Raw genomic sequence first — 112321 nt, forward strand, 5'->3', positions numbered from 1 at the left:
CGGGTACGCGGTCGATGACGTCCATGACGAGGCGGTAGCGGTCGAGGTCGTTGCGCACGACCATGTCGAACGGCGTGGTCGTGGTGCCGAACTCCTTGTAGCCGCGCACGTGCAGGTTCTTGTGGCCGGTGCGGCGGTAGGCGAGCCGGTGGATCAGCCACGGATAGCCGTGGTAGGCGAAGACGACCGGCTTGTCCGTGGTGAACAGGCCGTCGTACTCGAAGTCGCTCATCCCGTGCGGGTGTTCCTCACCCGGCAGCAGCCGGGCGATGTCCACGACGTTGACGACCCGGACGGCGAGGTCCGGCAGCTCGCGGCGCAGCAGTTGCGCGGCGGCCAGCACCTCCTGGGTGGGGACGTCGCCCGCGCAGGCGAGCACCACGTCGGGCTCGCCGGTGCCGTTCTCGGTGCCGGCCCACTCCCAGACGCCCGCACCGCGCGCGCAGTGGACGCGGGCCTCGTCCATGCTCAGCCAGTCGAAACAGGGCTGTTTCCCGGCCACGATCACGTTGACGTAGTCGCGGCTGCGCAGCACGTGGTCCGCCACCGAGAGCAGGGTGTTGGCGTCCGGCGGCAGATAGACCCGCACGACCTCGGGGCTCTTGTTGAGGACGTGGTCGACGAAGCCGGGGTCCTGGTGGGAGAAGCCGTTGTGGTCCTGGCGCCAGACGTGCGAGGTGAGCAGGTAGTTGAGGGAGGCGACGGGTGCGCGCCAGGGCAGCTTGCGGGTGACGCGCAGCCACTTGATGTGCTGGTTGACCATCGAGTCGACGATGTGCGCGAACGCCTCGTAGCAGGAGAACAGACCGTGCCGTCCGGTCAGCAGATAGCCCTCCAGCCAGCCCTGGCAGGTGTGTTCGGAGAGGATCTCCATCACCCGGCCGTGCCGGTCGAGGTTCTCGTCGACCTGGAGGGTCTGCGCCTGCCAGGCCTTGCCGCTGGCGGCGTAGACGGCCTGGAGCCGGTTGGAGGCGGTCTCGTCGGGGCCGACGAGGCGGAAGTCGCGCCGGCCGGCGGTGGCGCGCATGACGTCCTCGAGCAACGCGCCCAGCACCGCGGTCGGTTCGTGCCGGGTGCCGCCCGGCCGGTCGACCGGTACGGCGTGCGACTCCAGTGCGGGCAGGGGGAGTTCACGCAGCAGCAGCCCGCCGTTGGCGTGCGGGGTGGCGCCGAGCCGGCGGGTGCCGTCGGGGATCGGGGCGAGGACGTCCAGGCGGGGGCCGCCGTCGGCGTCGAAGAGTTCCTCGGGCCGGTAGGACCGCAGCCAGGCCTCCAGTTGGCGCAGGTGTTCGGGGTTGTCGCGGACGGCGGACAGCGGCACCTGGTGGGCGCGCCAGGTGCCCTCGACGGGCAGCCGGTCGACGTGCGCGGGTCCGGTCCAGCCCTTCGGGGTGCGCAGCACGATCACCGGCCAGCGGGGACGCTCGCCGGAGCCGTCCTCGCGGGCGGCGCGCTGGAGGGACACGATCCGGTCCAGGGCGGTGTCCATGGCCTGCGCCATCGCCCGGTGGACGGCGTTCGGCTCGTCGCCGGTGACATGGATCGGATCGTGGCCGTAGCCGCGCAGCAGCTCGTCCAGCTCGGGTTCGGGGATCCGGGCCGGCACCGTGGGGTTGGCGATCTTGTAGCCGTTGAGGTGCAGGATCGGCAGGACCGCGCCGTCGTGCACCGGGTCGAGGAACTTGTTGGAGTGCCAGGAGGCGGCCAGTGGCCCGGTCTCCGACTCGCCGTCGCCGATCACACAGGCGACGAGGAGGTCCGGGTTGTCGAAGGCGGCGCCGTAGGCGTGCGAGAGCGAATAGCCGAGTTCACCGCCCTCGTGGATCGAGCCGGGCGTCTCCGGGGCGACGTGGCTGGGGATGCCACCGGGGAACGAGAACTGCCGGAACAGCCGGGCCATGCCGGCCGCGTCGCGGGTGACGTCCGGGTACGTCTCGGTGTAGGTGCCCTCGAGCCAGGAGTTGGCGACGACCGCGGGACCGCCGTGGCCGGGGCCCCACACGCACAGGGCGCGCAGGTCACGCGCGCGGATGACGCGGTTGAGGTGCGTGTACACGAGGTTGAGCCCCGGTGAGGTCCCCCAGTGGCCCAGCAGCCTCGGCTTCACGTGCTCCGGCCGCAGCGGCTCGGTGAGCAGGGGGTTGGCCATCAGGTAGATCTGTCCGACGGAGAGGTAGTTCGCGGCGCGCCAGTGGGCGTGCAGCGTCCTGAGCTCGTCGTCGGTGAGCCGTGCGGACGTCGCTTGCGGTTCGACGGACATCTCGGGTTCCCTTCCGGTCCGGAGCGGGTCGCGCGGAGGTACGTGCCGGTCCGTACCTCCCCACCCTCTCCGGCTTCCGGGTACCCGGCCGCGCCGAGCGACCCGTACGGAGGAGCGAAGCCGTCCGTACGAGGGGGGCGCCCGCCCCTGCCGCGACGGGCACCCCCGTCCGACCGCGAGCCGCGCCGACCCGGGCGGCGGTCCGGTCACTCGGGCAGGTCGTGGTCGCTGAGCGGGTGCCGGCAGCTGCCCCTCTTGCACTTGTGGAGGGCACCGCCGGGCTGGAAGTCGGGGCACGGGCAGGACAGACAGGGGATCGTCTCCTCGGAGTCGGATCCCCAGCCGTGGGCGATCAGTCGCGCCCGCGCCGTTTCCTGGGTTCCGCGTACCTGGGCGTCGAGTCTGCGGAAGTCGGCCTCGTTGTCCGCGAAGGCCTTCTTCTGGGCGTCTGTCAGGTCGTACTCCTGCATGGTGCCTCCCACGGCGGAGATGGCGGCGAGGGGCGCTTCCCCTAGGCCCACGATGGCCCGGCGGGCGCCTGCTCGCACGTCGGCCCCGAGAGGGGCGGGCGGTCGGACCTCGGAGCGCGGGAGGGGAGGCAGCGGGCTGCGGGCTGCGGGCTGCGGGCTGCGGGCTGCGGGCTGCGGGCTGCGGGCTGCGGGCTGCGGGCTGCGGGCTGCGGGCTGGAAACGGTTCGGCCGGGAACGACGTTCCCGTGCTAGGCCGGGCGCGTGCGGACTGCGTCGAGGCCGTCGACGTGCGCCACGTTCCGCCGGTCCTCGGCGTCGCCTCCGGCCTCCGCGGCGAACCAGGCGTCCAGGATCTCCTTGAGCAGCGGACCGGAGGTCAGACGGAGGCTGAGGGCGAGGACGTTGGCGTCGTTCCAGCGGCGGGCGCCGTCGGCGGTGTAGGCGTCGGCGCACAGCGCGGCCCGGACGCCGGGCACCTTGTTCGCGGCGATGGACGCGCCGGTGCCGGTCCAGCAGCAAACCACCGCCTGCTCCGAGGTCCCGTCGGCCACGTCCCGGGCCGCCGCCGCCGAGCACACCGCCCACTGCGGGTCGTCGCCGGGCCGCAGCGCACCGTGCGGCACCACGTCGTGCCCACGGCCGCGCAGCTCCGCGACCAGGGCGCGGGCCACTGGTTCGTCCATGTCCGAGGAGACGGAGATCCGCATACCGGAGAGCCTACTGAGGAAAGGGCGCGGGAGCACAGCCCGCTCCGCCCGTCACGGCGGGCGCCGTCCGGCGGTCGCGGGGCCCGTCGGTGGTGGCGGTCAGGTCCCGTCGCGCGGGACGCGGGACGGTCCGGGCGCCGCCGTGCGCACCGCGGGGGCCAGTGGGGCCGGGCTGGTCCGCGGCCCCTGGACACGTCCGGACGAGGCACCCGACCTCGTGTCGGTGACCGCCCGGCTGCTGCTCGACGGCCGCGTCGGCGCGGTCGGCACGGGCAAGGAGGTGCGGGGGCACCCGGCCGCTGCCGGTCGCCCGGCCGGGCGACACGCTCTCCGCCTTCGGCACCCCGCTGAAGCCGGGCGGGCCGGTCCTGCCCGGCACGATGACCGGGGCGCCCCTCGTCGGGGTCGGCCGACGGGCCGGGGCGCGCTGCGGCGGACTCGGCGCGGTGTCGGTGACGTTCGTCCGATCCGCGGAGGACGGTCCGCTGCGGCGGACCGACGCGGGCCGATGTGGACCGACGCCGCCTACGCGGGCCCCGGCGATGCGACGGTTCCGCCGAGCTCCGACGGGTCCGTCCCGCTCCGAAGGGTCCGTCCGGGCTCCGCCGCGGTCCGACGAGGTCCGTCACGTCACGGGGTCGGTCCGACGAGGTCCGTCACGTCATGGGGTCGGGATGCCGGCCGGGCGGTGCGGAGGGCGGGCCGGGCGGTCGAAGCGGGCCGGGACGCCCGGCGAGTACAGGACGCTCACCGGCTTCCCCGTCGGCGCCGGCAGACCCGCCGCCGTCACCAGGTCCTCCTCGCACTCCACGAGCTCGGCCCGGTGCAGCGGCCAGCGGGGGTGGGCGTTGGGCAGGTACATCGACCGGCCGAAGAAGGCGCTGTGCATGCCCCAGCGCGCGGTCAGGAAGTGCTCCGCCGCGGTGGGCTCCCCGATCCGTTCCCCCACCCGCACGGTGAGCCGGCTGCGGGCCCCGCGCGGACCGGGCCACCGGCGGCGGCTGGTGTACGTCACGGTCCCGGCGTCGGCGTCGGTGTCGATCGCCATCCGGGACCAGACGTACGGCATCCGGAAGCCGATCCGGGCCACGGCCACCGGCAGCAGCCGGGAGGCGTCGAGCGACCGGAAGACGACACCCCGCCGGCCGTGCGCGTCGACCGAGTAGAGACGCACGTTCGTCTCGGGGAACGATCCCAGATAGGGCACGCCCGGCAGCCGGAACCAGCCGACGCGATGCATCCGGAACGCGACCAGACCGACGTAGGTCACCCCGTCCAGGGTGTCCGGGACGGTCCCCGGCGGCAGCAGCCCGGCCACGTCGGCCGGGTCCGCGGCCCAGTGCAGGAAGGTGAGGTCGAGCCAGGACTGGGTCAGGAAGGGCCGCGCTATCGCGTCCGGCGCGTCGGGCGTGATGGGGTGCGGGGGCACCAGGGCCCGCGGCTGCGGAGTCGACGACGGCACGGCGTCAGTATCACAGAGCACCCTTCCGGGCCTTCACGGGCATGCCCTCCCAGGGGGGCCGCCGCCGGAACTGTGGTCGAGGCCACGGTCGGGGTGGGGGCCGAGGCATGTCGTCCGGCGGGGGTCGCGGGCTACGGTGTGCGGAACCCCGCTCCCTCCCCTCCCGCCCGCTGCCTCATCTCCTCGCCGCAGACCTCGGACGGCTCCGTGCTCGCAGATCTCTCCCCCGTCATCGCCGCCACCACCGAATGGCTGACCCGCGCCTACCCGGCGAGCGGCGGCGCGCTCGCCTCCGCGCTGTGCGAGGCACAGGCCCGGCAGGCGGTGACCGTCGCGGCCTGGCTGCGCTACCCGACCGTCACGGACGCCGCGCTGCTCGGCATCGCGGGCCCGGGCGGCTCGGCCCGCCTGGACCGGATCAGCGGCGCGGACCCGGACGGCGACCGGGGCGCCGACGACGCCGCGTGGCGGAGCTGGGTCGACGAGGTCGTGGCGAGCTGGGCGGCCTGTCTGCTCACCGATCCGGAACTGGCCGCGGACGCCGTCGCCGGGCTCGCCGGAGGCGACCACACCGGCGGGGCGGCACCGGACTTCCGGCGTCTGGTCGCACCCGACGACCGTGACCGCCGGGCGGCGGCGCTGCTGCGCCACCCCGACCTCGTCGCCTCCGTGGCCGCACTGCACCACCCACAGCTGCTCGGCCGCCTCGGCCGGGCGCTCATCGCCTGACGGCCGACCGGCCCCGGCTCAGTCCGCCTTGCCGCGGCCGGTCAGCGCGTCCCGCATCCGGTCGATCATCCCGACGCCCGGGGCCAGCATCTTGTTGGCCGGGGGCTTGTCCGGGGCGGCCGGGTGCGGCCGGGTCGGGGCCGTCTTCTTCGCCCTGCGGACCTTGTCGCCCAGTTCGTCGAGGGTCTCCGCCGGACACGCCGCGCGCAGCCTCGGGAACAGGTTCTGCTCCTCGTCCGCCACGTGTGCGCGGATCTCGCGCATCAGCATGCCGATGAGCCGGTCGAACTCGGGATCGTCCGCCTGACAGCCCTCCAGATCCTTCATCATCTGTTCGGCCCGCGCGTGGTCCTCGAGTTCCTTGTCGGCCAGGGCCTCGCCACCGGGTACGTGCTCACGCACCGCCGGGTAGAGGTACGCCTCCTCGGCCACCGAATGCCGGACCAGCTCCATCGTGGCCCGGTCCGCGTACAGCTTGCGGTCCTTGGCACCGGACGGCAGTGCCTCGATCCGGCCGAAGAACTCCTCGACCTCGTGGTGATCGGTCACCAGCTCGTCGATCACGTTGCCACCATGACCCATGTCCCACACCTCCTGACGGGGCACGACGGCTCCGGACCGGAGCCGTCCCAGCCCGAGTGCCCGCCGCCCTCGGATCGACACGATCCGCAGGCGGTCAGCGGGCGCGGCGGGCGTTGAGCCGGGCGGCCTGCCGGGTCAGGTGGTCGCGCTCGGCGAGGTCGGACGCCCTCAGGGCGGCCTCGGCGTACAGCCGTGCCGCCGTCGTCAGGTCGCCGTCGCGTTCGTGGAGGTAGGCCGCCACCGCGGTGTGCCGGGGCACCTTTTCGTCGACCGCCGCGAGGGCCGCCAGACCGGCGCGCGGTCCGTCGGCCTCGCCGACGGCCACCGCGCGGTTGAGCCGGACGACCGGGCTGTCGGTCAGCCGCGCCAGCTCGTCGTACCACTCGACGATCTGCACCCAGTCGGTCTCCCCGGCGGTCGGCGCGTCGGCGTGCAGCGCCGCGACGGCGGCCTGGGCCTGGAACTCGCCCAGCCGGTCGCGGGCGAGGGCCGCCTGGAGGATCTCGACCCCCTCGGCGATCGCCCGGGTGTCCCAGCGGCCGCGGTCCTGCTCGGCGAGCGGCACCAGGCTGCCGTCGGGCGCGGTCCGGGCGGCGCGCCGGGCGTGGTGGAGCAGCATGAGCGCGAGCAGTCCCGCCACCTCGGGGTGGTCGATCGCCGCCGCGAGCTGCCGGGTGAGCCGGATGGCCTCGGCGGCGAGGTCGACGTCGCCGGAGTAGCCCTCGTTGAAGACCAGGTAGAGGACGCGCAGCACGGTGGCGACATCTCCGGGCCGGTCGAACCGCACGCCGGAGACGGTGCGCTTGGCCCGGCTGATGCGCTGGGCCATGGTCGCCTCGGGCACCAGATAGGCCTGGGCGATCTGGCGCGTGGTCAGCCCGCCCACGGCGCGCAGGGTGAGCGCGACCGCGGACGACGGCGTCAGCGACGGGTGGGCGCACAGGAAGTAGAGCCGGAGCGTGTCGTCCGCAGCCGGCGCGGGCCCGGGCGCCGGTTCCTCCTCCACGCGGTCCTCCCGCCGGCGCCGGGCGGTGTCCGCCCGGGTGGCGTCGAGGAAGCGGCGCCACGCCACGGTGATCAGCCAGCCCTTGGGGTCGCGCGGCGGGTCGTCCGGCCAGACGCGGACCGCCTCGACCAGCGCGTCCTGCACGGCGTCCTCGGCCGCCGCGAAGTCGGCTCCGCGGCGGACGAGGATCCCGAGCACGTGGGGCGTGAGGCTGCGGAGCAGGGCCTCGTCCATCGCGGGCTTCACTCCGTGATCGTGTGCCGCTCGCCCAGGAACGGACGCAGTTCGAGCCACTCGTGGATCGGCTCCCCGCCCTTGCCGGGAGCGGCCGACAGCTCTCCGGCCAGCTCGACGGCACGCTCGTGGCTGTCGACGTCGATCACCATCCAGCCGGCGATGAGGTCCTTGGTCTCGGCGAACGGTCCGTCGGTGACCGGCGGACGCCCCTCGCCGTCGTAGCGGACGAACGCCCCCTCGGGGGCGAGCGCCTGGCTGTCGACGAACTCGCCGGTCTGCTCCAGCCGGGCGGCGAAGTCCCTCATGTACTGCACATGGGCCGAGATCTCCTCCGGCGTCCACTGGTCCATCGGCACGTCGTTCACGGCTGCCGGGGCGCCTCGGTAGTGCTTGAGCAGCAGGTACTTGGCCATCGCGGTTCTCCTCGGTACTGGTGCGGCCCCATTCTGGCCGCGTTCACCACGGGGACGCAGCCGGGTACGGGTTCTCGACATCCGCGTCAGAAGTTCCGTCGACCAGTTTTTCGCGCGTGAGGGGCGGGGATCGGCTCCTCTCACGTGACCTTCACGACCGCAAGGTCGATACTGGCGGGAGACGCCGAGAACCGCCACGACCGAGCATTCGTCCTCCCGGCTCTCACCTGGGAAGGCGCAGGCCACGGGACCGTCCGTCCCCTTCCTGGAGGTACCCATGAAGATGCTGATCAACGTTGCGGAGACCGTGGTCGCGGACGCGCTGCGCGGTATGGCGGCCGCCCATCCCGAGCTGACCGTCGACGTCGAGAACCGGGTGGTCGTACGGCGGGACGCGCCGGTGGCGGGCAGGGTCGGGCTGGTGTCCGGCGGCGGCTCGGGGCACGAGCCGCTGCACGGCGGGTTCGTCGGCCCCGGAATGCTTTCGGCGGCCTGCCCGGGTGAGGTGTTCACCTCGCCGGTGCCGGATCAGATGCTGCGTGCCGCGGCGGCCGTGAACAGCGGGGCGGGCGTGCTGTTCATCGTCAAGAACTACACGGGCGACGTCCTCAACTTCGACATGGCGGCCGAGCTGGCCGAGGACGAGGGCATCCAGATAGCGAAGGTGCTGGTCGACGACGATGTCGCCGTCACCGACAGTCTCTACACCGCCGGGCGGCGCGGCACCGGCGCGACCCTGTTCGTGGAGAAGATCGCGGGGGCTGCGGCCGAGGAGGGACAGCCCCTGGAGCGGGTCGAGGCGCTCGCCCGGCAGGTGAACGAGAACTCCCGCAGCTTCGGCGTGGCGCTCAGCGCGTGCACCACACCGGCCAAGGGCAGTCCCACCTTCGATCTGCCGGCCGGTGAGCTGGAGCTGGGCGTCGGCATCCACGGGGAGCCCGGGCGGGAGCGGCGGGCGATGATGACCTCCGGCGAGATCGCCGATTTCGCGATCCACGCGATCCTCGACGACATGACGCCCCGCAATCCCGTGCTCCTCCTGGTCAACGGCATGGGCGCGACCCCCCTGCTGGAGCTGTACGGCTTCAACGCCGAGGTGCACCGGCTGCTGGCCCAGCGCGGGGTGCCGGTCGCCCGTACGCTCGTGGGCAACTACGTGACGTCCCTCGACATGGCCGGCGCCTCGGTGACGCTGTGCCAGGTGGACGAGGAACTGCTGCGGCTGTGGGACGCGCCGGTGCGGACTCCCGGGCTGCGCTGGGGTGTCTGAGGCAGGGGGGAAAGGCGCTCGGGGAAAGGCCTTCGGACCGTACCGACCACGCAAGGAGATCCCGTGCTCGACGCCGATTTCTTCCGCCGTTGGATGACCGCGACCGCCGCGTCCGTCGACCGCGAGGCGGACCGGCTCACGGCCCTCGACTCACCCATCGGGGACGCGGACCACGGCAGCAACCTCCGGCGTGGCTTCACCGCGGTGAGCGCGGCGCTGGAGAAGGAGGCACCCGAGACCCCGGGCGCCGTCCTGGTGCTCGCGGGACGCCAGCTGATCTCGACGGTCGGCGGCGCCTCGGGACCCCTGTACGGGACACTGCTGCGCCGGACCGGGAAGGCTCTCGGGGACGCGGCCGAGGTGGACGAGGAGGGGTTCGCCGGGGCGCTGCGCGCCGGGGTGGACGCGGTGATGCAGCTCGGCGGTGCCGCCCCGGGCGACAAGACCATGATCGACGCGCTGGTGCCGGCCGTGGACGCGCTCCCCGGCGGTTTCGGCGCCGCCCGGGCCGCCGCGGAGCAGGGCGCCGAGGCGACGACCCCGCTCCTGGCCCGCAAGGGCCGGGCCAGCTATCTCGGCGAACGCAGCATCGGGCATCAGGATCCGGGCGCCACCTCGGCGGCGCTGCTCATCGCCGCCCTCGCCGACACCGGCGCCGAAACCGACACCGGCGCCGACACGGGCGGGGAGTGAGGCGTCGATGAGCGACGAGAAACTGGTGGGCATCGTCCTGGTGTCGCACAGCGCGCAGGTCGCGTCATCGGTGGCCGAGCTGGCGCTTGGCCTGGTGGGCGGCGGTCTGCCCGTACCGGTCGCCGCGGCGGGCGGCACGGAGGGCGGCGGACTGGGCACGAGCGCCGAGCTGGTCGCCGCCGCTGCCGCCTCGGTGGACCGCGGGGCCGGCGTCGCGGTCCTCGCCGATCTGGGCAGCGCCGTCCTCACGGTGAAGGCTCTGCTCGCGGAGGGCGACGAACTGCCCGACTCCGCGAAGCTGGTGGACGCCCCGTTCGTCGAGGGCGCGGTGGCCGCGGTGGTGACGGCGGCCACCGGTGCCGACCTGGACGCCGTGGTGGCGGCGGCCACGGAGGCGTACGGCTACCGGAAGGTCTGACACGGCTCGGCCCTCGGGTGGGGCGGGGCCGCCGTCGACCGTAGGGCGGTACGAAGGGGCGGCACAGCGGGACCGCCCCTCCCCTGCTCGCCTACTCGCTCCCGCCGTCCCCTTCGTCCCCGTCGGCCGCCTCGGCTCCGGAGTCGCCCGCCTCGTCCGACGACGCCTCCTGAGTTCCGCCGTCGCCCGACGACGCCGGGGTTCCGTGCCCCTGGTCATCGCGGTCGTCCCGGTCCGCCGGACTTTCGGCGTCGGCCGAGGCCGGCTCGTCGAGGCCGCCCGGCGCCCATTCGTCCACCGGCTCCTCCGAGGCCGTCGGCGCCGTCGGAGCCTGCGGCTTCTGCGGTTCCCGGGGCTTCTGCGGTTCCTGCGGCTTCTCCGACGGGCCGGGCTGTTCCTTCGTGCCGCGCACGAAGAGGCGCGCCAGCCGCTCGCCCACCTCCACCGCCGAGGCGTGGCTCTCGATGGGCGTGGCCCGGGAGTTCTTGAAGACGATGTACGTGACGCCGGAGGGCGTGCCGCCGCCCCGAGGGTCGGGGCGGATGCCGAGCGCCTTGGCGGTGGCGTACGACGCCTCCCCGATGATCCCGCTCGGCCCCGTGTCACCGACCACCGCGTACTGCACCCGGTCCCGGTAGACGACGGCCGCGACCGAACCGCCGCGCACCCCGTGGTCACGGTGGTCCCAGATGCCGCTGACCCCCGGCACCACGATGTAGGGCAGGGTCTCGGCGCTCAGATAGCGGCCGTCGGACTGCTGGTAGGCCGTCATGCCGGAGAACAGCGGGTCGGTGCGGCTGTTGCACTCCGGGCCCGGACGGCCGTCGCAGTCGATGTCCATGTCGGCCGTCCAGAACACCGCCTCGTCGGTGCCGCAGACCGGGATCGTGGCCGGCGCACCTTCGTCGGCGCGGTAGCGGCCGCGCGAGACGGGGGTGCAGTCACGGACCCGGGACAGCAGGTCGGCGGCGCCGACCGAGCCTTCTTGCCGGGGTGCCGACACCCCGAGGGCGCCCGCGGACGGGAGCGGGGCGGCGGGTGAGGTGGTCGGGGCCAGCAGGGCAAGGCCGGCCGCGGCCAGCGTCAGCGACTGGACGCGCACGATACGGAGCCTCTCGTGGGGGCGTTGACGGACACCCGGAACAATCTGGTGTCGATCACGCCCCGGGGCCAGCCCGAGGGGGCCGTACGGAGCACCAGGAACATCCTCCGGGAGCCCCGCCGTGCGACAGAGGGCCGGGGCCCGGACGCCGTGTCGGCTCCGGACCCCGGGCCACTTTGCCGGCGCGGGATCAGCGACGACAGCGGTCCGCGCCACCGGCCTGAACTCTCGAGTGCTCAGGGTGAGTTCAGGCGTGAGGACCTTCAGCATACGTAACGTCCGGAAGCGGTCGACGCCGGCGGCCCCGTCCGCCCTCTTGATGTGTGCGCATCACCACGTCATATTGGTCCGGACCATTGCCGCCGTGCCGGGCCGGGAGGCGACGCCGTGCGACGTGTTGTGCTGTGGGTGGTGCGCTGCGGCCTGGTGGCGGCCCTGTGCTGCGGGTGCGCGGGCGGGGACCGGGACGACGGGCGGGCGCCGGGCGCCCCGACCGGGGTCACCGCGCAGGCCGGGAGCGCGACGAGCGTGCACGTCATGTGGAACGCGGTCGCCGCCGACCCCGCGGTCAGCGCGTACGAGGTGTACCGCGGTTCCGAGAAGGTCCGGGAGGTGCCCGGCTCCGCGCACATGCTGGACGTCGTCCGTCTCTCGCCGTCGACCACGTACGTCTTCACGGTGCGGGCCCGCGACGGCGACGGGCGGCTCGGTCCGCACAGCCGGGAGGTGCGGGCCACGACACCGGCGGCCGCGTCGGCGGACCGCTCACCCCCGACCGCGCCGGGCGCGGTGACCGGCCGGACGGCCGGGAGCCGGGCCGTGCAGCTGTCCTGGACGGCCTCCACGGACGACCGCGAGGTGGTGTCCTACGACGTCTACCAGGGCGGCGTGCGGATCCACAGCGTGGGCGGGGGCCAGACGGCGACGGTCGTGACGGGGCTGCGTCCCGGGGCGAGCTACGCGTTCACCGTCCGGGCCCGGGACGCGGCCGACAACGTCTCGCCCGCCGGGGCGGCGGTGCGCCTGAGCACCGCGCCGGGTGACGACCGGGGGCCGGGCACCGCGCCGGTCGACTTCCGGGCGAGCGCCCACCTCGACGACGGGTCGTACTACCTCGACCTGTCGTGGGTGCCGCCCCGGGTGGACGGCGTGGTCACGGAGTACCAGATCCAGCTCGACGGACGGCCGGCCACCTCCCTGGTGTGGGGCGGGACCCCGCCCCTGGGGAGGGCGACGTACAGCTTCTACGTGGGGCGGGAGGAAGGTGTCGCGCACCGGGTGCGGCTGCGGGCCCGGCTCCCGGACGGCACGTGGGGCGCGTTCTCGGCCGAGCGGACCGTGACGACGGCCGCACCTCGCTGAGCGACCGCCCGGCGGCCGGACCACCGGCCGGACCGCCGCTTCCCGGCCACCGGTCGGTACGCGGCTCCGCCTGGGCCGTCCGGAGGAATTCGTCACCTGGCCGGTGGCCGTCCGCATGCGGGGCGAGGCCGGGGGGCGTTGGCTGCGCCTGAGGCAGCACGGGCGTACCCGACCTTCGGCGGCGCAAGGGATGTACCGCCAACCGTGCCGCCGCCGGAGGACATCCGATGCGCACTTCCCGTCTCCTCGTCCGCTCAGGGCTGACCGTGGCAGCCGCCGCCGCGCTGCCGCTCTCCCTCACCGCCCAGCCTGCCGCGGCCCGGGCCACCGGCATCTCCGTGAGCACGACCGGCTCCACGGTGTCGGTCGTGACCAGCGCCTGCACCCAGATCAACGGCAGCTGGGGCACGGCGGCGCTGCTCGGCAGCGCCCAGGCGAGCTTCGCCCAGGGGCGCCAGGTCGCGCTGTCCGGGACGGCGGCCGGCCAGTCCGCCGCCTGGTCCGGGGTGTCGCCGGGCACGTACACCGTGGTGGTCATGTGCTCCAACGGCAGCACGGCGGGCACCCAGTCGGTGATCGTGTCGGCCCCGGCCACCCCGAGGGTCACGCCGACCCCCACCGCCTCGCCGTCACGGGGCGTCATGGGCGGCTTCGGCGGCGCGGCCCGTGACTTCGGCCCGGTCGCCATGGGGGTGGGCGGGGCACTGGTGGGGACGGGCGTGATCGCGGCGGCCTGGTTCCTGCGCCGCCGCTCGAAGCCGTACCGGCTCTAGTACGCACCGGCCGCGGTCCCCGGCGACTGCGGCCCTCGCCGGTCCCGGCCCGCACCGGCTCCGGTCCGTGCCGGTGCCAGGCCGTGCCCGTGCCAGGCCGTGCCGGTGCTAGGCCGTGCCGTCCTCCACGACGGGGAGTTCCTCGACGGCCTGGGTGAGCCACTGGGTCCAGAAGGTCTCCAGCTCGATGCCCGCCCGCAGGACCAGGTGCTGGAGCCTGGCCTGCGCGCTGTCGTCGCCGGGCGGGAAGTCGCGCTTCTCGATCTCCTCGTACTCGGCCAACTGCCGCCGGTGCAGGTCGAGATGGCGGCGCAGGTCGGCCTCGAGACCCGCGGTGCCGACGACGGCCGCGGCGCGCAGCCGCAGCAGCATGGCGTCGCGGTGCGGCTTCGGGTCCTGGGCGGCCGCCGTCCACCGGGCGAGTTCGGCGCGTCCCGCGGGCAGCACCTCGTAGGCCTTCTTCTGCCCGCGGGCCGGCGCCTGCGCCGGCAGGGCCCGGATGTGGCCCGCGGACTCCAGCTTCCCCAGCTCGCGATAGATCTGCTGGTGCGTGGCCGACCAGAAGTAGCCGATCGACCGGTCGAACCGGCGGGTCAGATCCAGCCCCGACGAGGGCCTCTCGAGCAGGGCGGTGAGGATCGCGTGCGGGAGTGACATGCGGTCATCCTAGGGAGGCGCCGGCCGGGTCCTACAGGGCCGCCGCCAGTTCCGTGCCCTGCTGGATCGCGCGCTTGGCGTCCAGTTCGGCGGCGACGTCGGCACCGCCGATGAGGTGCGCCTCGACACCGGCGGCGACCAGCGCCTCGTACAGGTCCCGCCGGGGGTCCTGGCCCGTGCACAGCACGATGGTGTCGACCTCGAGCAGCGTGCTGCGCTCGTCGACGGTGAGGTGCAGTCCGGCGTCGTCGATCCGGTCGTAACGCACCCCGGGGACCATCGTGACGCCCCGGTGCTTCAGCTCGGTGCGGTGGATCCAGCCGGTGGTCTTGCCGAGGCCGGCGCCGACCTTGCCGGTCTTGCGCTGGAGGAGGTGGACCGTGCGCGGCGGGGCGGGGCGCTCGGGGGCCGCGAGACCGCCGGGGCCCTGGTAGTCCATGTCCACGCCCCACTGCCGGAAGTAGGCGGCCGGGTCCTCGCTCGCCTTGTCGCCGCCGTCGGTGAGGAACTCGGCGACGTCGAAGCCGATGCCGCCCGCGCCGAGGATCGCGACGCGGTCGCCGACGGGCGCGCCGTCGCGCAGCACGTCGAGATAGCCGACGACGCTCGGGTGGTCGACGCCGGGGATGTCGGGCGTGCGGGGGCTGACGCCGGTGGCGACGACGACCTCGTCGTAGTCGGCCAGGTCGCCCGCGTCGACACGGGTGTCGAGCCGTACGTCCACGCCGTGCGCGTCGAGCTGGTGGCGGAAGTAGCGCAGCGTCTCGTCGAACTCCTGCTTGCCGGGGACCTTGCGGGCCACGTTGAGCTGGCCGCCGATCTCGCTCGCGGCGTCGAAGAGGGTGACCTCGTGGCCGCGTTCGGCGGCGCTCACCGCGCAGGCCAGGCCGGCCGGTCCGGCGCCCACCACCGCGACCCGCTTGCGCAGCCGGGTCGGGGCGAGGACCAGCTCGGTCTCGTGACAGGCGCGCGGGTTGACAAGGCAGGAGGTGATCTTCCCGCTGAAGGTGTGGTCGAGGCAGGCCTGGTTGCAGCCGATGCAGGTGTTGATGGCCTCGGGCGTGCCGGCCGCGGCCTTGGCCACGAAGTCGGGGTCGGCGAGCATCGGACGGGCCATCGACACCATGTCCGCGCAGCCGTCGGCGAGCAACTGCTCGGCGACCTCGGGGGTGTTGATGCGGTTGGTGGTGACGAGCGGCACGGAGACCGCGCCCATGAGCTTCTTCGTCACCCAGGTGTAGGCGCCGCGCGGCACGGAGGTGGCGATGGTGGGGATGCGCGCCTCGTGCCAGCCGATGCCGGTGTTGATGAGGGTGGCGCCGGCCGCCTCGACGGCCTTCGCGAGGGTGACGACCTCGTCGAGGGTCGAGCCGCCGGGCACGAGGTCCAGCATGGACAGCCGGTAGATGACGATGAAGTCCTCGCCGACCGCCTCGCGCACCCGGCGCACGATCTCGAGGGGGAAGCGGGTGCGGTTCTCGTACGAGCCGCCCCACCGGTCCGTGCGCCGGTTGGTCGGGGCGGCGATGAACTCGTTGATGAGGTAGCCCTCGGAGCCCATGATCTCGACGCCGTCGTACCCGGCCTGCCGGGCGAGGCGGGCGGCGCGGACGTAGTCGTCGATCGTGCGCTCGACGTCGGCGTCGGTCAGCTCGCGGGGCGGGAAGGGGCTGATGGGCGCCTGGATCGGGCTGGGGGCGACCAGGTCCCGGTGGTAGGCGTACCGGCCGAAGTGCAGGATCTGCATCGCGATGCGGCCGCCCTCGCGGTGCACGGCGTCGGTGATCGCCCGGTGCTGCTCGGCCTCCGCCTCCGTGGTGAGCTTGGCGCCGCCCTCGTAGGGGCGGCCCTCGTCGTTGGGGGCGATGCCGCCGGTGACGATGAGGCCCACTCCCCCGCGCGCCCGGGCGGCGTAGAACGCGGCCATGCGCTCGAAGCCGCGCTCGGCCTCCTCCAGGCCGACGTGCATCGAGCCCATCAGGACGCGGTTGGGCAGCGTGGTGAAGCCCAGGTCGAGCGGGCTCAGCAGGTGCGGGTAACGGCTCATGACAGCCTTCCGTGCGCGGTGTCTTCCCTCCAGTTCTAGAGGACCGCGCACGGGTTGTGCAACTAGTTGCACAACAGCATCGGCATCATGTGCCGCAGGTCACCGCGACGTCGCCGTACCGGACCTCACCGGCTCTCCAGCAGGACGTGCAGCTCCCGCTCCTGGTCCCCGGAGGCCGAGGAGAGGTCGCGCACGGCGAAGACCGAGTCCAGCGTCGTACGGAGCCGCTCGATCGCCCAGTAGCTGCCCTGCGCGTCGGCCTCCACGGAGGACGACAGCCGGGCCGGCCGGGCACAGTCGTGCGCCTCGGTCACCTCGAAGGTGCCGAGCCACACCATGGGACGGGTCTCGTGCAGTTGCTGCGGTGCCTCGCCGCTGCCGCGGTCCGACACGAAGCACTCGCCCAGCGCGTCGAAGACGATGCGGGCGTCCTCCTTGCTGCATCCGCTGATCTCGACGGAGACGGACTCCTCGTGCGGTCGTTCGCGATCCATCGTGATCGCTCCTCTCGTGGGATGTGGCGCGGAAGTGCGGGTTCCCCGCGAACCTCGTCACATCCCCAGAAAAGCACCACTTCTCGAGTGGGACCAGCGACGGGAGGTGCGCCGGAGGCCGCACCGAGGCCCCTACCGGCCCGGGTCGGCCCCCGTCGGCCCGGGTGGTTCCGGTCAGCCCCGGGGCGGCTCCGGTGGTTCCGGTCAGCTCCGGGCGGCTCCGGTGGTTCCGGTCAGCCCCGGGGCGGCTCCGGTGGTTCCGGTCAGCTCCGGGCGGCTCCGGTGGTTCCGGTCAGCCCCGGGTGAACTTGTAGGTCTTGCTGTCGGTCAGCACGCAGAACCCGGGCGAGACGACGATCACCCGCAGGGTGCCGGAACGGCGGTCGTAGTCGATGCCCTCGGCCTCGAACGTGCCCGAGCAGGAGCTGCGCAGCGGCAGCTGGCGCAGCGCGGTGACATGGCCGGTGACGTCGGAGGTGCCGTCGGGCTCGGCGGACAGGTCGATCTGGAGCAGGGGCTTGGTGATGCCGAAGAGGGTGCCCGCCGGGTCGTCCGAGGCGCACAGCAGGGTGGTCGGGCCGGTGAAGTCGCAGCCCTGGACGTCGCGCACCGCGTGGTCGAGCCGGACGGTCGACACCTGCGGCAGGTTCGCCGAGGGCGAGGTGGAGGAGTTCGCGCCGGGTGTCGGGAAGACCAGGAACCGGGTCATGGTGCCCCACTCGCCGGACAGCATCCACTGGCTGTTCGGGGTGATCGCGGCCCACGAGTTGTTCAGCGCCTCACCGGAGCCGAGCGCGTGGACGTACTCCGACCACGCGCCGCCGGGAGCCTGCACGCGGTACATCTTCGCGTTGTTCGAGTCGCTCTGGTACGGCTCGACGTAATAGCCGCTGTAGGAGGCGTCGGGGTCGCCGACGTGGTTCCAGCCCCGGGTGGAGACGGAGAACGGGATGGTGCCGATGCCGGTGTACCGGTTGGCGCTGCCCGCCGGGACCTCGACCGAGGTCAGGCCCTGGCTCTCGGTCAGCGGATCGGCGCGGTCGGAGCCGACCTCGGTCCAGGTGTCGGCGGCCGCGGCGGGCGGGGCCGCGGAGAGGACGGTGACCGTCGCCACGGCCAGCGCCAGGAAGGCGGCACGGGCGGTACCGGCGGTGCCGGCGGCGCCGGCCGTGGTGTGACGACGGCGGGCAGGACGCAGGGGCATGGGACTCCTCGTCGATGGGGGGTGGGGCGCGCTCGGCGGACAGTCTGGCCCGGCGTCATGGTCATGTACAGACCAATTCCATGGACAGGTGCGGACCTTGAGGAGAACGGCGCGCGACGCCGTACTGGAGGAGCATGAAGAAGGGCGCCCCAGGCGTGGGAGAAAAGGGTTGAGCACGGTAGAACAGGGGAGTCGGCACGGGGGACGGCGTGCCGCGTCGACAGGCGGAGGCGGTGCGTGGCATGAGCGGAGCCGGATCGTCCGCGGCTGAGGGCGGCGGCCCGACCGGGCCGAGCGGCCTGCTGGACGTGCTCAACGTGGCCTCTGTGGTGCTCGACACCCAGGGGCGCATCGCCCTGTGGAGCCCCCAGGCCGAGGAACTGTTCGGGTACTCGGCCCACGAGGCGCTGGGGCGGTTCGCGGCCCATGTGATGGTCCACGAGCGGCACGTCGACCTGGTCGTGCAGCTCTTCGCCGACGTCATGGCCACCGGCGAGAGCTGGGCGGGGGCGTTCCCGATCCTGCGCAAGGACGGCACCACCCGGTTGGTGGAGTTCCGCAACATGCGCCTCATGGACGACCGGGGCGACGTCTACGCCCTGGGGCTCGCCACCGACCGGTCCACGGTGCGCCGTCTCGAACGGGACCTGGCGCTGTCGACGCGGATGGTCGCGCAGTCCCCCAACGGCCTGGCCGTCCTGGACGTCGACCTGCGGTACGTCTCCGTCAATCCGGCTCTGGAGCGGATGAACGGCGTTCCGGCCGCCGATCATCTCGGCCGGACGATCTACGAGGTGCTGCCGCTGCTGGACGCGGAGGCCCTGGAGGCGGCGATGCGCCAGGTGCTGCGCACCGGCGAGCCGCTCCTGGACCGGTCCACGGTGGGCCGTACCCCCGCCGACCCGGACGAGGACCACGTCTGGTCCCTCTCGCTGTACCGCCTGGAGGACGCCCGCGGCACGGTGCTGGGCGTGGCCGTGTCGGTCGTCGACGTCACCGACCGGCACCGGGCGGCCGTCGAGGCCGAGGCGGCCCGCCGCCGGCTGGCGGTGATCGCGGACGCCTCCACCCGGATCGGCACCACCCTCGACCTGGAGCGCACCGCCTTCGAACTGGCCGACGTGGCCGTGCCGGAGCTGGCGGACGTGGCCGCGGTGGATCTGCTCGACGCGGTGATGGCGGGTCGCCGCACCAGCCTCGGCCCCGCCGAATCGGCCGTGATACGCGCCCTCGCGGTGCGCGCCACCGACGAGCCCGAGGCCCTGCGGGCGGCCGACCAGCCCGGCCAGGTGGCCCGCTACGCGCCCGACCGGCTCGTCACCGAGTGCGTCCGCTCGGGCCGGCCCGTCATGGTGGCCCAGGTCAAGGACGAGGACCTCGGCCGCATCGCCCACTCCCCCGAAGCCGCCGACCTGCTGGCACGGGCCGGGGTGCACTCCTATCTGGCCGTGCCGCTCATCGCGCGGGGCGAGGTGCTCGGCGCCCTCGACCTCAAACGGACCCGCAATCCACTGCCCTTCGGCCGCGACGACCTGCTGCTCGCGCGTGAGCTGGCGGCCCGGGCGGCCGTCCAGATCGACAACGCCCGCTGGTACCAGAGCGCCCGCACCACGGCGCTCACCCTCCAGCGCAGCCTGCTGCCGAGTCATCCGCCGGTCATCGGCGGCCTCGAGGTCGCCTCCCGCTACCAGCCCGCGGGCGCCACCACCGAGGTCGGCGGCGACTGGTTCGACGTCATCGCGCTGCCCGACGGCAAGACGGCGCTCGTCGTCGGTGACGTGATGGGCAGCGGGATCGACGCCGCCGCGACGATGGGCCGGCTGCGCACCGCGACGACCACGCTGGCCTCCCTCGACCTGGACCCGGCGGTCCTCCTGGAGCACCTGGACCGGATCACCCAGGGCCTGGACCACTCCATCGCCACCTGCGTGTACGCCGTCCACGACCCCCGGCTGGGGAGATGCCGCATCGCCAACGCCGGCCATCTGCCCCCGGTGCACCTGCGCGCGGGCCGCCCGCCGGAACTGCTCGACCTGCCCACCGGCGCGCCGCTGGGCGTGGGCGGGGTGCCGTTCTCCACGACCGACGTCGACTTCGCCCCCGGCGACCAGCTCGTGCTGTACACGGACGGCCTGGTGGAGACCCGCACCCATTCCCTCGACGAACGGCTGGACGCGCTGCTCGCGCTGCTCGACGACCCCACGCGGCCGCTGGAGGAGGTGTGCGACCTGCTGCTGAGCGCGCTGCACCACCCCGACAACCACGACGACGTGGCTCTGCTGCTGGCGCGTGCGCGGGCCGCGGAGTAAGCGTCGGCGGCGCCCGATTCACAGGCTTTTGTTACCGCTTCCTTACCGCTCTCCTCGGACAATCACAGTGAGGCGTGGCAGTCGTGCCGCCGTCGTGGCCGAGGAGAGTGAGCCGTGATGCAGCAGCCGGACAGGCCCGAGGGGCCGGAACAGGTCGACCTGCTCTCGGGACCGGTCGACGGGGAACGGGGCCGCGCCGGCCTGCGCACGCCGTGGCGACGCCGGTCGGCCCGGGGGCGGGCGGTCATCGCGGCCACCACGGTCGCCGTCCTGGCGCTCGGCGGCACCGTCGCGTACGCGGCGACCTCGGGGGACGGTGGCGGTCGGCCGTCGGCGGCGCCGTCCGCGTCCTCGTCCGAGGGGCCCGGCGGGCGGCACACCCACGGTGGCATGGGGTTCCGGCCCGGCGAGGACGCGGCGCACGGCGAGGCGACCGTCAAGGACCCCGACACCGGCGACTGGGTCGTCCGCGTCTGGCAGCGCGGCACCGTGGCGAAGGTGGCCGACGACCAGGTCACGGTCAGGAGCGAGGACGGCGTCTGGTGGACGTGGACGGTGGGCTCCGGCACGACGGTGTCCGCCGACGGCTCCTCCGGTTCGGGGGCCGACGCGCTGAAGAAGGGCGACACCGTCCTCGTGGTCGGCTCCCGCTCGGGTGACACCACCACGGCCGACCGCGTCCTGTCGGGCACGTTCGAGCGCCGTGACAGCGGCGACCGGCACGGGGACGGCCCGGGAAACGGTCCGGGACACGGCCCGTGGAACCGGGGGGACGACCGGCGCTCCCCCGGCCCCACGCGCAGCGGAGCCGCTACCTGACCCTGGTGCCGAGCACCACGTGGGCGTACCGCTCCTCGTCCTCCGCCAGTCGCACCGTCAGACCGCCGCGGGTGAACGCCTCGACGGCGGCCGGGGCCTGACGCTCGCTGGTCTCGACGAGGAGACAGCCCCCGGGCGCCAGCCAGGACGGCGCCTGCGCGACCACCCGGCGCAGCACGTCCAATCCGTCGCCGCCGCCGTCGAGCGCGGTGAGCGGCTCGTGGTCCCGGGCCTCCGCCGGCAGCAGGGGGACCTCACCGCTGGGGACGTAGGGCACGTTGGCCGCCAGGATGTCCGTCCGGCCCCGCAGATGTCCGGGGAGCGCCGCGAACAGGTCGCCGGCATGGGCGTGCCCGCCGTACGCGGCGATGTTCCGGCGGGCGCAGGACACCGCCGCCGCGTCGATGTCCGCGGCATGCAGCTCGACCGGTCCGAGGCGGGCGGCGAGGGCCGCGCCGACCGCGCCGGAGCCGCAGCACAGGTCGACGACGACCCGCGCGTGCGGCACCGCGGCGAGGGCCTGGTCGACGAGGAACTCGGTGCGGCGGCGGGGCACGAAGACGCCCGGCCCGACGGTGATGCGCAGACCGTGGAACTCGGCCCAGCCGACGACGTGTTCGAGGGGCAGGCCCGCCGCGCGGCGGGCCGCCATGGCCTCGGCCTCGTCCGGCGTGCGGGCCGCGGTGAGGATCAGCTCCGCCTCGTCCTCGGCGAACACGCACCCGGCAGCACGCAGAACGGCGACCAACGCGTCACGGGACGAGGGCGGCGCCGAAGTCGGCTCGGGCACGAGCGCGGAAGCAGGCGCGGGACTCGGCGCGGAAGGGAGGTCCGGCGAGGAGGGCGAGGGTGACCGCGAGGGGGTGGCGGGCGAGGGCGAAGGGGCGGGAGATCGAGGGGGCATGAAGCCGAGGAGCCTTTCGGAAGCCGAAGGGCGCTCTCACGGTCGCCTACCGGCGGCGATCCACGCTGTCAGAGGAGAGCACCCGACCTGACACTGCGGTAATGGGTCTCACCTCCTCGGTCTCGCGCGACTGGGATCCTCCGCAGCCGGACGGCCACCCTACCCCAAGGACCGGTTGCCGCTCCGGTCGGACGCCGCTGCCCGGCCGGGCCCCCGATGTCCGAGTTGTACTCTGCAACCGGACGGTGAGACGTGGTGAGGCGTGAGGGAGGACCGGTGGAAGCAACCGAGGCCGTGGAGACGATCCAGCGGGAGATGACGAGCTTCGCCCGGAGGGCCCGCGCCTCGGCGGGGCGGCTGCACCCCGAGCTGTCACTGGTGTCCTACACGCTCCTCGGCCACCTGGAGGAGAGCGGCGGGTGCCGGGCCACCGACCTCGCCGCGCACTACGCCCTGGACAAGTCCACGGTCAGCCGCCAGGTCGGCGCCCTGGAGCGCGCCGCCCTGATCGAGCGGCGCCAGGACTCCGAGGACCACCGCGTCCAGGTCCTGCACCTCACCGACGCGGGCCGCCGCATCCTGGCCCAGGTCACCGAGAGCCGCCGCACGGCCTTCCGGGAACGGCTGGCGCGGTGGCCCGCGGCGGACCTGGAGCGCTTCGCGGAGTACCTGGTGCGCTACAACGCGTGGCCCGGGCCCGCCGCCGGGAGCGAACCGGGGCCCCCGGCGGCCCCCTGACCCCGGCCCGGCCTGGGCCGCTCCGCTACGCGACCGGGACCGGCGCCCGTCCCTCACCCAGCCGGTCCGGCACCCGGGCCGCCAGGAACGCCGTCCGGCGGCGCAGCCGGAAGCCCAGCGACTCGTAGAGACGGATGGCGTCGGTATTGCCCGCGCTCGTGTGCAGGAAGGGCGTCTCCCCGCGTTCGCGGATGCCGTGGGCGACGGCCAGGATCAGCCGGGTCGCCAGGCCCTCGCCCCGGAACGCGGGATCGGTGCAGACCGCGCTGATCTCGGTCCAGCCCGGCGGATGCAGACGCTCACCGGCCATGGCGATCAGCGCGCCGTCCCGTCGGATGCCCAGATAGGTGCCGAGTTCGATGGTCCGGGCCTCGAACGGCCCCGGCTGGGTGCGGGCGATCAGGTCGAGGATCTCGGGCACGTCGGCGGCACCGAGCCGGACCGCCTCGGGCTCGGGTGCGGCGGCCAGTCCGTCGTCGACGAACTGCACGCCCTCGACCTGGAGGGTGAGTTCCCACCCGGCCGGGAGTTCCCCGCGGAAGCCGGGCAGCGGGACCTCCGCGCCGGGGCCGGCGAGGGCCGCGAGATCCGCCCAGTCGTCGGCGTCCGGCTCGTCCGGGAGTGCCAGCCAGGGCGACACGTCGACGGGGTAGCGCAGGACCCGCCCCCGGCGCTCGGCGAAGTGCGCGTGCGGGCCGGTGAGGGAGGCGAGCGCGGGGTTGTCGAGGACGTGCCGGGGCTCGGCGCCGCGCGGCTCGGGGAGGCCGCGGTCCCCCGGTGCGCCGGCCGGACGACCGGCCGTCGCCGCCGTGGCACCCGGGACCCGGGAGGGCTCGGTGGTGGTCATGCGCGCGCTCCGATCTCCAGGACGACCTTGCCGCGGGCGTGGCCGCTCTCGACCTCGCGCAGTGCCTCGCCCGCCCGCTCCAGCGGGAACGTGAGGGTGACGTGCGGGTCCAGGTCGCCGCCGACGACCAGGTCGGCCACCGCCCGCAGCACGGCCGCGTCGCGGGCGCGGGCCACCCGGGCGCCGCCGAGCCGCTCGACCTCCTCGGCCGGGGCGCCGGCGGTGATCAGCCGGGAGCGGTCCCGCACCAGGCCGGCCGCTTCGTGCAGCACCTCTCCGCCGACGAGGTCGTAGACGCCGTCGACACCCTTCGGGGCGGCCAGGCGCACCCCTTCGACCCAGTCCGGGCCGGACGGCACGTGCACGGCGCCCAGTGACTCGAGGAAGTCCTTCTTGCCCTCGCTCGCGACGCCCACGACCCGCACCCCGCCCGCCCGGGCGATCTGTACGACGGCGACGCCGACTCCGCCGCCCGCGCCGGTGACCAGCAGCGTCGCCCCGGCCGGCAGGGCCAGCTGCCGCACTCCGTCGTAGGCGGTCGCCGCGGCCACGGGGAGGGTCGCGGCGTCGGCGAAGGACAGTGGGGCGGGCTTGTGCGCGGTGATGCCGGCCGCGAGGAGGGCGTACTCGGCGTAGCCGCCCGCGACCGCGGTGCCGAACACCTCGTCGCCGGGCGCGAACCCGGTGACCGCCTCGCCGGTCTCCTCGACGACGCCCGCCACCTCGTTGCCCAGGACGGCGGGGAAGGCGCGCTCGCCGCTCTCGCCGGGGCGCCGGTAGCCCGTGCGCTGCTTCCAGTCGACGGGGTTCACACCCGCCGCCCGCACCGCGACCAGCACCTCGCCGGGCCCGGGTCGGGGGCGGTCCAGGTCGACGAGGGCCTCGGTCTCCGGGCCTCCGTACCGGGTGAAGACGTACGCCTTCGGCATTGCTCCCACTCTCCTTCGCTGGCACCGGACCGCTGGAGCGCTGGGTCCGGAACGACACGTGCAAGGGCCGGGGCCGGGCGGCTATTCCCCGTTCACGGGACTGTTCATACGGGCTTAATGATCGAGGGGCGGACGGGGTGCGGAGCACGGCTGACATGCACGTACGGTTGAATGCGTAAGCAACCGCCGCCCTCACGCTGGAACCGCATGAATGTCACCCGAGGCTTCACCGGCCGCCCCCGCGCCCACCGTCCGGGCCTGCCCCCCGGCCAGTACGACGCCGGGGACGACTGGCCCGTGCTGTCCGCCGAGGTCACCCCGGACCTCGCGCCCGCGGACTGGACCTTCCGCGTCGACGGGCTGGTCGCCGCGCCCCGCACCTGGGACTGGGACGAGGCGCACGCGCTGCCGGAGTCCGCGTACGAGGGCGACATCCACTGTGTGACCAGCTGGTCCAAGTTCGGGGTGCGGTTCGCGGGCGTGTCCCTGGACGCGTTCCTCGCGGCCGTCCGGCCGGACGCGGCCGCGACCCACGCCGTCGCGTACGCCCACACCGGCTACACCACCAACCTGCCCCTGGCCGACCTGACCGGCGGCCGGGCGTGGATCGTCTGGGAGTACGACGACAAGCCCCTGGCGGCCGAGCACGGCGGCCCGGCGCGGCTGCTGGTGCCGCACCTGTACTTCTGGAAGAGCGCCAAGTGGATCGCGGGCCTGCGGCTCCTCGACCACGACGAGCCGGGCTTCTGGGAGCAGAACGGCTATCACGGCCGGGGCAACCCGTGGGAGGAGCAGAGGTACGCCGGTGACTGAGACCTTCACTCCCCCGACCCGGTTCGCGGTCCCCGGCCGGATCGCCGTGAGCAACCGGGCCGCCGCCCTGTGGCAGACCGCGACACTCACCGAGATCCGCCGCGAGACCCCGCGCGCGTCCACCTTCCGGTTCGCGGTGCCGGCCTGGGCGGGACATCTGCCCGGCCAGCACCTGATGCTGCGGCTGACCGCCGACGACGGCTACACCGCGCAACGGCACTACTCGATCGCCTCCGCGCCGGACGACGACGGTCATGTCGAGCTGACCCTGGACCACGTGGACGGCGGTGAGGTCTCGGGGTGGTTCCACACCCGGGCCGAGCCCGGTGACGAGGTCCAGGTGCGGGGTCCGCTCAGCGGCTTCTTCGCCTGGCCCGGCGACCGGCCCGCGCTGCTGATCGGCGCGGGCTCCGGGGTCGTCCCGCTGATGTCGATGGTCCGCCACCACCGGGCCCGCGGCCTCGACGTGCCGCTGCGGCTGCTGGTGTCCGCGCGCGGCCCCGAGGAGCTGATCTACGCGCGGGAGTACGGCGCCGAGACGCTGCCCGTGTACACGCGGAGCGCGCCGGAGGGCGTGCCCGTGGGGCGGCTCGCGGCCCATCACCTCGCGTCGCTGCTCGCCGAGGAGCCGGAGGGTGGCTGGGAGGCGTACGTGTGCGGCTCGAACGCCTTCGCCGAGCACGCCTCGCGGCTGCTGGTCCGGGCGGGACAGCCGGTCGACCGCATCAGGATCGAGCGCTTCGGCTGACCCGGTCCGGCCCCCTCACCGGAGCACCTCTCCCCCACCCGTCCCCGCGGCCACGGGCTGCCGAGGGGCCGAGGTGAACGATGCGTGAAACGATGTACTCCGAACGGGGCATGACGCTCATGTGGGCACTCGTACGCGTGACGGCGAGGAGGTCGACATGCGAGACCGGGTGCGTGGTCGGCGCGGGCGGGACAACCCGCTGCGGCGCCGGTCCGACGTGGTGGAGGCGTGGACGGCGCTGGCCGTGGCCGTGCTGCTGCTGGTCGCCGTACCGCTGGTCGGCATCCTCGCCGGCCGGTGGGCGCATGCCGACGCCCAGGCGGTCGCGGACCGCCAGCAGGCCGAGCGCCATCGCGTGCGGGTCGAGGTCGTCGGCCACATCCCCGAGACCATGCCCTCGGTCGAGGGCGTCCGGCAGCAGACCTTCCCGGTGACCGTGAAGTGGACCCCGCCGGGCGAACCCGCGCGGACGACCACCGCCCGGGTCCCGGCGGGCACGCGCGCGGGCGACCGGGTGAACGTGTGGTTCGACGCGCGGGGCCGCAACGTCGCGCCCCCGCCGAACGACACCCTCGTGTGGCAGCACGCCCTCACCATGGGCGCGTGCGCGGCGGGCGGCACCGCCGTGGTGGTGCTGCTCGGACACGCCGTGGTCCGCCGGGTCGCGATGCGCCACCGGCTGGGCGAATGGGAGCGGGAGTGGGCCCGCACGGAACCCGAGTGGACCCGCCGCAGGTCCGCCTGAAGGTCCGCTCACGTCCGTCTGAAGGTCCCGCCTCACGTCTGCCCGCAGGCCCGCCGGAAGCTCCTGACCAGGGTCTGGCGAGGCCTCCCGGTGCCCACGTACGGTGTGATCATTCGTATGGGCACTTAACAAAAGGCGGTCCTTCATGCCCCTGTTCGACCTGGCCGACGACGAGCTCCGTACCTACCGCAGCGCGTCCACCGAGCCCGAGGACTTCGACGCGTTCTGGTCGAAGACCCTCCAGGAAGCCCGCGAGCACGACCTGGACGCGCGGTTCGAGCCGGTCGACACGGGCCTGACCACGGTCCAGGTGTACGACGTGACGTTCGCCGGGTTCGGCGGGCACCCCGTCAAGGGCTGGCTGACACTGCCCGCCGGGGCCGGGGAACCGCTGCCCCTCGTGGTGGAGTTCGTCGGCTACGGCGGTGGACGCGGGCTGCCGCACGAGCACCTGCTGTGGGCGTCGACTGGCCGCGCGCACTTCATCATGGACACCCGCGGCCAGGGCAGCGCCTGGGGCGGTGGAGGCGGCACGGCCGACCCGGTGGGCGGCGCGCCCTCCTACCCCGGCTTCATGACACGGGGCATCGACGCCCCGGAGAACTACTACTACCGGCGTGTGTTCACGGACGCGGTGCGCGCGGTCGAGGCGGCCCGCTCGCACCCGCTGACGGACGCGGCCCGGACCGTGGCGGTCGGCGCGAGCCAGGGCGGCGGCATCACGATCGCCGTCGGCGGCCTGGTCCCGGATCTCGCGGGCATCGCCCCGGACGTGCCGTTCCTGTGCGACTTCCCGCGCGCCGCCGTTCTGACGGACCGTCACCCGTACCGCGAGATCGGCCTGTTCCTCAAGACGCACCGCGGCCGCTCCCAGGGCGCGCTGAGCACCCTGGCGTACTTCGACGGTGTGCACTTCGCGTCCCGGGGTTCGGCCCCCGCTCTGTTCTCGGCGGCCCTGGAGGACCAGACCTGCCCGCCGTCGACCGTGTTCGCCGCCTTCAACGCGTGGGCGCACGAGGACAAGGAGATCGAGGTGTACGACTTCAACGACCACGAGGGCGGCGGCCCCTACCAGGAGGCCGCCAAGCTGCGCTGGCTGCGGTCGTACGTCTGAGGGCGGGCGGATGGACACGCGTGCCGCCGCCGAGCGGTTCGTCGGGGTGTGGGAGCGGGCCTGGGCCTCGCACGACGTGCCCGCGCTGCTGGAGCTGTACGCCGAGGGCTGCGTCCACCGGTCGATGCCGTTCCGCGCGCCGCACCGGGGGCGGGCCGAGCTGGAGGCCTATCTGCGCTGGTCGTTCGCGGCGGAGCGGGTGACCGACGTGCGGTTCTCACCCCCGGTGGTGGGCGCGGACCGGGTCGCGGTGGCCGAGTTCCGGGTGCTGGCGCGGGAGGAAGGGGCGGCCGGCACGCTGGCGGGCTGTGTGCTCGTCCGCTTCGACGAGGCCGGGCTGGTGGTCGAGTCGCGGGACTACTGGCACACGGCCGAGGGACACCAGGAGCCGACGGGGCGGACGTTCCTCCTGTGACCTGCGGCCCGTCCGGCGCACTTCCCTCCAGTCCGACCAGTCGGTACGTTCACGGTGCCCGGGCCGCACCGCAGCGGTCCGGGGTTCCGGCGGACCACGGAGGCCCCATGTCCGAGCACGTGCCAGAGATCCACGGCCACTGCGACCCGCGGTTCGCGGCGGTGCGCGCGGCCTTCGAGGAGAACTTCCGCGACCGGGACGAGCTGGGCGCCGCGGTGAGCGTCACGGTCGACGGGGTCACGGTGGCGGATCTGTGGGGCGGCTGGGCCGACGCGGCACGCACCCGCGCCTGGGAGCGGGACACCCTGGTCAACGTGTGGTCCACGTCGAAGGGCCCGACGGCGCTGTGCGCGCACCTCCTCGCCGACCGGGGGCTGCTGGACCTCGACGCCCCGGTGGCCGCGTACTGGCCGGAGTTCGGCGCGGCGGGCAAGGAGCGGATACCGGTCCGGCATCTGCTGTCGCACCGCGCGGGCCTGGCCGGGCTGCGCGAGCCGCACTCGCTCGGGCAGCTCTACGACTGGGAGTTCACCACCGCGCGCCTCGCGGCCACGGAGCCCTGGTGGGAGCCGGGTACCCGGTCCGGCTATCACGCGTTCACCTACGGCTTCCTGGTCGGAGAGGTGGTGCGGCGGGTGTCGGGGCTGTTGCCGGGGGCCTTCCTGGAGCGGGAGGTGACCGGTCCGCTCGGCGTCGACTTCACGATCGGGCTGCCGGAGAAGGAGGCCGGGCGGGCGGCCGTGCTGGTGCGTCCGCCGGTCGCCCCGGCCGATGAACAGGCGGCGGTCTTCCGCCGGTCGGCACCCGCGGCCGTCGCCGCCCTGACCAACCCGGTGGTGGGCGCGGGCGAGGCGAACTCGGCCCCGTGGCGGGCCGCCGAGATCCCGGCGGCGAACGGCCACGGCACCGCGCGGGCGGTGGCCGCGCTCTACGGGATCCTCGCGGGCCGGGGCGTGTACGGCGGGCGCCGGTTCCTCTCCGCCGAGGCGGCCGAGCGGGTGCGCGAGGGACAGGGGGCCTGCCGGGACCTGGTGCTGGGGGCGGGTCTCGGACACGACACGGAACTCGGGCTCGGACTGTGGCTCAGCGGCCCGCACGGATCGTACGGACCGAACCCGCGCGCTTTCGGACATGACGGCTTCGGCGGCTCCTGCGGGCTCGCCGACCCGGAGGCGGGAGTGTCGCTGGGATACGTGATGAACCGCATGGGGCCGCGCATCGCCGACGACCCCCGGAAGACGGCGTTGGTGGACGCCCTGTACAGCGCGCTCTGAACCCGGGCGCGGCACGGACGCGGGGACGGCCGAGGAGGGTCGGGGAGGGCCGGGGGGGCGGGTCGGTTTCGGCCGATCGGGCGGTCCGCCCTTCCCAGCTGGTTTAGACCAATGCTAGATCTGGTGGCGCACCGAGTCCGCACGACCACGGCACGTCACCCACAGGAGGCGCGCGGCATGGCCCGCAGCACCACCCCCATCACCCCTCACGTCCACCCGTCCGACGAGGACCCGCCGCTGTACCGGCGGATCGCCACGCGGCTGCTCGCCGAGCTGCGCGACGGCACCATCGCCCCCGGCGAACGGCTGCCGGCCGAGCGGCGGCTGGCCGGACACTTCGGCGTCAGCAGGCAGACCGTACGGCAGGCCTTGGAGGTCCTGCGCGGCGAGGGGCTGGTCGAGACCGACCGCCGGGGCAGCCACGCCGCCCTGCCCGCCGAGCCGCTCGGCAGCCCGTCGTTCCTCGCCTTCCCCGTGGGCGCACGGCCCGCGGACGATCCGTCGGCGGTGGCCCGCGCCGCCGTCAGCTGGGAGGCACCCCCGCCCGGGCACGCCGAGGCGCTCGGGCTCGCCCCGCACCGGCCGACGCTGGTGCACCGCTACGAGTCGGCCCGCGCCGACGGACGCGGTCTGCGTACGGCCGTCACCTCCTTCTCCGCGGTGGCCCTGGCCGAGGTGGAGGAACTGGGCCGCTACCGCGACCGGGCGGGCTCCGACGCCTCCGCGGAGCTGCGGCGGGCCTACGACTGGATGCGACGGGCGGGCCTGACCCTGCACCACCGGGACTGCATCACGCGTCTCGACGACGACCCGTCGATGCGGGTCACCCGGCAGGTGCACGACCAGTACGCGCGCCCGCTGGAGATCACCGACCTGGTGGTGGACACCGGGCGGGAGGCTCTGGTCTACGCGTTCACCCTCCCCGCGGCCGGGTGATCCGGTCCGTGCCGGCCCGGCCCCCGGGTCAGCGGTCCGTCCGGCGCGCCTCGACCAGGCGCACCCGTGGGCTTCCGTCGCTCCTCGTCCCGAACTCGGGCAGGGCGCGGAGGTCCACGCGGAACCCGGCACGCTCCAGTTCGCGCCGCACCTCACCGAGCCGGAAGGCGCGGTAGTACATCACGAACGGCGGCCGCCACAGGGCATTGCGCACCCGCATCACGGCGTCGAAGCCGAGCAGCATCCAGAACGCCGGTGACGACGGCCGCGGCGGGGCCAGGACGGGGAACGCGAAGCATCCGCCCGGCCGCAGCGCGGTCCGCACCCGGGCGAACAGCCCCGGCAGCTCGCGGGGCAGGAAGTGCCCGAACGCCCCGAAGCTGACGACGAGGTCGAAGGCGGCGGCGAAGGGCAGGGCGCGGGCGTCCGCGCGCACCCAGGACACCGGGGGGCCGGCCGGGCGGGGCCGCCGGGCCGCCTCGGCCAGCATGCCGGCGCTGAAGTCGACGCCCGTCACGCTCCCCCGGCACACCGTGGCCAGGACCTCGACCCCGGCGCCCGTGCCACAGCACAGGTCGAGTCCGTCCTCGTACGGGCCGGACTCCTTCAGCGCCGAGGCGACCGCGTCCAGGACGGAGTCCGGAGTGCGGAAGGGCGTGTGGTCGAACTTCGGCGCCAGGAGGTCGTAGCCGCGCTCGACGGACGACAGGGCCTGGACGGCGAGTTCGCGCAGGGTGGGGCCTTCGGGACTGAACATCCGCGTCAGCCTACGGCCGTCCGCCGCTTCAGGAGCAGCAGGGCCCGTTCGCACCATGCCTGGTTCGTCTCCTCGAAGGCGATCCCGGCCATCAGCGTCAGATACGGGCCGATCCGGTCGGCCTCGGCCAGGTACACGTCCTCGGTGCGCCCGTCGAGGAGGCGGTCGCGCACCCGCAGGTAGCGGTCGAGCTTGGCACGGGACCAGGTCATGCGCTCCTCGACCAGCGCCCGGGTCACCTCGGGGTCCACGCCGTCCATCGCCTGGATCCTGATGAGGAGTTCGTCGCGGATGGCGGTGGGCCGCCGGGGCGGGGTGGCCGCGAAGGTGTCCAGGTCCGCGCGACCGGCCTCGGTGAGGGTGAACATCCGCTTGTTCGGCCGGCGCTCCTGCGTCACCACCCGCGCCTCGATCAGGCCGTCCTGCGCGAGGCGCTCGAGTTCGCGGTAGAGCTGTTGCGGGGTCGCGGGCCAGAAGTTGGCGAGGGAGACGTCGAAGACCTTCGACAGTTCGTAGCCCGAGGCCTCGCCTTCCAGGAGGGCGGCGAGGACGGCGTACTTGAGCGACATATGGACACGGTAGCAGGGAGTGATTATTGTCATCCGCACCTAGTCAACAAATTTACTATAGATACGGTGGGGTGATCCGATGCGCGCGTTCCGTGAGGCGGTCGAGGCCGGCGATCTCGAGGCCGTCGAGGCGCTGCTGGCCGAGGACGTGGTGTTCAGCAGTCCGGCCGTGTTCAAGCCGTATCAGGGCAAGGCGATCACCGCCGCGATCCTGCGGGGGGTGACCCGGGTCTTCGAGGACTTCCGCTACGAGCGGGAGCTCGACGGGAGCGACGGGCGTGACCACGCGCTGGTGTTCCGGGCCCGGGTGGGCGAGCGGGAGCTGACCGGCTGCGACTTCATCCATCTCGACGACGACGGGCTCATCGACGAACTCATGGTCATGGTCCGCCCGTTGTCGGGTGCCCAGGCCCTCGCGGCGGCGATGGGGGCGCAGTTCGACCAGATCCTGAGGGAGGCGGAGGCCAAGGAGACGGAGGCCCGGTCGGCCTCCGCCTCCTGACGTCGGGCCACGGTGGGGGTGGCCGCGCGGTCGCGGTCGCCGAGGCGCCCGTCCGCGGGCCGGCCGCCGTACCCGGCCGTACCGGGCCTCAGTCCCTGAGGTCCTCCAGGGTCGTCCTGGTGTCCGTCTTCAGATAGCCCGTGACCTCCTCGAGCGACGGCGGATCCGTGTCGTCGTCGTACGAGGAGTAGTAGGCGCTGTAACTCATCGTGTACGTCACCCAGCCGTCGCGCACGGCGAGCGTGGCGTACAACGAGCCGCTCGACGAGCCGGACGTGGTGTCGCTGCTGACGAGATAGGCCTCGTCGCCGATGTCGGAGACGGTGTCCACGTCGTAACCCGTGTGGCTGTCGCCGTAGTTCTTCCAGGCCGCGGTGAACTCCGGTCCCGGGTCGGTCTTCTTGTGCACGTCCAGTTGCGAGTACAGGTAGGCGTCCGTGTAGGTGGACGTGGTCTTCTTGAGGCTGATGCTGCACAGGCCCTCGTCGAGGGCCTCGTCCTTGAGGCTGTTGTGCGTCGGGGAGCTGTCGTCGTCCGGGTACTCCTCCTTGAAGGACGAGTAGTCCGTGGAGTTGCACAGGTTCGACGGCGCCGTGTAGCCGCGCAGGTCGGGCTCGTCCTCGGCACCGACCAGGAAGACACCGGCCGCCCAGGCGGCGGATGCCAGCACCGCGCCGACGGCGGCCCACAGGACGGCTTTCCCCGCGCCACCGCCACCGCTGCCCGGCGGCGGGCCGACCACGGGGTACGGGCCCTGTTGGAGGTAGGGGTTGACCGGCTGCTGGGGCGGGACGGGCTGCCCGACCAGGGTCGGCTGGGCGTGGACGCCCGGCTGGCCGGCCTGGGTCGCGGGCGCCGCCGGCGGGAACCCCAACGGTCCGCCGGGGGCCGGCGACTGCGGATGCGGATAGGGGTACGCGCTCGGCTGGGCCGGCGCGTCGGACGGCTGCTCCGGCTGCTGCGGGGGCTGAGGCGGCGTGGACATGACGTGAAGATAATGCAGAAATAGCGGTCAAGTCCCCTGCCGTCACGGATCGTTACCCCCTGGGGACATCCGTGAAGGAACCCGGAAGACTCCGGGTCCGTCGTCCGTCCTCTCCCGTGTGCGCCGCACCGCACGGCACCCCACCGCGCCCCGGGGAACAACCGCCGCCTCGGTTGCGTTGACGCCAACGGAACCGACCGGTGTGCTAATCTGCCGATGGCACTTGCGTACGCCCCCTTCCGTGGGCGCCGGTGCCGGTTTCCTACAGTTCGCCGTGTCACCCGCCGATCCCGGCCGGTGCAGCGGCTTCCCCGCACCACCTCACCAGCGGTTCTCCGTCGTGGCCGAGGTGCTGTTCCCGCCGCCCGAGGCGCGCCGTGCGCCCTCCCTTCGCGGCTGCTCCCCCCATCTCCGCATGTCCCATGCCCTGTGTCCGTGAAAGGACCGACCACCATGACCACCACACTCGAACACCCCCCTGTACGGCAGCAGCCTCCGGCCCGGGTCGCCGCCGGTGTCCTCGACATCGACGCGAGCGGGAAGGGGCAGTTGCGCCCCGCGGACTGCCTGTCCACACCCGCCGACCTCCAGGTCCCGGCCGCGCTGATCCGTCGTCACGGGCTGCGCAGGGGTGATCTCGTCGAAGGGGTGCGCGGTACCCAGCGCGCCCTCACCGAGGTCGCCCGCGTCAACGGCCGGCCGCCCGAGGAGCTGCGCTCCCGCCGGCACTTCCGCGATCTCACGCCCGTCCACCCGCACGAGCGGCTCCGCCTGGAGCACCCGGCGGCCGGCCTCGCCGGACGGGTCACGGATCTCGTCGCGCCGATCGGCAAGGGCCAGCGCGGCCTGATCATCGCCCCGCCGAAGACGGGCAAGACCGTGCTGCTCCAGCAGATCGCCGCCGCCGTCGCCGGCAACCATCCCGGGGCGCGGCTGATGGTCGTCCTGCTGGACGAGCGCCCCGAGGAGGTCACCGACATGCGGCGCTCCGTGCGCGGCGAGGTGTACGCCTCGACGTTCGACCGGGCACCCAAGCAGCACATCGCGCTGGCCGAGCTCGTCATCGAGCGGGCCAAGCGGCTCGTCGAGGCAGGTGAGGACGTCGTGATCCTCCTCGACTCGCTGACCCGGCTGTGCCGGGCCCACAACAACGCGGCCGCCGCCGGTGGCCGCACGCTCAGCGGCGGTGTCGACGCGACCGCGCTGATCGGCCCCAAGCGGTTCTTCGGCGCCGCGCGGGCGGCCGAGGAGGGCGGCTCGCTCACCGTCCTCGCCACGGCCCTGGTCGAAACGGGCTCCCGCGCCGACGACTTCTACTTCGAGGAGCTGAAGGGCACCGGCAACATGGAGCTCCGCCTGGACCGCGAGCCGGCCTCCCGCCGGGTCTTCCCGGCCGTCGACATCAACGGCTCCGGCACCCGCCGCGAGGAACTCCTCTACTCCCCGGGCGAGTTGACCGCCGTACGCGGCCTGCGCCGGGCCCTCGGGACCCGGGACGGCCAGGCGAACCTGGAGACGCTCCTGGAACGGATGCGCGAGACCCCGGACAACGCGGTCTTTCTGCGGCGCATCCAGCCGACCCTGCCCGCCGCGTAGGGCGGAACGTGCGGCATCCGGGTGCACGCACCCCCGTGTCCGGCACGGGCAGCGCGGGGAACGCCCGGTTCGTTCCTACGTTGACCATATGACGATCGGATTCTCTTCCCGGGCCGCTGCGACGGCCTGCGCGTTCTGTGTGGCGGGCGTCCTCGCCCTCGGCCCCGCCGCGGCCGCCGGCGCGGCCGGCGCGGACCCCGGAACGCCCGGGGGACCCGGCGGACCGGGCGGCCCCGGTGGCCCGCGGGTGACGGCGCCGCTGCCGTCCGTGCTCTACCGCTCCGGGACGCAGGTCAGACCCCACCGCGGCGCCCCCGAGGTCCCCGACGTCTCGGCGCTGTCCTGGCTGGTCGCCGACGCGCACACGGGAGAGGTGCTCGGCGCGGCGAACGCGCACCGCAGACTGCCCCCGGCCAGCACCCTCAAGACCCTGTTCGCCCTCACGGTGCTGCCGGTCCTGCCCGCCGGCATCCGCCACCGGGTGAGCGAGGAGGAGCTGATGGGCATCGGGCCCGGCAGCAGCCTCGTCGGGGTGGCCGAGGGACACACCTACCAGGTCGCCGACCTGTGGCGCGGCGTGTTCCTCAACTCCGGCAACGACGCCGTGCACGTGCTGGCGAGCCTGAACGGCGGCTGGCACGCCACGGCCACCCAGATGCAGGCCAAGGCGCGCGCCCTGGGCGCCCTGGACACCCAGGTGCGGTCCCCCGACGGATACGACACCCCGGGCCAGGTGTCCTCGGCCTACGACCTGGCGGTGTTCGGGCGCGCGGGGCTGCGCAACCCGGACTTCGCGCGGTACTGCGGCACCGCTGAGGCGACCTTCCCCGGCGACGGGGACTGGTCGTACGGGATCGCCAACACCAACCGGCTGCTCACCGGGGCGGACGGTGTGGAGCCGTACCCGGGGCTGATCGGCATCAAGAACGGCTACACCAGCAACGCCGGCAACACCCTGGTCGCCGCCGCCCGTCAGGGCGGGCGCACCCTCGTCGTGACGGTGATGAACCCTCAGGCGGGCGGCGGGTTCGAGGTCTACGAGGAGGCGCGCTCGCTGCTGGACTGGGGGTTCGCGGCCGCCGGGCGGGTCGATCCGGTGGGCTCGCTGGACGCGCTGCGGGCCCGCCCCCGCCCGCGGCCCGTTCCCGGGGCGGGCCCGGAGCCGGCGCCGGTCTCCACCGCGGCCTCGGCCTCTGCCACTTCCTCCTTCCCTTCCTCCTTCCCTTCCTCCGGCCCGGCCTCGACCGCTGCCCCGACCGGAACCACGGTCCCCGTCACGGTCGCCGTCGCCGACCCTCCCGGCTGGCCCGAGGCGGCATTCATCGCGGGCGCCGCCGTGCTGGGCGGGGCGGCCGTGGCGTTCGTCCTGGGGTTCGTCGGCCGCCGCTCCGCGGGGGAATAGCCGACGGGAAGCGAGACCAGCAGGCCGAGCGTGATCCAGGTGTAGGTGTTGCCGCCGAGGAAGCCGCCGACACCGGACGCGTCGTCGAACCACAGCCACACCACGCTGGTGCACAGCACCGCGTACAGGGCTCCCGCGACCCGTGGACGCCCCGCGTGGATCAGCACCGCGAAGGACGGCAGCAGCCACACCAGGTGGTGCACCCAGGTCACCGGACTCACCAGGCAGGAGGTGAGGCCGGTCAGGGCGAACGCCGCCCGCCAGTCCCCCGCGGCGACCGCCCGCCGGGCCCGCCACGCCCACCAGCCCAGCACCGCCAGGACGAGCACCGCCCAGACCGCCCGGGTCTCGACTCCCAGGCGCGCCAGCACACCCTGGAGCGACTGGTTGGAGACGTAGTCCAGCCGGCCCACCCGGCTCGTGTCCCACAGGGCCCGCGTCCAGTAGAAGCGCGAGGCGTCCGGGGCGACCAGGGCCGCGAGCCCGGTGGCGGCCGCCGCCACGGCCGTGGCCAGCGCGGCCGCCCGCCATCTGCGGGCGACCAGCAGCAGGCCGATGAACAGCGCGGGCGTGAGCTTGACGGCCGCCGCCAGCCCGATGCCCACCCCGGCCCAGCGGTTCCGTCCGGAGGCGAGCAGCCCCGCGTCGGCGAGCACCAGGGCCAGCAGCAGCAGGTTGACCTGGCCGAAGCTGAAGGTGTCGCGCAGCGGTTCGAACACCGCGAGCGCACAGGCGGCGAGGCCGGCCCCGTACCAGCCGTACCGCCGCCACCGGGGCCCGACGCACACCCGCACCACGAACGCCAGCGCCGCCAGGTCGAGCAGCAGCGCGGTCACGATCGCCGTACGGAGCCCGACCAGCGCCATCGGCAGCATGACGACGGCCGCGAACGGCGGATAGGTGAAGCCGTACGGCGTGCCCGGCACCCGGTAGTCGTAGATCCGGCCGCCGTCGTGGATCCAGCTGTCGACGGTGCCGTGGTAGACGCGCAGGTCGAACCAGTCGCGCAGCAGCGGCACCGTCGCGGTGAAGACGGTGACGACGGCGGCGAGCGTGAGGAGCAGCAGCAGACGGCCGCGGTCGGTGCGGGGCGGATGCAGGCCCCGGAGCCCACCCGGTCTCACGCCGTACGTCCCGGGGCGGCCGTCGGCGCCTGTGCAGCGAGGTGCGCCTGCCACAGGACGACCACCGCGAGCGCGCCGCCGGAGACGGCCAGGACCAGGCGGCCCGTGTCGGCGGGGCCCCCGTCGGGCAGCACGGCGAGGGCGAGGACGCCCGCCACGACCGCCGTCCGATGGCGTATCAGGGTGTCCGGCGCGGCCGCGGCGATGAGGAACAGGCCCCACAGCGCGTACCAGGGGCGGATCGCCGGGCCGAAGGCGGCCACCGTGGCGAGACCCAGGCCGAGCGCGTACACCGGGCGCCGGCGCAGCCGCCAGCCCGTGACGACGAGGGCGACGGCGGTGACCGCGAGCCCCAGGGCGTGCCAGACGGGCACCGCCAAGGGCGCCAGATCGCTGCCCAGTCCCTCCAGGAGGGCGCGGGTGGCGCGCCCCAGCAGACTGGTCAGCGCCCAGTTGTGCGCGGAGACGGGCGTGTCCAGGGCGGATATCCAGCCGTAGCCGGTGCCCGCGACGGCGGTCGCCGCGACCGTGGTGACGGCCGTCGCGGCCCCCGTGCTCAGCAGGGTCCGGACCGCCGGCCGGCCCGCGCGCAGGCACAGGACCACGACCGCGACGAGGCCCAGCGCGGCCGGCGCCTTGACCAGGGCGGCCAGGGTGACCAGGACGGCGCCGAGCACCGGGCGCCCCCCGAACGCGGCCACCAGCCCGACCCCGAGCAGCCCCAGCATGATCGCGTCGTTGTGGGCGCCGGCCACCAGATGCAGCAGCACCAGCGGGTTCAGCACGCCGAGCCAGAGCGCGGCGGCCGGGTCGGCCCCGCTGTGCCGGGCGAGTCGGGGCAGGGCGGCGGTCATCAGCGCCACCCCCGCCAGCGCGACGCACCGCATACCGAGGAGCCCCGCGGACAGGGCGCCCCGGGTCAGTCCGGACAGGGCGGCGGCGAGGGCCAGGAAGACCGGGCCGTACGGGGCTCCGGTGTTGCGCCACGGCGGGGCCACCTCGTCGGCGAGCGGACCGCCGAGCCGGGCCGGCCCGTGCGCGTAGACGTCGAGGTGCGCGTCCACCATGGCGCCCTGCGCCAGATAGCTGTACACGTCCCGGCTGAACAGCGGCGGCGCGATCAGCAGCGGCGCCGCCCAGACGGCGAGGACCAGCACCAGGGCGCGGGGGGACGGCGGCTGCGCGCCGCGCACCAGGGTGCCGAGCAGCATCCAGGCCGCGGTCAGCAGGACCAGCCCGAAGTAGACGCCGACCAGACCGAGTACGGCGTGCACCGAGGACGGGGCCAGGAGCTCCCGGGCGGGCAGGGCGCCGGCGGTCTCGCCGCCGAGCGCGAGACATGCCGTTCCGGCCAGGCCCAGCACCTGGCAGCGACGGAGATCGATGGAGAAAGCCTTGGCCGGCACGCTGTCATCGTGTCCGGCCCGGGTGACCGCAGGGCGACATCGCGCCTTCCCGGCGGCGACCCGTGGGTGACCGGCCCGTGCGTGGCCGGCCCGTGTGTGACCGGCCCGTGTATGACCGGCCCGTGTATGACCGGCCCGTGTATGACCGGCCCGTGTATGACCGGCCCGTGCGGCAGCCCGTGCGCTCGCGGGACCGGCGGCTCAGAACACCGACAGGCCGGTCAGCGTGGTGAACCGGTCCAGGGCCGCCACTCCCGCCACCGAGTTGCCCCGCTCGTCCAGGCCGGGGCTCCACACGCACAGGGTGCAGCGGCCCGGTACGACGGCCATGATGCCGCCGCCCACACCGCTCTTGCCCGGCAGGCCGACCCGGTAGGCGAAGTCACCGGCCGCGTCGTAGGTGCCGCAGGTCAGCATCACCGCGTTGACCTGCTTGGCCTGGCTGCGGGTGAGCAGCCGGGAGCCGTCGGCGCGCAGGCCGTGCCGGGCGAGGAAGCCGGTGGCCAGGGCGAGGTCCGCGCAGGAGGCGGTGAGGGAACACTGCCGGAAGTACTGGTCGAGGAGGACCGGTACCGCGTTGTCGATGTTTCCGTAGGACGCCATGAAATGGGCGAGGGCGGCGTTGCGGTCGCCGTGCGCGGCCTCGGAGGCGGCGACCTCCTCGTCGAAGCCGAGCGTGGGGTTGCCGCTCTCCGCGCGCAGGAAGCCGAGGAGTTCGCCCGCCGCGTCCCCCGTACGGGTCTGGAGCCGGTCGGTGACGACCAGCGCGCCCGCGTTGATGAAGGGATTGCGCGGGATGCCGTTCTCGTACTCCAGCTGGACCAGGGAGTTGAAGGGGTTGCCCGAGGGCTCGCGGCCGACGTGCTCCCAGAGTTCGTCGCCCTCGCGGGCCAGGTCGAGGGCGAGGGTGAAGACCTTGGTGAGGGACTGCGTGGAGAACGGCTCCCGCCAGTCCCCCACGCCGTACACCGTGCCGTCCGGCTCCGCGACGGCCATGCCGAAGCGGCGCGGGTCGCAGGCCGCGAGCGCCGGGATGTAGTCGGCGGGGCGGCCCCGGCCGGGGGTGCGTGCCATCTCCTCGGCGATGCGGTCCAGGACCGGCTGGAAGGCACGGGACGGCGTCGATGTCATGATCACTATTGTGCCTCCGCCCAGGTCTCGGCGCGTCGCCGCAGGTGGGACGGCGGGGCGGGACGCGATGCGGAGCGCGGCGGGCCGGCTCCCGGCTCCCGGCTCCCGGCTCCCGGCTCCCGGCTCCCGGCTCCCGGCTCCCGGCTCCCGGCTCCCGGCTCCCGGCTCCCGGCTCCCGGCTCCCGGCTCCCCAACGAGTGAGCGTGCCGGGAGGGCGCGCCCGCCGGAGGATCTCGGACGAGACGTGTCAGGCCAAGGGTGTTCCCCTGCCCGCCAACACCTCGGGGCGCAGCAGGGCGGCGAGCCGATCGGCGGGCAACAGGCCCTTCTCCAGAACCAGTTCGGCGACGCCTCGGCCGGTGACGAGGGCCTCCTTGGCGATGTCGGTGGCCGCCGTGTACCCGATGTGCGGGTTGAGGGCGGTGACCAGGCCGATGGAGTTCTCGACGCTCGCGCGCAGCGACTCGATGTTGGCCGTGATGCCGTCCACACAGCGCTCGGCGAGGGTGAGGCAGGCGGCGCGCAGGTGAGTGATGGACTCCGAGAGGGAGTGCAGGATGATCGGCTCGAAGGCGTTGAGCTGGAGCTGTCCGGCCTCGGCGGCCATGGTGATGGTGACGTCGTTGCCGATCACCTCGAAGGCGACCTGGTTGACGACCTCGGGGATCACCGGGTTGACCTTGCCGGGCATGATGGACGAACCGGCCTGCACGGGCGGCAGGTTGATCTCGCCGAGACCGGCGCGCGGCCCGGAGGACAGCAGCCGCAGGTCGTTGCAGCTCTTGGAGAGCTTGACGGCGACCCGCTTGAGCACGCCGGACATCTGGACGAACGCGCCGCAGTCCTGGGTGGCCTCGACCAGGTCGGCCGCGGTGACCAGCGGCAGGCCGGTGATCTCGGCGAGGTGGCGGCGGGCGGCCTCGGCGTATCCGGCGGGGGCGTTGAGGCCGGTCCCGATGGCCGTTGCCCCCAGGTTGATCTCATGGATCAACTGGACGGCCTCGTCAAGACGGTTGCGGTCCTCGTCGATCATGACGGCATAGGCCGAGAACTCTTGACCGAGCGTCATCGGCACGGCGTCCTGCAACTGTGTACGGCCCATCTTGAGCACGTCACGGAACTCGACGGCCTTGCGGGCGAAGGCGTCCTGGAGTACCGACATCGCCTCGAGCAGTCCACGTACCGCGAAGACCGTCGCTGTCTTGACGGCCGTCGGGTAGACGTCGTTGGTGGACTGGCCGAGGTTGACGTCCTCGGTGGGGTGCAGGTACCGGTACTCGCCCTTCGCGTGCCCGAGCAGCTCCAGCGCACGGTTGGCGACGACCTCGTTGGCGTTCATGTTGGTCGAGGTGCCCGCCCCGCCCTGGATGACGTCGACGACGAACTGCTCGTGCAGCTTCCCCGTGCGGATCTCACGGCAGGCGGCGACGATGGCGGCCGCCTTGTCCGGTGCGAGCAGGCCGAGTTCCTCGTTGGCGAGGGCGGCGGCCTCCTTGACGGCGGCGAGGGCGTCGATGAGATGCGGGTAGGCGGAGATCGGCGTCCCGGTGATGGGGAAGTTCTCGGTGGCGCGCAGGGTGTGGACGCCCCAGTAGGCGTCGGCCGGGACGTCCCGGTCTCCGAGCAGGTCGCGTTCGCTGCGGGTGACGGCGGCGGTCATGCGGGTGCGGCCTCTTTCCGAGGAGGGGTGCGGGGAGGGTGAGGCGGAGCGGGCGGGTGGCGTCCGATGGCGGGCGGGCGGCACGGGCGGTACGGGATGACGTCCGCCCGAGCCGGTCGGTCCGACGGACCGGCGGTCACCGGACCGGCCCGGCGGTCCGGGGCCGCGCGCGAGGTTCTGGTCGCGGTGCGGGAGCCGCGCGCGGGATCCGGCGGTGTGCCGTACGCCGGTGACCACCGCGCACACCCGGTGGCCACCGGAGACCGTCAGGCGCAGGCGCGCACGGTGACCGGGTCCAGTGCGCGGACCGGGCGGACACAGCCGACCGGGGCGCCGCCGCCGAGGAGGGGTTCGCCCGCGAACCCGGTGAGGAGGTCGGGGTCCACACCGGCGCGGACGAGGGCGGCCGCGGTGACCGGGACGCGGGCGCGATCGGCTCCGTCCGAGATCTTGACGGCGACGGCCCGGCCGTCCGGGAGTGCGGCGACCTCGACGCCTTCGAAGCCGTCCTTCGCGAGCAGGCCGGGCACGGCCCGCATCAGGGCGGCCACGTCCCGGCCGGAGCCGGAGGCCATCTCGGCGTGCCCGCGCATCGCGTCGGCCACCCGTGCTTCCGGAGTGCCGGGTGCGGCGGTGGTGACGCGGGCCGCCGCCCGGGCGAGGCCGTGCAGGGAGACCGCGAACAGGGGCGCGCCGCAGCCGTCGACGGTGACCCGCGCGATCCGCTGTCCGGTGAGGTCCTCGACGATCTCCGCGATCGCCTGCTGGAGCGGGTGCCCCGGGTCGAGGTAGTCGTCCAGGGACCAGCCGTTGAGCCGGCAGGTGTACAGCATGGCCGCGTGCTTGCCGGAGCAGTTCTGGGCCAGTCGGTCGGGCGCTCGGCCCTCCCGTATCCACGTGTCGCGGACCACCGGGGCGTACGGCAGGTCCGTGACGTTGCGCAGGGCGTCCTGCGGGACGCCCGCGAGTTCGAGGATCCGCCGGGTCCCGGCGAGGTGGCGTTCCTCGCCGGAGTGGCTGGCGGCGGCGAGCGAGAGCAGCGCGCCGTCGAGCGGCAACCCCGCCCGGACCATGGCGACGGCCTGGACGGGCTTGAGCGCCGAGCGCGGGTAGAAGGCGGCCTCGACGTCACCGAGCTGGAGTTCGATCTCGCCGCCCGCGCCGAGGACGACGACGGAGCCGTAGTGGATGCCCTCGGTCACCCCGCCGCGGACGAGGTGGGCGACGGGGGTGTGGAGGGGTTCGCGGATCGCGGGGGCGTCGGCGAGGGAACTGCTGTACATCACTGCCTGCGTCACTGGTGGGTGGTCGGCGGCCGGCGCCGGGGTCACGCGGTGGACGTGAGAGTCCGAGGGGCGCGTCTCGTCCTCGAGGTGCTGGTCGCTCACGCCGCGGGTCCGCCTTCCAGGGGGGTGTCCGTGCGCGGGGCGCGCACGATGTCGGTGAGGGTCGTCTCGACGCGGTCGAGGTGGTGGCTCATGGCCTCCACCGCGTCGGGTTCGGAACCGTCGATCAGCGCCTCGACGATCGCCCGGTGCTCGCGGTTGGACTGCTCGCGCCGTCCGCCCAGCTCGTTGAGGAAGGCCGACTGGCGCGCCAGGGCGTCCCGGATCTCCTCGATGACCCGGCGGAACACGGGGTTCTGGGCGGCCTCGGCGACGGCCAGGTGGAAGAGGGTGTCCATCGCGACCCACGCGGTGGTGTCCGTCTCCCGCTCCATGCGGTCGAGCAGATGCGCCAGGTGGTCGAGGTTCTCCGGGGTGCGGCGCAGCGCCGCGTACCCGGCGACGGGGACCTCGACGTGCCGGCGCACCTCGAGCAGGTCGCTGGCCGCGTAGTCGCCGAAGGTGGGGTCCTCCACGGTGTTCGCGATCACAAAGGTGCCTTTGCCCGTCTTGGCGACGGTCAGGCCCATGGTCTGGAGCGCGCGCAGGGCCTCCCGCAGGACGGGGCGGGACACCTCGAGGGTGCGGCAGAGCTCCGCCTCGGAAGGGAGCTTGTCACCGATGGCGTAGCGGCCGCGCTCGATGGCGCCGCGCAGGTGGGTGAGTACCGCTTCCATCGCACTGACACGACGCGGCCCCGCACCACCTGTCTGGCTGTCTGACAGGTTCACGGAAGTGATGATCCGGGTGACCCGCCGTCGCTGTCAAGGCGCGGCCTGAAACAGAAGATTCAGGGGCGGGAAGACTGAAAGGCGTCTTCCCGCCCCTGAGGGGACGGCGAGGGCATTTCCCCGACCCGCGGCCGGCCGGCCGCCGAGCGGCCGCCACCGGCTTCCGGGCCCCGGTTCAGCTGTCGAGGACCCCGGCGGCCAGCAGGCCGAACAGCGCCACACCGACGACGAGGCGGTAGATGACGAACGCGTTGAAGGAGTGCTTGGCGACGAACTTCAGCAGCCAGGCGATGGAGGCGTAGGCGACCACGAACGACACCAGCGTGCCGACGGCCAGGGGCGCCGCGCCGGCGCCGGTGCCCAGGGCGTCCTTCAGCTCGTAGAGGCCGGCGCCGGTCAGGGCGGGGATGCCGAGGAAGAACGACAGCCGGGTGGCGGCCACCCGGTCCAGGTCGAGCATCAGCGCGGTGGACATGGTGGCGCCGGAGCGGGAGAAGCCGGGGAAGAGCAGCGCGAGGATCTGCGAACTGCCCACCAGCATCGCGTCCTTGAACGAGGTGTCGTCCTCGCCGCGCTTGTGGCGGCCCATCTGGTCGGCCGCCCACATCACACCGCTGCCGACGATCAGCGAGCCGGCGACCACCCACAGCGAGGCCAGCGGCCCCTCGATGAGCGGCTTGGCGGCGAGCCCCACGACGACGATCGGGATCGTCGCGTAGATCACCCACCAGGCGAACTTGTAGTCGTGGTGGTGACGCTCGTCGCGGCTGCGCAGACCCCGGAACCAGGCCGAGACGATCCGCACGATGTCCTTGCGGAAGTACACGAGCACCGCGGCGATCGCCCCGACCTGGATGACGGCCGAGAAGCCGACGACGGCGTCGTCGTCCACCGGGATGCCCATCAGGCCCTCGGTGATCTTCAGGTGGCCGGTGGAGGAGACGGGGAGGAACTCGGTCACTCCCTCGACGGCTCCGAGGACGACGGCTTGGCCGACGGAGATGGCGCTCATGGAATCCAGTTCTGAGGAGACGAATCGGTCGACAGCGTTGTAGACGCTCCGGTGTCGTGCACAGTCCTACCAGGCGCGGTGCCGGCCGGACCGCCTACGACCACGCCCACTGCCCCACGGCGACCCCGGCGGACGCGGCCCCCAGACCCACCACCACGCTCGCGACGGCGTTGGCGGCGGCGAAGAGGCCCGCGCCGGACTCGGCCAGCCGCAGGGTCTCGTACGAGAACGTCGAGTATGTCGTCAGCGCCCCGCAGAAGCCGGTCCCCAGGAACAATCGCAGGTCGGGGCCGACGGCTGCGGCGCCGGTCAGGGCACCGAGGACGAGACAGCCGCTGATGTTGACGACGAACGTCCCCCAGGGGAAGAGCGAGTCGCGCCGGGCCTGCACCGCACGGTCGGTCAGATAGCGCAGCGGGGCGCCGATCATGCCGCCGATGACGACCACCAGCCAGTTCACAACGACTTCTTACCCTTCATGTCCGGATCGCCCTGGTTCCCGTCACGGCTCGCGCCGCGATCTCCGGCCCGGTCCCCGGCCGGGTCTGCGCCCCTGCCGACGTACCGGACGACCTCGCAGGGATCGAGGGTCACCAGGCCTTCCGTCACCAGTTCGTCGAGCTCGGGCAGGAAGGCCCGCACCCGCTCCTCGGTGTCCACGACGACGATCGCGACCGGCAGGTCCTCGCTGAGCGAGAGCAGCCGGGAGGTGTGGATCAGCGAGGAGGCGCCGAAGCCCTCGATACCGCGGAAGACGCTGGCGCCCGCGAGACCGGCCGCGCGGGCGCGGTGCACGATCTCGGTGTAGAGGGGCTTGCGGTGCCAGGTGTCGTTCTCGCCGACGAGGACGGTCAGCCGCAGGGCACTGCCGGTCGGTCTCGTCATCACTGCCTCCGCAGGAGAACGCGCCGGGTCGCGGTCGCCGCGGCCCAGACGGCGAGGAGCGCCGCGGACAGGGTCGCGGCGAGGTAGGCCAGGGCCGTGCCGGGACGGCCCTCGCCGAGCAGGTTCCGGATGTCGACGGCGTACGTCGAGAAGGTGGTGAAGCCGCCGAGCACACCGGTGCCGAAGAACGGCCGCACCAGGCGGTGGGCGGTCACCGCCTCGGTGATCACCACCAGGAAGACTCCGATCACGGCGCAACCGACGACGTTCACCCAGAAGGTCGTCCAGGGGAAGCCGCCGGTCTGGGTGGGCCACCGGAGGGAGGCCGCGTAGCGGGCGGCGGCGCCGATCCCGCCGCCGACGGCCACGACGGTGACCACCGGGAGCTGACCGGCTCCGGTGGGCCGCCGTGCCGTGCCGGTGCGGAGGTTCTCGGCCTCCGGAGCTGTCATGCCGTGTGTCTCCCGCCCGGTCCGGGACCGTCCCGCCTCATCGGACCGATCATGACCGGGCACCAGCGTAACGCCGTCCCTCACTTGGTCACGGGCGCCTCGCAGACCGCGATGCCGCGCTCCCGGAGGCTGCCCAGTACCAGCCGGCCTCCGGTCTCGCAGACGCTGGTGACCATGCGGAACCCGGAGCGGCGGCGGGTGAGGTGGTGGACGGTCCGGCCGTCGTCGTCCACCGCCAGCACCCCCACCGTGCCCGAGGGACGGTACGGCGCTTTCAGGGCGAGGCGGGCGGCGCGACGGCGTGCGGCGGGGCCGGCGCGGTGCAGGAGGTCGAGCGGGGGGACGCGCGGACCGGCCAGCGCCACCCAGACCGGGCCGTCGGGCGCGCCGCGCCACAGGTTGTCCGGGAACCCCGGCAGGTGCTCGACGAGGGGCTCGGCCCGGCCCGCCCGGGGACCGGTGAGGTGGAAGCGGGTGAGGCGGCGGGCGCCGGTCTCGGCCACGATCAGGAAGGAGTCGTCGCCGGAGCGCGCGAGGCCGTTGGCGAACTGGAGCCCCTCCAGGACGACTTCGGCGTCCCGGGCGCCTGGTTCGAGGCGCAGCAGGCGCCCGGTGCCGGTGTGTTCGACGAGGTCGCCCATCCAGTCCCGCAGGGGGTGCACCCGGCTGGACACGGTGAAGTAGACGGTGCCGTCGGGCAGCGCGACGACGTTGCTGCAGAAGCGCAGCCGCTCCCCCGCCGCCGTCTCGGTCAGGACCCGGACGTCGCCGGTGCCTCCCTCGAGGTCGACGCGCAGCAGCGCGCCGTCGGCGCAGCACACCAACAGGTCGCCCTCCGGTAGGAGTTCGAGACCGAGCGGCCGGCCGCCGATCTCGGCGATGTGCTCGATCCGAGCGGCGGGCGGGTCGTCCGGGCCGTCGACACGCAGGATCCGCCCGTCCGCCACCCCGGTGAGCACCCGCCCTCTGGAGTCGGCGACGACGTCTTCGGGGCCCTGCCCGGGGAGGGTGATGTACCTGAGGGGGACGAGAGGTGTCCGACGGTCCATCGGGGCCGCCCTTCCTTGGGGAGGCGGCCATCCTCCCAGCCGGGCACGGTGTCGGCGGGCCGTGGCCGGGGTCCTTTGCCGGGCCTTTCCGGAGGGTGGACCCTCCGTCCTCTGCCGCCCCTTCCCGACGTCCCTCACCACCCCTTCTCGAACATGCGCGCCACTGCGGCGATGCGCATCTCGTCGCGCCGGTAGTAGGTGCGCCGGCCGATCCGCTTGGCGCGCAGCAGGCCGATGCCGGCGAGCAGACCGAGGTGGGTGCCGGCCACCTGGCGGCGCACGCCCAGCTTCGCCGCGACGAGGTCCGCCGTGACGCCGTCCTCGACGAGGTCGCCGTGCCGCTGCGGCGGGAAGTGCCGGGCAGGCTCCTTCAGCCACTCCAGTATGTCCAGTCGCCTCTCGCTCACGGGAGTCCTCAGCATCGTCGTCCCCTCCGTCCCGGCGGTCGGGGCTCCCCCGGCACCGCGTCGTCCCACTGTTCCGCAGCCGGGGCCGCCGTGTCCCGCACTCCGCGAGCCTTGGCCGGGATCGAACACCCTTGCTCCACAAGGGTGTTCGGATGAACGTCCGGAAGACGGTCGGGGGTCCGGCCGCACGGTGCGGCCGGACCCCCGCTCCGGGTGAGGAGGGCGGATCAGCGGTGGCTGAACCACGACATGGAGGACAGGGCCTTGTCGTCGTAGCCGAACAGGGCCTGGTTCTCCCAGCCGTTGCCGGAGGCGGCGTCGGTCGGGTCCCAGCCGTTGCCGGTGACGGCGGTCCAGGTGGACTCCCAGTAGAAGAGGCCCAGGCCGCGGCCGTTGGGGACGGCCTCCACGATGCTCGCCACGTCGTTCATCCACCGGGTCTGGCCGGCGACGGTCGCCGGGTAGCCCGGGACCAGCTCGCTCGACAGGTCGATGATGTTCTCGGTCGAGTCCTCGCTGTCCAGCCGGAAGGGGTAGGCCGTCTCGGCGACGTAGACCGGCCGGGCGTAGCGGGAGGCGGCGTCGTCGAGGGTGGTCTGGAAGTCGGCGAGCGTGCCGTGCCAGTACCCGTAGTACGACAGGCCGATGACGTCGAACTTCACGCCGTTGGAGACGGCGTTGTCGAACCACCAGCGGGTGCCTGCCAGGTCACCGCCCTTGGCCAGGTGCAGCGCCACGCTCGTACCGGAGTTGACGGCCTTGACCGCGTCGTAGCCGGAGTTGAGCAGTCCGGCGAGCTGCGACCAGTTGTCGGTGGAGCCCGTGGACCACAGCATGCCGCCGTTGATCTCGTTGCCGACCTGCACCATGTCGGCGGTGGTGCCCTGTGCCTTGAGGGCGTTGAGGACGTCGTAGGTGTGGTTGTAGACGTCCGTCTTCAGCTGGCTGTAGGAGTGTCCCGCCCACGCGGCGGGCACGGTCTGCGCCCCGGGGTCGGCCCAGGTGTCCGAGTAGTGGAAGTCCACCAGGAGCTTCGTGCCCTGCGCCTTGATGCGCTTGGCCGCCGCCAGGACCCGCGCCTTGTTGTTGTAGCCGTCGGCGGGGTTCACCCAGACCTTCACGCGCGCGTAGTTCTGCCCGGCGTTCTTCAGGACGGCGAGCGCGTCCTGGGTGGTGCCGGAGCTGTTCTTGTAGACGCCGCCGAGGGCCTCGCTCTTGATGAGCGACGACACGTCCGAGCCCTTGACGGTCAGGCCGGTGGAGCCCGACGCGAAGGTCAGGTCGTCGACGTTGATCCAGTTCCCGGCGTTGGCGTCGGAGTCGACGCTGATGGTGCACTGGTTGTTCGTCACCGCGACGGAGGTGACGACGCGGATCCAGCCGCTCGCCGAGACAGGCAGGGCGGTCCGCTGCTCGGCGCCGCCGCAGTTCTTCAGCGCCAGGTACGCGGAGTTCTGGCCGCCGCCGGAGCGCACCCAGGCGGTGAGCTTGTAGGTCCCGTTGGTGAGTCCGGACAGGTACTGGTACGTCTCGACCTTGTAGGCGGAGGCCGAGTAGTGCGAGAGGCGGTACCCGCCCGAGTGGCCACCGGCCTCGGTGAAGGAGGCGGCGTTCTGCCCGGCCGCCGAGTACGTCGACCAGCCGGAAGGTGTCGCGGTGCCGGCACCGTCGGTCTCGAAGCCGCCGTTGGTGAGCGTGCCGGCCGCCTGCGCGGTCTGCGCGGGCAGGACCGTGAGGGCGAGCCCCGCGGCGAGCGGCAGCAGCAGGGTTCTGAGTGTGCGTCTGGGATGGAACATCGTCGTCCGTCGTCCCTTCGACGTGATGGATGGGTTCCCTCCGGTGTGAGGGGCCCCCTCCGCCCGCGGCTCGCGGCTCCACGGGCGAAGGGGGAGTCGGCTCAGCCGTCGAGTCGCACGACCCGTACGGCTCCCGCCGGGACCGAGAGGCGGCCGGCGGCGCGTTCGCCCGTCAGCAGTTCGGTGCCGGGGGTCTCCAGCGGCACCTTGGCGTCGGTGGCGGTGTGGTTGACGGCGAAGAGGTAGCTGCCCGTCCCGCCGGAGCGGCGCACGACCTCGACGTCGCGCGGGAGGTCGGCGCGCGGGGCGATCGCCGCGTCCTCGGCGGCCCGGCCGAGCAGCGCGTCCAGGCCCTCGGGGCCGAGGCGGGTGGAGACGTACCAGGCGGTGCCCTCGCCGAGCCGGTGCCGGGTGACGGCGGGCCTGCCCTCGGTGAGGCCGTCGGCGTAGGTCCAGACGGTCTCGGCGCCGCGCGGCACCACGAATTCCGTCCACACGTCTCCGTCGAGCGCGGTGCCGTCGGGGCCGGTGACGCGCACGCTCTCGCCCCGGAGCAGCGGTGAGAACTCCTCGACCGTCAGGCCCAGGACGTCGCGGAGCGCGCCGGGGTAGGAGCCCTCGTGGACGGCGTCGTGCTCGTCGACGATGCCGGAGAAGTACGACACGACCAGGGTGCCGCCGTTCGCGACGTACTCCCTGAGGTTGTTCCCGGCCGCCTCCGTCATCAGGTAGAGGGCGGGCACCACGACCAGCGGATACGCCGAGAGGTCCGCCTCGGGGTGGGCGAAGTCCACGGTGAGGTGGCGGTCGTAGAGGGCCTCGTAGAAGGCGTCGGCGCGCTCGCGCGGATCGGCGTCCTCGCTGGGCCGCCAGGCGAGGTCCTGCGCCCACCAGGAGTGCCAGTCCCACAGGACCGCGACGTCGGCCTCGGTGCGGGTGCCGCGGATCGCGGTGAGGGAGTCGAGCGAGGCGCCGAGCTCGACGACCTCACGCCACACACGGGTGTCGGTGCCGCCGTGCGGGACCATCGCCGAGTGGAACTTCTCGGCGCCGCGCCGGGACTGGCGCCACTGGAAGAACATGGCGCCCTCGGAACCCCGGGCCACATGGGCGAGGGAGTTGCGGGCCATCTGACCGGCCGCCTTTGCGGGGTTGCGCGGCTGCCAGTTCACCCCGGAGGTGGAGTGCTCCAGGAGGATCCAGGGCGCGCCGCCGCCGACGGAGCGGGTGAGGTCGGCGGCCATCGCGAGGTTGACGTGGGTGCGGCGGCCGTCGGTGATCAGGTAGTGGTCGTTGGTGACGAGGTCGACCTCGCGGCCCCAGGCCCAGTAGTCGACCGAGTCGCACTGGCTGAGGGCGGTCATGAAGTTGGTCGTCACCGGGACCCCGGGCGCGAGGCGGTGCAGGATGTCCCGCTCCATGCGGAAGTTCTCGCGCATGGTGGCGTCGGCGAAGCGCCGGTAGTCGAGCGCCTGCCCGGGGTTGCCGACCGTGGGGGTGGCGCGCGGCGGGTTGATGTCCTCGAAGCGTGCGTAGCGCTGGCCCCAGAAGGCGGTGCCCCAGGCGTCGTTGACCGCGTCGACGCTGCCGTAGGCGGTCTCCAGCCAGCGGCGGAAGTGGGCGGCGCAGGAGTCGCAGTAGCAGGCGGAGACGGGCACGCCGTACTCGTTGTGCACGTGCCACATCGCCAGCGCCGGGTGGTCGCCGTAGCGCTCGGCGAGACGGGTGGTGATGTTCGCCGCGGCGGCGCGGTAGTCCGCGTTGCTGTGACAGATGGCGGCCCGGGAGCCGAACTCGTAGCGCACGCCCTCCGGGGTCACGGGCAGCGCTTCGGGATGCTCGCGGTAGAACCAGACCGGCGGCGCCACGGTCGGGGTGCCCAGGTCGACGCGGATGCCGTTGTCGTGCAGCAGGCCGATGACGCGGTCCAGCCAGCCGAAGTCGTACTCCCCCGGCGACGGTTCCAGCAGGGCCCAGGAGAAGATCCCGACACTCACCATGGTGACGCCGGCCTCGCGCATCAGCCGGACGTCGTCCTGCCAGACGCTTTCCGGCCACTGCTCGGGGTTGTAGTCCCCACCGAAGGCGAGCCTGGTGAGGCCCTTGGGGCTGGTCTCCGGCATGGATCTCTCCTGTGTAATCGATCATTTGGGAACGTGCACACACGGCGGCGGCGTTCGGAGCCCAACATAACCGCACAGCAACAACCATTGACAAGTGTCCGGGATGTTTCTCTACTGTGAACGCTCACAGACAGCAGGGCGGCTTCTCGCGACGGGCGAGGAGCCCGCCCATGCGATCGCATGGCAGGTTTTCGCACCGGGCGAGAACCCAGGTCAGGGGAGAGATCCATGCCCAACACGAAGCGTCGGCGGCTCTTTGTCAGAGGTGCGGCTGCCACCCTCGCCGCCACCCTCGGCGCCACCGCACTCGCCGCCTGCGGCTCGTCCGACGAGGACAGCGCCGAGTCCGGGCCGGTCTCGCTCACGTACTGGACGTGGACGCCCGGCATGGACAAGGTCGTGGACCTGTGGAACAAGGGCGAGGGCAAGAAGGACCAGATCACCGTCACGGTGAAGAAGCAGGCGTCCGGCGACACGCTGGTCACCAAGATCCTCACCGCGCACAAGGCGGGCAAGGCCCCCGACCTGGTCCAGGCCGAGTACCAGGCCCTGCCGACGCTGGTCAGCAATGACGCGCTGGCGGACATAGGCAAGAACGTCGGCGACGCGAAGAGCAAGTTCGCCGACGGTGTCTGGCAGCAGACCACGCTGGGCACGGACGCCGTCTACGCGGTGCCGCAGGACATCGGCCCGATGATGTTCTACTACCGCGCGGACCTCTTCGAGAAGTACGGCCTGACGGTCCCCACGACCTGGGAGCAGTTCGCGGCGACCGCCCGCGCGCTGAAGGAGAAGGCTCCGGACACGGACCTCACCACGTTCTCCGCCAACGACTCCGGACTCTTCGCGGGCCTCGCCCAGCAGGCCGGCGCCAAGTGGTGGACCACCTCCGGCGACAAGTGGAACGTCGGCATCAACGACGCGGCCACCAAGAAGGTCGCCGACTTCTGGGGCGGCCTCGTCAAGGAGGGCGCCATCGACAACCAGCCGATGTACACGCCGGCCTGGAACAAGGCGCTCAACACCGGCAAGCAGATCGCCTGGGTCTCCGCCGTGTGGGCGCCGGGCACCCTGACCACCGCCGCGCCCGACACCAAGGGCAAGTGGGCCATGGCCCCGCTCCCCCAGTGGTCGGCCGACGAGAACGTCACCGGCAGCTGGGGCGGATCCTCCACGGCCGTGACGACGGACTCCGAGCACAAGGACGCCGCCGCAAGGTTCGCCGCCTGGCTGAACACCGACGGCGACGCCCTCAACGCGCTGGCCAAGGAGAGCGGCATCTACCCCGCCTCCACCTCCGCCCAGCTCAGCGGCGCCTTCACCACCCCGCCGGACTACTTCTCGAACCAGGCGGACTTCTACACCACGGCCGCCAAGATCGCGAAGACCACGGCGCCGTCGGCCTGGGGCCCGAACGTGAACGTCGCCTACACGACCTTCAAGGACGCCTTCGGCGCCGCCGCGAAGGACAAGTCCGACTTCTCCGCCGCACTGGACAAGATGCAGGCGGACACCGTCGCCGACATGAAGAAGCAGGGCTTCGAGGTCTCCGAGTGACCACCGCACACCGCCGGAGGTCGTACGGGGTCAAGGGGGCCCCGTACGCCTTCCTGCTCCCCGCGACGCTCCTGTTCGCCCTGTTCTTCGCGCTGCCCATCGGGTACGCGCTGTGGCTCAGCTTCCGCAAGGTGCACGTCTCGGGCCTCGGCCTGGGTTCGGGCGCGCGGCGGGAGGTCTGGGCCGGCCTCGGGAACTACACCGCCGCCTTCACCGACAGCGAGCTGCTCGACGGCGCGCTGCGCGTCCTCGGCTACGGCTGCATCGTCGTCCCGGTGATGCTGGGCCTGGCGCTGCTGCTCGCGCTGATGCTCGACGCCGACAAGGTGCGGCTCGCGCCGTTCACCCGGCTCGCGATCTTCCTGCCCTACGCCATCCCCGGCGTGGTGGCGGCGCTGCTGTGGGGCTTCCTCTATCTGCCCGACGTCAGCCCGTTCTACTTCGTGCTGGAGAAGCTGGGTCTGCCGCAGCCGGACCTGCTGGACGGCGGCCCGCTCTACCTCGCCCTGTCGAACATCGCGGTCTGGGGCGGCACCGGCTTCAACATGATCGTCATCTACACCTCGCTCCAGGCCATCCCGGCCGAGGTGTACGAGGCGGCGAAGCTCGACGGCGCCACCCCGACGCAGATCGCGCTGCGGATCAAAATCCCGATGGTGGCGCCCTCGCTGGTGCTCACCTTCTTCTTCTCGATCATCGCCACGCTCCAGGTCTTCAACGAGCCGACCACCCTCAAGCCGCTCACCAACTCCGTGTCCACGACCTGGAGTCCGCTGATGAAGGTGTACCGGGACGCGTTCGGCACCGGTGACCTCTACCAGGCGGCCGCCGAGGCCGTGATCATCGCCTTCGCCACGCTGGTGCTCTCCTTCGGCTTCCTGCGGGCCGCGAACCGTCGCAACAAGCAGGACGCCAGTCATGAAGGGGCACGATGAGTTCTCTCGCCGTCCAGAAGGCCTCCTCGGCCACCGGCACCCAGGGCACCGCCCGCCGCCGTCCGCCGCTGCGCGGCCGGATCGCCCTGGTGCCGACGATCGCGCTGCTGCTGGGCGCGGTCTACTGCCTGCTCCCGGTGGCGTGGGTGGTCATCGCGTCCACCAAGTCCGGCAGTGAGCTGTTCTCCACGTTCACGTTCCTGCCGGGCAGCGGCTTCACCGACAACGTGCACGACCTCAACGCCTACCGCGACGGCATCTACTGGCGGTGGATGGCCAACTCCGGCCTCTACGCCGTGCTCGGCGCGCTGCTGTCGACGGCCGTGTCGGCGTTCAGCGGCTACGCGCTGGCGACCTACCGCTTCCGGGGCCGCGAGTCACTGTTCAACGTCCTGCTGGCGGGTGTGCTGATGCCGCCGATCATCCTCGCCATCCCCCAGTACCTGCTGATGGCGAAGGCGGACCTCACGGACTCCTACTGGGCCGTGCTGCTGCCGCAGATCCTCTCCCCCTACGGCGTCTACCTCGCGCGCATCTACGCGGCCGCGGCCGTGCCGAGCGATGTGGTGGAGGCCGGCCGGATGGACGGGGCGAGCGAGTGGCGGATCTTCACCAGGGTCGCGCTGCCGATGATGGTGCCCGGCATGGTGACGGTGTTCCTGTTCCAGTTCGTAGCGATATGGAACAACTTCCTGCTGCCGTACATCATGCTCAGTGACGACGAGAAGTTCCCGATCACCCTCGGTCTGTTCACGCTCCTCGAACAGGGCGCCAACACCCCGGCGCTCTACACGCTGGTGATCACCGGCGCGTTCCTCGCGGTGATCCCGCTGGTGGCGCTCTTCCTGGTCATTCAGCGGTTCTGGAGCCTGGACCTGCTGTCCGGAGCCGTAAAGTCATGACCATGAACAATGGTGCGGGGGGCCGGCGCAGACCGCCGACCATCCACGACGTGGCGCGGGAGGCGGGAGTCTCCCGGGGCACCGTCTCGCGCGTGCTCAACGGTGGACACTATGTGAGCCCCGCCGCGGCCGAGGCGGTCAACGCCGCCATCCGCAGGACGGGTTACGTCGTGAACCGGCACGCCCGTTCCCTGATCACCGGCCGCTCCGACTCCGTCGGCTTCCTGCTGACGGAGCCCCAGGAGCGGTTCTTCGAGGACCCCAACTTCAATGTCCTGCTGCGCGGCTGTACGCAGGCGCTGGCCGCGCACGACATCCCCCTCCTGCTGATGCTGGCCGGGACGGAGGACGAACGGCGGCGCATCACGCGGTACATCACCGCCGGACATGTCGACGGGGTGCTGCTGGTCTCCAGCCACTCCGGGGACCCGATCGCCACCGAGCTGCGTGAGGCGGGTGTGCCGCTGGTGGCGTGCGGCAAGCCGATCGGGATCGGGTCCAAGGTGAGCTATGTGGCCGCCGACGACCGCGACGGCGCCCGGGACATGGTGCGCCATCTGCTCGCGCAGGGCCGTCGGCGGGTCGGCGTGGTCACGGGCCCGCTGGACACCCCCGGCGGTGTGGAGCGCCTCGCCGGCTACCGGGAGGTGCTCGCCGAGGCGGGCGTCGACTACGACGAGAGCATCGTCGTCCCGGGCGACTACAGCCGGGCCAGCGGTGAGGCGGGCGCCGAGCGGCTGCTGGCGCAGGCGCCGGACCTCGACGCGGTGTTCGTCGCCTCCGACCTGATGGCGCAGGGCGTGCTGACGGCTCTGCACCGGGCCGGCCGGCGGGTGCCCGAGGACGTCGCGGTCGGCGGCTTCGACGACTCCCCGGCGGCGACGGCGGCCAGCCCCTCCCTCACCACGATCCGGCAGCCCTGGGACCGGATCAGCAACGAGATGGTCCGGGTGCTCCTCGCCCAGATAGGGGGCGAGGACCCGGCGGCGGTGATCCTGCCGACGGAGCTGGTGAAGCGGGAGTCGACGTAGCCGAGCGGCCGGTGCGGGCCGAACCGGTCAGGATCGGAGAAGCCGTCCGCGGCTCCCCGGCCTAGCGTGAGTGGTGCGGGAGCACGAACCGTTCCCGCGCACCGCACCGCACCTCACCGAGGAGAACGCCATGACCGCCGGCCTTCAGACGATCATCTACCCCGTCAAGGACCTCGACCGGGCGAAGGCCCTGTTCAGCGCGCTGCTGGGGGTCGAGCCGTACGCCGACGAGCCGTACTACGTCGGCTACAAGGCCGAAGGGCAGGACGTGGGCCTCGACCCGAACGGCCACGGCAAGGGCATGACCGGACCGGTTCCGTACTGGCATGTCACGGACCTGCGCGAGCGGCTCGCGGCGCTGGTGGCGGCCGGGGCGGAGCTGCTTCAGGACGCCCAGGACGTCGGCGGGGGCCGGCTGATCGCCTTCGTGAAGGACGCCGACGGCAATCTGGTGGGTCTGCTCCAGGACCCCGCCGCCTGAGGCGGCCCGAACCGCTTGCGCCCGCACTAGTTGCACACTCAATGAATCGCCGTTCCGGTGTTACCGTGCAGGTATGGCAGCGAAGACGGCCGGGGCGGGCCTCGAAGAGCGGTGGCGGGACATCCTGTCGGTGCACGCGCGCACGATGTGCGAGATCGATCGCGTGCTGCATCCGCACGGCCTCGGAGCGAGCGACTTCGAGGTGCTCGACATCCTCGCCTCCGAGACGCCCCGGGAGGGCGACCACTGCCGGGTGCAGAACCTCGTCGGGCGGGTGCACCTCAGCCAGAGTGCGCTGTCCCGGCTCATCGGCCGCCTGGAGAAGGAAGGCCTGGTCGAGCGTTCCGTCTGTGTGGAGGACCGGCGCGGGGTGTGGGTCTCCCTCACCCGCAAGGGCCGCGATCTGCACACCGAGGTGCTGCCGCTCCAGCGGGCGGTACTGGGCCGGATGCTGACCGGGTCGTAGGCACGGGACCACCCGGCTCCCCCGGGGCGCGGGACCGCCCGGCTCCCCCGGCGCGGGGGAGCCCGGTCGGCGGTCCGGGGGGCGTGCGCGGGTCAGCGGGCCAGCAGGGTGCGGACCCCCTCCGAGGTGAGCGTCAACGGATGGTCGCCGGCCGCGTCGATGGAGAGAGACAGCTCACCGGTCGGCCACTGCGCGGCGAGCGCGCCGAGGGGCACGAGCCGGTAGCGGGCGACCTCCGGCAGCAGGTCAGCCATCTCCGGTTCGGAGGTGAAGACCGGCACCACGGGTGACCCACCGGGCTGTTCGAGGACGGGCAGCGCGACGGTGGCCGGGTTGGTGACGTCCTCGTCGAGGGCGTCGTCGGGGACGGGCACGAGGACGTCGCAGTGCGCGAGCGTGTCCAGTGCGGCGGTGTCCTCGGTGTCCCGGGCCAGCGCGTCCAGTGCCAGCGCGGCGGGGTTGTTGACGCGGTCGTGCGCGGGTGTCTCCATGACGATCTCCCCTGGTAGCGGGCCGGTAGCGGCGGTCCGGCCACGCGTACCCGACCGTCCACCGCTCAATCCCCCGTCGGCGCCCCGGGGCCTCACCGCCACCCGCCCGGCACACATCCGGGTGAACCGTGCGATCCGTGTGGCCCATGGGAAGGCGGCCGAGGTGCGGTCGCGGCCCCGGTCGGCACCTCCGGTGTCACCGAAACGTCCCGGAGGCTTCCCGGGGGTCTCCCGGAGACCTCCCGGAGGCGTCCCGGAGGTCTCCCGGGGCCCCTCAGAGGTCTCTCCCCTGGCTTCTCGCACGTCTCCCGACGGGTCTCCCGATGGCGTCCCGTCGCGGGTGCACAGCTGAGCGCGGGGCCGCTTCAATGATCGAAACACCGCAGGGTTAGCATATGAGCGCCACCTAGCTCGAAAGATAGGCCCGTGACGCTCAACGACGATTCGTTCACCAACTGGAAGAACCGCGAGGAGATCGCGGAGTCGATGATCCCGATGATCGGGAAGCTGCACCGCGAGCGGGACGTGACCGTCCTGCTGCACAGCCGCTCCCTGGTGAACAAGTCGGTGGTCAGCATCCTCAAGACCCACCGGTTCGCCCGCCAGATCGCCGGTGAGGAGCTCTCGGTCACCGAGACGCTGCCCTTCCTCGACGCCCTCACCGCGCTCGACCTCGGCCCGTCGCAGATCGACATCGGCATGCTCGCCGCGACCTACCGGGCCGACGACCGGGGTCTGTCGGTGGCGGAGTTCACCGCCGAGGCCGTGGCCGGTGCCACCGGCGCGAACAAGATCGACCGGCGCGAGCCGCGCGACGTCGTGCTGTACGGCTTCGGCCGCATCGGCCGGCTCGTCGCCCGGCTGCTCATCGAGAAGTCCGGCTCCGGCAACGGCCTGCGGCTGCGCGCCATCGTGGTGCGCGGCGGCGGCGAGCAGGATCTCGTCAAGCGCGCGTCCCTGCTGCGCCGCGACTCCGTGCACGGCCAGTTCCAGGGCACGATCACGGTCGACGAGGCCAACAACAAGATCATCGCCAACGGCAACGAGATCACGGTGATCTACGCCGACGACCCGAGCGAGGTCGACTACACGGCGTACGGCGTCCGCGACGCCATCCTGATCGACAACACCGGCAAGTGGCGGGACCGCGCGGGCCTCGCCAAGCACCTGCGGCCGGGCATCGACAAGGTCGTGCTGACCGCGCCCGGCAAGGGCGATGTGCCGAACATCGTGCACGGCGTCAACCACGACACGATCAAGCCGGACGAGCGGATCCTGTCCTGCGCGTCCTGCACCACCAACGCGATCGTCCCGCCGCTGAAGGCGATGGCCGACGAGTACGGTGTGCTGCGCGGCCACGTGGAGACCGTCCACTCGTTCACCAACGACCAGAACCTGCTGGACAACTACCACAAGGCCGACCGGCGCGGCCGTTCGGCGCCGCTGAACATGGTCATCACCGAGACCGGCGCGGCCTCCGCCGTCGCCAAGGCGCTGCCCGACCTCAAGGCGCCGATCACCGGCAGCTCGATCCGGGTGCCGGTGCCGGACGTCTCGATCGCGATCCTCAGCCTGCGCCTCGGCCGGGAGACGACCCGCGAGGACGTCCTCGAGTACCTCCGCGAGGTGTCGCTGACCTCGCCGCTCAAGCGCCAGATCGACTTCACCACGGCGCCGGACGCGGTCTCGATGGACTTCATCGGCTCGCGCCACTCCTCGATCATCGACGCCGGCGCCACCAAGGTCGACGGCGACAACGCGATCCTCTACCTCTGGTACGACAACGAGTTCGGCTACTCCTGCCAGGTGGTCCGGGTCGTCCAGCACGTCTCCGGGGTGGAGTACCCGACGTACCCGGCGACGGGCGTCTGAGCCGACGGCGGCGCAAGCCGGCAGAAGATCACGCAGGAGGAGTGGGGCGCCCTGGGCCGAGGGCGCCCCACTCCCGTGTGTCAGGCCGACGTCTCCGGACGGCCGGCCTCGGACCAGTGGGTGTGGAAGGCGCCGGGACGGTCGGTGCGCTGGTAGGTGTGGGCGCCGAAGTAGTCGCGCTGGCCCTGGAGCAGGGCGGCCGGCAGCCGCTCCGCGCGCAGCGTGTCGTAGTGGGCGAGCGCCGCCGAGAAGGCCGGCACCGGGATGCCGCGGCGCGCGGCCGAGGCCACGGTCTCGCGCCAGGGCACCTGCGCGTCCGTGATCTCCATCGCGAACTCCATCTCGCCGAGCAGGCTGACCAGGTGCGGGTCTGCGGCGTACGCGGCGCGGATGCGGTCGAGGAACGAGGCGCGGATGATGCAGCCGCCGCGCCAGATCCGGGCGACCGCGCCGAGGTCGATCTTCCAGCCGAACTCGCCGGCGGCGTCCTGGATCATCTTCCAGCCCTGGTCGTAGGCGATGACCTTCGAGGCGTACAGGGCGTGCTCGACCTGTGAGGTGAAGCGGGTGGCCTCGGTGCGGCTGAGCGGGGGCGTGGTGCCGCCGGGGAGGCCGGCGTAGGCGGCGCGCAGCGCGCTCTGGCCGGAGGAGGCCCGCGCGAAGGTGGCCTGGGCGATGGCGGTGACCGGGGAGCCGAGGTCCAGGGCGGTCTGCACGGTCCAGCGGCCGGTGCCCTTCTGGCCGGCGGCGTCGGCGACGACGTCGACGAAGGCCAGGCCGGTGGTGGGGTCGGTGTGGGCGAGGACCTCGGCGGTGATCTCGATCAGGTAGGAGCCGAGTCGGCCCTCGTTCCAGCCGCGGAAGATGTCGGCGATCTCCGCCGGGGTGTAGCCGGCGACCTGGCGCAGCAGGTCGTAGGCCTCGGCGATGAGCTGCATGTCGGCGTACTCGATGCCGTTGTGCACCATCTTGACGAAGTGCCCGGCCCCGTCGGTGCCGATGTGCGTGGCGCAGGGCTCGCCGCCGACCTTCGCGCTGATGGACTCGAACATCGGGCCGAGGACGTCGTACGACTCGGTCGAGCCGCCCACCATCACGGCGGGCCCGTTCAGCGCGCCCTCCTCGCCACCGGAGACACCGGCGCCGACGAAGTGGAGACCGCGCTCGCGCAGGGCCTCCTCGCGGCGGCGGGTGTCGGCGTAGTGCGCGTTGCCCCCGTCGATGATCATGTCGCCCGGCTCCAGGAGCGGGGCGAACTCGTCGATGACCGCGTCGGTGACCGCGCCCGCCTGCACCATGATCATCAGTCGGCGGGGGCGTTCGAGCGCGGCCACGAAGTCGGCGGCCGACTCGGCGGGGACGAAGGCGCCCTCGTGGCCGAACTCCTCGACGAGCGCGCGGGTACGACCGGCGGAGCGGTTGTGGACGGCGACGGTGTAGCCGTTGCGGGCGAAGTTGCGCGCGAGGTTGCGGCCCATCACGCCGAGGCCGGTGACGCCGATGGCGGCGGTTGCGTTCACGAGGTACGTCCCTAGGATCGGTGGCGTGGTCGAAGGGGCGGGCGGCCCCCCGGTACCCCCAGGTACGCACCGTCGGCCGGTTCTTCTCGATCCGTCACCGATTCCTTGCGGCGATCAGCGTTTCCGCGGGCCGGCCGGGTCCGGCCGGGCCCGGTCGAGCCCTTCCGACTCCGCCGGAACGACCCGCCGGAACAGCCCTGCCGGACGTCCCGGGCCCGGCAGATCCGCTACCGGCGTCGCCAGGGCAGCGTGGCGGAGTCGGCCTCGGTGCTCTCGGCCCGGACCAGGGCCTCACGGATGGCCTCCCCGATGTCCGCGAGCTGGCGCACCTGTTCGGGAGTGAGGGCGTCGAACACCGCGCGGCGAACGGCCTCCACGTGCCCCGGGGCGACCTCCTCCAGCAGGGTCCTGCCCTGGTCGGTGAGGAAGGCGAGCTGGCCCCGGCCGTCGGCGGGGTCCTCCCTGCGGTCCACGAGACCGGCCTCCCGCAGCCGGTTCACCGCGTGGGTGAGCCGGCTGCGGGTGATCTTCAGACGCTGCGCGAGCTCGGACATCCCGAGGGTGCCCTCCGGGGCCGCGGAGAGATACGCCAGCAGGCTGTAGTCGGCGTGTGTCATCCCCGCGTCCCGTCGCAACTGCCGGTTGAGGTGGTCGGCGAGCAGGGTGGAGAAGTCGATGTAGGCCAGCCAGGCTCGTCGTTCGTCGGCGTTGAGCCAGCGGGGCGTCGTGGACATGGGCACACCCTACGGGGTGCGCCATGGCGCCCCGGCAAGCCGGAACGGCCGGACCAGCGGAAACGGCCGACCCGGCCGCACCGGCCGCCTCCCCCGCCGGTGCTGGAGACCGGTGCTGAAGACCGGCGGAGGCGGTCGGCGGAGGCGGTCGGCGGCGATTCCGGTCAAGTGGTGGCGCAGGCACCGCCGTTGAGCGTGAACGCGGTCGGCGCGGAGTTCGTCGCGCCCTTGCTGCCGATGAAGCCGACGGTGACCGACCCGCCGGCCGGGACGGTGGAGGTGTACGAGGCGGGGGTGACGCTCACCGAGCCGCCGCTCTGGGTGGCGGTCCCGCCCCACATGGTGGTGACGGTCTGCCCGTCGGCGAAGGCGAAGGCGAGCTTCCAGCCGCTGATCGCGGTGGTACCGGTGTTGCGCAGGGTGATGTCGCCCTGGAAGCCACCGGGCCACTCCCCCACGACGCGGTAGCCGACGGAGCAGGCCACGGCGGGCGCGCTGCCGGTGGTGACGCTCACCGCGGCGGAGCGCGCCGAACGGTTCCCGGCGGCGTCGCGGGCGTAGACGGCGAAGGAGTACGCGGTGTTCGCGGTCAGGCCGGTCACCGTGGCCGAGTTGGTGGTCGAAGCGGCCGCGGCGGTCTCGGTGGAGCCGCTGATCCGTACGACGTCGTAACCGGTGACACCGACGTCGTCCGTGGCGGCGGTCCACGTGAGCGTCGCCGAGGTGGCCGTCACACCGGAGGCGGTCGGGGTGCCCGGGGCGGTCGGGGCCTGGGTGTCGCCCGGGGTGCCGCCACCGAAGACCGTGGCCTCCTCGGCGGTCTGCGCGATGCCGTTCACGCCGTTGAAGATGCGCTGTCCCCAGGAAGTGAGCTGCGCGGTATCGAAGTTGAGCACCAGGTCGAGGATCGGGTCGGTGTTCCCGCTCCAGGACCAGGCGAGGTAGCCCAGGTCGAGCTGCTCGGCGGCGGCCATCATGGTGTCCTCGTCGGGGTCGCCCCACTGGTCGGCGGGACCGCCGAACTCGCCTATGAGGATCGGGAGTCCGGCGTCGACGAAGGCGTTCAGATAGTCGGTGATCTCCGCCGCCGTGTCGAACACGCTGTACATGTGGATCGAGAAGATCAGGTTGCCCGTGGTGTCGGCGGCGTACACGGACCGGGCGTTGGCACGCATGACGCCCTGCCAGTCCTGGCCCCAGTTGGGCGCGTCCACCATGATCGTGTGCTGGAGGCCGGCGCCGCGCAGCTTCTTGATCGCGGCGATGGTCGGATCGGTCCAGCCCGCCGGGTCGGTGTTGCCCCAGGGCTCGTTGCCGATGTTGACGACGATGTAGTCCTCCTGGCCGGCCAGTACGCTCTTCAGGCCGATCCAGTAGTCGGCCGCCTGGTCGAGCGTGCCGGCGGCGGTGTCCTCGCCGTACCCGGTGGTGTCGTGCACCTCCAGCACGCAGATGAGCCGGTTGGCCTTGCACTGCGCGACGACCGTCGTCACGTCCGACGCGCTGTTCGCGCTCCACCGGTGGCCGTCGGCGAGGACGACGCGCACCGCGTTGGCCCCCATCGCCTTGATGTCGGCGAGGGACTGCTGCGTCCGGCCCGGATACCAGGTGTGGGCGTGGTTCACGCCGCGCATGACGAAGTCGTTCCCGTTGCTCTCGACCAGCCGGCCGTCGCTGATGTGCAGGCCGGTGGCGAGCGCGTCGGGCGCGCGGGTCTGGGCCTGGGCGGCGACCGGGCAGAGGGCGCCGACGAGGACCAGGCCGAGGAGGGCCGCGAGTTCGGCCAGCAGCATGCCCAGGGGGTGTTTCGTGCTGCGCTTCGCGCGCGCTGTCGTGCTCGTCGTGCTCCTTGTTGTTGTGGTTCTCACTGCGACTCCAGGAGTGAGGCCCAAGAACTCAGGCGACAGAGGGGTGGGGGCGTGCGGAGGACAGGTGGGGCGGAGTGCGGAGGACATGAGCGGTGGCATGTGGGGGCCACATAGGGGCTGACGACATGTGGGAGCGCTCCCATGAAGCCACTACGTCAAGTACACGTCAAGACTTCGCGCAGGGTCTCCGGCTCCAGGGGTCCACGCGATCGCCGGACTCCCGGCCGGTGCACGGAAATCCCAGGGCGTCACGAAGCGGCGCGGCGGCCGCGCGCGGGCTTGCGGCCACGTGCCGCGCCCTCCGGCTCCAGTTGCTCCTCCACGGCCCGCTGCGCCCGAAGTGTCGCCCCCGCGATCAGGGCGGAGGCGAGCCCCCCGTCACGCTCCTCGCAGGCCTGGAGCAGCCGCTCCTGGTCGTCGACGCTGTGCGCGAGCCGGCCGGCCCGGGTCAGGCTGAGCCGCCGCAGCATCAGGGTGCGCAGGGCCAGGGAGTCCAGGATCTGCTTCAGCGTGGGATTGCCGGCGATCTCGGTCATCCGCTCCTGGAGCAGTACGTGGTTCCAGAAGTACCCGTCCACGTCACCGTCGTCGGCGAGGCCGCGCATCCGCTCGACCCGGGTGCGCAGCTCGGCCAGCTCCTCGTCGTCGGCCCGTTCCACGAGCAGGCCCGCGAGCATCGACAGGAGGTTCTTGCGCACCTGGTAGATGTCACGGATGTCCTGCGGGGTCGGCGCGGCCACCCTGGGACGGCGCCGCGCCTTCATCTCGACCAGCCCCTCCTGTTCGAGGAGCATCAGCGCCTCGCGGACGGGCGTACGGCTGGTCTCGAACCGGCGTGACAGATCGACACTGTTGAGATCCCGACCCGGCTCCAGCCTGCCCTCGATGATGCCTGCGCCGACCCATCCGGCGATCTGCGCGACCAGCGGTTCACGTCTGTCCCGCAGCCGCAGGAGGCGCTCCAGCACGAGGTGCGTGTCCTGATCGCCCATGCGGCACTTCTCCCTGCCTGTCCCGGCTCACAGCGGACGCAACGGTGTCGACACTATCCCGCCCCCTGATGGTCCACACCGGAAACCCCCTGGTGGCTGTCGACAGACGGGGCCAATACCGCAGTTCATCCCAGAAGCGAACAGAAACGTCGGCAAAAAGGTCGACAGACGTGGCGTCTCTCCGGTTCGGCGGCGGGATGCCCGGCGGCGATCGGCGGGCCACGACCCACACGGGGAGCAACCCGCCGCATGGAACCGACCGCCGATCGGCTCCCTCCGTCGGCACCGCGGTGGCCGCGCCCGGGGTCCCCTCGCGGGCGTCGAGGGACTCGGCGCGGACATGGACGTCGACGGGTCATCGCATCGGCGCGGGCGATGACCCGTTTTCGCTGGCGCTCCTCTGGACGGCACACTTCTCGACGGCGCCCTTCTCGACGGCGGTCTTCGCGATCCCCTCCCGATCGAGCCGATTTCGTCGAGCGCGTCCGATACGGAACCGTCCGCCCAATTCGGTGAATTCACTTGACCGTGACGTGGCGGCCATGTGTGGGTTCTGTACCCGCCGGTGGTCCGATGACGGCGTATCAGCCTTTCGGTCCTGATTCGATCCGTCACCGCTCACGGGGAAGGCTTGCGGCGATATCCGCCGTGGAGTAACTACGTGAGCCATGAACCTGTTCACCCGCGGCGCATCCCCACGACGCCCGGCTCCCCCCACAGCTCAGCAACCCCCCGCCGGCTCCCCCACCGCCGCCTCCGTCGGCCGGCCGCATCCCTCCCTCGCGGCGCTGACCGGTGACTGGATGATCGACCCGGCGCACAGCCGTATCGGTTTCTCCGTCCGGCACGCACTGGTCACCACCGTGCGCGGGGCATTCACGGAATACCGGAGCCGGCTCTACTTCGACGGCCGGGACCCGGCCCGTTCACGGGCCGAGATCCTTTTGTCCACCGCGAGCATCGACACCGGAGTGGAACAACGCGACGCGCATGTGACCGGCCGTGACTTCCTGGACGCGGCGACCTATCCACATATGCGGTTCATCAGTACCGCCGTACAGCTCGCGGGCCCCGACGTCTATCGCATGACCGGCGATCTCACCATCAGGGACATCACTCGTCCCGTGGCCCTCGAACTCACCTATATAGGACATGTCACCGACCCGTTCGGCTATGAACGGGCCGGTTTCGACGGCACCACCACCATCGATCGTTCCGCATGGGGCCTCACGTACAACGCGCGGCTGGCCGAAGGCGGCGCCATGGTCAGCGAGAAGGTGCGCCTCCAGTTCGACATCGCCGCCATTCGCACCCCTGCCGCCGGGTGACCGGCGCGCGGCCTTCCGGCGGGCGGCGACGGGAGGTCCGGTCCCGTACGGCGCCGGGTCAGCTCTGGGGGCGAGGCACCGGGAAGAGCAGGCAGCTGCTGGTGGCGTGGGCGAGGAGACGGTCCCTCGCGTCGAACAACTGCGCCTGGGCCAGCGCGGTCTGACGGCCGCCGCTGACCACCGTGCCGACGGCACGGACCGTGCCCGTGTCCGCGGTGATCCGCCGCAGGAACTTCACCGTCAGGTCGAGCGAGGTGTACGCCATGCCCTGCGGGAGAGTGGACTGGACGGCGCACCCCGCCGCCGAGTCGAGCAGGGTGGCGAAGATCCCGCCGTGGACGCTGCCGATCGGGTTGTAGTGCTCCTCGCCGGGCGTCAGGGCGAAAACGGCCCTGCCGGGCTCCACCTCGACCAGGGAGAAGTCGACGGCACGACTGACGGGCGGTACCGGCAACCGTCCCGCCTGAAGCTCCCGCAGGAAGTCGATCCCGGCCATGCGTCCGGCGGCGTCCGCCAGGATCGCCGGATCCTCCCACTCATACGTACGTGTACGTCCCACGGCCGTGCGCCTCCTCTGACTTTTGCAGGTGAAGCTAGCCTCCGCCCCACCTGACTGTCAATGAAGAAGCCAGGGCCCTACGATGGCGGGATGGAGTGGCTTGAGGCGAGCACGGAGAACTGTCCCGTCCAGCGCACGCTGGACGTGATCGGGGAGAAGTGGACCTTGCTGATCCTGCGCGACGCCGTCAACGGGGTCCGCCGCTTCGACGACTTCCACCGGCACATCGGCCTGTCGGAGGCCGTCCTCAGCGACCGTCTGCGCAAGCTGACCGCGGCCGGCGTCCTGCGGACCGTCCCCTACCGGGAACCGGGCAGCCGCCCCCGCAACGAGTACCGCCTGACCCGCAAGGGCTGGGATCTGTGGCCCGTCCTGATGGCGCTGAGCCAGTGGGGCGAGGCGTACACCCTCGACTCCGAGGAGCCCGTGCTGGATGTGCGCCACACCGACTGCGGCGCGCCGCTCCGGGTCGTCGTCGAGTGCTCCGCGGAACACTCCGCCCTCGGCCCCGGGGAGGTCACCGCCCGGCTGGGGCCGGGCGCCCGGCCCCGGGCGTGACCGTGACGTCGTACGCCTCCGGGTGGAACCGGGCCGGCCGTCGGCGCGTCCGGCCCGTCGATGAGGGCCGGCCCATTGCGGTGCGACGCGCCCAGGCGCATCGCCGCTCGTGGAGGAAGCCTTCGTCCCGCCCGCAGCGGACCGACAGAAGTACGGAAGTGATGTCATGACCGACTCCCCCCTGCCGACCCTGGTGATCACCGGAGCCACCGGCCGGATCGGCGGTCGCGTCGCCCGCCGCCTGGCCGCGCGGGGAGTGGCCCAGCGGCTGCTGGCCCGCAGCCCCGAGCGGGCACCGCGACTGCCTGACGCCACGCCGGTCCAGGGCGGTTACGGCGACCACGACGCCGTCGTCCGCGCCCTGCGCGGCGCCAGGACCGTGTTCATGGTGTCCGCCTCCGAGAGCCCCGACCGGCTCGCCCAGCACAGGACCTTCGTGGACGCCGCGGCGGAGGCGGGCGTCGAGCATCTCGTCTACCTCTCCTTCTTCGGCGCCGCACCCGACGCCACCTTCACCCTCGCCCGCGACCACTTCCACACCGAGGAACACATCCGCGCGAAGGGCCTGTCGTACACGTTCCTGCGCGACAACCTCTACGCGGAGTTCGTCCCCGATCTGGCCGGTGAGGACGGCGTCATCCGCGGTCCTGCCGGGCAGGGGCGTGCCGCGTTCGTCTCGCAGGACGACGTCGCCGACGCCGCCACCGCCGTGCTGGCCCGGCCGGCCGACCACGCCGGACGCGTCCACGACCTGACCGGGCCCGACGCGCTGACCTTCGCGCAGGCCGCGGTGATCCTCTCCGAGGCGCGGGGTCGCACCGTCACCTACCGGGAGGAGACGGTCGAGGAGGCGTACGCCTCCCGTGCCTCCTACGGCGCACCGCGCTGGCAGCTCGACGCCTGGGTGTCGACGTACACGGCCGTCGCCGCCGGTGAGCTCGACGGGGTCAGCGAGGCCGTGCCCCGCCTCACGGGCCGCCCCGCGACCCCGCTCGCCGAGGTCGTCCGCACCCGGGACTGAGGTCGCCCCCCTCATCGACATGTCGTTTTCTGACCATCCGTGGTCGCCAACAGGTGACGGCAACCCTTCCTCGTCGGCCTAGTTTGAACACATCACCCCCGCGCAACCGCCGACGAGGAAGACAGACGGTCATGAGCAACGCCAACACCCACGCCAACACCCACGCCAACACCCACGCCCACGCCAACGCCAACGCCAACGCCAACGCCAACGCCAACGCCAACGCCAACGCCAACGCCAAGGACATCGTCCGTCGGGCCGCCACCGAGTTGTTCGGCGACAAGGATCCCTCCGCCGTGGACCGCTGGGTCGCCTCCGGCTACACACAGCACAGTGCCCTCGCGGCCGACGGTCCGGAGGCGCTGCGCGCTCTGATCGCGGGCCTCGGCGCCGACTTCCGCTACGAGGGTGTCCGGGTCGTCGCCGACGGCGACCTGGTCGCCCTGCACGGCACCTACCACGGCTTCGGCCCCGACCCGCTCGTCGGTTTCGACATCTTCCGGGTGGCCGACGGCAGGCTCGCCGAGCACTGGGACGCGCTGACCCCGTACGTCAAGGACACCGTGTCGGGCCGCACCCAGACCGACGGTCCCGCCGAGCCCACCGACGCCGACCGGACCGCGGCCAACCGGGCCCTGGTGACGGAGTTCGCGGAGAAGGTGCTCGTCGGCGCCGACTACTCGGTCCTGACCGACTACATCTCCACCGAGACGTACCACCAACACAACCCGGAGGCCGCCGACGGGCTGGACGGCTTCGGCGCGGCCGCCGCGCGGTGGGCCGAGCAGGGCAGGAACCTCGTCTACACCGAGGTCCACCGGGTCATCGCCGAGGGCGATCTCGTCCTGGTGCAGTCCGAGGGCGTGTTCGGGGTGCCGGTCGCCTACTACGACCTCTTCCGCGTCGCCGACGGAAAGATCGTCGAGCACTGGGACGTCATCGCCCCCGTCCCGGCCGAACTCCCGCACGCCAACGGCCTGTTCTGACGGCGGCTCCTCGACCGGCACGCACCGTCCGGCGGTACGGGCGCACCGTCGTGCTCGAGCCGGGGCCGGGCACTCCTCCCCCACCGCCGGACCGCTCGCCGATCGGCAGTCCCCGTCCCGTTCACCGGTCCACCGACCCGGTGCCGCACACCGATCCGCCGTGGGCCGTCCCGCGCACCGAATCCACCGTCCGCCGTCCGCCGTCCGCTGTCCCACCCGGAGCCGCTCCATGACCACCGCCCGGTCGCGGTCCAGCCGTCCCGCCGGGGCGTTGCCACTGGCCGCCTATCGCGGGGCCGTCGCCCTGGACGAACCCTTCCGTCCGTCCGTGGCACCCGCCCCGGCCGGACAACTGGACCAGCACGTGCGCGCGGCACTGCGCCTCCTGCTCGGCACCGAACCGGCCGTGTCGCTCCCGGGCCTGCCGCCCGGCTCCTCGCCCGACACGGAGCACCTCGACGCGGCCGAGGCGCGACGGCTCCTGCGTGCCGTGCTGACGGTCCGTCCTCCCGGCCCGCTGCCCGAGGGTGCCGGGGACGCCGTGGACCGGGTCCTCGGTGCCGAGCGTCTCCTGCGGACCGGCGTCACGGCGCTCCATCTGCCCACGATCGCGGAGGAGTTCCCCGGCACGGCCTTCCCGGCGGCCCGGCACACCGCGCTGTGGCGGGGGGACATCACCACCCTTGTGACGGACGCCCTGGTCAACGCCGCCAACAGCGCTCTGCTCGGCTGCTTCCGTCCCCTGCACGCCTGCGTCGACAACGTCGTCCACCACGCCGCCGGACCCCGGCTGCGCGACGACTGCCACACCGTCGTCGGGCTTCAGGGCGCCGCCGAGCCGACCGGCGGCGCCAAGATCACTCGCGGCTACCATCTCCCCGCCCGGCACGTCCTGCACACCGTGGGCCCGATCGTCGACGGCCGGCCCGGCGCCGCGGACGCGCGGGCACTGGCCTCGTCCTACCGCGCCTGTCTGGACCTGGCCGCCGAGGTGGGGACGATCCGCACCGTCGCCCTGTGCGCGGTGAGCACGGGCGTCTTCGGTTACCCGAAGGACGAGGCCGCCCTCGTGGCCCTGCGCACGGTCGCCGACTGGCTCGACGTACACCCCGGCCGGTTCGACCGGGTCGTGTTCACCGTCTACGAGGACGCCGACGTGAGCGCGTACCGACGCGGCCTCGCCCGACGGTGAGCGTTCTCATCCCGTCCCGCGATTCCCGGCACGGCCGCGGACCTCGCTGCGGAAGTCGATCGGGGACCGGCCCACCCGGTGCAGGAAGTACTTGCTGAACTGGGACGGGTTGGCGAAGCCCAGCTGGTCCGCGACCTGCGCCGCGGTCCGGTCGCTGTGCGCGAGCAGCCTTTTGGCCTCCAGGACGACCCTGCGGTCCACGAACTCCTTGGCGCTGATCCCGGCACCGGTCAGCGTGGCCCGGGCGAGGGTGCGCGCGGAGTACCCGAGCAGGTGGGCGTAGTCCTCCACGCGCCGGGTCCGGGTGAAGTGCCGCTCGACCGCGTCCCGGAACCGCAGATAGGTCTCGTCCGGCTCCGGAGCGGGGCCGCCGGCCGGGGCGGTGAGATGGGCCAGCCGCAGCACGAGGACCGCGAGGAGGTGGCGCAGGGCGGCCAGATGGACGTCCAGGGGCAGGTGGCCGAGTGCGCGGAACTCCTGTCCCAGATGCTCCACGGCGAGGTCCAGCGCCTCGGCGTCCTCGGCCACCGGGGTGCTGACGACGGGCGCGTGGGCGTCGTCGACGCGGGCGGCTGTCGCGGTGGCCGCGTCGAGGAAGTCCTGCCGGAACAGGATGAGGGTGCCCTCGGCCCGGGTGAGGTCGCCCCACTGCTGGACCTGCCCGGGGCGCACCCACAGCCAGGAGCCCGGCCGCAGGACATGACCGGCGAAGTCCACGGTGTGCCGGAGGTCCCCCGACGTCAGGGTGAGCAGATGGTGGAAGTCGGGGCGCTGCGGCCGGGCGAGATGGTGCTCCGGTACCCGCCCCCGCAGGTCGGCCAGCGACATGACCTCGACGCCCGCGGGTGTCCCGGCGGGCGCGGCGAAGGGGACCTCGGGAAACTCCCGCGAGGAGTCCTGTCGGTTTTTGGCCATCATCGGTCAGGAGTGTATCTCGTCGACACCTGTCTCTCCCTCTTAACTTGAAGATGACCAGCTGCCACAGGGGGTTCCTGACGGCAGAAAAAGACAAGACCCTGAAGCGGGAAGGAACACCGCGTCCGTGAACACCCCGAGCAGCCTCCCACTCTCCGCAGGACAGACGCCCGCAGGACCGACGGACGCGGAACAGGCGGACGCGGAACAGGCGGACGCGGAACAGGCGGTCGCGGAACGGGCGGTCGGGACGTTCCGCGCCTGGCTGGGTGAGGCCGACCGGGTCCTGCTCGCGGCCGGTGCCGGTCTCAGCGCGGCCGCCGGCTACGACTACGGCGACGCCGAACGCTTCGGGCAACTGCTTCCCGCCCTGCACCGCCTCGGGCTGCGCTCGCGCTACCTGCTCGGGGCGCCCCTGCCGAAGGACATGATGTGGGGCTACTGGGCCGTCCACATCGACGACATCCGCTTCGGCCCCGGCCCGAACCCGCTCTACCGGCGGCTGCGGGAACTGGTCGGCGACCGTGACCACTGGGTGATGACGTCCAACGTCGACGCCCTGTTCGTCCGCAACGGCTTCGCGGCGGACCGCGTCTTCACCCCCCAGGGCGACTACGGCCGCCTCCAGTGCACCGTGCCCTGCACCCGGCGGACATGGTCCAGCAAGCCGTTCCTCGACGCGGTGCTCGCGGCGTACGACCGGGAGAGCGGCCGTGTGCGCGACGAGGCCGCACTGCCGCGTTGCCCCGACTGCGGTGCCGAGGTCTTTCCCAACATCCGGGTCGGACCCGAGTTCGTCGACGACGCCCATCTGCCCGCCGGCCGCGACCTCGCCCGCTGGCTCGACCGGAGCCCCGCGGACGGCGACCTGCTCGTCGTGGAGATCGGCGCCGGATTCAACACCCCGGGCGTCGTCCGACGGCCCATGGAGAACCTGGTGCGGCGCACTCCCGGGGCCCGCCTCGTCCGGGTCAATCCCGGTCACCCCGAGGTCCCCGCCGACCTCGCCGGACGCGCGCTCTCCGTGCCGCTGGGAGCGGACCGGCTCCTGCACGGACTCGTCGTCTGACGGCCCTCGGATGCGGGGCTCAGGCGTCCCGGTTCAGGTCCCGGGTCTCGGGAAGCCGGTGGAATCCGCCGGCCCGGTGGGTGGCGACGGCCGCGACGTTCGCGCTGGGGGTGCGGACGAGCGCGCTCGACGCGCCGAGTTCGCGGAGCGCCCGCGCCGCGGCGACGCCCATCGCCCTGCCGTGGCCCCGACCGCGATGGTCCCGGTGCACACCCATCGGCTCGAGCAACGCCGCCCGCCGCGCGAGTTCCTCGTCACACGGAGCGCCCGGAGCGATCGCCGGCCGCGGCAGCGTGGGCCCGTCCAGCACGACGGCGAGAACGCGTCCGTCGCGGCTCCAGGTGCGGACCGCCGCGGCCGTCGCCGCCGCGCCGAACCGCCAGAACCAGCCCAGGTCCCTCGGATGCAGGTGCGCCGGCGCCGCGTCGGACTGCCACTCCCGCAGCACGCCCACGACCTCGCCGAGCCCGTCGACGCCCGGCTCCCCGGGCGCGACCGTCATGACCGCTCAGGGGCGGGGCCGGGCGGCGGTGTCGAGGTAGAAGGCGTCGATGCTCTGGACGGCCTGCTCGAACTCGTCGAGGTTGACGGGCTTGGTCACATAGGCGTTGGCGTGGCTGCTGTACGCGTCGGTCACGTCGCCGGGGGCGGTGGAGGTGGTGAGGACGACGACGGGGATGGTCTGGAGGTCCTCGTCGGTCTTGAGGACCTTCAGCAGTTCGCGGCCGTTCATGCGCGGCATGTTGAGGTCGAGGACGATGAGGTCGGGCCGCGGGTTGCCCGGGGTGCGCAGGTGTTCCAGAGCGGCGACTCCGTCGGTGACCTGGACCAGGTTGCGCGCTCCACGCTCGGAGAGGGCTTCCTCGATGAGCATCGCGTCGGCGGCGTCGTCCTCGACGAGCAGCACGTCGAAGGGGCGGGCGGGGGTGGTCATCATCGGATGCTCCGTGGGGGTGTCGTCAGAGTGGTGATAGAGCCCCGGCCAGCGGCGCCGGGCGCCTTGGCGGGTCAGGCCGCAGGCGGCGCCGAGCTGCGGATAGCCGGCTCCCGCGCGGGCGGCAGCCGCGGCTGCTTCCCGCTGGAGCCGTTCGGCGGCCTGCTGGAGTTGGTCCAGCACATGGAGCAGGGCCAAAGCCTGTGCCGGATCGTCCGGTGCCGGGGGCGGGGAGCCTTCGAGCAGCCGGTGGGCGAGGCGCTGGGCAAGATCGCCGACGGTGGCGTCCGCGATGGCGGCCGTCTCCTGCGGAGTGGTCCGCAGAGCGAAGTTCTTGCCTGGCATGCCTGGCACTCTATGGTCCGGGAGCAGTTCGCGACAACAGGCGTTGTCGCCGTCTAGAGTGTGCCGACCGTTGCCTTCGGGCAAGTGTTCGCAACGAGGAGTCCGCACCATGACCGGCAGTGAGAGACCACCGCGCGCGCGGTGGCTTTCCACGTGGACCACCCGACGGTGGCTCCGGGCGGGGGCGGCCGCGTCCTTGACGGTGCTGGCTCTCCTCGGTGTGACGGGAGCGTGGGTCCTGGCGCGGACCGAATCGATCAGCAGGAACCTCGTGGACGTGCGGTCTCCCGCGCTGACCACGGCGATCCGGCTGGAGTCGGCCCTTCTCGACCAGGAGACCGGGATCCGAGGCTACGGGATCACCGGCTCGGCGGACTTCATCGCCCCCTACGAGGAGGGCATCGCCCAGCAGAAGACGGACATGGCCCAGCTCACCGAGCTGCTCGCCGACGACCGTGCCGGGCTGGCCGACCTGAAGACCGTGCGGGATGCCGTGGAGAGGTGGCAGGAGAGGTTCGCGCGACCGATCGCCGCCTGGCCGGCCGGCTCGCCCTCCCCCCTGGCCGGCGAACGGGCGGCGGAGGGCAAGAAGGCCTTCGACGAGGTACGGATCGCCCTCAGCGGGCAGCAGGAGCGGCTGCGCGCGGAACGCGTCCGGGCGCGGGCCGACCTGATGGGCACCATGGCCCTGCGGAACGTGGTGTTCGGCTCCGCCGCGGTACTCGTCGTCCTCCTCACCGCGATCGTCTTCGAAGGACTGCGCCGCGGCATCACCCGGCCCCTGGACCAGCTCGGCGCGGACGCCCGCACCATCGCCGACGGCGACTTCGAGCACCCGATCACCCCGACCGGCCCCGCCGACCTGCGGCGCCTCGGCGGTGAGATCGAGTTCATGCGCCGCCGTCTCGTACGGGAACTGGCCTTCAGCGAGGAGGCCCGTCAGCGGCTCGACGCGCAGGCCGCCGATCTCCAGCGCTCCAACGCGGAGCTGGAGCAGTTCGCCTACGTGGCCTCCCACGACCTGCAGGAGCCGCTGCGCAAGGTCTCCAGCTTCACCCAGCTCCTCCAGCGGCGCTACGGAGGGCAGCTCGACGCACGGGCCGACCAGTACATCGACTTCGCGGTCGACGGGGCGAACCGCATGCAGGTCCTCATCAACGACCTGCTCGACTTCTCCCGGGTCGGGCGGATGCACAACACCCACCAGAGCGTGGACCTGGAGCGGGTGCTGGAGCGGACGCTGTCCGCGCTGAGCGTCGGCATCGAGGAGGCCGGAGCGACCGTCACCCACGATCCGCTGCCGACCCTGGTCGCCGACCCCACCCAGATGGGCATGCTCTGGCAGAACCTGATCGGCAACGCCGTCAAGTTCCGCCGCCCCGATGCGGCGCCGAAGATCCATGTCACCGCGGCCCGGGAGGGCGAGCTGTGGCGGTTCACCGTGACCGACAACGGCATCGGCATCGCACCGGAGTACGCCGACAAGGTCTTCGTGATCTTCCAGCGGCTGCACACCAAGGACACCTACTCCGGCAGCGGCATCGGCCTCGCGATGTGCAAGAAGATCGTCGAATTCCACGGCGGCACCATCGGCGTCGACACCGCCTACACGGACGGCGCGCGCATCGTCTTCACGCTGGCGCCCGAGCCGCCCGCGGACCCCGGCCCCTCGACCCTGCCGGAGGCCGACCGCGCCGGCACCGAGCAGTCACGATGACCGCGGCGATACCGGCCGGCCCCGTTCAGGCGTCCGACGAGCCGATGTACCGCATCCTCCTCATCGAGGACGACCAGGGCGACGCCCTGCTCGTCGAGGAGCTGCTGTACGACACGGGGCTGCGGTTCGAGCTGACGACCCGCACCACGCTGGCCGAGGCCCGCGCCGAGCTGACCGGTGCCCCGATCGACTGCGTCCTCCTCGACCTGCATCTGCCCGACGTGTCGGGCATCGACGCGGTCGCCGCCGTGCGGGCCCTGGCACCGCACACCGCGGTCATCGTCCTGACCGGGCTCTCCGAGGCCCAGGCGGGTACCGACGCCATGGCCGCCGGCGCCCAGGACTACCTCGTCAAGGGCAAGGTCGAGGCCGATCTGCTGCACCGGACGGTGCGCTACGCCGTCTACCGCAGCCAGACCGAACGCGCGAGCGCCGAAGCCCAGGCCACCCGGCTGCGGGCGGAGGAGAACGCCCGCCTCGAACGCGGTCTGCTGCCCCAGCCGATGCTCGACACCTCCACCGTGCGGGTGACCTCCCGCTACCTGCCGGGCGCCACGATGGCCCTGCTCGGCGGGGACTTCCTCGACGTGGTGGAGGGGGACGACGGACTGCTGCACGCCGTGGTCGGCGACGTCAGCGGACACGGCCCCGACGCCGCCGCACTCGGTGTCTGCCTGCGCATCGCCTGGCGCTCCCTCGTGCTCGGCGGACACCGCGGCGAGGACCTGCTGCATCTGATGGAACGCATCCTGATCGCCGAACGCGGCAGCCAGCAACTGTTCGCCACCTGCACGCTCCTCACCCTCGACCAGGACGCCGCCACCGCCACCCTGCACCTCGCCGGCCATCACGAACCCCTCCTCACCACGGCCGAGGGGACCCGGGAAGTGGCCGCCGCGCACGGTGTCGCCCTGGGCATCGTCCCCGGGCTGCGCGGCTGGCCGTCGACCGTCGTCCCGCTCCCGGCCGCCGGGGCCCTGACCCTCTACACCGACGGCCTCACCGAGGGGCACAACGGGGCGACGAACGAACGGCTCGGCGTCGAAGGGCTGCTCGCGCTGATGGCGCACCTGCCGACGGCGGACCCGGCCGCCCACGTCGATCTCCTCATCAAGGAGACCCACGAGCTGAACGCCGGACGTCACTCCGACGACCTCGCCGTGCTCCGCCTCGACTGGGGCGACCAGGGCGCTCAGCGGGCCCGGTCGTAGCCAGGGGCCGGAACGCCGTGCCCGCCCGCGGTCCGGCCGACGAGCGTCCCGGCGCGGGGGCGCTCAGCTCGGGTTGGACGGGGTGAGGACCACGAAGTCGGCGGCGGACCGGTCGAGGCAGACGGCGAGGCGGCCGACGCCCTCCGCGTCCATCGGTCCGGCCTGGACGCTGCCGCCGTTCCCGGTGACCGCGGCGACGGCGGCGTCGCAGTCGGCGACGGCGAAGACCGGGTGCCAGTAGGCGCGCCCGCCCGCCAGGGCCAGGCCGTCCCCGCCGACCTCCATCAGGCCGCCCTGCATACGGTCCTCGGGAAGCCCGTCCGGGGTGATGAGCGTGTACGCGCCCTCCCCGCCCGGCATGTCCATGTCGCTGAACTGCCAGCCGAAGACCGCGCCGTAGAACGCCTTCGCGGCGGCGGCGTCGCTCGTGTACAGCTCGGTCCAGGACAGCGAACCCGGCGCGTCGGCCAGTTCGAACCCCGCGTTCTTCCCCGGCTGCCAGACCGCGAACTGGCCGCCCGACGGGTCGGTGTACTGCGCCATCCGCCCCCACTCGCCGAGGTCTCTCGGGGGCACCCGGACCACGCCGCCCGCGCTCTCCACCACCCGGGTCGTGGCGTCCGCGTCGGTGACGGTGTAGTAGATCATCCAGGCCGAGCGAGCGCCCTCCTCGGACAGTCTGCCCAGGCCGGCGACGATCTTGCTGCCGCTCCGGAACATCCCGCCCTCCATGTCCGCGCCCTCGCCCCCGGCTTCGCCACCGGGGTCGCCCATGGACTCGAAGTCCCAGCCGAGCACCGAGCCGTAGAAGGCCGCGGCGGCCCGCACATCGGGCGCGCCGAGGTCGAGCCAGCACGGGGAGCCGGGGGTCAGATCGGTCGTGATCACGGCTGTTCCCTTCGCAGGTCCTGTGTCGTTTCAGCGTGACACCGGCCCCCCACGAGCGCGCGTCGGCCACGCGCCGCCGTCGGCGAAGAGTCCCCGGCGTCGTTCCGATGTGGGCGAAGCGACCCCCGGTGTTATTCAATGGGGTGTGCGGTCAGGGATCTCGGGGCCCCGTCGCACGGGTCCGAGTACGGCCCCGGCGCGCGCCGGGGACTGCCCAGGGAGCCGCATGGACTCCACGCCCTCCCCTTCGTCCTCATCGCCGTTCGACCTGATCAGCAGCGCCCTGGGGCGCTTCGTCCCGCGCCGTGGAGCGGCGGCGTCGGCCGGCCCTGCCCCCGCGCGGGGCGACCGCAGCCCCCGTCGGCGCGTCCCCGACGACCCGGCGGACGGCCCGCCGGACGACCGGGCGGACGACCGGGCGGACGACCGGCAGGATCAGATCCTCGGCGTGGTGAACCTGGACAGGGACCTGCGGATCACCCGGTGCAATCTGGACGCCCCCGTGTTCGCGGGGCTGGACGCCGTCACCGGGAGTCCCTTCGCCGATCTCCTGCCCGCCGGGGACGTGCCGACGGTCACCCGGCGGTTGCGCCAGGTCCTGGAGGTCGGCGAGGCGCACGTCGCCCGGATCCAGCGACTGCGGCGCGCCGACGGGTCGGAACTGGTGGTCTCGCTGAGCATCCTGCCCGCCGCGGCGCCCCAGGAGGGCCTGACCGTCTCCGTGATCGCCATGGCCACCCGGCTGCACCTGTACGCCGCCGAGACCGCGATCGGCACCTCGCTGGACATCGGCGAGACCGCGCAGTCGCTGGCGGAGTCCCTGCTGGCCTGGGGCGACGTGGCCGCCGTCGACCTCGACTTCGCCGTGTGGACCGGGGAGGGGGTCACCGACCGGGCGCAGGGCCGCATCCGGCTGCGGCGGGCGGCGCTGGTGCCGGACCGGGCGTGGCCCGAGGGGTACGTGACTCCCGGCGGCGATCTGCCGGGCGACGCGAGTCGTCTGCTGGCGCAGGCGGTACTGCGGGACGACGCCCCACAGGCCATCGTCATACCCGACCGGGAGGCGGTCGAGCGGCTGCTCGGCAGTCCCCGGGTGATCCGAGCCCTGGTGCCCGGTGACCGGTCGGCGGGTGTGGCGTGCATCCCGCTGGTCCTGGACAGCACGCCGCCCGTCGTCCTGGGCGTGGCGGAGGTCTGGCGACGGGCGGACTCCCCCTTCCGCGACAGCGAGCTGCTGGACCTTCAGGAACTGGTGGCCAGGACCGCCCACCATGTCGACCTGGCCCGTCAGCACCAGCGCGAACACACGCAGGTGCTGGCGCTCCAGCGCCGGCTGCTGCCCCGGATGGGCGGCCACACCGTGGAGATCGCCAGCGTCTACCAGCCCGCCACTCCCGACAGCGCGGGCGTCGGCGGCGACTGGGTGAACAGCTTCCCGCTGCCGGACGGCCGTACCGCACTGGTGGTCGGTGACGTGGTCGGCCACGGACTGGGAGCCGCGGCGACCATGGGCCAGCTGAGCATGGAGGCCCGCGCGCTGCTGTCGGCGGGGCTGGCACCCGACGAGGTGCTGGAGCACCTGGACGAGACCGTGAGCCTGCTGGACGACGCGGAGTCCGGGCTGGCGGCCGGCTACAGCGCCCTCGGCTCCACCTGCTGTATCGCCCTCTACGACCCGGTCAGCCACCAGGTGGCGCTCTCCAGCGCCGGCCACCTCCCTCCGGTGCTGGTGCTCCCGGACGGACAGGCGGGCCCGCTCCCGGTCCGCCCGCACCCCGGCCTGGGCGCGGAGTTCGCCCTGCGGGAGCCGTTCGGCGTCCACACCTTCGGCGCGCCCCCGGGCTCGCTGCTCGCCCTCTACACCGACGGCCTGGTGGAGGATCCGGCCCTGTCGATCGACGACGGCATCGGCAGACTGGCGGAGGTCGTGTCCGCGGTGCACCCGTGGGACACCCTGGAGCAGGCCGCACGGCACGTCGTCTCCTCGCTGGCGCCCGTGCGCCAACGCGACGACGTGACCCTGCTCCTCGCGCGCCTGATCGGCCACCGCAAGGGGGACACCGCGACCTGGCGGCTGCCCGCGCGCGCCGACGCGCCCGCCCGTGCCCGCGCCCACGTCTCGACGCTGCTGCGGCAGTGGGAGAGCAGGAGCGACACCCGGGACGATGTGCCGCTGCTGGTCAGCGAGCTGGTCACGAACGCGGTGCGCTTCGCCGCCGGCCCCATCACGGTGCGGCTGATCCGAGCACCTGACGGCCTGCTGTGCGAGGTGGGCGACACCGGCAACGGCAGGCCGCGGCTGAGCCGGGGCGGCCTCCTCGACGACGCCGGACGCGGCCTGCACGTCGTGCACCGGCTCACCACCCGGTGGGGGGTGCGGTGGACGGACACCGGCAAGGTGGTGTGGGCGGAGATCGCGAGGTGAGGCGGCCGCGGCGCGGCGCACGGCCGGGACACGCGCTCCCTCGGCGTCGTCCTAGAGCCACTCGCCTTCCAGGGCGGTGGCGGTGAGGCCCGGTGCAGCCGCGTACAGGACGGCGCGGCTGCCCGGCTTCTGCCCGGCGTCGTAGGCCCGCCGCACGATGTCGAACACGGCGGCGCCTCCGCGGTTGCCGCTGGTGTAGCTGTCCCGGCTGTGGTCGAGCAGCCCGGACGGCCAGGCGTCGGGCATCGTCTGCTCCATGTACTCCAGCACGCGGGTGCCGCCGGGGTGCGCGAGCAGCACGTCGGGGTGCCAGGAGTCGGGGTCGTCCTGGTAACGGAGGCGCAGCCACTCCCACATCGCGGTGACCGTCTCCTGCACGGCGCGCGGCCCGCGCCGGTCCATCACGAAGTGCGTGCCGTCCGCCCGCGTCTCCAGGCGGTGCAGGTCCTGGGTGCCGGGCAGGGTGTGGTGCCAGGCGGCGTCCAGCCGCAGCACCGACTCGCCCCTCGGGCGGCCCGTGACCACCGTGGCGACCGCGGTGTCGGCGAACAGCAGCCGGACGATCAGGGACTCGAGGGTGTCGTCCGCGGGCTGGTAGGTGGTGCTCAGCGCCTCCGCGATCACGACCAGGACCACCCGGTCGGGGTCGGCGGCCACGAGATCCGCCGCCAGGGCCAGCGAGCGGGTGCCCGCGACACAGGCCCACTGGGTGGCCGGCAGCAGCATGACGTCGTTGCGGAGCCCGAGCCTGTTGGAGAGGGCGACGTCCAGACCCGGCAGGGCCGGAGTGGTGGAGTGACTGGTGATCAGGCAGTCGACGTCCGCGACGTCCAGCCCGGCGATCTGGAGGGCGCCGCGTGCCGCGCGCTCCCCGTAGGACTGCACGGCCTCCCAGGCCGGCGCGGTGCGCTCCTGGACGGTCTGCGGCGCGGGTATCTCCTCGAGGGCGGCGATCACGCGGTCCACGTCCTCCTGGGTGAACCCCTCGTCGGCCAGCGCCTTTTGGGCGGGCTCGACGCCGACCGCGCCCAGGGCGCCGCCGGTGCCGGACGCGACGGCGGTCTCCAGCGGCAGCATCCAGCCGCGGGTCTCGATGCCCGTGCCGGCCGCGATGCCGTCGATCCGCGGCGCCCAGGCCGCCTGCGGGTGCCGGTCGCGCACCTCCGCCACGATCTGGCTGGTCTGCACGGCGTGCTCGCCGTGTATCACGGCAGGGGGACAGACGTATGCGGCCATGGGATGCACCTTCCAGGAAGAACAGGGGAACAGGCGAACAGGCGAACAGGCGAACAGGGGGAACGTCACGAGGGCTGCGCCGAGGGCCACTTCGGTACGTCGCGGCCGAGCCGACGGGCTCCGCTTCGGGAGCCGCTGTCCTGATCGAGCATGGACGCCAAAGGGACATTTCCGCTGTGACCAAGACAACTTGGGCGCCCTGGAAGAGCGTGATACCGCACACACCGTCGGATCAGGGACCCTCGGAGCGGCTGCCCGCCTCGCCTGACGAGGCGTCAGCCACGACACCGCCCGGCCGCGGGCACAGCGCCGCCGGGGAATGAGCCCTCAAGCGCCCCTCCAGCAGTGGGCGTAGCTGCATCGCGCATAGGCACGCCCAGAACTATGGTGCCCCACCACATGTGCCCCTGACGTGGGCGTTCCTACGGTGTGCGGACACCCACCCGTCCCCACCGCATACGAGGAAGTGGCGCTCATGGCCTCCGCAACCACCGCTCCCCCACCCCCCGCCAGCCTCAAGCGCATCGTCGCCGCGTCCCTCATCGGCACCACCATCGAGTGGTACGACTTCTTCCTCTACGGCTCGGCCGCCGCTCTGGTCTTCAACAAGCTGTTCTTCCCGGGCTCCGACCCGCTCGTCGGCACGCTCCTTTCGTTCCTGACCTACGCCGTCGGTTTCGCCGCGCGGCCGCTCGGCGCGCTGGTCTTCGGCCACTACGGGGACCGGCTCGGGCGCAAGAAGCTGCTGGTGCTGAGTCTGCTGCTGATGGGCGGGGCGACCTTCGCGATCGGGCTGCTGCCGACCCACGCGACCGTCGGCAGCGCCGCCCCCGTGCTGCTGACCGTGCTGCGGCTGGTCCAGGGTTTCGCGCTCGGCGGTGAGTGGGGCGGAGCGGTCCTGCTGGTGTCCGAGCACGGGGACGCGCGACGGCGCGGTTTCTGGGCCTCGTGGCCGCAGACGGGCGCGCCCGCCGGGCAGTTGCTCGCGACCGGTGTGCTGTCCCTGCTGACGGCCGTGCTCTCGGACGCCGCCTTCACCTCGTGGGGCTGGCGGATCCCCTTCCTGCTCTCCGGCGTGCTGGTGATCGTCGGTCTGTGGATACGTCTGTCCGTCGACGAATCCCCCGTGTTCCAGCAGGCGTTGGCACAGGCCGAGGCCCGCAAGGCGGTGCGGTCGGACAAGACGGAGCAGCTGCCGCTGGTGTCGGTGCTGCGGTACCACTGGCGGGACGTGCTGGTCGCGATGGGCGCGCGCATGGCGGAGAACATCTCCTACTACGTCATCACCGCGTTCATCCTCGTGTACGCGACCACCTCGGCCGATGTCTCGAAGCAGACCGCGCTCAACGCCGTGCTCATCGCCTCCGCCGTGCACTTCGCGGTGATACCGGCCTGGGGTGCGCTGTCCGACCGGGTGGGGCGGCGGCCGGTGTACCTGCTGGGGGCGGTCGGGATCGGGCTCTGGATGTTCCCGTTCTTCGCGCTCGTCGACACCGCCGCCTTCGGCGGCCTCGTGCTCGCCGTGACGGTGGGTCTGGTCCTGCACGGCGCGATGTACGCGCCCCAGGCCGCCTTCTTCTCCGAGATGTTCGCGACCCGGATGCGCTACTCCGGCGCTTCCATCGGCGCCCAGTTCGCCTCGGTCGCGGCGGGCGCGCCCGCGCCGCTGATCGCGACCGCGCTGCTGGCCGACTACGACAGCTCCACCCCGATCGCCCTCTATGTGATCGCCGCGGCCCTGGTGACGGTCGTCGCGGTGGGGGTCGCCAAGGAGACCCGGCACCGCGACCTCGCCGCCGGCGACGCCGCTGCGGACGCGGAGGTCCCGCAGACTCCGGTGACGGACGCGCGAGCCGTCTGACCCGGTCCCGGTGCCCGCCGCGCAGCCGCCTCCGTACGCCGTCCGCGCGTACGGAGGCGGTCAGCGCGCTACCGGAGCCGCCAGCCGGTGCAGTCTCAGGGCGAGTTGGATCTCCAGGGCGCGGGCCGGTTGCTGCCAGTCGTCGCCCAGGAGGCGGCCGACGCGTTCGAGTCGCTGCGCCACCGTGTTGACGTGGACGTGAAGCCGGTCCCTGGTGCGGGCCGGGCTCATGCCCGAGGCGAAGTACGCGTCGAGGGTGCGCAGCAGGTCGGTGCCACGTCGTGCGTCGTAGGCGACGACCCGGCCGATCGTGCGGTCCACGAAACCCGCCACGTCCCGCTCGCCGGCGAGGAGCAGCCCCAGGAAGCCGAAATCCTCGGCGGCCGCGCCGTCGCCGCAGCGGCCCAGCAACCGGAGGGCGTCGAGGCAGCGGCGGCCCTCCGCGTACGCCGCGACGACCGTGTCCGGGTCGGCGGCGAGGCCCCGTACCGGGGCGGACGCGCCGACGGTGACCGCCTCGTGGACGGCGGTGCCGAGGTGCAGCGCGGTACGGCGGGCCAGCTCCGTCGCGGTGTCGCCCTGTTCGAGCGGCAGCAGCAGGACGGTGCCGCCGTCGCGCGCGGCGGCCAGGCCGTGCCGGGTGGCGGCGAGATGGGAGGCGGCGGACCACAGGCGGCGGCGCGCGGCCGCCTCCTGGTCGGCGTCGGGCGCGACGGCCTCGAGCCGGGCGGCGAGCACGACATGGGTCGCGTCGAGGTCGGCGTGCAGCCGGGCGGCGCGCTCGCGCAGCAGGCGCGGGTCGCGGTCGCGGGCTTCGAGCAGGTCGTCGAGGAGTTCACCGCGCACGCGCTGTTCGGCCTCGGCGGCGGAGCGCCGGGCCAGGAGCAGCAGGGAGGTGACCATCGCGGCCCGCTCCAGGGTGCGCTGGTCGACCGGGTCGAGTCCGGGGTGACCGCGCAGCACGAGGGCGCCGAGCAGTTCCCCGCCGGCCGCGACCGCCGCGATCCAGTCGTGGTTGTGGCGTACGGCGTGACCCTCCGCGCGGGAGGCCTCCACGGCGGCGGCCGGCGCGCTCTCCAGGAACTCCACGGTGCCGTCCAGCACTTGGGAGACGGCGGCTGCCACGTCGTGGACACCACCGCCGCGCAGCACGAGTTCGGCCAGCCGGTCGTGGACGTCGGAGGCGCGCTCGATGACCGCGCTGCGGTCCCGGATGATCTCGTTGGCGCGTTCCAGGCCGGCCAGGGCCGAGCGTGTCTCGGTGAGCAGGTTGGCGGTGTCGATGGCGGCCGCGGCGAGCGCGGCGAAGGATCCGAGCAGGGCGATCTGCTCCCGCTCGAAGACCCGGGCGCGCCGGTCGGCGGCGAACAGCACCCCGATGACGTGGGGTCCCAGCATCAGGGGGACGCCGAGGATCGCCACCAGTCCCTCGTCGCGTACGCCCGCGTCGATGGTCGTCGTGTGCCGGAAGCGGTCGTCGCGGAAGTAGTCGTCGGTGACGTAGGGCCGGGCCGTCTGGGCGACCAGGCCGCCGAGGCCCTCCCCCATCCCGAGGCGCAGTTGCTGGAAGCGGGCGGCGACCGAGCCCTCGGTGACCCGCATGTACGTGTCGCCCCTGGCCGGGTCGTGCAGGCTGAGATAGGCGATGTCCGTGCCGAGCAGCGAGCGGGCCCGTTGCACGATCGCCTGGAGCACGGCGTCCACGTCGCGCGGGCCCGCGAGGTCGTGGGCCGTCTCGAAGAGGGCGGACAGCTCGGCCTCCCGTCGGCGTCGGCCCTCCAGTTCCGAGCGGACCCGCAGCGCGAGGAGCTTGGCGTGTTCGAGTGCCGCGATCCGCTCGCCGGAACCTCCCTCGGCGCGCGCGAGCAGCACCGGCCGGTCGTAGGCCTCGGCGGCCGCGCCCCGGGCGAGCAGTTCGAGGAACGGCGCGTCGGCGTCGTGGGCGGGGCCGGGGGCGGCCGTGGAGCCCTTCAGGTGATCGCGGGACATGCTCACAGGATTCCTCATCGCCGGGCCGCCCCGTCAGCCCTGTGGACAACTCCGCCGGCGCGGGACGGCGGGATGCTCGTGGTGCGCTCGACGCGCTCGATCCGCTCGGTGCACTGGGTGCGCTCAGTGCGCTCAGTGCGCGGTCCAGCCGCCGTCGAGGACCAGCGAGGTGCCCGTCACGAAGGACGCCCGCGGGCCGCACAGGTACGCGACGGCCTCGGCGACCTCCTCCGGTTCGATGAGGCGCTTGACGGCGCTGTCCCGCAGCAGCACCTCGGCCAGTACGCGTTCCTCGGGAATGCCGTGCGTGCGTGCCTGGTCGGCGATCTGCCGCTGGACGAGCGGGGTGCGCACATAGGCGGGGTTGACACAGTTGGAGGTCACTCCGTGGGCAGCGCCTTCGAGGGCGGCGGTCTTGGAGAGGCCCTCGAGCCCGTGTTTGGCGGCGACGTACGCCGACTTGAAGGCGGAGGCGCGCAGTCCGTGCACGGAGGACACGTTGACGATACGGCCCCAGCCCTGCCCGTACATATGGGGCAGCGCGCCGCGGATGAGCCGGAACGGTGCCTCCAGCATCACGGTGAGCACCGTGTGGAAGACGTCCGGCGGGAACTCCTCCAGGGGGGCCACCCGCTGGAGTCCGGCGTTGTTGACCAGGACGTCGGTCCCGGCGGCGGCGAGTTCGGCGGCGTCCAGGTCGGTGAGGTCCAGGGCGTACGGCTCGACCGAGCCGGGCAGACCGGCCGCGCTCCCGGCGAGCGACTCCAGTCCCGCCGTGTCCCGGTCGACGGCGCGGACCTTGGCCCCGGCGGCCGCGAGCCGCAGCGCACAGGCCCGTCCGATGCCACCGGCCGCGCCGGTGACGAGGGCGGTGCGACCGCCGAGGTCGAGCGTGGGGGCGGGGGGACCGGGTGCGGTGACCTGGGGCGACGTCATACGGCGAGCCTAGGCAGCGCCGGAGGCTCACCCCATATGGTCAGCGCCCATACTTCAGGCCGAAGGCGTGGTCTCGAACCACGTGGGTTCGTCGGCGAGCGCCTGCTTGATGCGGAACAGCTGCCGGTCCTGCATCTGCGGCAGCGCGTCCAGCGCGAACCAGCCCACGTCGATGGACTCGTCATCGTTGACCCGCGCCTCGCCACCCACGGCCCGGCAGCGGAAGGTGACGTCCATGAACTGGCATTCGTCGCCGTTCGGGAACTGCATGCGCCTGCCGGAGCGGACCAGGACGACGCGCTCGGGGACGCAGTGCACGCCCGCCTCCTCGTACACCTCGCGCACCGCGCAGTCGGCGGGCTGCTCGCCCGGGTCCGGGATGCCCGAGATCACGCACCACTCACCGTTGTCCGCGCGCCGGCCGAGCAGCACCCTTCCCTCGTCGTCGAGGACGACGGCGCTGACGCCGGGGAGCCAGAGCAGTTGGTGGCCGGCGGAGGCCCGGATCTCGGTGATGAAGTCAGGAGTCGGCATACGCCGACCCTATCCGGGCCGCCCGGTCAGCCGGTCGGGCTCCGCCGGGCCCGCAGCCCGGCGCCGATCGCCCATCCCAGGCCGCCCGCGGCGACGAGCACCAGGGCGATCTCGGGCAGGACGCCGAGCTTCGTCGCCGGTGTCTCGGAGGAGCGCAGGGGCACCTTCTGCACCAGGGAGTCCGCGACGAACATGCCGGTCTTCTGGGTGATCTTCCCGTCCGGCATGATGATCGCGCTGACGCCGCTGGTCACGGGCACCGTCACGGTCCGGCTGTGCTCGACGGCGCGGACCCGCGACATGGCGAGCTGCTGGTAGGTCATCTCGCTGCGGTCGAAGGTGGCGTTGTTGCTGGGCACGGAGATCAGCTGGGCACCATGGGTGACCGTGTCGCGCACGGCCCAGTCGAAGGCCGCCTCGTAGCAGGTGGCGAGGCCGACCTCGGTGCCGTCCATGTCGAAGACGCCGGGCTTGGTGCCCCGGCTGAAGTCCTGGCCGACCATGGACGTCCAGTTCTCGTTGAGGGCGCCGATGAACGAGCGCAGCGGGAGGTACTCGCCGAACGGCTGGACCTGCCGCTTGTCGTACGTCTGGGTGGGTCCTTCGACCGGGTCCCACAGGATCTGCTCGTTGTAGAGCTTGCCGTCCCGCTCGACCACGCCGCCGACCGAGATCGGCGCGTCGATCGCCTTGGCCGCCTTGTCGATGACGGCGGCCGCGTCGGCGTAGGCGAAGGGGTCGATGTCGGAGGAGTTCTCGGGCCACAGGACGAAGTCGGGTTTGGCGACCTTGCCCGCCTCGACCTCGTCGGCCAGGCGCTCCGTCTCGCGCGCGTGGTAGTCGAGCACCGCCCGGCGCTGGGCGTTGAACTCCAGACCGAGGCGGGGGACGTTGCCCTGGATGACGGCGACCGTCGCGGTGCCGTCCTCCGCCTTGTCGCTGACCAGGGAGCGGGCGGCCACCGCGCCGACGACCGGGACGGCCACGCTGAGCAGGGCCACGGCGGCCGCCGACCGCCGCACCTCGCCCGAGCGCCGCCGCTCCAGGACGAGACGTACGACGTCGTACAGGCCGAAGCCGCACAGGACGACGGCGAAGCCGAGCACGGGGGTGCCGCCGACCGCGGCGAGGGGCAGGAAGACACCGTCCGCCTGGCCGAAGGCGATCTTGCCCCAGGGGAAGCCGCGGAAGGGCACGCGCGCGCGTGCCGCCTCGCCGGCGATCCAGAGCGCCGCCGCCCACAGCGGCCAGGCCGGCAGCTTCGACACGGCGGCGACACCCACGCCGACCAGCGCGACGAAGACCGCCTCGATCACCACCAGGGCGAGCCAGGGGCCCGGGCCGACCTCGACGCCGGTCCACACCAGGAGCGGCAGCAGGAAACCCAGTCCGAAGAGATAGCCGAGCCCGAGAGCCGCCTTCCAGCTGCGCCCGCGCAGCACCCAGCCGAGGACGGCGAAGGCGGGCAGCGCCAGCCACCACAGGGTGCGCGGCGGGAAACTGACGTAGAGCAGCACTCCGGAGAGTGCCGCTGCGGCGGCCGGGACGAGGCGCAGGAGCCGCGCGCCGCGCGGGGCCCGCGCGGCCTGGGGCTCCTGCTGGTCCGGCTGGCCCACGGGAGGTGCGGTGACGGTCACTCCGGGAGTGTACGGCGAGTGACCTTTTGGCCGACAGCGCAGTCCGTGGGGCGGGCTCCGCCGGCCTCTCGTCCCGGCACGACTCATCCACAAACCGCCCATCAGCCGTTACGGTGTGCCAGTGCCCCGGTCGCTCGGGCGACGGGGGTCCGTCACGGTGTCAGGGCCGTCACGGCCGGGGGGCGGCCGGGTTCGGGGGGACGGGTGGGTTCCACGGGGATGACGTCCGCGACCGGCGCGGACGCGGACGGGGAAAGACGAAACGTTTCTGACGCGGCGGGCGTGGCCGTGCTCGGGGCCTGCGCCGTCTGGTCACTGGTCACCGCCGCCGTGCACGGCGGACGCCCGGAGGGGGTCCTGCTCGCGGTGCTGGCGGTGGCCGCCGGCTATGCGGCGGGTCGGATCCTGGGAGTGCTGCTGCCGGTCGCCGCGCCCGCGGCCGGCGCGCTGGCGGGGCTGACCCTGTCGGTGGTCCGGCCCCGGCTGGCTCCGGGCCCCGAAACCGTGGCGCCACTGGGCCACGCCGGTGCCACCGCCGCGGTGCTGACGCTGTCGGCCGGCGCCGCGTGCTGCGCCGCCCGGGCGACGCCCGTACCGGCGCTGCGGCTCGGTCTGTGGCTGCTCGCCGGCGGCATCGCGGTCGCCGGTGCCCTCCTGGGTTCGACCACGGCCGTGGTGACCTGTGGTGCGGTGCTGGTGTGCTCCCTGGCCGCCGGCCGCCTGCGCCACCGCGGGCCGGCGCTCGCGGCCCTCGGCGTGACCGCCGCCGTGGTGACCGGCCTGACCTGGGCGGTCGCCGGGGGCGCGCTGTCCGGCGGCCTCGTCGGCCCGCTAACGGACCGGCTCACCGCGCACCGGGTCCGGCTGTGGCGCGACGCCCTCGGCATGGCCCGCCGGGAGGCCGCTCTCGGCGTGGGACCCGGGCGCTTCGGAGAGCTGAGCGGTACGGCGGCGCAGTCGACGCTTCAGTCCACGATGTCCGACGGCAAGCCGCACTCGGCGCCGCTCCAACTGGCCGCCGAGCAGGGTGTCGTCGGTGTGCTGCTGCTCGCCGCGGCCTTCTGCTGGGTGCTGTTCGCCCTGTGGCGCGCACCGCGCCCCACCCCGGTCGTCCTGACCGCGGGTGCCGCCCTCACGGCTCTGGCCGCCGTCGCCGCGATCGGCAACGCGCTGAGCTTCACCACGGTGTCGGTCGGCGCGGGACTGCTGGCCGGACTGGCCACGGCACGCCCGCTGGCCGAGGAACCCGCGGCCTGCGAGGTCCGGCCGGAGTCCGGGCGGGACCTGCGCCACGACGACCGCCCGGCCGCCTGACCTCGGCCTTGCCGCGTACGGACGTCAGGGCGCGGCGCCCGGGGTGGTCGTCCGCAGCCGGTTCCTGATGACGCGCACCGCCGACTCCGCGTCGTCCACGGTGATCGTGAAGGTGTGGCCGTCCCAGAGCCGCAGCACCACGCCCTCGCCGCGGCGGACCACGACGGCCGTGCCCTTCTCCGGACGCCAGCGGTAGCCCCAGCCGCCCCAGTGGCGCGGGGTGACGAGCGGTTCGAAGTCGGCCCCGGCGACATGGGCCAGCGGGATGCGCCGACGCGGCAGCCCGATGTGGCCGCAGCGCACCTCCAGCACGTCCTTGTCGAGCTTGAGGTCGACGTGGACGAAGGCGAGGGTGCCGAAGAGAACGAGCAGCCCGGCGGCGATACAGCCGACGACGGACATGGCGAGCGGGGCGATGCCGGACGTCCACGCGGACTGGACGGCGAGCTCGATGCCGAGCGCCATGCAGGCGGCTCCGACGAGCGCCAGCACCCACTGGAACCGGTTGGTGGCGCGCCCGCTCCAGACGTCGGGATGCGGGGCGCCGGCATCGGCGTCGGCATGCGGGACGTCGGGAAGCGGGATGCTCTCGTCGTGGGGGTGGTCCCTCATATTCATGAGGTTACTCAGGTTTCGCCGCGCCGGTAGGCCGTAGCGCAGGGTGACTGCTCCGGCCGGGCGGCGGACCGTCCCCGGGAGGGCGGCCGGTGTCCGTCGGTCACCGGACGGCGTTGACGGCCTCCAGCAGCCGGCCTTCCGGGTAGGCCAGGGCGGGCGTCGGGAGACCGCCCGGACGGCCGCTCAGGAGAACGGTCACGGTGCCGAGCGCCGCCGCCTCGGGTGCGGGGCGCGCGCCGATGCGGCGCAGTGCCTGCGCGGCCACGGCGCCGGCCGAGCCGTGGAGGACGAGCGGCGGCCCCTCGGGGCGCTGCACGGCGGCACGGATGCGGTCGGCGACCAGTTCGTAGTGGGTGCAGCCCAGGACGACGGTCGTCACTTCCTCGGGGGTGAGGGCGGCGGCCGCGGTGATCGCGGCGTCGATCGCCGCCTCGTCCGCGTGTTCGACCGCCTCCGCCAGTCCCCAGCAGGGCACCTCGGCGACCGTGACGTCACCGGCGAATTCCTGGATGAGGTTGCGCTGGTAGGGGCTGCCGGTGGTGGCGGGGGTGGCCCAGATCGCGACGGGGCCGCCGCCGGCCGCGGCCGGTTTGATCGCCGGGACGGTGCCGATCACCGGGATGCCGGGTTCGAGCAGGGACCGCAGCGCGGGCAGGGCGTGCACGGTCGCCGTGTTGCAGCCGACGATGAGTGCCTCGGGCCGGTGTGCGGCGGCGGCCGTGGCGACGGCCACGGCGCGCTCGGTGAGATCCTGCGGGGTGCGCGGTCCCCAGGGCATGCCGTCGGGGTCGAGGGAGAGCACGAGATCGGCGTCGGGCCGCAGGCGCCGTACCGCGACGGTGGCCGCCAGCAGGCCGATTCCGGAGTCCATGAGCGCGATCTTCACCCGGCCACCATAGACGATGTGCTGCTGCGGCCCGGGGGCGTGGGGCAGACTGCGCGCGTGAGCGCCATCGTGTGGATCGCCGCCGTGTCCCTGGCCGCCTGGCTGTGGCTGCTGCTGTGTCAGGGCTTCTTCTGGCGCACCGACGTCAGGCTGCCGGAGCGGGTCGAGCCACGGGACTGGCCGTCCGTGTGCGTCGTCGTCCCCGCGCGCGACGAGGCGGCGGTCCTGGCCGCGAGCCTGCCCTCCCTGCTCGCGCAGGACTACCCGGGGCGGGCGGAGATCTTCCTCGTGGACGACGGCAGCTCCGACGGCACGGGGGAACTGGCGCGCGCGCTCGCCGCGCGGTGGGGCGGGCTCCCGCTGACCGTGGACTCACCGGGCGAGCCTCCCGCGGGCTGGACCGGGAAACTGTGGGCGGTGCGTCACGGCATGGCGCTGGCACGCGCGCGTGAGCCCGAGTACCTGCTGCTCACGGACGCCGACATCGCGCACGGGCCCGGCAGTCTGCGGGAGCTGGTGGCGGCGGCGCGCACCGGAGGGTTCGACGTCGTCTCCCAGATGGCACGGCTGCGGGTGGAGAGCCTGTGGGAGCGGCTGGTGGTACCCGCCTTCGTCTACTTCTTCGCGCAGCTCTACCCCTTCCGGCGGATCGGCCGGAAGGGGTCGCGGACGGCGGCCGCGGCGGGCGGCTGCGTCCTGCTGCGCGCCGACGCGGCCGAGCGGGCGCGGATCCCGGACGCCATCCGGCACGCCGTCATCGACGACGTGGCACTCGCGCGGGCCGTGCAGGGGGCGGGCGGCCGCATCTGGCTGGGGCTGGCCGACCGGGTGGACAGCGTGCGCCCGTACCCGAGGCTGCGCGATCTGTGGCGGATGGTCTCGCGCAGCGCCTACGCGCAGCTGCGGCACAGTCCGCTGCTGCTGACCGGCACGGTGCTCGGCCTGGCGCTGGTGTACCTGGTGCCTCCGCTCGCCCTGCTCGGCGGGCCGGTCGCGGGCAGCCCGGCGACCGCGCTGTCGGGCGGTCTGGCGTGGCTGGTGATGGCGGGGACGTACGTCCCGATGCTGCGTTACTACCGGCAGCCGCTGTGGCTCGCTCCGCTGCTGCCGTTCACCGCGTTCCTCTACCTGCTGATGACGGTCGACTCCGCGGTGCAGCACTACCGGGGACGCGGCGCGGCCTGGAAGGGCCGCACCTACGCCCGTCCGGAGACCGTCGCGGACGAGGGCTGAGCCGTCGGCCGGAACGCGGGCCCGTGGACCGGGCCCCCGGCCGCCGTGGTCGCTATTTGCGGCCGGGCGTCCAGTTCATGCCCCACCCGTAGGTGTAGTCGACGGTCCGCTGCGGGCTGACCCCGCGCTCGGGCACCAGGTAGCGCGCCTCGCGCTGGACGACGAGGTCGCCGCCGTTGTTGGTGATCAGCGCGAGCGCGCACACGGTCGAGGGGACCGTGCACTCGTCCAGGGAGAAGTCGATCGCGGCGCCGAACTGAGGCTGGAGCGTGACCGTGGCGTGCAGGTCGGCGAAGGAGCGCGCGCCCTCGTAGATGGTCACGAAGACGAGGATGCGCCGGAAGTCGTTCTTGTGGTCGAGGTTCACGGTGAGGTTCTCGCCGCTGGCCACGGCGCCGGTACGGTCGTCGCCGTCGAGGTGGATGAACGGCGGCTGGTGCAGGGCGCCGAAGGCGTTGCCGAGGGCCTGGACCACGCCCTTGCGGCCGTCGGCGAGCTCGAACAGGGCGCACAGGTCGAGGTCGAGGTCGTTGTGCAGGGCGACGGCGCGCCCGCGCTTGCTGCCCCACCCGGAGAACTGCTTGCGCACCTCCCAGTTCAGGTTGACGCGCAGGGCGCCCGACGTGCCGCCCTGCTTGCTCAGGGACACCGACGGGGCGGCCTTGGTCAGGGTGACCTTGGTCAGCCGGACGGGAGCGACGGGCGGTGCGGGCGGCGGGGGCGGCGGGGCCTGGTGGACGGGCGGGGGCACCGTGGCCGGAAAGGCCGGCATGGTCGGATGCTGGGACGGCGCCGCCGGCGCGGCCGGCCAGGTCGCCGGGGCGGGGGCCGGGGCGGGGGCCGGGGCGGACGCCCGCTGCGGCTCGTCCACGGCGATGCCGAAGTCGGTGGCGAGGCCTTCGAGGCCGCTGCCGTAGCCCTGGCCGACGGCCCGGAACTTCCAGGCGCCCTGGCGGCGGTAGAACTCGCCCAGCACGAAGGCCGTCTCCACCGTCGCGCCGGTGCTGTCGAACCGCGCCACGACGGTGCCCTGTGCCGCGTCCCGTACCTCGATGTAGAGGTCCGGGACCCGGCCGAACGAGCCGCCGTCCGACGACGCCGCCAGGACGATGGTCTCGATCGCGGGCTCCACGCGCGCGAGGTCGACGAGAAGGCTGTCGGTCACCCGGCCCCCGGCGTCGCGCTTGCCCTCGTGGCGGACGGCTCCGGAGGAGTGGGCCGGCTGGTTGTAGAAGACGAAGTCGGCGTCGGAGCGGACCTTCCCGCCCACCAGCAGCAGTGCCGACGCGTCCGCGTCCGGCACGCCCGTTCCCGAGCGCCAGCCCAGTTCGACCCGCAGTGCCGTGGTCGGCACCGGAGCATTGGACCCCTTCGACATTGACATGTACGCCCCCATCGCGTGTCAGTGCACCGGGCCGCGCGCCTCGGCACCCTCGGATTGTCTTTCCGGCCAACCTATTCCGCGGGGCGGTGAACTCCCATCGGGAGCGCAGGATCGGCCCTGACCAACCGCTGGTAACCCGCTGGGAACTCGGCCTTTACACGATCGGAGGGCCGCTCGCCGTCCTTTTTTCCCAAGTTCGCTCGCATTGGAGCTCCAGGGTCACCGCGGACACGGAAATCAACCCTCTTATCGGTCTCCCCAACCAGCACATCGTGGGCTTAACTTATGTGCCATGACCTCCCCCCGCTCCACCTATGGCGGCGGCTACTACGCCTCCTTCCCGGACACTCCGATCTACGACTCGCTCGTGGCCGAGCGGGGGACCCCGCAGATCGCCCCGATCCGGGTCCCCGCCGCCTACGACATGGGCAGCAGCAACCTGCCCGCGTTGCCGTCGGCGCTGCCCGCCCTCCCGGCGGGCCCCTCGCAGTCCTACGGCTACCCGCAGGCGCAGCAGCCCGCGCCGCTCCAGCAGGCCCCGGCGGCGTACATCCCGCCGCAGGCCGTCGCGCCGCGCGGCTACCCCGGACCCCAGCAGCAGCAGCCGCGCCCGGCGGGCCCCGGTACGGGCTACGACGCCATGCGCCCGGCCGCTCCCCGGCCCGCCGCGCCGCAGTACCAGGACCCGTACAACCAGCAGTACCGGGGTTACTGAGCCCACGGGGTTGTCCGTGCCACCTGGCAGGATGACCCCATGGGGCATGCGCAGCTGTTGTCGATCCACGTCCATCCGGTCAAGGCGTTGCGGGGTCAGTCACCCCGGGAGGCCGTCGTGGAGCCCTGGGGGCTGGCCGGCGACCGACGCTGGGCGTTGATCGACGACGGGGGAAAGGTCGTCACGCAACGTCAGCAGCCGCGCCTCGCGCTGGCCGCCGCCGAGCTCGTGCCCGGCGGCGGCATACGTCTGTCCGCGCCCGGTCTGGAGCCGCTGACCGTGCCGGTGCCCGAGCCGGTGGGCACGGTGTCGATGGAGATCTTCCGTGACAAGGTGGAGGGGGTCCTCGCCGACGACACCGCGCACGCCTGGTGCAGCGCCCACCTCGGCGCCGCCGTGCGGCTGGTGCACATGGACGACCCCGCGACCCGCCGGCCCGTCGACCCGGGGTTCGCGCGGCCCGGCGAGACCGTGACCTTCGCCGACGGATATCCGCTGCTGGTCACGACGACCGCTTCCCTCGACGCCCTCAACTCGCTGATCGCCGGGGGCGAGCACGCCGGGGAGGGGCCGCTGCCGATGAACCGTTTCCGGCCGAACCTGGTCCTGTCGGGCACCGAACCGTGGGAGGAGGACGGCTGGTCGCGCCTCGCGGTCGGCGAGGTCGAGTTCCGGGTCGCCAAGCCGTGCGGCCGGTGCGTGGTGACCACCACCGACCAGGGCACCGCGGCCCGCGGCAAGGAGCCCCTCTTCAGCCTGGGCCGGCACCGACGGCTCGGCGGCAAGCTGATCTTCGGACAGAACCTGGTACCGCTCGGTCACGGCACGGTCGGAGTCGGTGATCCGGTGCGCGTCATCGCATAGTTCCGGCCCGGTTCGGACCGCAGGCGATCGGTGGGAACCCCCGCCCGGCTCCGGGGCGTTGGGAGGGAGTGAGAAGTTCATGAGAGGTCCCGGGCTCTGGTGATTTCGCTCTCTCTTTCCCCGGGCTCGCGCGTGAACGGCTCCGACGGGGGTTATCACGGAGCGGGAAGGGGGTGCGGGCGGTGCGCGCGATCGGCGGAATCTGGCGCTGGCGAAACAACCCACTGCGCCGTACGACGGATCTGGTCGAGGCGTGGGTCGCCTTGTCGGCTCTGCTGGTGATCCTCCTCGTCGCGCCCGTGGTGGGTTCCCTCGTCGGCGCCATGACGCAGGAGGTGCTCCAGCGGTCGGTCCACGACCAGCGGTTGTCCCGCCATCAGGTCACGGCGACCGTGGTGCGCACGGCGGACGGTTCGCCGCTGGAGGTGGACCCGGAGACGGCCACCGGCCGGGAGAGCCGCACGCGGGTCGTCGCTGACTGGACGGCGCCGGACGGCACCCGGCAGCACGGCACGGTCCTCGCGGGCCTCAAGAACCCGCGCGACGGCGACCGCTTCGCGATATGGACGGACACTCACGGCGCCCTGGTGGCCCGCCCGCTGGACCCGGCGACGGCGACGACCCACGCCGTGCTGGCCGGCTTCGGCGCGGCCCTGCTCACCGCGGCCGCCGTCGAGGGCGCGCGGCGGCTGATCGTCTGGCGCATGGTCCGCCGCCGGTACGCCCGTTGGGACCAGGCCTGGGACCGGGCGGGCCCGGACTGGGGGCGCACCGGCACCGGCAGCTGACGGCCTTCCGTCTCTGGTCAACCCACCACCCGCGCGCACGCTACGGTGGTCCGGCCGAAGCATTCGGCATCAACCCGCGTACCACGAGGTGGGGGCACATCAACGCCATGGCACAGGGCACGGTCCAGGTGACGCACACCGGCACATCGAGGTGGCGGCGCCGCACGGGTGAGTACGCGTCGCTCGCCGCGGCCCTGGAGGCCGCGGCCGAGGGCGATGTCCTCACCATCGCTCCCGGCACGTACCGGGAGAACCTGGTCGTGGAGCGGTCGGTGACGCTGCGCGGCCCCGAGGGCTCCCCCGGTTCCGTGCGCCTCGCGCCCGTGGACGGCGTGCCGTTGACCGTGCGTGCCTCGGCGGTGGTCCAGGACCTGCATGTGGAGGGCCAGGACGCGGCCGCGCCCGCGGTGCTCGTCGAGGACGGCACACCCGAGCTGCTGGACCTGCGGATCGTCACCCGGTCCGCGGCGGGCATCGAGGTACGGGGCGCCGCCCGGCCGACGGTGCGGCGGTGCACCGTCGACAACCCGGCGGGCATCGGCATCGCCGTGGTCGACGGCGGCGGTGGTGTGTTCGAGGAGTGCGAGGTCGTCGCGGCGGGCCAGGCCGGAGTGGCCGTGCGCGGCGGCGGCCACCCCCGGCTGGAGCGCTGCCGGGTGCACCACACCTCCGGCGCGGGTCTGAGCGCGACCGGCGACAGCTCCTCCCTGGAGGCGGTGGGCTGCGAGATCTACGAGGTCCGGGGCAGCGGCGTCCAGATCACCGCCCGGGCCACCGCGCACCTCACCGACTGCGATGTGCACCGTACGACCTCCGACGGCGTCACGCTCGACACGGACGCCGTGCTCACCCTGGCCGACTGCCGTATCCACGACATCCCGGAGAACGCGGTCGACCTGCGCTCCCGTTCCGTCCTGACGCTGACCCGCACGACGGTGCGTCAGTTCGGTCGCAACGGGCTGTCGGTGTGGGACCCGGGCACCCGGGTGGACGCCAACCAGTGCGAGATCTTCGACAGCACCGGCGACTACCCGGCCGTCTGGGTCAGTGACGGCGCCACCGCGGTCCTCGACTCGTGCCGGGTGCACGACGTGCCCGACGCCCTGTTCGTCCTCGACCGGGGATCCCGCGCGGACGTCGTGGACAGCGACCTGTCCCAGGTGCGCAACACGGCCGTGTCGGTGAGCGACGGGGCGACCGCCCAGCTCGACGACTGCCGGATCCGGGACGCGGCGACCGGCGCGTGGTTCCGCGACCACGGCAGCGGCGGCACCCTCAGCAACTGCACCGTGGACAGCACCCAGACCGGCGTGATCGTGACCAAGGGCGCCGACCCCACCGTCGAGCGCTGCACCGTCGACTCCCCCGCCGAGGCCGGGTTCTATGTGTCGGCCGGCGGTCGCGGCACGTTCCTGAACTGCCGGGTGACCAACAGCGGCGGCTACGGCTTCCACGTGATAGACGGCAGCCGTACGACACTGCGCAAGTGCCGTACGGAGCGCTGCGCGCGCGGCGGTTACGAGTTCGCCGACGCCGGGGCGGACGCCGGCTCGGGCTCCGGCCCCGTGGTCGAGGACTGCACCAGCGACGAGAGCGCGGGCGTGCGGACCCCCGGAGCCGTCGCGGCGCCGGAGCCGGCGGTGCAGACGACGGCCCAGTCGCCGGGTCTGCTGGGCCTGGTCCCCGAGCAGCGGGTCACCGCGCCGGAGCCGCAGCGGGCCGCCGGTGAGCCGCAGACATCGGTGCGGACCTCGCAGGACGTGCTCGGCGAGCTGGACACGCTGGTGGGCCTGGAGAGCGTCAAGCGCGAGGTGCGGGCCCTCATCGACATGATCGAGGTGGGCCGGCGCCGTCAGCAGGCGGGGCTCAAGGCGGCCTCCGTCAAGCGCCATCTGGTCTTCACCGGCTCCCCCGGCACCGGCAAGACGACGGTCGCCCGTCTCTACGGCGAGATCCTCGCCGCCCTGGACGTGCTGGACAAGGGTCATCTCGTCGAGGTGTCCCGCGTCGACCTCGTCGGCGAGCACATCGGCTCGACGGCGATCCGCACCCAGGAGGCCTTCCAACGGGCGCACGGCGGTGTGCTGTTCATCGATGAGGCGTACGCGCTGTCGCCGGAGGACGCCGGCCGTGACTTCGGCAAGGAGGCCATCGACACCCTGGTGAAGCTGATGGAGGACCACCGGGACTCCGTGGTGGTGATCGTGGCGGGCTACACGGCGGAGATGGAGCGCTTCCTCTCGGTCAACCCCGGAGTCGCCTCCCGCTTCTCACGGACCATCACCTTCGGTGACTACGGCCCGGACGAATTGCTGCGGATCGTGGAGCAGCAGGCCGAGGAGCACGAGTACCGGCTCGCCCCGGGCACCGCGGACGCCCTGCTGAAGTACTTCCGGGAGCTCCCCAAGGGCCCCGCCTTCGGCAACGGGCGTACCGCCCGCCAGACGTTCGAGGCGATGGTGGAGCGGCACGCGAGCCGGGTCGCCCAGGTGACCGAGCCGAGCACGGACGACCTGACCCTGCTGTTCGCCGAGGACCTCCCCGAGCTGCCCTGATCCGTTCAGGTGCGCTGCACGGGCAGTTCGGGCTCCTCCGGTCGCAGCCGTCCCAGCAGCATCTCGCGCTCCTGGGCGAACGCCGGGTCGGCCTGGTAGTCGGAGTGGCCCAGGACGGGCGCGGGCAGCGGGTGTTCCTCGGTGCGGCCGTACGCGAGCGGGTCCGCGAGGGGCTCGCGGTCCACCTGGGGGCCGCAGTCGTCGCCGGTCAGCCGGACCGGGCCGCCGATGGGGTCGGTGAGCCGGTACAGGTTGCGCCAGCAGGCGATGTCCTCGTGCAGGGCGGCGAGCGCGGCCGGGCCGAAGTGGGCCGGGAACCAGCGGCCGTAGAGGCGCTCGATCGGGGAGCCGTAGGTGAGCAGGGCGACGCGTCTGCGGTCGGCGGGTTTCAGCTGCCAGGCCGCGGCGGCCGCCAGCACGCTGCCCTGGGAGTGACCGGAGATGACCAGTCGTCCGCCGGTGGCGCGGGTCCAGCCGGCCATCCGCCAGGTCAGGTCGGGGACCGCGCGCTCGGCGTAGCAGGGCGGGGCGAAGGGGTGCGCGGCGCGCGGCCAGAAGGTGCCGACGTCCCAGAGGATGCCGATCGTGCGCCGCGCGGAGGCGTCCTTGTACGCGCGCCGGCCCCAGGTGACGAAGACGACGAAGCCGAGGCCGATGAGCCAGGAGCCCAGCGCCTGTGCGGTCTGGGCGGCGCCGTGGACGAAGGGCTGGGCCCCCTCCCCGGCGCGGGCGGGGGTCTTTCCGGTGCCGAAGGCGCCGACGAGCGCCCCGGCGCCCAGGAGCAGGGTCGCGGTGGAGACGACGGCAACGAGCAGCGGACCGCGGTCGGTGAGCGTGGCCATCGCGCGGGCGCGGGCGATGCGACGGGTACGGCCGGGGTCGCCGGGCCCGATCCCGTACTCCTGTACCACCGCGTCCTGCTCGGCCCGGGTGAGCAGCCAGGTCCGGCGGCCGAGCAGCGCGCACAGCAGCAGCAGGACGACGAGCAGTACGGGGATCACGGACGCCTGCCAGGTCAGGAGCACGGGCGGGCCGTCGAGGAAGGTCCCGGTGCCGTCCAGCCAGTCCGACACCCGCTGCGACACGCCGCCGGACATGACCCCGCCGAGGGCACAGGCCAGCATCGCCACGGCGGGCCCGCCGAGCCCGCGCAGCGCGCAGCGCTCCTGCTGGGCGCGTTGGACGCGCTCGACGGCGGTGCCGCCGCGCGCTCGCGCCCGCGCCGGCGCGCGGCGCCGCTCGCGCGGGCAGTCGTGCAGGACGCGGGCGACGGCCGCGAGGGCGATCACCAGGGCGCCCTGGGCGAGGGCGAGGCCGCCGAAGGTCGCGTCGCCGGGGAGCCGGCCCTCGGAGTGCCAGCCGGGGCGCTCCCATCCGGCGTACACCAGGGTGAGGGCGAGCAGGACGAGGGCGGCCGTCGGCAGCCGGTGGACGAGGTGCGCGTCGACACGGCGGTCGAGGCGGTGCTCGCTGCGGCCCCGGCGGCACACCACCCACACCGTGGCCAGCGCGCCCGCCACGAGGGACGCCTCCAGCAGCCGGCCGAGAGCGTCGAGGAGGGCGGGGCCACCGGGCCTGCGGTCCTCGCGGACGGCCGCCGTGCCGACCGCCGCGGCCACCGTCAGCAGTCCCGCGGCGGTGTGCGCCGCGCGAAGCCGGGCCACCAGCCGCCGCCCGTACCAGAAACCGGGCCGGCCGAGCGCCGTGTGACCGGGGCCGTTCTCGGGTTCGGGCGCGCGGTCGAGGGGCTCCTGGGACTCGTACGCCCGCCAGGTGCGGTGGGAGAGGTACCACAGAAGGCCGACGAGGGCGGTCGGGACCAGGGCGGCGAGGGCGAGCCGGCGGCCCGGCAGGCTCCACCAGCCGTCGTCGGAGACCGCCGGTGAGAGGAAGCCCAGCCAGGAGTGACGCTCGGCGCAGGCGGTCGTGCCCGCACACTGCCAGGCGGTGAGGTCGAGGGCGACCTCGCAGGCCGCGGCGACCAGCAGCACCGTCAGGCTCAGCGCGGCGAGCCGCACGAGCAGCCCGTACAGCCGCACCGCGCGGACGTCCTCCCGTGCGGCGGGACGCATCCAGTGGGCGAGGTTGACGACCATGAACGGCAGCAGCAGGAGCCACAGGGCACGGGTGCCGTTGCCGGAGGTGAGGTTGGACCACACATAGGCCTCGGGCACCGGCGCGTCGCGGCGGCGGTCGTCGGCGGGGCCGGTGTCCGCGGTGACGTCGTCGGCACGCCGGAACACGGCCGCCGTGTCGTCGCCGGTGATCCGCACCGTACGCGGATCGTTCAGCATCTTCTCGGGCGTGGCGCCACCCACGCCGTGGACCAGGAGTTCCAGGGCCGCTCTGTCCGCAGAGGCACGTTCCACTGTTCGCACTTCCCCCGTGACACGCCTTCGACATGTGTCCGTGCGGACATAAGGATCGCCCCTTCGAGGGCTTGATACACCTCCCGTCACGGAACCTCCCCGGAGCGTGTGAGGAACACCCACGCCCCACATGAGTGGCATGCACGCGTCGGGGTGGTGGACCGGCTGTGAGCAAGCCGTGCGAGGATGGGACGCCCCCGCACCGGCATCGGCGAGAATGGCCTCGTCGCAGCAGGTGGGCGGGCCTGTCGGACGGGTCGAGGGAAAGGACCGGAGCGTACGTGAGTGAGAATCAGAACCTCCTCGCGGAGCAGCGCCGCGCCCTGATCCTGGACGAGGTACGCCGCCGGGGCGGCGTACGGGTCAACGAGCTGACCCGCAAGCTCGGCGTGTCGGACATGACGGTGCGCCGCGACCTCGACGCGCTGGCACGGCAGGGTGTCCTGGAGAAGGTGCACGGCGGCGCCGTGCCGGTCGTGGAGGCGAGCACCCACGAGCCGGGCTTCGAGGCGAAGTCGGGCCTGGAACTCACCGCCAAGGAGGACATCGCGAAGGCGGCGGCGGAACTCGTCGCCGCGGGCAGCGCGATCGCACTGTCGGGCGGTACGACGACGTACGCGCTGGCGCACCATCTGGTGGACGTGCCGGACCTGACCGTGGTGACGAACTCGGTGCGGGTGGCCGATGTCTTCCACGTGGCGCAGCGCGCCTCGGGCCCCCGGCAGGGTGCGGCCACGGTCGTGCTGACCGGCGGGGTGCGCACGCCGTCCGACTCGCTGGTGGGTCCGGTCGCCGACCAGGCCATCGCGGCACTCCACTTCGACGTGCTGTTCCTCGGCGTGCACGGGATATCGGCCGAGGCCGGGCTGTCGACGCCGAACCTCGCGGAGGCCGAGACCAACCGGCGTCTGGTGCAGTCCGCGCGCCGGGTCGTGGTGGTCGCGGACCACACCAAGTGGGGCGTGGTGGGCCTGAGTTCGTTCGCGGCGCTGGACCAGGTCGACACGCTGGTGACGGACGAGGGACTGCCGGAGGCGGCCCGGGCGGAGGTCTCCGAGCATCTGCGGCGACTGGTGGTCGCGGGCGAGCCCGGCGAGGGTACAGACATCTGAGGGACCCGCGGCTAGGGTGGCGCACCCGTTTCCTCGCCATGAGGAGGTTGCGCGCATGGCTCACCGGTTGCGCCCCGAAGGGCTCGCGTTCGTCGAGTCCGCTCCCGTACGGCTGGTTTTCGCCCGGGAGGTGTCCGCGCCCCCCGAACGCGTCTTCCCCGCCCTGGCCGAGGACGTGTCCGGCTGGGCGGATTGGTTCCCGGCCGTGACGTCGGTCCGGCCCCTGGACGACGGCGCGGGGCGCGACGTGCGGCTCAGGGGCGGCACCCGTTTCCGGGAGACGGTGCTCGTGGCGAAGGAGCCGGAGGTGTACGCCTACCGCGTGGACGTGACCAACGTGCCGGGCGTGCGGGCGCTCGTCGAGGAGTGGCGGCTGTCCCCGGCCGGTGCGGGGACGCGGGTGCGGTGGACGTTCGCCGCCGACGGCAACGGGGCCTTCCGGGCGGGCCTGCGGCTGGCGCGGGCGGGTCTGGGGCGGTCGTTCCGGGACGCGGTGACGAGGCTGGACCGCCGGCTCGCCCCGTAAGGCTCCCGGTTCCCGCGCCCGGGGACCGGGCCGGGCCCCCGGGGGGACGCGTACCGCGGGTCAGGCCGGCCACACGCCGGTGGCCAGCAGCGACTCGATCGCGGCGGTGTACGGGGCGATGTCGAGGCCCTGCTCGGCGAGCCAGGCGTCGGAGTAGTACTTGTCGAGGTAGCGGTCGCCCGGGTCGCACAGCAGGGTGACCACGCTGCCGCGGTGCCCCTCGGCCACCATCTCGGCGACGATCTTCAGCGCGCTCCACAGTCCGGTGCCGGTCGAGCCGCCCGCCTTGCGGCCGATGACCCGCTCCAGGGCGCGTACGGCGGCGATGCTGGCCGCGTCCGGGACCTTCATCATCCGGTCGACGGCGCCGGGCACGAAGCTGGGTTCCATGCGGGGCCGGCCGATGCCCTCGATGCGTGAGCCGCAGTCACAGGTGACGTCCGGATCGCCGGTGGTCCAGCCCTCGAAGAAGCAGGAGTTCTCCGGGTCGGCGACGCAGATGCGGGTGTCGCGCCGCGTGTAGTGGACGTACCGGGCCAGGGTCGCGGAGGTGCCGCCGGTGCCGGCGGTGGCCACGATCCAGGCGGGCTCCGGGAACCGCTCCCATTCCAGTTGGCGGAAGATGGATTCGGCGATGTTGTTGTTCCCGCGCCAGTCCGTGGCCCGTTCGGCGTACGTGAACTGGTCCATGTAGTGACCGCCGCTGTCCGCCGCGAGACGGGCGGACTCCTCGTACATCGTGCGGGAGTCGTCGACGAAGTGACACCGGCCGCCGTGGAACTCGATCAGGCGGATCTTCTCGGCGCTCGTCGTACGCGGCATGACGGCGATGAAGGGCACGCCGATGAGCTTGGCGAAGTACGCCTCGGAGACGGCCGTCGAACCGCTGGACGCCTCGATCACCGGGCGGCCCGGCCGGATCCAGCCATTGCACAGGCCGTAGAGGAAGAGGGAACGAGCCAGCCGGTGTTTGAGGCTGCCGGTGGGGTGGGTCGACTCGTCCTTGAGATACAGGTCGATGCCCCACTTCTCGGGGAGCGGGAAGCGCAGCAGATGCGTGTCGGCCGAGCGGTTGGCGTCGGCCTGGACCTTGCGGACGGCTTCTTTCAGCCAGTCGCGATAGGCGGTGTCGCTGCGGTCGACGTCGAGGGTGGCACCGGTCCTGCTGGGCTGAGGGGTGGTCACGGCGGGGCTCCTTGAGGCTGCGCGCCGACGGTGGTCCGCGCGGCCGGCACACCGATCATAATCACCCTCCGCACGCTTCTCACCTGCATAAACACACCTTTGAGAGTCTCAAAGGCGGCCCTGGGGGGTGGCTTTGGGCGCGCGGGGGCGCATTCCCGCGAATGCTCCGGACGGGTGACGCCGAAGCGTCGTGCGCACTGGTGCTCGACGCCGGGCGCGGGCAGACTGCACCGGGTCGGGCGAGGGTCCGGACGGGGCGCCGACGCCGGTCCGGACGCGCGTCCCGGTCGGGGGCGCACACTGGATCGAGGACGAGTTCGATCACGACGCGGGCTGGATCACGACCCACGCGGGTGCACGGTTCGGCTCGCCCAGCAACGCGAGGGGGCGGGGAGGCATGGCGGAGCCGGAGTTCACGGCTACGGGCGTGCGCATCGGCAAGCGGCTGCGTTCGCTCACCCGAGCCGGACAGGTCCGGATCAGCGACGGCAGGCTGGAACTGCTGACCAGCTACGGCAGCGAGATCGACAGCGCGCCTGTGCAGGCGGTCCGCGCCTCCCGGCCCTGGTTCGCGCCGGAGGACCGGGCACTGGCCGATCTCAACGGCAAGCGCTACCTGTTGACCCTCGGGGACCACGACCCGGCGCCGGGCGAACCGGGACCGCCCGCGGCGCGCCGCTTCATCGAGGCCGTGCGCAGGGCGGCGGGGCGCGGCGACTGAGCCTGCGCCGATGAGGCCGGACGGGTGGCGGGCGCCACGCGAGTTGCGGCACCGCGGCCCCTGCGCCACTCTGGTCTCACGTCACTCTGGGTTTACCGGCGATAACGCTGCGAACCAGCCCGCCGGCCACGACAGCAGGCGGCCGCCTTGCGCAGACGCCCTGCTCGATCCGAATCCCGTGTTCTTCCGGACCTAAGTCGGGGAGTCGCAGCCGTGATCACCAACCCGAACAGGCACTGCACGGTCGAGCTTCAGGCCCTGCCGTCGCGGATCGGCCAGGTCCGCAGAATCGTATCGGCGCAGTTGCGCTACTGGCACATGGATCCGCTCATAGACCGCGCCGCGCTCGGTGTGACGGAGCTGTTGACCAACGTCCACCTGCACGCGCAGCCCGACAAGACGTGTGTCGTGGAGATGGAGCTGCTGCTCGACCGGCTCACCGTCTCCGTGCGCGACCGCGACCCGCGGCTGCCGGTCATGGGGGTCGTCGACGACGAGGCCCTGACCACCTGCGGGCGTGGCCTGGCCATGGTGGCGGCCGTGAGCGAGAGCTGGGGCGCCCGGCCGGACGGCGAGTCCGGCAAGGTCGTGTGGTTCACGCTGCCGGCCCCGGTCGTCACACGTGAGCTGTCGGCGCGCCCGCCGCGCCGTACGCCCCGGGAGCAGGTCCCGCCGCGGTTCACGGAGGTCGTCCCCGTCGACGACCTGCGGCCCGCACATGCCCCCGCCCGGTCGGCCGTCGTCGGCTGACCGGGCGGTGACGTCACCTCCCGGGGCGCGGGTCGTCCCGGACCACGGTGCCCCGTCCCCGGGAGATACGCCGCTCAGGTGTACGTCACTCCGTGGCGATGGCCCGCAGTACGTCCAGGCGGGCCGCTCGCCGGGCCGGACGCAGTCCGGCGAGCGCTCCGGCGGTGACTCCCACCAGGGCCACCACCGCGAGCCGGGCGGGCGGCAGCGCGAAGGCGAAGGCGCTGTCGCCCGCCCCGTCGGAGGCCCGGACCAGCACCCAGCCGAGGAAGACGCCGAGGGCGAGCCCGCCCGTGGTGCCGAACGCGGCGACCAGGACGGATTCCCAGCGGACCATGGCCCGCAGCTGGGAGCGGGTCTGGCCGACGGCCCGGAGCAGACCGAGTTCGCGGGTGCGTTCGTGGATCGCCAGGGACAGCGTGTTGGCGATGCCCAGCAGGGCGATGAGGACCGCGAGGGCGAGCAGGGCGTAGACCAGGGTGAGCATCATGTCGATGCCTCCGGCCGACGACCGCGCGTACTCGTCGCGGGTCTGCACCTCGGGGTTGCCGAACCCGGCGGCGACCTTCTCCACGGCCGCCTTGCCCCGCTCCGCGCCGACGCCGTCCGCGAAGGTGACCGCGAGCAGCGTGTCGGCGTCCTGGGTTCGGTGCGGTGCCCACGCCGCGCGCGTGATGACGTAGTCGCCCGCGAGCTCGGAACGGCCGTAGACCGCGCGTACGGTGAACGTCTTCTCGGTGCCGTCGGCGAAGGCGAGCCGGGCGGTGTCACCGGTCGTCAGGTTCCGGCGGTCCGCCTCCTCACGGGTGATCGCGATGCCGTCGGTCCCGAGGGCGCCCAGGTCGCCCTGGACGGTGCCGAGGTCGAAGGTGCGGCGCAGTGCGAGCGGGTCGGTGACGGTCAACGCCCGCCCCTTCCCGTCGACTTCCGCGACGCCCCGGCCGAGTCCGACGGCCGTGTCCACCTCGGGCAGCGCGCCGAGGGCGGGGGCGAGCCGGGGGCTGAGGCCGCTGCCGCCCGCGCCGAAGGAGGGCGTGCTGACCACGACGTCGCCCGCGAAGGAGCGGGAGACGGTCTGGTCCATGGTCGCCTTGAGGGAGGCCCCGAACACGGTGAAGAGGGAGACCACGGCGACGCCGATCATCAGGGCACCGGCGGTGGCGGCCGTCCGCTTCGGGCTGCGCAGGGCGTTGCGGCGGGCCAGGCCCCCGGTGACGCCGCGCAGCCGGTCCAGCGGGCCGCCGAGGACACGCACCGCCGTGCCGACAGCGGCCGGGCCGAGGACCACGAAGGCGATCAGGGCCAGGACCGCTCCGCCTCCCGCCGACCACACGGACGGGGAGACCAGGACGCCGGTGAGGGTCATCGCGACGGCGAGGGTGAGCAGGCCCGCGCCGGTGACGGCGCGCGGGCGGGAGGCTCCGGAGGAGTCCACGGCCGTCTCGCGCAGCGCGGCCAGCGGGGCGGTGCGCCCGGCGCGTACGGCGGGGAGCAGCGCGGACCCCAGGCAGACCAGGACGCCGACCAGGAGGGGGAGGGCCAGCGACAGGGCGCCGATCACCAGGTCGCCCTCGGGGAAGGGGAATCCGATGGCCGGGAACAGTGCCTGGAGGCCGGCGGCGACACCGATGCCGCCCGCGAGTCCGGCGGCCGACGCCGTCAGGGCGACCGCGGCGGCCTCGACGAGCGTGGCCTCGGTGATCTGGCGGCGTGAGGCGCCGAGAGCGCGCAACAGGGCGTTCTCGCGGGCGCGTTGGGCCACGACGATGGCGAACGTGTTGTGGATGGAGAAGGTCGCGACCAGCAGGGCCACGCCGGAGAACACCAGGAGGAACGTGGTGAAGACCGTCAGGAACTGACTGGCGATCATGTCGGTGTTCTCCCGCGCCGCCTCCTGGCCGGTGATGGCCTCGACGCCCCGGGGCAGTACGGGAGTCAGCCGGTCGACGAGCTCCGGCCCGCCGACTCCCGGGTCGGCGCGCACGACGATGCTCGTCGCCCGGCCGGGCCCGGCGGTGAGGTACTTCTCGGCGTCGGCGCGGGTCATGCCGGTGAAGGTCACCTGGGCCATACCGTCCGCGCCGCCGAAGGTCGCGAGACCGACGATCGTCACGCGTACCGGATCGGGGGTGCGCAAGGTGGTGGTGTCGCCGATCGTCAGGCCGCCCTTCTCGGCGGCGCCCCGGTTGACGACGACCTCGCCGGACCGGGCCGGTGCGCGGCCCTCCGCGAGCCGGTAGGGGTTCAGCTCGGGGTCGGTGATCCAGTTGCCGGCGAGGGTGGGCGGGCCCTGGCCGCCGACGGGCTTGCCGTCGCCGCCGACGATCTGGCCCGCGCCCTGGATGTCTGGGGCGACGGCCGCGACGCCGGGGACGGCCGCGAGGGTGCCGACCAGGTCCGTGGGGACGGGCCGGCGCACGCCCTGGCTCTCGCCGGGGGTGGTGACGGTGTCGGCGCCGCGTACGACGGCGTCGGTGCCCGCGGTCGCGTCGCCGAACATCGAGTCGAAGCCGGCCCGCAGGGTGTCCCCCATGACGAGCGTCCCGGCCAGGAAGGCGACGCCGAGGAAGACGGCGAGGAAGGTTCCGGCGAACCGGCGGCGGTGGGCGCGCAGGGAGGAGACGCTGAGGCGCATGGACGCGTTCATGACGGCACCTCGAAGGCTTTCATGCGGTCCAGGACGCGGTCGGCGGTCGGGGACCCCATCCGGTCGACGAGCCGTCCGTCGGCGAGGAAGACGACCTCGTCGGCGTGGGCGGCGGCGACCGGGTCGTGGGTGACCATGACGACCGTGCGGCCGGTCCGGCGCACCGTGTCGGCCAGCAGCCCGAGCACCTCTCCCCCGGCGCGGGAGTCCAGGTTTCCGGTGGGCTCGTCGGCGAAGACGACGTCCGGCCGGCCGGCGAACGCCCGTGCCACGGCGACGCGTTGCTGCTGGCCGCCGGAGAGCTCGCCGGGCCGGTGGCGCAGCCGGTCACGCAGTCCGACGACGTCCACCAGGGCATCGATCCACTCCGCCTCCCCCCGCTCTCCCGCCAGGTCCAGCGGCAGCCGGATGTTCTCCTCGACGGTCAGGGTCGGCACCAGGTTGAACGCCTGGAAGACGAACCCGACCCGGTCGCGGCGCAGGAGGGTGAGGCGGCGGTCGTCGAGCGCGCTCAGCGCGGTGTCGCCGATGTACGCCGTGCCCGAGGTGAGGGTGTCCAGGCCGGCCGCGCAGTGCATCAGGGTGGACTTGCCCGAGCCCGACGGGCCCATGATCGCGGTGAACCGTCCGGCCGGGAAGTCCACGCTCACCCCGTCCAGGGCCCGGACCGCGGTGTCGCCGGCGCCGTACACCTTCACGGCGTCGACGACTCGCGCGGCGTTGCGCGTGGCCGTGGTGGCGGTCGCGGTGCTCATACCGCGCCGCCCTTGCCGGTGCGGCCGAACTGCTCGTCCAGGACGGACAGCCGGCGCCAGTACTCGTCCTCGTCGATCTCGCCGGAGGCGAAGCGACGGCCGAGGACGGCGAGCGGCGAGTCGCCGGTGGGCCGGGGGTCACCGACCGCGCTCCAGGGGCCGCGGCGGCCCCGCCACACCGTGCGCCGCAGGAGCGTGACGACGCCCACGACGACGGCCGCCCAGATCAGCGGGAGGAACAGGATCCACGGGCCGGGTCCGCCGCCGTCCCAGTTCGCCAGGGTGTTCATCTCGGGTCATCTCCTCGGTGGGTTCCGCGTTGATGCCTCGAGCGTCCCGCCGTACGGGGGTCCGGGTCGTCGTACGGCCAGCGGCAGTGGGCGTACCTCGCGGGGAGTACGCGCGCGTGTCCGGGCTGCTCCTTCCGGGGTGCTCCCGGGAGATGGTCGGTGACCGCGCGGCATCCGTGACGGCTCGGACTTCCTGGACCGCTCGGCTTCCGTGACCGCTCGACTTCCGTGACCGCTCGACTTCTGTAACTACCAGTATGTACAGTCGGGTCATGAGCACCGCCGAGCGACTGATCGAGTCCACCCGGGAGCTGCTCTGGGAGCGCGGCTACGTGGGGACCAGCCCCAAGGCGATCCTGGAGCGTGCGGGCGCCGGGCAGGGCAGCATGTACCACCACTTCAAGGGCAAGCCCGACCTCGCCCTGGCGGCGATCCGGCGGACGGCCGACGAGATGCGGGCCACCGCCGAGCGCGTGCTCGACGGGCCGGGCACGCCGTACGAGCGCATCGAGGCGTACCTGACGCGCGAGCGGGACGTGCTGCGCGGCTGCCCCGTCGGGCGACTGACGATGGATCCGGAGGTGATCGCGAGCCAAGAGCTGCGCGCGCCCGTCGACGAGACGATCGACCGGATCCGCGAGCGGATCGCGCACCTCGTCGAAGAGGGCCAGGAACAGGGGCAGTTCGGGCCCGAGCTGGACGGCGAGGCGATCGCCGCCACCGTCGTCGCGACCGTCCAGGGCGGCTACGTCCTGGCCCGCGCGGCCGGTTCACCGACCGCCTTCGACGCGGGGGTCCGCGGGCTGCTGTCGCTGCTCGCACCTCGTCCGGCCGGCTAGGAGGCCCGTTGCACGCCATGCAGTACGAACTCACGCTGCCCGCCGACTACGACATGGGCGTCATCCACGCGCGCGTGTCCCGGGTGGGGCATCTGCTCGACGACTGGGAGGGTCTCGGTCTCAAGGCGTACCTGGTGCGCGAACGCGGGGTGCACGGCTCGCCGGTCGATCAGTACGCCCCGTTCTACCTCTGGAACACCGTGGAGGGCATGAACGCCTTCCTCTGGGGAGGCGGCTTCCAGCGGCTGAGCGACGACTTCGGACGACCCGCGGTCCGTCAGTGGACGGGCCTGGCGTACGAGGAGGGCGTCGCCGCCGGATCGCCCGCCCTGTTCGCCGTGCGGCGGCGCGAACCGCTCCCGGACACGGCGGCACTGTCCGAGGTGGCGCGGGACGCGGTGGCCGAGGCCCGACGGCTGGCCCGGGAGGAGGGCGCGGTGCTCGCCGCGGCGGCGGTGGACACGAGCCGCTGGGAGAGCGTGCACTTCTCGCTCTGGGCGCACGACACGCCCGCGGCGGACGGCGACATGTTCCAGGTGCTGCACCTGTCGGCACCGGGCCGGAGCGCCCTGCCCGCGGGCCGGCAGTGGTGAGCGCCGTACGGACGGTGCTCGGGGACGTGCCGGCGGAGCGGCTCGGCGTGTGCGACGCGCACGACCACCTGTTCTTCGGCAGTCCCCGGCTGCCCGGTCAGGAGCTGAACAGCCGCTCCGCGGCGCGTGCCGAACTCGCCGCGTTCCGCGCGCAGGGCGGCGAGGCCGTCGTCCAGTGGACGCCCTACGGTCTCGGGCGGCGCGCGGCGGACCTGCCGTCGCTGTCCCGCGAGGCCGGGGTGCGGGTGGTCGCCGCGACCGGACTGCACCAGGACGTCCACTACGACGGGGCGACGCTCGACGGGCTGCGGCACCGGCTCGCCGAGGTGTTCGTGGCCGAACTGACCGAGGGCATCGGGATCTCGGGGGTCCGCGCCGGGCTCGTCAAGGTCGCGGGCGGGTTCCACGCCCTCGACGCGCACAGCCGCTGGACCATGACGGCCGCGGCCGAGGCGCATCACGCGACGGACGCGCCGATCGCCGTCCATCTGGAGCTGGGCACCGGCGCGCTCGACGTACTCGACCTGCTGTGCGGGGAGTTGGCGGTGCCCCCGCACCGGGTGATCCTCGGCCACCTCAACCGCGCACCCGACGCGGTGGTGCACCGGCAGGCCGCCGAGGCGGGCTGCTGGCTCGCCTTCGACGGCCCGTCGCGCGCCCACCACGCCACCGACTGGCGGATGCCGGACGCCGTACGGGCCCTGGCCGACGCGGGTTTCGGCGACCGGCTGCTGCTCGGCGGCGACACCACGACGGCCGCGGCCCGGTCGGTCGACGGCGGCCCCGGGATGCCGTATCTGCTGCGCCGGGTCCGGCCCCGGCTGGCGCTCGCCGTGGGTGAGGAGCTGGTGACGCGGATCCTGGCGGAGAACCCGGGGCGGGCCTTCGGCGCCGACTGGCGCTGACCGCCCGACCGATCGGCCTGTCCTGCCCGCCTGCCGTACGCGGAACGGTCAGGTGGACGCCTGGTCGCTGTCCTTCAGGGCGCCCCACCCGTGCCAGCGGTCGACCTCGATCCAGGCGCTGACGCGGGAGCGGACCCGGTCGGGGTACGGCTTGCCCGTGTAGTGGGTGGAGATGCGGTCGATGTCGGCCAGGCCTTCGTCCTCACGCAGCTCGGCCACCCGTCCGATGAGGGTGACATGCGTGTACCAGCCGTCGGCGTCCAGGACGGTGAGGGTCACGCGCGGGTCGCGGCGCAGGTGCCTGAGACGGACCCGGCCCTCGTCCAGGCTGATCAGGACGCGCCCGTCCTCCCAGACGTACCAGGTGGGGGTGGAGACGGGGGCTCCGTCGGAACGCAGGGTGGCCATCACACACGGGTTGGGGCGGCTCAGCAGTTCGACGGCCTCGGGCGGAAGCGGGGGCTTGGACACGGGATCTCCTAGCGGCTCGGGTTCTGGGGGATCAGGCGTTCTCGTCGAAGCTGGCGAAGTAGGCGGCGACCATGTCCTCGTCGCCGTGGCCCTGGGCGGCGGCCCGCTCGAGGCGCTCGGCACTGGCCTGCGCCACGTCGAGGCGGACGCCGTGGTCACGGCCGGCCTCGACGATCAGACGCGCGTCCTTCGCGGCCGTCGTCACCGCGAACTGCGGCGGCGTGAGCCGGTCGTCGAGGACGAGGCCGGTCTTCGCCTTCAGGTACCCCATGTCGAGCGGGCCACCCGCGATCAGCCCGAAGAACGCGTTCGGGTCGACGTCCAGGGACTGTGCCAGGGCGAGCACCTCGCCCGCCGCGGCGGTCGCCGCGATGACCCAGCTGTTGGCCACCAGCTTCAGGCGCGTCGCGCTGCCCTCGCCGCCGTCCTCGCCGGTCCAGACCGTCCGGGCGCCCACCGCGTCGAAGACCGGCGTCACCGCCTCGCGGTGCGCGCTCGGCCCCGCCGCGAGCACCGTGAGCTGACCGGCCTCGGCGGGTTGCCTGGTGCCCAGCACGGGCGCGTCGAAGAAGACGAGGTCGTGGGCGCGGGCGAAGGCGGCCAGCTCGCCGACGGCCCCGGTCCCGGCGGTCGTCGACTGCGCCCAGGCGGCTCCGGGGCGCAGGCCGGGGGCGGCCTCGCGCATGACCTCCAGGGCGGCGGGGCCGTCGTAGAGCATGGTGAGGACGACGTCCGCGCCCTCGACGGCCTCGGCGGGGGTGTCGGCCACCTGGACGCCGTCGGCGGTGAGCGGCTCGGCCTTGGCGCGGGTGCGGTTCCAGGCGCGCACGGTGTGGCCCGCCCGGGCCAGGTTGCGGGCCATCGCGGCGCCCATGATGCCGGTGCCGAGGACGCTCACGGTCAGTTCGACTGTCATGGCCTCAACCTACTTCGACGCGGGGCGGACCAGGCCGTCCGGCCACGCCGGGCCGTCGTCGGCCATCGGTTCCGGCCGCCCATCGCGTCCCCCGAGAGATCCACGCCGGCGCCGGGGGGCGCCCGAACCCGCGTCCTTCCGCACGTACTTGACCGATCATTCTGATGTGATTTAGCGTCACCGCATGCCCAGGATGAAGGAGTTCGACCCGGACGCGGCCCTGCGTTCGGCGCTGGAGCTGTTCTG

At 73.1% G+C, this 112321-nt stretch carries 105 protein-coding genes and 2 pseudogenes (1 of these 107 cut by a window edge); 50 read left to right on the plus strand and 57 right to left on the minus strand.

Features of this window, described 5'->3' with window-relative positions:
• The 4 genes from AOQ37_RS20745 to AOQ37_RS20760 form a co-directional block, all read right to left on the minus strand.
• Positions 1-2260, minus strand: a 2260-nt coding sequence (locus tag AOQ37_RS20745; protein ID WP_062646098.1) for a phosphoketolase family protein, incomplete at its 3' end; no start/stop codon positions are given.
• Between the two features lie 206 nt (positions 2261-2466).
• Positions 2467-2730, minus strand: a complete 264-nt coding sequence (locus AOQ37_RS20750) for a hypothetical protein (RefSeq protein WP_062646099.1) — start codon at positions 2728-2730, stop codon at positions 2467-2469.
• 248 nt (positions 2731-2978) lie between these two features.
• Complete coding sequence (locus AOQ37_RS20755; RefSeq protein WP_062646100.1) at positions 2979-3437, minus strand: RpiB/LacA/LacB family sugar-phosphate isomerase; 459 nt, start codon at positions 3435-3437, stop codon at positions 2979-2981.
• Between the two features lie 661 nt (positions 3438-4098).
• Positions 4099-4899, minus strand: coding sequence for a YqjF family protein (locus AOQ37_RS20760; protein ID WP_374701532.1), 801 nt, complete (start codon positions 4897-4899; stop codon positions 4099-4101).
• Positions 4900-5106: 207 nt separating this feature from the next.
• Between AOQ37_RS20760 and AOQ37_RS20765 the strand changes: the two genes are divergently transcribed.
• Positions 5107-5628: a hypothetical protein gene (locus AOQ37_RS20765; protein ID WP_062646544.1), complete on the plus strand. Its 522-nt coding sequence runs from the start codon at positions 5107-5109 to the stop codon at positions 5626-5628.
• A gap of 18 nt (positions 5629-5646) precedes the next feature.
• Here the strand turns inward: AOQ37_RS20765 and AOQ37_RS20770 are convergent, their stop codons facing one another.
• From AOQ37_RS20770 to AOQ37_RS20780, 3 genes are all read right to left on the minus strand, one after another.
• A complete protein-coding gene (locus tag AOQ37_RS20770) occupies positions 5647-6210 on the minus strand; it encodes a hemerythrin domain-containing protein (protein ID WP_062646101.1) in 564 nt (187 codons plus the stop codon).
• A 94-nt stretch (positions 6211-6304) separates the two neighbouring features.
• Complete coding sequence (locus tag AOQ37_RS20775; RefSeq protein WP_062646102.1) at positions 6305-7450, minus strand: RNA polymerase sigma factor; 1146 nt, start codon at positions 7448-7450, stop codon at positions 6305-6307.
• Positions 7451-7458: 8 nt separating this feature from the next.
• Entirely contained in the window at positions 7459-7866 is a 408-nt protein-coding gene (locus AOQ37_RS20780) for a YciI family protein (RefSeq protein WP_062646103.1), read from the minus strand.
• 277 nt (positions 7867-8143) lie between these two features.
• Here AOQ37_RS20780 and dhaK point away from each other — a divergent pair, with 277 nt between their 5' ends.
• The 3 genes from dhaK (at position 8144) to AOQ37_RS20795 (ending at position 10247) form a co-directional block, all read left to right on the plus strand.
• Positions 8144-9136, plus strand: a complete 993-nt coding sequence (gene dhaK, locus AOQ37_RS20785; protein ID WP_062646104.1) for a dihydroxyacetone kinase subunit DhaK — start codon at positions 8144-8146, stop codon at positions 9134-9136.
• A gap of 63 nt (positions 9137-9199) precedes the next feature.
• Positions 9200-9829, plus strand: a complete 630-nt coding sequence (gene dhaL / locus AOQ37_RS20790) for a dihydroxyacetone kinase subunit DhaL (RefSeq protein ID WP_062646105.1) — start codon at positions 9200-9202, stop codon at positions 9827-9829.
• A gap of 7 nt (positions 9830-9836) precedes the next feature.
• Positions 9837-10247, plus strand: a complete 411-nt coding sequence (locus AOQ37_RS20795) for a PTS sugar transporter subunit IIA domain-containing protein (protein ID WP_062646106.1) — start codon at positions 9837-9839, stop codon at positions 10245-10247.
• 400 nt (positions 10248-10647) lie between these two features.
• Here AOQ37_RS20795 and AOQ37_RS20800 read toward each other — a convergent pair.
• Positions 10648-11349, minus strand: a pseudogene (locus AOQ37_RS20800) (glycoside hydrolase family 75 protein); the annotation flags it as partial.
• A gap of 387 nt (positions 11350-11736) precedes the next feature.
• On the opposite strand from AOQ37_RS20800, the gene AOQ37_RS20810 reads away from it, so the two are divergent.
• Complete coding sequence (locus tag AOQ37_RS20810) at positions 11737-12711, plus strand: fibronectin type III domain-containing protein (protein WP_374701533.1); 975 nt, start codon at positions 11737-11739, stop codon at positions 12709-12711.
• 227 nt (positions 12712-12938) lie between these two features.
• Positions 12939-13484: a hypothetical protein gene (locus tag AOQ37_RS20815; RefSeq protein WP_062646109.1), complete on the plus strand. Its 546-nt coding sequence runs from the start codon at positions 12939-12941 to the stop codon at positions 13482-13484.
• Positions 13485-13592: 108 nt separating this feature from the next.
• Here the strand turns inward: AOQ37_RS20815 and AOQ37_RS20820 are convergent, their stop codons facing one another.
• From AOQ37_RS20820 to AOQ37_RS20835, 4 genes are all read right to left on the minus strand, one after another.
• Complete coding sequence (locus tag AOQ37_RS20820) at positions 13593-14141, minus strand: PadR family transcriptional regulator (protein WP_062646110.1); 549 nt, start codon at positions 14139-14141, stop codon at positions 13593-13595.
• A 31-nt stretch (positions 14142-14172) separates the two neighbouring features.
• Positions 14173-16188: an NADPH-dependent 2,4-dienoyl-CoA reductase gene (locus AOQ37_RS20825; RefSeq protein ID WP_062646111.1), complete on the minus strand. Its 2016-nt coding sequence runs from the start codon at positions 16186-16188 to the stop codon at positions 14173-14175.
• Positions 16189-16313: 125 nt separating this feature from the next.
• Positions 16314-16682 carry a hypothetical protein gene (locus AOQ37_RS20830; protein ID WP_062646112.1) on the minus strand — a complete coding sequence of 123 codons (369 nt, stop codon included), beginning with the start codon at positions 16680-16682 and terminating at the stop codon, positions 16314-16316.
• 292 nt (positions 16683-16974) lie between these two features.
• The gene (locus AOQ37_RS20835; protein WP_107085255.1) at positions 16975-17886 is read right to left on the minus strand and encodes a hypothetical protein; all 912 of its coding nucleotides are present in this window, start codon (positions 17884-17886) and stop codon (positions 16975-16977) included.
• Positions 17887-18128: 242 nt separating this feature from the next.
• Here AOQ37_RS20835 and AOQ37_RS20840 point away from each other — a divergent pair, with 242 nt between their 5' ends.
• Together AOQ37_RS20840 and AOQ37_RS20845 are read left to right on the plus strand one after the other, a co-directional pair.
• Positions 18129-20195 carry a SpoIIE family protein phosphatase gene (locus tag AOQ37_RS20840; protein ID WP_062646113.1) on the plus strand — a complete coding sequence of 689 codons (2067 nt, stop codon included), beginning with the start codon at positions 18129-18131 and terminating at the stop codon, positions 20193-20195.
• Between the two features lie 117 nt (positions 20196-20312).
• Positions 20313-21014, plus strand: a complete 702-nt coding sequence (locus AOQ37_RS20845) for a hypothetical protein (protein ID WP_062646114.1) — start codon at positions 20313-20315, stop codon at positions 21012-21014.
• Here AOQ37_RS20845 and AOQ37_RS20850 read toward each other — a convergent pair.
• A complete protein-coding gene (locus AOQ37_RS20850) occupies positions 21007-21762 on the minus strand; it encodes a putative protein N(5)-glutamine methyltransferase (RefSeq protein WP_374701534.1) in 756 nt (251 codons plus the stop codon). The genes AOQ37_RS20845 and AOQ37_RS20850 overlap by 8 nt on opposite strands.
• Before the next feature lie 432 nt (positions 21763-22194).
• Between AOQ37_RS20850 and AOQ37_RS20855 the strand changes: the two genes are divergently transcribed.
• On the plus strand, positions 22195-22656 hold the full coding sequence (locus AOQ37_RS20855) for a MarR family winged helix-turn-helix transcriptional regulator (RefSeq protein WP_062646116.1): 462 nt from the start codon (positions 22195-22197) through the stop codon (positions 22654-22656).
• Between the two features lie 25 nt (positions 22657-22681).
• Here the strand turns inward: AOQ37_RS20855 and AOQ37_RS20860 are convergent, their stop codons facing one another.
• Together AOQ37_RS20860 and AOQ37_RS20865 are read right to left on the minus strand one after the other, a co-directional pair.
• Positions 22682-23503 carry a GNAT family N-acetyltransferase gene (locus AOQ37_RS20860; RefSeq protein ID WP_062646117.1) on the minus strand — a complete coding sequence of 274 codons (822 nt, stop codon included), beginning with the start codon at positions 23501-23503 and terminating at the stop codon, positions 22682-22684.
• Positions 23500-24432: an NADP-dependent oxidoreductase gene (locus tag AOQ37_RS20865; protein ID WP_062646118.1), complete on the minus strand. Its 933-nt coding sequence runs from the start codon at positions 24430-24432 to the stop codon at positions 23500-23502. Before AOQ37_RS20865 ends, AOQ37_RS20860 begins: the two co-directional genes overlap by 4 nt.
• A gap of 207 nt (positions 24433-24639) precedes the next feature.
• Between AOQ37_RS20865 and AOQ37_RS20870 the strand changes: the two genes are divergently transcribed.
• The 7 genes from AOQ37_RS20870 to AOQ37_RS20900 all read left to right on the plus strand — a co-directional run bounded on the left by AOQ37_RS20870 (position 24640) and on the right by AOQ37_RS20900 (position 30477).
• Positions 24640-25245: a sulfite oxidase-like oxidoreductase gene (locus AOQ37_RS20870; protein WP_062646119.1), complete on the plus strand. Its 606-nt coding sequence runs from the start codon at positions 24640-24642 to the stop codon at positions 25243-25245.
• On the plus strand, positions 25238-25993 hold the full coding sequence (locus AOQ37_RS20875; protein WP_062646120.1) for a ferredoxin reductase: 756 nt from the start codon (positions 25238-25240) through the stop codon (positions 25991-25993). The genes AOQ37_RS20870 and AOQ37_RS20875 overlap by 8 nt, the downstream gene beginning before the upstream one ends.
• A 157-nt stretch (positions 25994-26150) precedes the next feature.
• On the plus strand, positions 26151-26738 hold the full coding sequence (locus AOQ37_RS20880) for an Rv1733c family protein (RefSeq protein ID WP_062646121.1): 588 nt from the start codon (positions 26151-26153) through the stop codon (positions 26736-26738).
• A gap of 145 nt (positions 26739-26883) precedes the next feature.
• A complete protein-coding gene (locus AOQ37_RS20885; protein ID WP_062646122.1) occupies positions 26884-27852 on the plus strand; it encodes an acetylxylan esterase in 969 nt (322 codons plus the stop codon).
• A 10-nt stretch (positions 27853-27862) separates the two neighbouring features.
• Positions 27863-28267 carry a nuclear transport factor 2 family protein gene (locus tag AOQ37_RS20890; RefSeq protein WP_062646123.1) on the plus strand — a complete coding sequence of 135 codons (405 nt, stop codon included), beginning with the start codon at positions 27863-27865 and terminating at the stop codon, positions 28265-28267.
• 107 nt (positions 28268-28374) lie between these two features.
• Positions 28375-29541 carry a serine hydrolase domain-containing protein gene (locus AOQ37_RS20895; protein ID WP_062646124.1) on the plus strand — a complete coding sequence of 389 codons (1167 nt, stop codon included), beginning with the start codon at positions 28375-28377 and terminating at the stop codon, positions 29539-29541.
• Between the two features lie 177 nt (positions 29542-29718).
• Positions 29719-30477, plus strand: coding sequence for a GntR family transcriptional regulator (locus AOQ37_RS20900; protein WP_062646125.1), 759 nt, complete (start codon positions 29719-29721; stop codon positions 30475-30477).
• Positions 30478-30505: 28 nt separating this feature from the next.
• Here AOQ37_RS20900 and AOQ37_RS20905 read toward each other — a convergent pair whose 3' ends face one another.
• Positions 30506-31234 (minus strand): class I SAM-dependent methyltransferase, encoded by a 729-nt coding sequence (locus AOQ37_RS20905; RefSeq protein WP_062646126.1) that lies wholly within the window; start codon positions 31232-31234, stop codon positions 30506-30508.
• A 5-nt stretch (positions 31235-31239) separates the two neighbouring features.
• Positions 31240-31803: a PadR family transcriptional regulator gene (locus AOQ37_RS20910; protein WP_062646127.1), complete on the minus strand. Its 564-nt coding sequence runs from the start codon at positions 31801-31803 to the stop codon at positions 31240-31242.
• A gap of 79 nt (positions 31804-31882) precedes the next feature.
• Between AOQ37_RS20910 and AOQ37_RS20915 the strand changes: the two genes are divergently transcribed.
• The gene (locus AOQ37_RS20915; RefSeq protein WP_062646128.1) at positions 31883-32305 is read left to right on the plus strand and encodes a nuclear transport factor 2 family protein; all 423 of its coding nucleotides are present in this window, start codon (positions 31883-31885) and stop codon (positions 32303-32305) included.
• A gap of 88 nt (positions 32306-32393) precedes the next feature.
• Here the strand turns inward: AOQ37_RS20915 and AOQ37_RS20920 are convergent, their stop codons facing one another.
• A complete protein-coding gene (locus tag AOQ37_RS20920; protein ID WP_199825064.1) occupies positions 32394-33290 on the minus strand; it encodes a hypothetical protein in 897 nt (298 codons plus the stop codon).
• Between the two features lie 453 nt (positions 33291-33743).
• On the opposite strand from AOQ37_RS20920, the gene rho reads away from it, so the two are divergent.
• On the plus strand, positions 33744-34886 hold the full coding sequence (gene rho / locus AOQ37_RS20925; protein WP_062646129.1) for a transcription termination factor Rho: 1143 nt from the start codon (positions 33744-33746) through the stop codon (positions 34884-34886).
• Between the two features lie 88 nt (positions 34887-34974).
• A pseudogene (locus AOQ37_RS38905) lies at positions 34975-35838 on the plus strand (D-alanyl-D-alanine carboxypeptidase family protein); the annotation flags it as partial.
• Positions 35839-35921: 83 nt separating this feature from the next.
• Here AOQ37_RS38905 and AOQ37_RS42005 read toward each other — a convergent pair.
• The 14 genes from AOQ37_RS42005 to AOQ37_RS20995 all read right to left on the minus strand — a co-directional run bounded on the left by AOQ37_RS42005 (position 35922) and on the right by AOQ37_RS20995 (position 51449).
• Positions 35922-37388 carry a glycosyltransferase 87 family protein gene (locus AOQ37_RS42005; protein ID WP_062646547.1) on the minus strand — a complete coding sequence of 489 codons (1467 nt, stop codon included), beginning with the start codon at positions 37386-37388 and terminating at the stop codon, positions 35922-35924.
• A gap of 20 nt (positions 37389-37408) precedes the next feature.
• Positions 37409-38818 (minus strand): polyprenol phosphomannose-dependent alpha 1,6 mannosyltransferase MptB, encoded by a 1410-nt coding sequence (gene mptB, locus AOQ37_RS20935; RefSeq protein WP_062646130.1) that lies wholly within the window; start codon positions 38816-38818, stop codon positions 37409-37411.
• Positions 38819-39019: 201 nt separating this feature from the next.
• Positions 39020-39949 (minus strand): glutaminase, encoded by a 930-nt coding sequence (locus tag AOQ37_RS20940; protein ID WP_062646548.1) that lies wholly within the window; start codon positions 39947-39949, stop codon positions 39020-39022.
• A 247-nt stretch (positions 39950-40196) separates the two neighbouring features.
• The gene (gene aspA, locus AOQ37_RS20945; RefSeq protein ID WP_062646131.1) at positions 40197-41609 is read right to left on the minus strand and encodes an aspartate ammonia-lyase; all 1413 of its coding nucleotides are present in this window, start codon (positions 41607-41609) and stop codon (positions 40197-40199) included.
• Positions 41610-41875: 266 nt separating this feature from the next.
• On the minus strand, positions 41876-42892 hold the full coding sequence (locus AOQ37_RS20950) for an asparaginase (RefSeq protein ID WP_062646549.1): 1017 nt from the start codon (positions 42890-42892) through the stop codon (positions 41876-41878).
• A gap of 101 nt (positions 42893-42993) precedes the next feature.
• The gene (locus tag AOQ37_RS20955; RefSeq protein WP_020126059.1) at positions 42994-43671 is read right to left on the minus strand and encodes a FadR/GntR family transcriptional regulator; all 678 of its coding nucleotides are present in this window, start codon (positions 43669-43671) and stop codon (positions 42994-42996) included.
• Between the two features lie 229 nt (positions 43672-43900).
• Positions 43901-44737: an undecaprenyl-diphosphate phosphatase gene (locus tag AOQ37_RS20960; RefSeq protein WP_062646132.1), complete on the minus strand. Its 837-nt coding sequence runs from the start codon at positions 44735-44737 to the stop codon at positions 43901-43903.
• 94 nt (positions 44738-44831) lie between these two features.
• Positions 44832-45197: a fluoride efflux transporter CrcB gene (gene crcB / locus AOQ37_RS20965; RefSeq protein WP_062646133.1), complete on the minus strand. Its 366-nt coding sequence runs from the start codon at positions 45195-45197 to the stop codon at positions 44832-44834.
• Positions 45194-45622: a DUF190 domain-containing protein gene (locus AOQ37_RS20970; RefSeq protein ID WP_062646134.1), complete on the minus strand. Its 429-nt coding sequence runs from the start codon at positions 45620-45622 to the stop codon at positions 45194-45196. The genes crcB (AOQ37_RS20965) and AOQ37_RS20970 overlap by 4 nt, the downstream gene beginning before the upstream one ends.
• Complete coding sequence (gene crcB / locus AOQ37_RS20975) at positions 45622-46074, minus strand: fluoride efflux transporter CrcB (protein ID WP_062646135.1); 453 nt, start codon at positions 46072-46074, stop codon at positions 45622-45624. The genes AOQ37_RS20970 and crcB (AOQ37_RS20975) overlap by 1 nt, the downstream gene beginning before the upstream one ends.
• Positions 46075-46154: 80 nt before the next feature.
• Positions 46155-47123: an SMP-30/gluconolactonase/LRE family protein gene (locus AOQ37_RS20980; RefSeq protein WP_062646136.1), complete on the minus strand. Its 969-nt coding sequence runs from the start codon at positions 47121-47123 to the stop codon at positions 46155-46157.
• 134 nt (positions 47124-47257) lie between these two features.
• The gene (locus tag AOQ37_RS20985) at positions 47258-47545 is read right to left on the minus strand and encodes a hypothetical protein (RefSeq protein WP_062646137.1); all 288 of its coding nucleotides are present in this window, start codon (positions 47543-47545) and stop codon (positions 47258-47260) included.
• Positions 47546-47757: 212 nt separating this feature from the next.
• A complete protein-coding gene (locus AOQ37_RS20990; protein ID WP_062646138.1) occupies positions 47758-49326 on the minus strand; it encodes a glycoside hydrolase family 53 protein in 1569 nt (522 codons plus the stop codon).
• A gap of 101 nt (positions 49327-49427) precedes the next feature.
• Entirely contained in the window at positions 49428-51449 is a 2022-nt protein-coding gene (locus AOQ37_RS20995) for a beta-galactosidase (protein ID WP_062646139.1), read from the minus strand.
• Positions 51450-51677: 228 nt separating this feature from the next.
• Here AOQ37_RS20995 and AOQ37_RS21000 point away from each other — a divergent pair, with 228 nt between their 5' ends.
• The 6 genes from AOQ37_RS21000 to AOQ37_RS21025 all read left to right on the plus strand — a co-directional run bounded on the left by AOQ37_RS21000 (position 51678) and on the right by AOQ37_RS21025 (position 56821).
• The gene (locus AOQ37_RS21000) at positions 51678-53006 is read left to right on the plus strand and encodes an extracellular solute-binding protein (RefSeq protein ID WP_062646140.1); all 1329 of its coding nucleotides are present in this window, start codon (positions 51678-51680) and stop codon (positions 53004-53006) included.
• Positions 53003-53941, plus strand: a complete 939-nt coding sequence (locus tag AOQ37_RS21005) for a carbohydrate ABC transporter permease (RefSeq protein WP_062646141.1) — start codon at positions 53003-53005, stop codon at positions 53939-53941. Before AOQ37_RS21000 ends, AOQ37_RS21005 begins: the two co-directional genes overlap by 4 nt.
• Positions 53938-54843 (plus strand): carbohydrate ABC transporter permease, encoded by a 906-nt coding sequence (locus AOQ37_RS21010; RefSeq protein ID WP_062646142.1) that lies wholly within the window; start codon positions 53938-53940, stop codon positions 54841-54843. Before AOQ37_RS21005 ends, AOQ37_RS21010 begins: the two co-directional genes overlap by 4 nt.
• Positions 54840-55874, plus strand: a complete 1035-nt coding sequence (locus AOQ37_RS21015; protein WP_062646143.1) for a LacI family DNA-binding transcriptional regulator — start codon at positions 54840-54842, stop codon at positions 55872-55874. Before AOQ37_RS21010 ends, AOQ37_RS21015 begins: the two co-directional genes overlap by 4 nt.
• Positions 55875-56004: 130 nt before the next feature.
• Positions 56005-56355 carry a VOC family protein gene (locus AOQ37_RS21020; protein ID WP_062646550.1) on the plus strand — a complete coding sequence of 117 codons (351 nt, stop codon included), beginning with the start codon at positions 56005-56007 and terminating at the stop codon, positions 56353-56355.
• Positions 56356-56428: 73 nt separating this feature from the next.
• Positions 56429-56821, plus strand: a complete 393-nt coding sequence (locus AOQ37_RS21025) for a MarR family winged helix-turn-helix transcriptional regulator (RefSeq protein ID WP_062646144.1) — start codon at positions 56429-56431, stop codon at positions 56819-56821.
• Between the two features lie 92 nt (positions 56822-56913).
• On the opposite strand, the gene AOQ37_RS21030 is transcribed toward AOQ37_RS21025, so the two are convergent.
• On the minus strand, positions 56914-57312 hold the full coding sequence (locus tag AOQ37_RS21030) for an SseB family protein (RefSeq protein ID WP_062646145.1): 399 nt from the start codon (positions 57310-57312) through the stop codon (positions 56914-56916).
• A 426-nt stretch (positions 57313-57738) separates the two neighbouring features.
• Between AOQ37_RS21030 and AOQ37_RS21035 the strand changes: the two genes are divergently transcribed.
• Positions 57739-59184 carry a glyceraldehyde-3-phosphate dehydrogenase gene (locus AOQ37_RS21035; RefSeq protein ID WP_062646146.1) on the plus strand — a complete coding sequence of 482 codons (1446 nt, stop codon included), beginning with the start codon at positions 57739-57741 and terminating at the stop codon, positions 59182-59184.
• A gap of 80 nt (positions 59185-59264) precedes the next feature.
• Here AOQ37_RS21035 and gnd read toward each other — a convergent pair whose 3' ends face one another.
• The 4 genes from gnd to AOQ37_RS21055 form a co-directional block, all read right to left on the minus strand.
• A complete protein-coding gene (gene gnd / locus AOQ37_RS21040; protein ID WP_062646147.1) occupies positions 59265-60704 on the minus strand; it encodes an NADP-dependent phosphogluconate dehydrogenase in 1440 nt (479 codons plus the stop codon).
• A gap of 227 nt (positions 60705-60931) precedes the next feature.
• Complete coding sequence (locus AOQ37_RS21045; RefSeq protein WP_062646148.1) at positions 60932-61438, minus strand: MarR family winged helix-turn-helix transcriptional regulator; 507 nt, start codon at positions 61436-61438, stop codon at positions 60932-60934.
• A 164-nt stretch (positions 61439-61602) separates the two neighbouring features.
• Positions 61603-63231 carry a cellulase family glycosylhydrolase gene (locus AOQ37_RS21050; RefSeq protein WP_062646149.1) on the minus strand — a complete coding sequence of 543 codons (1629 nt, stop codon included), beginning with the start codon at positions 63229-63231 and terminating at the stop codon, positions 61603-61605.
• A gap of 323 nt (positions 63232-63554) precedes the next feature.
• Entirely contained in the window at positions 63555-64298 is a 744-nt protein-coding gene (locus tag AOQ37_RS21055) for a GntR family transcriptional regulator (protein ID WP_062646150.1), read from the minus strand.
• Positions 64299-64966: 668 nt separating this feature from the next.
• On the opposite strand from AOQ37_RS21055, the gene AOQ37_RS21060 reads away from it, so the two are divergent.
• Positions 64967-65626, plus strand: coding sequence for a YceI family protein (locus tag AOQ37_RS21060; protein ID WP_062646151.1), 660 nt, complete (start codon positions 64967-64969; stop codon positions 65624-65626).
• A 58-nt stretch (positions 65627-65684) separates the two neighbouring features.
• Here the strand turns inward: AOQ37_RS21060 and AOQ37_RS21065 are convergent, their stop codons facing one another.
• Positions 65685-66185 carry a PaaI family thioesterase gene (locus tag AOQ37_RS21065; RefSeq protein WP_062646152.1) on the minus strand — a complete coding sequence of 167 codons (501 nt, stop codon included), beginning with the start codon at positions 66183-66185 and terminating at the stop codon, positions 65685-65687.
• Positions 66186-66275: 90 nt separating this feature from the next.
• On the opposite strand from AOQ37_RS21065, the gene AOQ37_RS21070 reads away from it, so the two are divergent.
• The 4 genes from AOQ37_RS21070 to AOQ37_RS21085 all read left to right on the plus strand — a co-directional run bounded on the left by AOQ37_RS21070 (position 66276) and on the right by AOQ37_RS21085 (position 69942).
• The gene (locus AOQ37_RS21070) at positions 66276-66743 is read left to right on the plus strand and encodes a winged helix-turn-helix transcriptional regulator (protein WP_062646153.1); all 468 of its coding nucleotides are present in this window, start codon (positions 66276-66278) and stop codon (positions 66741-66743) included.
• A gap of 166 nt (positions 66744-66909) precedes the next feature.
• Complete coding sequence (locus tag AOQ37_RS21075) at positions 66910-67764, plus strand: SDR family oxidoreductase (protein ID WP_062646154.1); 855 nt, start codon at positions 66910-66912, stop codon at positions 67762-67764.
• 131 nt (positions 67765-67895) lie between these two features.
• A complete protein-coding gene (locus AOQ37_RS21080; RefSeq protein ID WP_234436969.1) occupies positions 67896-68750 on the plus strand; it encodes a nuclear transport factor 2 family protein in 855 nt (284 codons plus the stop codon).
• Positions 68751-68979: 229 nt separating this feature from the next.
• Positions 68980-69942: a macro domain-containing protein gene (locus tag AOQ37_RS21085; RefSeq protein ID WP_062646155.1), complete on the plus strand. Its 963-nt coding sequence runs from the start codon at positions 68980-68982 to the stop codon at positions 69940-69942.
• A 6-nt stretch (positions 69943-69948) separates the two neighbouring features.
• Here the strand turns inward: AOQ37_RS21085 and AOQ37_RS21090 are convergent, their stop codons facing one another.
• Positions 69949-70860 carry a helix-turn-helix domain-containing protein gene (locus tag AOQ37_RS21090; RefSeq protein ID WP_199825065.1) on the minus strand — a complete coding sequence of 304 codons (912 nt, stop codon included), beginning with the start codon at positions 70858-70860 and terminating at the stop codon, positions 69949-69951.
• A gap of 124 nt (positions 70861-70984) precedes the next feature.
• Here AOQ37_RS21090 and AOQ37_RS21095 point away from each other — a divergent pair, with 124 nt between their 5' ends.
• Positions 70985-71926: an SIR2 family NAD-dependent protein deacylase gene (locus AOQ37_RS21095; protein WP_234436970.1), complete on the plus strand. Its 942-nt coding sequence runs from the start codon at positions 70985-70987 to the stop codon at positions 71924-71926.
• Positions 71927-71945: 19 nt separating this feature from the next.
• Here the strand turns inward: AOQ37_RS21095 and AOQ37_RS21100 are convergent, their stop codons facing one another.
• Complete coding sequence (locus AOQ37_RS21100) at positions 71946-72428, minus strand: GNAT family N-acetyltransferase (protein ID WP_062646156.1); 483 nt, start codon at positions 72426-72428, stop codon at positions 71946-71948.
• 6 nt (positions 72429-72434) lie between these two features.
• Entirely contained in the window at positions 72435-73205 is a 771-nt protein-coding gene (locus tag AOQ37_RS21105; RefSeq protein WP_199825066.1) for a response regulator, read from the minus strand.
• 109 nt (positions 73206-73314) lie between these two features.
• Between AOQ37_RS21105 and AOQ37_RS21110 the strand changes: the two genes are divergently transcribed.
• Positions 73315-74922 carry a sensor histidine kinase gene (locus tag AOQ37_RS21110; RefSeq protein WP_062646157.1) on the plus strand — a complete coding sequence of 536 codons (1608 nt, stop codon included), beginning with the start codon at positions 73315-73317 and terminating at the stop codon, positions 74920-74922.
• A complete protein-coding gene (locus tag AOQ37_RS21115; protein WP_062646158.1) occupies positions 74919-76133 on the plus strand; it encodes a PP2C family protein-serine/threonine phosphatase in 1215 nt (404 codons plus the stop codon). The genes AOQ37_RS21110 and AOQ37_RS21115 overlap by 4 nt, the downstream gene beginning before the upstream one ends.
• Before the next feature lie 63 nt (positions 76134-76196).
• On the opposite strand, the gene AOQ37_RS21120 is transcribed toward AOQ37_RS21115, so the two are convergent.
• The gene (locus AOQ37_RS21120) at positions 76197-77021 is read right to left on the minus strand and encodes a VOC family protein (RefSeq protein ID WP_062646159.1); all 825 of its coding nucleotides are present in this window, start codon (positions 77019-77021) and stop codon (positions 76197-76199) included.
• 226 nt (positions 77022-77247) lie between these two features.
• Here AOQ37_RS21120 and AOQ37_RS21125 point away from each other — a divergent pair, with 226 nt between their 5' ends.
• Positions 77248-79446, plus strand: a complete 2199-nt coding sequence (locus AOQ37_RS21125) for an ATP-binding SpoIIE family protein phosphatase (RefSeq protein ID WP_062646160.1) — start codon at positions 77248-77250, stop codon at positions 79444-79446.
• Between the two features lie 51 nt (positions 79447-79497).
• Here the strand turns inward: AOQ37_RS21125 and AOQ37_RS21130 are convergent, their stop codons facing one another.
• The gene (locus AOQ37_RS21130) at positions 79498-80682 is read right to left on the minus strand and encodes a beta-ketoacyl-[acyl-carrier-protein] synthase family protein (protein WP_062646161.1); all 1185 of its coding nucleotides are present in this window, start codon (positions 80680-80682) and stop codon (positions 79498-79500) included.
• A 475-nt stretch (positions 80683-81157) separates the two neighbouring features.
• On the opposite strand from AOQ37_RS21130, the gene AOQ37_RS21135 reads away from it, so the two are divergent.
• Positions 81158-82543, plus strand: coding sequence for an MFS transporter (locus AOQ37_RS21135; RefSeq protein ID WP_062646162.1), 1386 nt, complete (start codon positions 81158-81160; stop codon positions 82541-82543).
• Positions 82544-82603: 60 nt separating this feature from the next.
• Here AOQ37_RS21135 and AOQ37_RS21140 read toward each other — a convergent pair whose 3' ends face one another.
• From AOQ37_RS21140 to lnt, 4 genes are all read right to left on the minus strand, one after another.
• Positions 82604-84532, minus strand: a complete 1929-nt coding sequence (locus AOQ37_RS21140) for a helix-turn-helix domain-containing protein (RefSeq protein ID WP_062646163.1) — start codon at positions 84530-84532, stop codon at positions 82604-82606.
• A gap of 132 nt (positions 84533-84664) precedes the next feature.
• On the minus strand, positions 84665-85468 hold the full coding sequence (locus AOQ37_RS21145) for a 3-hydroxybutyrate dehydrogenase (protein ID WP_062646164.1): 804 nt from the start codon (positions 85466-85468) through the stop codon (positions 84665-84667).
• A 54-nt stretch (positions 85469-85522) separates the two neighbouring features.
• Complete coding sequence (locus AOQ37_RS21150) at positions 85523-86002, minus strand: NUDIX hydrolase (protein WP_062646165.1); 480 nt, start codon at positions 86000-86002, stop codon at positions 85523-85525.
• A 26-nt stretch (positions 86003-86028) separates the two neighbouring features.
• The gene (lnt, locus tag AOQ37_RS21155; RefSeq protein ID WP_062646166.1) at positions 86029-87639 is read right to left on the minus strand and encodes an apolipoprotein N-acyltransferase; all 1611 of its coding nucleotides are present in this window, start codon (positions 87637-87639) and stop codon (positions 86029-86031) included.
• Between the two features lie 219 nt (positions 87640-87858).
• Between lnt and AOQ37_RS21160 the strand changes: the two genes are divergently transcribed.
• On the plus strand, positions 87859-88953 hold the full coding sequence (locus AOQ37_RS21160) for an O-antigen ligase family protein (RefSeq protein ID WP_107085259.1): 1095 nt from the start codon (positions 87859-87861) through the stop codon (positions 88951-88953).
• A gap of 24 nt (positions 88954-88977) precedes the next feature.
• Here AOQ37_RS21160 and AOQ37_RS21165 read toward each other — a convergent pair whose 3' ends face one another.
• The gene (locus AOQ37_RS21165) at positions 88978-89565 is read right to left on the minus strand and encodes a hypothetical protein (protein ID WP_062646168.1); all 588 of its coding nucleotides are present in this window, start codon (positions 89563-89565) and stop codon (positions 88978-88980) included.
• A 106-nt stretch (positions 89566-89671) separates the two neighbouring features.
• Complete coding sequence (locus tag AOQ37_RS21170) at positions 89672-90457, minus strand: glutamate racemase (RefSeq protein ID WP_062646169.1); 786 nt, start codon at positions 90455-90457, stop codon at positions 89672-89674.
• 39 nt (positions 90458-90496) lie between these two features.
• Here AOQ37_RS21170 and AOQ37_RS21175 point away from each other — a divergent pair, with 39 nt between their 5' ends.
• Positions 90497-91690: a glycosyltransferase gene (locus tag AOQ37_RS21175; protein ID WP_062646555.1), complete on the plus strand. Its 1194-nt coding sequence runs from the start codon at positions 90497-90499 to the stop codon at positions 91688-91690.
• A gap of 52 nt (positions 91691-91742) precedes the next feature.
• On the opposite strand, the gene AOQ37_RS21180 is transcribed toward AOQ37_RS21175, so the two are convergent.
• Positions 91743-93068 (minus strand): TerD family protein, encoded by a 1326-nt coding sequence (locus AOQ37_RS21180; protein WP_062646170.1) that lies wholly within the window; start codon positions 93066-93068, stop codon positions 91743-91745.
• Between the two features lie 298 nt (positions 93069-93366).
• On the opposite strand from AOQ37_RS21180, the gene AOQ37_RS21185 reads away from it, so the two are divergent.
• From AOQ37_RS21185 to AOQ37_RS21200, 4 genes are all read left to right on the plus strand, one after another.
• Positions 93367-93789 carry a DUF6643 family protein gene (locus tag AOQ37_RS21185; RefSeq protein ID WP_062646171.1) on the plus strand — a complete coding sequence of 141 codons (423 nt, stop codon included), beginning with the start codon at positions 93367-93369 and terminating at the stop codon, positions 93787-93789.
• A 39-nt stretch (positions 93790-93828) separates the two neighbouring features.
• Complete coding sequence (locus AOQ37_RS21190; protein WP_062646172.1) at positions 93829-94653, plus strand: MOSC domain-containing protein; 825 nt, start codon at positions 93829-93831, stop codon at positions 94651-94653.
• A 182-nt stretch (positions 94654-94835) separates the two neighbouring features.
• Positions 94836-95441 (plus strand): Rv1733c family protein, encoded by a 606-nt coding sequence (locus tag AOQ37_RS21195; protein WP_062646556.1) that lies wholly within the window; start codon positions 94836-94838, stop codon positions 95439-95441.
• A 107-nt stretch (positions 95442-95548) separates the two neighbouring features.
• Entirely contained in the window at positions 95549-97996 is a 2448-nt protein-coding gene (locus tag AOQ37_RS21200; protein WP_062646173.1) for a right-handed parallel beta-helix repeat-containing protein, read from the plus strand.
• A 5-nt stretch (positions 97997-98001) separates the two neighbouring features.
• On the opposite strand, the gene AOQ37_RS21205 is transcribed toward AOQ37_RS21200, so the two are convergent.
• The gene (locus AOQ37_RS21205; protein WP_062646174.1) at positions 98002-100365 is read right to left on the minus strand and encodes an alpha/beta hydrolase family protein; all 2364 of its coding nucleotides are present in this window, start codon (positions 100363-100365) and stop codon (positions 98002-98004) included.
• Positions 100366-100646: 281 nt separating this feature from the next.
• Between AOQ37_RS21205 and AOQ37_RS21210 the strand changes: the two genes are divergently transcribed.
• The gene (locus AOQ37_RS21210; protein WP_062646175.1) at positions 100647-101477 is read left to right on the plus strand and encodes a DeoR/GlpR family DNA-binding transcription regulator; all 831 of its coding nucleotides are present in this window, start codon (positions 100647-100649) and stop codon (positions 101475-101477) included.
• A gap of 55 nt (positions 101478-101532) precedes the next feature.
• Positions 101533-102003 carry an SRPBCC family protein gene (locus AOQ37_RS21215; protein ID WP_062646176.1) on the plus strand — a complete coding sequence of 157 codons (471 nt, stop codon included), beginning with the start codon at positions 101533-101535 and terminating at the stop codon, positions 102001-102003.
• Between the two features lie 60 nt (positions 102004-102063).
• On the opposite strand, the gene cds1 is transcribed toward AOQ37_RS21215, so the two are convergent.
• On the minus strand, positions 102064-103188 hold the full coding sequence (gene cds1, locus AOQ37_RS21220) for an L-cysteine desulfhydrase Cds1 (RefSeq protein ID WP_062646177.1): 1125 nt from the start codon (positions 103186-103188) through the stop codon (positions 102064-102066).
• A 397-nt stretch (positions 103189-103585) separates the two neighbouring features.
• Here cds1 and AOQ37_RS21225 point away from each other — a divergent pair, with 397 nt between their 5' ends.
• Positions 103586-103909 carry a hypothetical protein gene (locus AOQ37_RS21225; RefSeq protein WP_062646178.1) on the plus strand — a complete coding sequence of 108 codons (324 nt, stop codon included), beginning with the start codon at positions 103586-103588 and terminating at the stop codon, positions 103907-103909.
• A gap of 213 nt (positions 103910-104122) precedes the next feature.
• Positions 104123-104659 carry an ATP-binding protein gene (locus AOQ37_RS21230; protein WP_062646179.1) on the plus strand — a complete coding sequence of 179 codons (537 nt, stop codon included), beginning with the start codon at positions 104123-104125 and terminating at the stop codon, positions 104657-104659.
• An 85-nt stretch (positions 104660-104744) separates the two neighbouring features.
• Here AOQ37_RS21230 and AOQ37_RS21235 read toward each other — a convergent pair whose 3' ends face one another.
• From AOQ37_RS21235 to AOQ37_RS21245, 3 genes are read right to left on the minus strand one after another with little or no spacing between them, the layout of a single operon-like run.
• Positions 104745-107306 carry an ABC transporter permease gene (locus AOQ37_RS21235; protein ID WP_062646180.1) on the minus strand — a complete coding sequence of 854 codons (2562 nt, stop codon included), beginning with the start codon at positions 107304-107306 and terminating at the stop codon, positions 104745-104747.
• A complete protein-coding gene (locus AOQ37_RS21240; RefSeq protein ID WP_062646181.1) occupies positions 107303-108061 on the minus strand; it encodes an ABC transporter ATP-binding protein in 759 nt (252 codons plus the stop codon). Before AOQ37_RS21240 ends, AOQ37_RS21235 begins: the two co-directional genes overlap by 4 nt.
• A complete protein-coding gene (locus AOQ37_RS21245; protein WP_062646182.1) occupies positions 108058-108351 on the minus strand; it encodes an SHOCT domain-containing protein in 294 nt (97 codons plus the stop codon). Before AOQ37_RS21245 ends, AOQ37_RS21240 begins: the two co-directional genes overlap by 4 nt.
• A 272-nt stretch (positions 108352-108623) precedes the next feature.
• Between AOQ37_RS21245 and AOQ37_RS21250 the strand changes: the two genes are divergently transcribed.
• From AOQ37_RS21250 to AOQ37_RS21260, 3 genes are read left to right on the plus strand one after another with little or no spacing between them, the layout of a single operon-like run.
• The gene (locus AOQ37_RS21250; RefSeq protein WP_234436971.1) at positions 108624-109190 is read left to right on the plus strand and encodes a TetR/AcrR family transcriptional regulator; all 567 of its coding nucleotides are present in this window, start codon (positions 108624-108626) and stop codon (positions 109188-109190) included.
• 8 nt (positions 109191-109198) lie between these two features.
• Positions 109199-109783, plus strand: coding sequence for a DUF4865 family protein (locus tag AOQ37_RS21255; protein ID WP_062646184.1), 585 nt, complete (start codon positions 109199-109201; stop codon positions 109781-109783).
• Entirely contained in the window at positions 109780-110688 is a 909-nt protein-coding gene (locus AOQ37_RS21260) for a phosphotriesterase family protein (protein WP_062646557.1), read from the plus strand. Before AOQ37_RS21255 ends, AOQ37_RS21260 begins: the two co-directional genes overlap by 4 nt.
• 48 nt (positions 110689-110736) lie before the next feature.
• Here AOQ37_RS21260 and AOQ37_RS21265 read toward each other — a convergent pair whose 3' ends face one another.
• On the minus strand, positions 110737-111159 hold the full coding sequence (locus AOQ37_RS21265; RefSeq protein ID WP_062646185.1) for a PPOX class F420-dependent oxidoreductase: 423 nt from the start codon (positions 111157-111159) through the stop codon (positions 110737-110739).
• 31 nt (positions 111160-111190) lie between these two features.
• The gene (locus AOQ37_RS21270) at positions 111191-112075 is read right to left on the minus strand and encodes an NAD(P)-dependent oxidoreductase (protein ID WP_062646186.1); all 885 of its coding nucleotides are present in this window, start codon (positions 112073-112075) and stop codon (positions 111191-111193) included.
• Between the two features lie 184 nt (positions 112076-112259).
• Between AOQ37_RS21270 and AOQ37_RS21275 the strand changes: the two genes are divergently transcribed.
• Positions 112260-112321 carry the 5' portion of a TetR/AcrR family transcriptional regulator gene (locus tag AOQ37_RS21275; protein ID WP_062646187.1) on the plus strand. Its footprint extends 523 nt past the window's final position, so the window shows 62 of its 585 coding nt (coding positions 1-62); its start codon is at positions 112260-112262; its stop codon lies beyond the right edge, outside the window.

The sequence above is a fragment of the Streptomyces maremycinicus genome (assembly GCF_001184025.1).
Classification (GTDB): Bacteria; Actinomycetota; Actinomycetes; order Streptomycetales; family Streptomycetaceae; genus Streptomyces; species Streptomyces maremycinicus.

Coding starts and splice junctions, on each gene's coding strand:
- AOQ37_RS21185 (WP_062646171.1), top strand. CDS start 93,367: ATGACCTCCCCCCGCTCCACCTATGGCGGCGGCTACTACGCCTCCTTC.
- AOQ37_RS21200 (WP_062646173.1), top strand. CDS start 95,549: ATGGCACAGGGCACGGTCCAGGTGACGCACACCGGCACATCGAGGTGG.
- AOQ37_RS20860 (WP_062646117.1), bottom strand. CDS start 23,503: ATGACCACCACCGAGCCCTCCCGGGTCCCGGGTGCCACGGCGGCGACG.
- AOQ37_RS21110 (WP_062646157.1), top strand. CDS start 73,315: ATGACCGGCAGTGAGAGACCACCGCGCGCGCGGTGGCTTTCCACGTGG.
- AOQ37_RS21070 (WP_062646153.1), top strand. CDS start 66,276: ATGGAGTGGCTTGAGGCGAGCACGGAGAACTGTCCCGTCCAGCGCACG.
- AOQ37_RS21235 (WP_062646180.1), bottom strand. CDS start 107,306: ATGAACGCGTCCATGCGCCTCAGCGTCTCCTCCCTGCGCGCCCACCGC.
- AOQ37_RS21240 (WP_062646181.1), bottom strand. CDS start 108,061: ATGAGCACCGCGACCGCCACCACGGCCACGCGCAACGCCGCGCGAGTC.
- AOQ37_RS20770 (WP_062646101.1), bottom strand. CDS start 6,210: ATGGGTCATGGTGGCAACGTGATCGACGAGCTGGTGACCGATCACCAC.
- AOQ37_RS21105 (WP_199825066.1), bottom strand. CDS start 73,205: ATGCCAGGCAAGAACTTCGCTCTGCGGACCACTCCGCAGGAGACGGCC.
- AOQ37_RS20825 (WP_062646111.1), bottom strand. CDS start 16,188: ATGAGCCGTTACCCGCACCTGCTGAGCCCGCTCGACCTGGGCTTCACC.
- AOQ37_RS20970 (WP_062646134.1), bottom strand. CDS start 45,622: ATGACGAGACCGACCGGCAGTGCCCTGCGGCTGACCGTCCTCGTCGGC.
- AOQ37_RS20795 (WP_062646106.1), top strand. CDS start 9,837: ATGAGCGACGAGAAACTGGTGGGCATCGTCCTGGTGTCGCACAGCGCG.
- AOQ37_RS20980 (WP_062646136.1), bottom strand. CDS start 47,123: ATGGACCGTCGGACACCTCTCGTCCCCCTCAGGTACATCACCCTCCCC.
- dhaK (WP_062646104.1), top strand. CDS start 8,144: ATGAAGATGCTGATCAACGTTGCGGAGACCGTGGTCGCGGACGCGCTG.
- AOQ37_RS21180 (WP_062646170.1), bottom strand. CDS start 93,068: ATGTCGAAGGGGTCCAATGCTCCGGTGCCGACCACGGCACTGCGGGTC.
- AOQ37_RS20830 (WP_062646112.1), bottom strand. CDS start 16,682: ATGGATCGCGAACGACCGCACGAGGAGTCCGTCTCCGTCGAGATCAGC.
- AOQ37_RS21130 (WP_062646161.1), bottom strand. CDS start 80,682: ATGGCCGCATACGTCTGTCCCCCTGCCGTGATACACGGCGAGCACGCC.
- AOQ37_RS20950 (WP_062646549.1), bottom strand. CDS start 42,892: ATGTACAGCAGTTCCCTCGCCGACGCCCCCGCGATCCGCGAACCCCTC.
- AOQ37_RS21145 (WP_062646164.1), bottom strand. CDS start 85,468: ATGACGTCGCCCCAGGTCACCGCACCCGGTCCCCCCGCCCCCACGCTC.
- AOQ37_RS20940 (WP_062646548.1), bottom strand. CDS start 39,949: ATGACATCGACGCCGTCCCGTGCCTTCCAGCCGGTCCTGGACCGCATC.
- AOQ37_RS20905 (WP_062646126.1), bottom strand. CDS start 31,234: ATGTTCAGTCCCGAAGGCCCCACCCTGCGCGAACTCGCCGTCCAGGCC.
- AOQ37_RS20870 (WP_062646119.1), top strand. CDS start 24,640: ATGAATGTCACCCGAGGCTTCACCGGCCGCCCCCGCGCCCACCGTCCG.
- AOQ37_RS20920 (WP_199825064.1), bottom strand. CDS start 33,290: ATGTCCACGCCGCCTCAGCCCCCGCAGCAGCCGGAGCAGCCGTCCGAC.
- AOQ37_RS20750 (WP_062646099.1), bottom strand. CDS start 2,730: ATGCAGGAGTACGACCTGACAGACGCCCAGAAGAAGGCCTTCGCGGAC.
- AOQ37_RS20845 (WP_062646114.1), top strand. CDS start 20,313: ATGCAGCAGCCGGACAGGCCCGAGGGGCCGGAACAGGTCGACCTGCTC.
- AOQ37_RS21270 (WP_062646186.1), bottom strand. CDS start 112,075: ATGACAGTCGAACTGACCGTGAGCGTCCTCGGCACCGGCATCATGGGC.
- AOQ37_RS20840 (WP_062646113.1), top strand. CDS start 18,129: ATGAGCGGAGCCGGATCGTCCGCGGCTGAGGGCGGCGGCCCGACCGGG.
- AOQ37_RS21245 (WP_062646182.1), bottom strand. CDS start 108,351: ATGAACACCCTGGCGAACTGGGACGGCGGCGGACCCGGCCCGTGGATC.
- AOQ37_RS21030 (WP_062646145.1), bottom strand. CDS start 57,312: ATGGAGACACCCGCGCACGACCGCGTCAACAACCCCGCCGCGCTGGCA.
- AOQ37_RS20895 (WP_062646124.1), top strand. CDS start 28,375: ATGTCCGAGCACGTGCCAGAGATCCACGGCCACTGCGACCCGCGGTTC.
- aspA (WP_062646131.1), bottom strand. CDS start 41,609: ATGACCGCCGCCGTCACCCGCAGCGAACGCGACCTGCTCGGAGACCGG.
- AOQ37_RS21140 (WP_062646163.1), bottom strand. CDS start 84,532: ATGTCCCGCGATCACCTGAAGGGCTCCACGGCCGCCCCCGGCCCCGCC.
- AOQ37_RS21075 (WP_062646154.1), top strand. CDS start 66,910: ATGACCGACTCCCCCCTGCCGACCCTGGTGATCACCGGAGCCACCGGC.
- AOQ37_RS20880 (WP_062646121.1), top strand. CDS start 26,151: ATGCGAGACCGGGTGCGTGGTCGGCGCGGGCGGGACAACCCGCTGCGG.
- AOQ37_RS21050 (WP_062646149.1), bottom strand. CDS start 63,231: ATGCTGCTGGCCGAACTCGCGGCCCTCCTCGGCCTGGTCCTCGTCGGC.
- AOQ37_RS20815 (WP_062646109.1), top strand. CDS start 12,939: ATGCGCACTTCCCGTCTCCTCGTCCGCTCAGGGCTGACCGTGGCAGCC.
- AOQ37_RS20990 (WP_062646138.1), bottom strand. CDS start 49,326: ATGTTCCATCCCAGACGCACACTCAGAACCCTGCTGCTGCCGCTCGCC.
- AOQ37_RS20755 (WP_062646100.1), bottom strand. CDS start 3,437: ATGCGGATCTCCGTCTCCTCGGACATGGACGAACCAGTGGCCCGCGCC.
- AOQ37_RS20885 (WP_062646122.1), top strand. CDS start 26,884: ATGCCCCTGTTCGACCTGGCCGACGACGAGCTCCGTACCTACCGCAGC.
- AOQ37_RS20820 (WP_062646110.1), bottom strand. CDS start 14,141: ATGTCACTCCCGCACGCGATCCTCACCGCCCTGCTCGAGAGGCCCTCG.
- AOQ37_RS20915 (WP_062646128.1), top strand. CDS start 31,883: ATGCGCGCGTTCCGTGAGGCGGTCGAGGCCGGCGATCTCGAGGCCGTC.
- AOQ37_RS21125 (WP_062646160.1), top strand. CDS start 77,248: ATGGACTCCACGCCCTCCCCTTCGTCCTCATCGCCGTTCGACCTGATC.
- AOQ37_RS20900 (WP_062646125.1), top strand. CDS start 29,719: ATGGCCCGCAGCACCACCCCCATCACCCCTCACGTCCACCCGTCCGAC.
- AOQ37_RS21000 (WP_062646140.1), top strand. CDS start 51,678: ATGCCCAACACGAAGCGTCGGCGGCTCTTTGTCAGAGGTGCGGCTGCC.
- AOQ37_RS21250 (WP_234436971.1), top strand. CDS start 108,624: ATGAGCACCGCCGAGCGACTGATCGAGTCCACCCGGGAGCTGCTCTGG.
- AOQ37_RS21020 (WP_062646550.1), top strand. CDS start 56,005: ATGACCGCCGGCCTTCAGACGATCATCTACCCCGTCAAGGACCTCGAC.
- AOQ37_RS20960 (WP_062646132.1), bottom strand. CDS start 44,737: ATGAGCGCCATCTCCGTCGGCCAAGCCGTCGTCCTCGGAGCCGTCGAG.
- AOQ37_RS20995 (WP_062646139.1), bottom strand. CDS start 51,449: ATGCCGGAGACCAGCCCCAAGGGCCTCACCAGGCTCGCCTTCGGTGGG.
- AOQ37_RS21015 (WP_062646143.1), top strand. CDS start 54,840: ATGACCATGAACAATGGTGCGGGGGGCCGGCGCAGACCGCCGACCATC.
- AOQ37_RS21135 (WP_062646162.1), top strand. CDS start 81,158: ATGGCCTCCGCAACCACCGCTCCCCCACCCCCCGCCAGCCTCAAGCGC.
- rho (WP_062646129.1), top strand. CDS start 33,744: ATGACCACCACACTCGAACACCCCCCTGTACGGCAGCAGCCTCCGGCC.
- AOQ37_RS21085 (WP_062646155.1), top strand. CDS start 68,980: ATGACCACCGCCCGGTCGCGGTCCAGCCGTCCCGCCGGGGCGTTGCCA.
- AOQ37_RS21090 (WP_199825065.1), bottom strand. CDS start 70,860: ATGATGGCCAAAAACCGACAGGACTCCTCGCGGGAGTTTCCCGAGGTC.
- AOQ37_RS21225 (WP_062646178.1), top strand. CDS start 103,586: ATGGCGGAGCCGGAGTTCACGGCTACGGGCGTGCGCATCGGCAAGCGG.
- AOQ37_RS21150 (WP_062646165.1), bottom strand. CDS start 86,002: ATGCCGACTCCTGACTTCATCACCGAGATCCGGGCCTCCGCCGGCCAC.
- AOQ37_RS20865 (WP_062646118.1), bottom strand. CDS start 24,432: ATGCCGAAGGCGTACGTCTTCACCCGGTACGGAGGCCCGGAGACCGAG.
- AOQ37_RS20985 (WP_062646137.1), bottom strand. CDS start 47,545: ATGCTGAGGACTCCCGTGAGCGAGAGGCGACTGGACATACTGGAGTGG.
- AOQ37_RS20955 (WP_020126059.1), bottom strand. CDS start 43,671: ATGGAAGCGGTACTCACCCACCTGCGCGGCGCCATCGAGCGCGGCCGC.
- AOQ37_RS20890 (WP_062646123.1), top strand. CDS start 27,863: ATGGACACGCGTGCCGCCGCCGAGCGGTTCGTCGGGGTGTGGGAGCGG.
- crcB (WP_062646135.1), bottom strand. CDS start 46,074: ATGACAGCTCCGGAGGCCGAGAACCTCCGCACCGGCACGGCACGGCGG.
- AOQ37_RS20775 (WP_062646102.1), bottom strand. CDS start 7,450: ATGGACGAGGCCCTGCTCCGCAGCCTCACGCCCCACGTGCTCGGGATC.
- AOQ37_RS21025 (WP_062646144.1), top strand. CDS start 56,429: ATGGCAGCGAAGACGGCCGGGGCGGGCCTCGAAGAGCGGTGGCGGGAC.
- AOQ37_RS21160 (WP_107085259.1), top strand. CDS start 87,859: ATGACGTCCGCGACCGGCGCGGACGCGGACGGGGAAAGACGAAACGTT.
- AOQ37_RS21060 (WP_062646151.1), top strand. CDS start 64,967: ATGAACCTGTTCACCCGCGGCGCATCCCCACGACGCCCGGCTCCCCCC.
- AOQ37_RS21190 (WP_062646172.1), top strand. CDS start 93,829: ATGGGGCATGCGCAGCTGTTGTCGATCCACGTCCATCCGGTCAAGGCG.
- AOQ37_RS21165 (WP_062646168.1), bottom strand. CDS start 89,565: ATGAGGGACCACCCCCACGACGAGAGCATCCCGCTTCCCGACGTCCCG.
- AOQ37_RS21080 (WP_234436969.1), top strand. CDS start 67,896: ATGAGCAACGCCAACACCCACGCCAACACCCACGCCAACACCCACGCC.
- AOQ37_RS21045 (WP_062646148.1), bottom strand. CDS start 61,438: ATGTCCACGACGCCCCGCTGGCTCAACGCCGACGAACGACGAGCCTGG.
- AOQ37_RS21100 (WP_062646156.1), bottom strand. CDS start 72,428: ATGACGGTCGCGCCCGGGGAGCCGGGCGTCGACGGGCTCGGCGAGGTC.
- AOQ37_RS20835 (WP_107085255.1), bottom strand. CDS start 17,886: ATGCCCCTGCGTCCTGCCCGCCGTCGTCACACCACGGCCGGCGCCGCC.
- AOQ37_RS20910 (WP_062646127.1), bottom strand. CDS start 31,803: ATGTCGCTCAAGTACGCCGTCCTCGCCGCCCTCCTGGAAGGCGAGGCC.
- AOQ37_RS21215 (WP_062646176.1), top strand. CDS start 101,533: ATGGCTCACCGGTTGCGCCCCGAAGGGCTCGCGTTCGTCGAGTCCGCT.
- AOQ37_RS20780 (WP_062646103.1), bottom strand. CDS start 7,866: ATGGCCAAGTACCTGCTGCTCAAGCACTACCGAGGCGCCCCGGCAGCC.
- AOQ37_RS21010 (WP_062646142.1), top strand. CDS start 53,938: ATGAGTTCTCTCGCCGTCCAGAAGGCCTCCTCGGCCACCGGCACCCAG.
- AOQ37_RS21115 (WP_062646158.1), top strand. CDS start 74,919: ATGACCGCGGCGATACCGGCCGGCCCCGTTCAGGCGTCCGACGAGCCG.
- AOQ37_RS21055 (WP_062646150.1), bottom strand. CDS start 64,298: ATGGGCGATCAGGACACGCACCTCGTGCTGGAGCGCCTCCTGCGGCTG.